This window comes from Bradyrhizobium sp. Bra64, assembly GCF_024519875.1.
GTDB classification, from domain to species: Bacteria; Pseudomonadota; Alphaproteobacteria; order Rhizobiales; family Xanthobacteraceae; genus Bradyrhizobium; species Bradyrhizobium japonicum_G.
Genome location: NZ_JALJRD010000020.1, coordinates 1 through 92,848 on the forward strand (window position 1 = coordinate 1; position 92,848 = coordinate 92,848).

Here is a 92,848-nt window from a genome sequence, read left to right on the forward strand (position 1 = left end):
CCGTCTCGACGGCCAGCTCATGGTCGTCCTCGACGTCGATCGCGTCCTCGAGCTCGCGCCCGAGATGATGGCGGCCTGATACGGCGGCATCGCTGCCGACGGACTTGCAATTGGAAGTGCCCCCGCAAAAGGGGGGGAAGCAGAGGTTCACATGCGAACTTGTCTCGTCGTTGATGATTCCAGCGTCATCCGCAAGGTTGCGCGCCGGATCCTGGAGGGCCTCGACTTCCAGATCCTCGAAGCCGAGGACGGTGAGAAGGCGCTGGAGGCCTGCAAGCGCGGTCTGCCCGACGCGGTGCTGCTCGACTGGAACATGCCGGTGATGGACGGCTACGAGTTCCTCGGCCATCTCCGGCGCATGCCCGGCGGGGACCAGCCCAAGGTCGTGTTCTGCACCACGGAGAACGACGTCGCGCATATTGCGCGCGCGCTCCATGCCGGCGCCAACGAGTACATCATGAAGCCCTTCGACAAGGACATCGTGACCGCGAAATTCCAGGAAGTCGGCCTTATCTGAGCGACCGCCCGGAGGCTGAACGGCTCCTTCGGCGATTGTTTTCAACTGACCGTTTCAGTCTGAGTTGGTGAGTAATGAGTGTTGCGTTCGCAGGCAATTCGACCCCGGGCTCGTCGCGCGAAGCCGGACCGCTGCGGGTGATGGTCGTCGATGACTCCGTCGTCATCCGCGGTCTGATCTCGCGCTGGATCGGTGCCGAGCACGACATGGAGGTCGCGGCCTCGCTGCGCACCGGGCTCGAGGCGGTCAACCAGATCGAACGCATCAACCCCGACGTCGCCGTGCTCGACATCGAAATGCCCGAGCTCGACGGCATCTCGGCGCTGCCGCAGCTCCTGGCGAAGAAGCGCGATCTCGTCATCATCATGGCCTCGACGCTGACCCGCCGTAACGCGGAGATCAGCTTCAAGGCGCTGTCGCTCGGCGCGGCCGACTACATTCCGAAGCCGGAATCGACGCGCGAGGCGTCGGCCGCGGACATCTTCCACCACGACCTGATCCAGAAGATCCGCCACCTCGGCGCACGGCTGCGCCGCAAACCTGCCGTTGCGAGCCCGCCGCTGGCGCCTGCCAGCCCTGCTGCACCGGCCGCGCGTGCTCCGGCTGTCGCACGGCCCGCCGCGCCCGCACCTGCCGTGCATGCGCCGTCGTCGTCTTCGCCGCTATCCACGCGTCCGTTTTCGACCCAGGCACCGAAGGTGCTGTTGATCGGCTCGTCGACCGGCGGTCCGCAGGCGCTGATGGCGCTCGTCACCGAGCTCGGCCCGGTGATCGACCGCGTCCCGGTTCTGATCACCCAGCACATGCCGCCGACCTTCACCACCATTCTCGCCGAACACCTGGCGCGATCGAGCCGCAAGCCGGCGGCCGAGGCGGTCGACGGCGAGCCGGTGAAGCCGGGGCGGATCTATCTGGCACCCGGCGGCAAGCACATGCGCGTCGTGCGCAGCGGCGCCGACGTGGCGATCGCGCTCGACGACGGCCCCGCCGTCAATTTCTGCAAGCCCGCGGTCGATCCGCTCTTCACCTCCGCCATCGACATCTGGCATGGCGCCATCCTCTCCGTGATCCTGACGGGCATGGGCTCGGACGGCATGCGCGGCGGCAAGGATATCGTCGCCGCCGGCGGCAGCGTGATCGCGCAGGACGAAGCCTCCAGCGTCGTCTGGGGCATGCCGGGCGCGGCGGCCAATGCCGGCATCTGCGCGGCGATCCTGCCGCTCAACCAGATCGGCGCCAGGGTCAACCGCCTGTTCGCGGGAGACCGTTCGTGACACCGGTCGACTATGAGTATCTGCGCAAGTTCCTGAAGGAGCGTTCCGGCCTCGATCTCTCCGCCGACAAGCAGTATCTGGTCGAGAGCCGGCTTCTGCCGCTTGCCCGCAGGGCGAGCCTTCCCGGCATTCCCGACCTCGTGCTGAAGATCAGGAACGGCGACGGCCGGCTTGCGACCGACGTGGTCGAAGCGATGACCACCAACGAGACTTTCTTCTACCGCGACAAGATTCCGTTCGATCATCTGCGCGAAACCATCATGCCGGGCCTGCTCCAGGCGCGCGCGGCGCGCAGGTCGCTGCGGATCTGGTCGGCGGCGTCCTCGACGGGGCAGGAGCCCTATTCGATCGCGATGTGCGTGAAGGAGATGGGCGCGGCCTTCGCCGGCTGGCGCATCGAGATCGTCGCCACCGATCTGTCGCAGGAGGTGCTGGAGAAATCCAAGGCCGGCGTCTACAGCCAGTTCGAGGTGCAGCGCGGCCTGCCGATCCAGCACCTGATGAAGTATTTCACGCAGACCGGCGAGACCTGGCAGCTCAATGCCGACATTCGCGCGATGGTGCAGTTCCGCCAGCTCAATCTGCTGCAGGACTTCTCCCATCTCGGCACGTTCGACGTGATCTTCTGCCGCAACGTGCTGATCTATTTCGACCAGGCCACCAAGGCGGTGATCTTCGAGCGGATGGCGAAGGGCCTGGAAGCCGACGGCACGCTGCTGCTTGGCGCCGCCGAATCCGTCGTCGGCATCACCGACGCGTTCCGCCCGATCGCCGAGCGGCGTGGTCTCTATCAGCTCAACCCCGCGCGCTCCGGCCGCCCGATGGGCGGACTGATGCCGCCGTCGCTCAAGGTTGCCGCGGCAAGGTGATCATTCTTCACCCTCTCCCCTTGTGGGAGAGGGTGGCTTCGCGATAGCGAAGCCGGGTGAGGGGTCTCCATCCTCACGAACGGTCTCGCGAGTGGAGAGAACCCCTCATCCGGCGCTTCGCGCCACCTTCTCCCAAAAGGGGAGAAGGGAAGAAAACTAACCCTCACAGGATCGCATGCGGCAGAAACCGCGAGCCGTTGCCCGTGATCGGGCTTTCGTCCTCGCGGATCGACAGCCCGCATGGCTCGTGATCCACCAGCCAGCTTCCGATCACCGGATAGAAGCCCGAAAAATTCGGCAGCGGTGACAATGCCTGCCGCACGAATCCTTCGGCGCCGTAAGGTCCTGCCTGCTCGTCGAGCGGGAGTCCGCCGGACACCAGCGTGACGTTGGCGCCTTCGCGCGACAGCAGCGGCTTGCGGACGTAGGAGCTGCCGAGTTCTGCGGCGCGCGCGTCGTCCTCGAAGAAGGCCGGCAGCAGATTGGGATGGTTCGGAAACATCTCCCAGAGCAGCGGCAGGATGCCCTTGTTGGAGAGTACCGCCTTCCACGGCGGCTCGATCCAACGTGTCGGCGCGCTCGCAAGCTTTGCGCCGAAGGCGTCGTGGAACATCCATTCCCAGGGATAGAGTTTGAAGGCGAGCGCGATGTCGCGGTCGTCGAGATCGACGAAACCGCCGGCCTCGTTGCGCCAGCCGATCTCCTCGATGTCGAGCAGCGTGGTGGAAAGTCCCGCCTGGCGCGCGGTGTCTTCGAGATAAGCGAGGGTGCCGGCGTCCTCCTCGTTGCCGGTGGTGCCGGTGAGATGGACGTGGCGGCTGGCCGCAATCTCCTTCCACGCCGCGATCAGCCGCTCGTGGATGGAGTTGTACTGGTCGGCGCGCCCGGGGATGATGCGCCGTTCGATCGCCTGCTCGAGCCAGGTCCATTGAAACACCGCGGCTTCGAAGATCGAGGTCGGCGTATCCGCGTTGTATTCGAGCAGCTTTGCCGGGCCCTTGCCGTCGAATGTCAGGTCGAGCCGGCCGTAGAGGCTGCGGTCGTCTCGCTCCCAGCTCTCGGCGATCAGGCTCCAGAACGCTTCCGGAATCTTCAGGCGCCGCAGGTGGCGCTCGTCGCCGATCACGCGGCCGGCAAGCTCCAGGCACATCGCGTCGATCTCGCCGGTCGGCGTCTCGATGCCGCGCTCGATCTCGTCGAGGGTGAAAGCATAGTAGGCGCGCTCGTCCCAGTAGCGCTCGCCGTCGATGGTGTGGAAGGCGAAGCCGCATTGCTCGGCGGTCTGCCGCCAGTCGTCGCGCTCGGGGCAGACGATGCGTTGCATGGATCAGCCGCCGCTCGAGAAGCCATGGCCGAACGAGCCGAAGCCGCCGCGGCTCACGCTGCCGGAGCCCGAATCGGACGACGTTCCCGACGAGGGATGGGACGAGGAGTCGCTGCTGAAGAAGCTCGATCGCGACGACCAGCGCGAGCTGCCGCCGCTCGAGGAGCTGCTTCTGCCGCACGCGGTGCCGGCCTGCACCGGCGTGTCCGCGCCCGGGACCGTCGCACCGGGGGCTATCGCCCCGGGGACTCTCGCCCCGGCAGGACCGGGCTCGCAGTGCTGCCGCGGCATCAGCGTGTAGGCGGTGGTGCCGACCGCAATCGTGCCCATCACCAGCAATGCGACGTGGCCGGAGCGTTTCGCCGGCCGTTGCGAAGGCGGCGGCCCGGCCGGCGGCCGGCGTTTGCCGAACTCCTTTTTGGAGGGTTTGTCGGCCATGTCAGTAGATCATGCACGCGGCGTTGAGCAGTCCCGCGGCGAGCGAAGACAGCCCGAGCCAGATCGCGGGCGCGAGCTCGCCGGCCGCGATCCGCGCCGGCAGATTCGGCACCGGCACCCTCACGAGAAAGAGCACGATGATCTGCACGATCAGCGCGATGATCGCCCAGATCAGGCAATCCAGCACATTGGCCGAATGCGCGATGGCGCTGACCAGCGGCGCGACGAAGCCGAGCAGGCTGAGGCCGAGCGCGATCGCTGCGGCCGGCTCGTTGTCGCGGATGAGCTGGAATTCGTTGTAGGGCGTGATGCGGGTGTAGACGAACAGGTACGCCACGATCGCGATCAGCCCGGTGCAGAAATAGACCAGGAAGGCGGGCAGGCCGGCGAGTGATTGCAGGATCATGGTTCCCCCATCGTGCAGCGACCATTCGTCGGCGGGGGAAGGATAGCGGTTCAACGGCGGGACGGCGATGCAGCCGCGTTCGCATCCCCCAAAAAACAAAACCCCGCCATTTGCGGCGGGGTCCAGGCTGGGAGGAGCGAGCCCCAGAGGCTCGCGAGTAAACCCAGGATCAGGCGGGAATGCGTTCTTCCTGCTCGTGCGGCTCGCGCAGCACGTAGCCGCGGCCCCACACGGTCTCGATGAAGTTGCGGCCTTCGGAGGCGTTGGCGAGCTTCTTGCGCAGCTTGCAGATGAAGACGTCGATGATCTTCAGCTCGGGCTCGTCCATGCCGCCATAGAGATGGTTGAGGAACATTTCCTTGGTGAGGGTGGTGCCCTTGCGGAGCGAAAGCAGCTCCAGCATCTGGTATTCCTTGCCGGTCAGATGCACGCGCTGGCCGCCGACTTCGACCGTCTTGGTGTCGAGGTTGACGACGAGGTCGCCGGTCTGGATGACCGACTGGGCATGGCCCTTGGAGCGGCGCACGATCGCGTGGATGCGGGCCACCAGCTCGTCCTTGTGGAAGGGCTTGGTCATGTAGTCGTCGGCGCCGACGCCGAGACCCTTGACCTTGTCCTCGATGCCGGCGAGGCCGGAGAGGATCAGAATCGGTGTCTTGATCTTGGAGACCCGAAGCTGCTTGAGCACGTCGTATCCGGACATGTCGGGCAGGTTGAGGTCGAGAAGGATAATGTCGTAATCGTATAATTTACCGAGATCGACGCCTTCTTCCCCCAAATCGGTCGTGTAGACGTTGAAGCTCTCAGACTTCAGCATCAACTCGATCGACTGCGCGACGGCGCTGTCATCTTCAATCAGCAAAACGCGCATGCCAGTTCCCCATAGTCGCCGCTCCTGGGCGTCAGGTCGGCCGCATTCGCGGCACTCAACAAAACGCCTTTGAACAACTGATTCGGATCCTGACGACAGATGGTTAACAAATCCTGATTCTGGAACGCAAGTCCCCCCGGTGCAATTTTTGTCGAATCGCCCTAAGGTCCTGTGTACGAAGCAGCTTTTGTCACCCGATACCGTTCAAGTTCCACTTTAAGAGACGGGCCTAACCGACTCCCGCGACTCAGCCTTCTTCTGAAGGGGAGTCACGCTCAGTCACAAAGACAGTGACGCAATGATTAACGATGCGGGTAAACACGAAGTTAAGCGCCGTTCAGAAATATGGCGAAACTTAAGGTTTTCGCCATGAAGCCCCCAAGGATGAAGGCGCGCTCCTTACCGCGTCCCTGATGAAGGCCCCGTTATGAAAGCCCCGTTATGAAGGCTCTTGCCGAACAGATCGGCGACATCGACGGCGTCAACATTTACGGCCGCGTGGTCGGCGTGCGCGGCCTGATGGTCGAGGTGGCCGGCCCGATCCATGCGATGTCGGTCGGCGCGCGGCTCGTGATCGAGACCGGCGGCAACCGCTCCATTCCTTGCGAGGTGATCGGCTTCTCCGGCAACAATGCCGTCGTCATGCCGTTCGCCGGCCTCGACGGCGTGCGGCGCGGCTGCAAGGCGGTCATCGCCAACGCCGCAAACCAGGTGCGGCCCTGTGCGGCCTGGCTCGGCCGCGTCGTCAATGCACTGGGGGAGCCGATCGACGGCAAGGGGCCGCTGCCGCAGGGCCCGGCGCCGATGCCGTACCGCAATTCGCCGCCGCCGGCGCACTCGCGCAAACGCGTCGGCGCGCCGCTCGATCTCGGCGTGCGCGCGATGAACACGTTCCTGACCTGCTGCCGCGGCCAGCGCATGGGCATCTTCGCGGGTTCCGGCGTCGGCAAGTCGGTTCTGCTGTCGATGCTCGCGCGCAACGTCGATGCCGCGGTCAGCGTCATCGGGCTGATCGGCGAACGCGGCCGCGAGGTTCAGGAGTTCCTGCAGGACGACCTCGGCGAGGAGGGCCTTGCGCGTTCCGTCGTCGTGGTCGCGACCTCCGACGAGCCGGCGCTGATGCGCCGCCAGGCCGCCTATCTGACGCTTGCGGTCGCCGAATATTTTCGCGACGAGGAGCAGGACGTCCTGTGCCTGATGGACTCGGTGACACGCTTTGCCATGGCCCAGCGCGAGATCGGCCTGTCCGCCGGCGAGCCGCCGACCGCCAAAGGCTACACGCCGACCGTCTTCACCGAGCTGCCGAAGCTTCTGGAGCGCGCCGGGCCGGGCCTGGGCGAGGGCGCCATCACCGCGATCTTCACGGTGCTGGTCGACGGCGACGACCATAACGAGCCGATTGCGGATGCCGTCCGCGGCATCCTCGACGGCCACATCGTGATGCAGCGCTCGATCGCCGAGCGCGGCCGCTACCCCGCCATCAACATCCTCAAATCCGTCTCCCGCACCATGCCGAAATCGGCCGACCCGGAGTTCTGGCCGACGATCCAGAAGGCGCGGGCGGTGATGGCGACCTATGCCGACATGGAGGAATTGATCCGTCTGGGCGCCTACCGGGCCGGCTCCAGCCCCGAGGTCGACGAGGCAATCCGCCTGCACGAGCCGCTGGAGGCCTTCCTGCGCCAGCGCAAGGACGAAAATGCGTCGCTGGCGGACGGCTACCGCCAGTTGGCGCAAATCCTCGGCAATTTGGAAACGGAACGCTAACTTTGTCCCGTCATCATCCGATCCCACAGAGTAGCAGAGCCGGTCTTGGCCCCAGTCGGGCCCGTGGGGAGACCGGTGCCGTCCCACGTGCAGCCAAGGGACTTCTGGGGAGTACGAGTCGATGAAGTCACGTGATACCCTCATCCGCCTGAAGAAGTTTCAGGTCGACGAGAAGCGCCGCCGGGTCACCCAGATCGAGACCATGATCGCCGACTTCCAGCGGATGTCGACCGATCTTGAACGCGAGATCTCGACCGAGCAGGAGCGTGCCGGGATCAACGATCCCTCGCACTTCGCCTATCCGACCTATGCCAAGGCTGCCATCCAGCGCCGCGAGAACCTGACCCGCTCGGCCGACGAGCTGAAGGGCCAGCTCGACGAAGCCAAGGGTGCGCTGGCGGAAGCCTTCGAGGAACTGAAGAAGGTCGAGCTCCTCGACGAGCGCGACCAGGCCCGCGAACGCGCCGAGGAAAACGCCCGCGAGCAGGCCGACCTCGACAGCATCGGCCTGATGCGCGCCCGCATCGGCGCCGTCGCCTAAAAACGCAGTCAGCGGTCGAACCGCCGAGAATCTGCTGAACCCGGGCCCGCAAGGTCCGGGTTTTCGCGTTTGCTATCCACAGCGTGGCGCCCCGCCCCTTGGTGATGGGCTTTGCTGCGCGCTATGGTGGCGGAGTGCCTGGGTCCGCGCGGAACGACGCGCCGGGGCCTGCGCGTTGGGGGGCTGAATGCTGACGCCAGCAGAGCTGGTCGGGCTGATTGAGGCGGTCGCCAAGGGCGATCAGGCCGCGTTCGAGCGCCTTTACGTCGCCACGCGCGCGAAACTCTATGGCGTCGTGCTCCGTATCTTGCGCAGACAGGATCTCTCGGAGGAGGTCATTCAGGAGGCCTACGTCAAGATCTGGAACAGCGCTGGCCAGTTCAATCCGGCCTTGTCGTCGCCGATCACGTGGATGGCGTCGATCGCGCGCAACCGTGCCATCGACATCGTGCGCAAGAAGACGGAATCCTCCATCGAGGAAGAGCCTCAGGCGATGGAGGTTGCGGCCGACAGTCCCGATCCGCTGGCGCGCCGTGAGATGACGGAAGAGTTGAAGCGGCTCCTGGAATGTATCGGCCGGCTCGAGCCGGACCGTCAGAGGCTCGTGCTTCTCGCCTATTACAACGGCTGGAGCCGCGAGCAATTGGCGGAGAAGTTTTCGGCGCCCGTCAACACGGTCAAGACGTGGCTGCGGCGCAGCATGTTGGATATCCGCGAATGCCTCGGACTATGAGGGCTGATGTTGTGAGGGTGGTTCTGGACTGCATGTGATGGCCTACACGGAAGACCATATCGCGCTTGCTGCGGAATATGCGCTCGGCACACTCGATGCCGACGAGCGCACGCAGGTTGCGATCATGATGGCGGTGGACACCGAGTTCGCCGCGATCGTGCAGGCGTGGGAATTCCGGCTCGGCGTGCTCAACCAGATGGTAGGCACGATCGAGCCGCGTCCGGTCGTGTGGGAGAACATCAGGTCCGAGCTCGCGCGGACGGGCTTCGCACAGCAGCCCCCCGCGCTGTCCGAAGCCTCGCCGCCGCCACCCGTACCGGAGTCTTTCTCGTTCGAAGCCGTGCCGCCGGAAGCGTCATCGGACCGCACGGAGCAACCGGAGCCGCAGCCTTCCGAAGCCGCGCAATCCGAAGCGGCGCAATCCGAAACCGCGCGCCCGGACCCCGATGCGCTTCCCGACATCGCGCCGGTCTTCATGCCGCAGGTCCATGCACCCGATCCTGATGTCGCGCGCGCGCCGCCGGCGCCGGTCGTGGACAACACCAATGTGATCCGGCTCGAGGGCCGCGTGAAGCGCTGGCGCACCGTCGCATCCGCCGTCGGCGCGCTTGCGGCCGCGCTGCTGGTGACGCTGTCGCTCCAGATCTTCCTGCCCGATGCGCTGCCTGGGGCCCTGCGTCCCGCGCCGCGCATCCAGACGGTCGAGGTCAAGACGCCGGCGCCGCTCGCGGCGTCGTCGCAATATGTCGCGCTGTTGCAGGGCCAGGCCGGTGGCCCCGCCTTCATCCTCACCATCGACGGTACGACCAGGAACTTCACCGTGCGCAAGGTCGGCGCGACGCCGGAGCCCGGCAAGAGCTTCGAGCTCTGGCTGATCTCCGACAAGCTGCCGCGCCCGCGCTCGCTCGGCGTGATCGGCAGCAGTGACTTCACCGCGCGTCCGCTGCTCGCCGCCTACGATGCCGACGTCGTCAACGGCGCCACCTACGCGGTCACCGTCGAGCAGCCCGGCGGCTCGCCCAATGGTCAGCCGACCTCGGCGCCGGTATTTTCCGGCAAGCTGATCGAGACCGTGCCGCCATCGCAGGCGCAGGTTCCGGCGAAGAAGTAGATTTCCATCGTCCGCCTGGCGAAAGCCAGGACCCATGACCCCAAGAGCTTGTTGCAAGAGTGAGCTGTGGCCACACCGGCGAGCAGCCGCTCCAATGCACGCTCGCCGTAGTTGGAGGTATGTGACCGCCACCATGATCACGTAGTCTCAAGCGCGGGCCCAGGCCATCCGTGGAGGAAGACGGATGATCAGGAATTTAGTGCACTGTCACCGAATTCCCAAAGCGCGTGAAGTCCGCAGCTTGACGCTTCTTGTGGTTCGAGTGGCCGCCGGCAGACGTCAGTCGCGAGAAGCTGAACTCTTATGCGTCCCCGAGAGCATTTCTGTTGCGCCCCTTCGGAGAAACGGCCCGCTCTGCTCCACGAGTCCGCTTATTGAGTCATAGCGGACAGGATTTGCTCAGGTCGAGTTCTTCGCATTTTGACCCATCGGCGAAGTGGCAGCATCGCTCCACGAGGTCCGCTTGTTGAGGCATGGCGGACAAGATTTGCTCAGGTTGAGTTCTTCGCATTTTGACCCAAGACAGACATTGGCCGGTAGTCGCTATAATTTGAACTCTATTCTTCATGCGGGCGAAAGCGTGCTTAGCTATTGTGGTTGTAGGACAAATGAGGTGCTGCGTCCCATGCCGAAATGGCTTGTTGTACTTGTCGCTCTCCTCGCGGCTACCGCCTACATCCCTCAGGTCCGCCACAGGGTGATCAACTGGCTTAAGACGCACCCTGCGCTCATTGGCCCAGCGCTGACCATCATCGGAATAGCGGCAGCCTTGTATCTGTTCATCGATCCTACCACTGTCCTATTTTTGGCGGTTGTTGCAGTCGTCTCCGGTCTCGCTGCATTTTTTGACCCAAGAACGTATTCGAGCCAATGAGAACGTCGTAGGAAGGGAAGGATCGTACACCAAATGGGCTCGGTTTTTCTGCTCTGGCATAGTCGACCACTTGAAGGCGGCGTCGATGAAAACGAGACTGACGATAAGCTCATCGGGGTCTACAGCAGCGCTGCCGAAGCGGAAGCCGCAAGAAGGCGCAAACTCCAGTTTGAGGGTTTTCGCGACTATCCCGACTGTTTCCAAGTCAGCAAGATGGAAGTCGACAAGGATGCATGGAGCGAAGGGTTCGTCACTACAAAGACGTAAATGAACTTCGCGCCGATGTCCGGTTCTGGCCCAAAGCGTCAGTTTGCGTGGCGGCAAGACCATGTCCTTAGTTGGGGGTAAGGCCGACCTGCCGGTTGAGCGCCCGGACTTCTCACTTTGACCCGTTTCAGACGTTAGCTGCTCCGCCGACCATCCTTCGAGACGGGGCTCAAGTTCTAACTGCGGCCATCGGCCGGGGACTGCAACAACTATGTCAGTTGCACACTTCTGTGGCTGCGCTTATGGATGTGCTGTAATACTTCCGCTGCTCGACGTGACATCCGGGCTTGACGGGCCGGCAACCGGCACTCGAGCAGATCATCTGGCCACTTGATCTCGCTTGTTGCTTCGGAGGCGCTGATTCGACCTGCTTGCGCTCGTCGTCTACTGCCTTCGGCGATTCACGCGCCGCGACAGGTTTCTTGTCTTGGCCTTTTTCACATTCGTTGTCGCTATTGATGTGATAGCCAGACCGGCACGTGATCCTGACACAGCTTTCGCCATCGGCCCTGAAGCCGCGCTCGCAGGCAAGTGGACAAACCCGACCGGGCTTGCCTTTGATGGCATCGAGTACTTCGAAGCTGGCAAGCTTGGTGTCGAATTTCGTCCCGGCAAATTTGTTGAACAGCGTCAAGGAGCGCTGTGAGGCGGTGTTCCAGTCACCGTCACTTGCGTTTGTCAGACAGCCCACGCGGTGCAACTCAGACTGAACCAGCTTGATCGTCTCTTGGGGCGAGAGAGATGGCTGCGGCGGCGTCGGCGGGAGATCCGCGACCTTCAGGTCGTCGTTCTTGTCGTTGGTTACCCTGGTGGCCGGCTGCGTCGTAAGCTCGGCTGCAGCCTTTTCCTTGGCAATCCTATCAGCAAGCGCGGCCTCGGCGGCCTGCTTTTCGGCAAGCGCTTTGTAAACGGCTGCCTCTGCATCCTTGCGCCGCTGCTCGGCTTCTGCTGCCTTCGTCTCTTCCGCCCTCTTGGCCTTTTCTGCCGCAAGCCGGGTGTTCTCGGCAGCTTTCGCGGCCGCCGCTGCCTTCTCCTGTTCAGCCCTGTTGGCGCGATCAGCAGCGAGACGTGCCTTCTCCTCCTCGGCCTGTCGCGCTTTGTCTGCTGCAGCAGCTCGCGCCTCTTCCGCCGCGATCTTGTTGAGCTGACCCTTTGCGAGACCGGCGTAAAACCCATCGGGATACTGCGCAAGGAATACGGTCCAGCCATCGCGGGTACCGAGTTGTAGCGCAAGTTCGTAGTTGCGGCGGACGGCCTCTTGCGGATCGGCTTGCGGTCCCATAGCCGGAGCGGCCGGGACCAGCGGCAGATCTTCGCCACCGAGAGAACCGTAGACGTAGGGCTCTTGGCGATAATCCGTGCTCTTGAGAACATCGTCGCGGACGAAGCCAAAGGCTTTACGGAGGTCGAGCCCGGGCTTTGGCAAACGCTCCACCACGGCCGTTGCAAATGGGCTGTTCTTCGAGGCGCCGTCTGACGCTGTCGAGCCGGCCTTTGCCGCAAAGGCGATCATCGTGTTCGGGCTTGAAGGCTCGACTTTAGCAAGACCGCGACCAATCGAACGGCTGGCCACGGTACGTTTCATCGATCCCGCGAACGGGTTGTCACGACAGGCATCGAGAATGACAAGGCGAAGCTGCTTGGCCGGTTCGATCGTCGCGAGAATACGGTCGAGCGGAAGTGCCTCGTCGTATACGTCCGTATCGACTTCCAGCGCAGCATCAGTTGGAACTAAATAGTTGATGCCATCGACCTCGATCCCGTGCCCCGCATAATAAACAACGGCGATGTCGGCATCCCGGCTCCGAAGGCCAAATTCCCTCAGCGTCTTCCGCGTCTCGGCAATGTTGAGATCAGTCCTGATCTCGACGAAATCGAACCCAGCTTTCTTGAACATGCCGCCAACCAGGGCGGCGTCATTCACAGGATTCGCCAGCTTCGGCACGCTCTTATAGGCGGAATTGCCTATCACCAGCGCGACCCGGCGTTCGGCGTGCGTCGGACCTATCGTCAAGGAAAGCAAAAGGATTAAGAAGAACCAGCCAAGTGCGCGCATGGAAGCCCCGAATATTTGCGCAGGGTATTCGCAGCTTGGGAGAATGCAAGTGGAACTCTGCGATGTCTCTGAGGGGCCGGGGCCTTTTGGACCACCTCATCAAACTACGGCTCGTAAGATGAACTAGGCCTCATCTGGCGGACTTTCATTCTGCCTTAGGCCGACTTCCGCTTCTGGCCCATCAGCGAAGTGTCGGCGCACCTCGTTGAGGTCCGCTTATTAAGGCACGGCGGACTAGATTGGCTCAGTTTGAGTTCTTCGCATTTTGACCGATTCTGTTGAGAAAGGCGGCTGTTGCGACGCAGAGGGATCAGTGATTCAGTCAGTCTAGGTGATTACGGTGACAGTGCTGGGCTGCACCCCTGAAGTGAGACACGGTAATTTGCCGAGACAGGCATTTCGAGGATGACCTGTGCAGGACGAGGAGAGAACCGTCACTTTCCGACGGCGCTCAAATCCAAGGCGAGAACGTGCTGGAACGGTTCTGCTGATGTTTGACGAGCATCGAACGAAGATCGCCCCTCCATTGGATTTTCGGGACAGCGGGAAGTCCGCGCGCCGCGTATGGCGACCAGCCGGTCGCGATTTCCGAAACGGGCTAGCATGGCATAGTGCCACTGTTTTGCCCGACGCGTCAAATGGTGTTCGTAAAATACGAATTCGTGCGGGCCTTGAATCGCGCCCGGCTGACGGCGTGTCCGGCTGCGAAAGCGAAGCCGCGCCGCAGATGCCGCGCTCCTTGCCGGTCTGCCGCTGATTTGCCCGACGCCGCAATGGCTTGACCGACTGCATCGTGTGCCGCCCGGCAGCCGCGTCTCTACTGTGCATGGGGTTGTTTTTCATTTTTTGCAGAAGGGCCAAGCGAGGAGGGGAGGGAGCACAGCCTGCGCATCGCTCTGTCGCCCCGGTCCATCCGGTCGTCGTGATCCGACAAGTCCCGCCAAATCCGTCCCCGATTTGAACCTCTCCGCGTTTCGCGGCGTCAAATGCCCGGAATTTGCAGTCGACACCGCCGATCATGGTGCCGGAGAGGGGCGAGAAATCAGATGGATGCAGCGAGAACGCCGGGCATCTTCGTTCACCAATATGCGGGCCTGCCGATGGGTCCGGCCTTTGAGCATTGGCGCGAACGGGCTTTCGGTTCCTGCGGCCTGGACATCGGGCCGAGCCGTGGCGACAGCATAGATTGCCGGCTCCAGATCAGCGTGGTCGACAACATCGCGCTGGCCATTCCCGAAGGCGCCTCCGCGCAATATTCACGCACCCAGAGCCATCTTGCCGACGGCAGCGACGACCTCGTCCTGATCGCTGGCCATGCGGGCCTCGTCCGGGTCGGGCAGAACGGCCATACCGTCGAGCTTGCGCCGGCGCAGATGGTGCTCGTCGACATGGCCATCACCGGCACGGTCGGCCATACCGACGAAGATCGCTTCACCAGCATCCGCATGCCGCGCCGGGCGCTGCTCGACATCAACCCGCGTGCCGAGGACAAGCTGTCGCAAGTGCTCTCCGACGGTGCAATCGCCGAGACGATCTTCCGCTACCATGCCCTTGCCGCCCATCATGCGCCGCATCTCGACGCCGTGGGCCAGCGCCTCACGGCGCAGCACATGGTCGATCTCGTCGGTCTTTTGCTCGGCACCGATGCGGAGCATGCAAGCCTCGCGCGCGGGCGAGGTCATGCGGCGGCCCGTCTCGATCTCATGCGCGCCGACGTGATGGCCGCTCTCGGCCGCAATGATCTCTGCCTGTCCGAGATCGCGACGCGCTCCGGCTTGAGCCCGCGCCAGGCTCAACGCCTGTTCGAGCAGGCCGGAACCACATTCACCGAATTTGTGCTGGAGCAGCGCCTGCTGCAGGCGCGCAAGCTGCTCGGCGATCCCCGCGCCAGGACGCGCAAGATCAGCGACATCGCACACTCATCGGGCTTCTCCGACCTGTCCTATTTCAACCGCGCCTTCCGCAAGCGCTTTGGCGCGACGCCGTCGGAACTGCGCGAGGCCTGAGCCGCACCGAGAATTTGTGCTGCCGGCCGGTACCGCGACAGTTGGTCCGCCCGGCCGGATGAGCTATATCTGTCTGCGCGGTCGGACGCCTCGATCGCTCGTCGCTTCCTTGTCACTCTCTTGGGAATGCAGTCACGGACATGGCGCGTATCGTCGTGCTCGGCGCCGGATTTGCGGGTCTGTGGGCGGCCATCGGTGCCGCACGCAAGCGCGACGAGATCGGTGCGGCCGGCAGTGACATCGAGATCCGCCTCGTCGATCGCAATCCCTATCACAACATCCGCGTCCGCAATTACGAGGTCGACCTCAGCGAGGTCGCGCTTCCGCTGCCGCAACTGCTGGATCCGATCGGCGTCAGTCACGGGATCGGCGAGGTCGAAGCCATCGATCCCGTCCGGCGCGAGATCTCGCTGGTCACCGGCGGCGGCGATGAGACGCTGGCCTATGACCGGCTGGTGCTGGCGCTCGGCAGCGAAGTGATGCGTCCCGACGTTCCCGGCCTTGTCGAGCATGCTTTCGACGTCGACACCTATGCCGCGGCGCTCCGACTCGAGGATCATCTGACTTCGCTTGGACGCAGCGCGCCGGCGCCGGGGCGCTCGACGGTCGTTGTGGTCGGCGCCGGCTTCACCGGCATCGAGGTCGCGGCCGAGATGCCCGACAGGCTGGCGCGCGCCGGCATCAATGGCAGCCGACGCATCATCCTGGTCGATCACAATCCTGTGGTCGGCGCCAGCATCGGCGCGCATGCGCGTCCGGTCATCGAGACGGCATTGGCCTCGCTCGACGTCGAGACGCGGCTCGGCGTGCGCGTCGCATCCGTCGAGGCCGGCGGCCTGCGCCTGAGCTCTGGCGAGTTCATTCCGGCGCAGACGGTGATCTGGTGTGCCGGGATGCGCGCGAGCCCCTTGGCGGCGAGCTTTCCGGGTGCACGCGACCGCCTCGGGCGTCTTCTCGTCGATCCCTTCATGCGGGTTGCGGATGCCGACGGTGTGTTTGCGGCCGGCGACGTTGCCTCGAGCGTGGTCGACGGCTTGCATCCGACCGTGATGTCCTGCCAGTTCGCCCGCCCGATGGGCCGTTTCGCCGGGCACAATGTGGTGGCCGATCTCGCAGGCCTGCCGCTGCTCCCGCTGCGGATCGATTGGTATGTGACCGTGCTCGATCTCGGTGGCTGGGGCGCGCTCTATACGGAAGGGTGGGACCGCGAAGTCCGCACCACCGGCGCGGCCGCGAAGGCGACCAAGCAGACCATCAACCGAAAACGCATCTATCCGCCGCTCTCGGGACGCAAGGAGGAGCTGTTCGCTGCGGCAGCTCCGACCGTGCAGGCGCCGCCGCCGACCTATGGGGCGCGGTAGCGGATGCTCGTTGGAGGATTGACGGCAGTTCGCCCCACTCCGTCGCGATGACGGACCCCAGACATGAGAAAGCGCCCGTGGGGGGCGGGCGCTTTCTGTAGTCGACTTGGGGTTGGGGTCGTCTACATATCCACGTGGCGACTTTGGGGGGCTGATAAAGAGCCGCGTGAATTCCTGAAACTCATGTCTCCTTAGCGAACGAGTGAAGCGTTCGAGCTGGTGATCACAACCGGCTTGCCGGCCTTGATGACGCGGGCGGTCTGGGTCAGACCTTCGTCCGAACCCGTGCGCGCCGTGATGCCGAAGCCTGCCACCGCGATCCCTGCGACGAGGGCCACGACCACGATCTTCAGGTGGGTCGAGCGATCTGCGCTGTAAATCGAGTGGTTCATGGAAGGCTCCTGCCGCCATCTACCCGAAGTAGTCGCCGCCCTGTTCGGGCAGGTTCATGCTTCCGATGCCCAACAACCTAGTATTGGGGGGATTCGTTCCCAAGAGGCGATCACAAGAGCGTGACACGACGTGAGAGTCCGCGATCAGAAGCGGCCTCCAATCGTGCAATTATATAATTATTTCAAGTACGTAATGTGCCTGCAAGGCGTTTTATCGACATCTGGTCGACAAGGCGCCAGGAACTCAAAAACCATTTGCCTGTGGCCAAAAAACATACGGCTTCTTAAGGCAAATCAGATGCTTCCGACCGTTTTCAACCTTGCCCTCGGGTGGATTTCCGCCTGCGACAGCACGGTGGTCTGGGCCCGGAACCGCTCGACCAGGGAGCGCACGAAGGGACGAATTGCCGCAGAGGTGACCAGCACCGGCGCCTCGCCCTCGCGGGCGGCGCGTTCGAACGCCTCGCGCACGCCGGTCATGAACTCCGACAGCTTCGAGGGCTGCATCGCGAGGCTGCGCTCCTCGCCCTGGCCGATGATGGATTCGGCAAAGGCCTGCTCCCACCGCGCCGACAATGCGATCAGCGGCAGATAACCGTTGTAGGAGGTGTTCTGCGCGCAGATCTGCCGCGCCAGCCGCGCGCGGACGTGCTCGACCATGGTGGCGGGATTGCGCGAGAAAGCGAGCGAATCCGCGATGCCCTCGAGGATCGTCGAGAGGTCGCGGATCGAGATGCGCTCGGCGAGCAGCAGCTGCAGCACGCGCTGGATGCCGGAGACCGTGACCTGTCCCGGCACGATGTCCTTGACCAGCTCGCTCTGCTCCTTCGGCAGCTCCTTGAGCAGCTTCTGCACCTCGCCATAGGAGAGCAGGTCCGACATGTTGGCCTTGAGCAGCTCGGTGAGGTGGGTCGAGAGCACGGTCGCGGCGTCGACGACGGTATAGCCCTTGAGCGAGGCCTCCTCCTTGAGGCTGGCATCGACCCAGGTCGCGGGCAGGCCGAAGGTCGGCTCGGTGGTGTGGATGCCGGGCACCTGCACCTGGCTGCCGCCGGGGTCCATGACCATGAACTGGTTCGGCCAGATCTTGCCGGAGCCCGCGTCGACTTCCTTGATCTTGATGATGTAGGTGTTGGCTTCGAGCTGGACGTTGTCGAGAATGCGCACGGCGGGCATCACAAAACCCATCTCGATCGCGAGCGAGCGGCGCAGCGCCTTGATCTGCTCGGTGAGGCGGTCGGTGCCGTCCGGCCCGTTGACGAGCGGCAGCAGCGCATAGCCGAGCTCGATCTTGAGGTCGTCGATCTTGAGTGCAGCCGAGATCGGCTCCTCGGTCGCAGCGGCGCCCGGCGCGCCCGGCGTTCCCGGTGCAGGTGCGGTCTTTGCAATTTCGGCAGCCCTTGCAGTCGCCCGGTTGCGGTTGCGGGCGTGCCAGGCGAGCGCGCCGGCGCCGGCGCCGAGCGCCAGGAACGGAAGGGTCGGGATGCCCGGCAGCGCCGCCAGCACCAGCATGACCGCCGCGGACATCGCGAGCGCCTGCGGGTAGCCAGAGAACTGCTTCATCAGCGCCTTGTCGGCAGCGCCCGAGACGCCGGCCTTGGAGACGAGCAGGCCGGCCGCGGTCGAGACGATCAGCGCCGGCACCTGGGTGACGAGGCCGTCACCGACGGTCAGCAGCGTGTAGCTGCGGCCGGCGTCGGCAAAGGAGAGGCCCTGCTGCGCCACGCCGATGATCATGCCGCCGACGACGTTGATGAAGACGATCAGGAGGCCCGCGATGGCGTCGCCGCGAACGAATTTCGAGGCACCGTCCATGGCGCCGAAGAAGCCGCTCTCGTCCTCCAGGTCCTTGCGGCGCTGCTTGGCGACCGCCTCGTCGATCAGGCCGGCGGAGAGGTCGGCGTCGATCGCCATCTGCTTGCCGGGCATGGCGTCGAGGTGGAAGCGGGCGGCGACTTCGGCGATACGGCCCGAACCCTTGGTGATGACCACGAAGTTGACGATGATCAGGATGGCGAAGACGATGATGCCGATGACGAAATTGCCGCCCATCACGAAGCTGCCGAAGGCCTCGATGACGTGACCGGCGGCATCCGTGCCCTCGTGCCCGTGCGACAGGATCAGGCGGGTGGAGGCCATGTTGAGCGACAGGCGCAGCATGGTCGAGATCAGCAGGACGGTCGGGAAGGCGGAAAATTCCAGCGGCGCCTGGATGAACAGCGACGTCATCAGGATCAGGATCGAGAGCGTGATCGAGATCGCCAGGAACAGGTCCAGCACGATCGCGGGCAGCGGGAGGATCAGCACCACCAGGATGGTGAGGACGCCGAGGGCCAGCGCGATATCGCCGCGCTTGAGGATGTTCCCGACCTCGGCAAGGGTGGGGAAGCCGGCGTTCGTGCTGCCTACGCCCTGTCCCGCGGTGACGTCGACCATGGTAGCTGCTCCCCCGCGCGACTGCCGTCCGCGCGCCCCAATTGTCTGCGCGGCGGCCGAAGGGCCGCCGTTCCGAAAGTGAGGCACCGCACTGGCGTCCACGGGGGCTCCCGTCTTACGCGGCTGACGACACTCGACTTCACTCGGCAATTCTTGCCGGGTGTATGGTTAGCAAACGGTTAACGGAGGGTGCGGGCAAGCGTGAAGGGAGAGGGCGTCGGGGGGCCCCGAGAGATCATTCCAGGCGGAGGCTCTGGGCGGCGAACCAACAGCCACCCAGCCTCAGGCCTTAGACGGGAACCGCCACTTCACGCTCCGGATCTACAGCGCGTCCAGGACATCGGCCTTGCCCATGGGCGACGGTGCGGTCGTCCCCTTCCTGATCGACTCCGCAACGTAACGAAGCTCGAGATTCTTCACGAACCAATAAAGGGCAAAGGCCCAGAGGCCGGACCACTCCACATACAGGATGTAGGAATCGTTCTCTCGATCCGTATGCAGGAAATGCATGATGACCGAGCCTGCCATGGCCAGCAACATGTAGGTGCCGATCAGGAAGTAGGCCCTCCTGAACCATTTGCGGGCCGCACTGTCCTTCTTGAGCTTCGACAGCGTCGAGTCCGAGTACCAGAATATGATGATGCCGATACAGGCGAACGCCAGCACCGCGCTGATTCCGTGCAGCGTCACATTCGGAAGGCCGAACGATGCGAGTGTGAATGGACTCGTCTTGCCGGAGACGGCCATGGGAAAGATCGCAACGCCCAGGACAAATGCGCCGGTAAGGCTGAGCCAGCGGTCTTCATTTTTCGAGAAGCCCTTGTAGCGGTACAAGAACACGCCGACAGCGAAGAGGAAACCGCAGAACCAAAGCCGGACGGGATAGAGATCCGCCCTGCCTTGAACCGCGTCCTGGGCAAAATAGTAATCGCTCAACGAGGGCTGGAGACGAATGCCCCAAAGGAGTCCGATCAAGATGACGACGACCGGGAAAGCCGCAGTCAGCGCGCCCATCCGTGTTCGCAGTTTGCGGTAGTTTTCAACAATAGCCTTGTCGATATGATCCTGCTCCATAATGCGCTCCATGACTCAAATAAGGGTCATCTTGCCATTATTTAAAGTTGTGGAAAAGAGAGAGGTATCTCTGCGGGCGTCGCCGTTTAAGTCATGGTGGCGATCCCCGAACCTCGAGATTCCGGGGTTCGATGCAGCGCATCGCCCCCGGAACGACGAGGGCTGCCTACTTCGCCTTCTCTATTCTGGTCACCGTATACCCCGAAGCCGCCTCCTCGGCTTCGAAGGTGACCTTGTCGCCGACCTTCACCTGCTTGAGCAAGGCAGGGTCCCTGACCCGGTAGACCATGGTCATGGGTTCATCCATGCCGAGGCTTTTCGCCGGTCCGTGCTTGAGCGTGATCTTGCCGGTGCCTTCGTCGATCTTCTTGACCTCGCCGCTGATCGCGGCGCCCTGGGCCGCGAAGGCTCCGGCGGCAAGACCGACGGTCAGCGCCAACGCGGCAGCGATACGGATGATGCGGTTCATCGAAGGCTCCCTCGTTACTTCACGGTGACGTGGCCGACCATGCCGTAGTCGCGGTGGTCGGGGATCAGGCAGGAAAACTCGAATGTGCCGGCCTTGCTGAATTTCCAGAGGATCTCGGCCGTCTTGTTCGGTGCGAGCCGCACGCCGTTGGGGTCGTCGTGCTCCATGTGCGGATGCTTCTTCATCTCCACCGCATGCGCGAGATTCTCCTTGGTGGTGGCGAGCAGGAATTCGTGGTCCTCCTTGCCGACATTGCGCAGCACGAAACGGATCTGCTCGCCGCGTTTGACCTCGATCCTGGCGGGCGTGTAGTCCATTTCGTTCATCAAGATCTCGATCGTGCGGGCGGGCTTCTTGGAATCGCCGGGCTCGCCGGCCGAAAAGGTCCCATGCCCGTGCTGCTCGTGGGCAAAGGCCGGCGCGATCGAAAGCGCAGCCAGCGCGAGGGCGAGTTTGATCGTCTTGTTCATTGGTCTCTCCAGTTGGTGGTGGTTCATCGGCAAGCTCACATCTTCATGTTCTTCATCGGCGGGCCGCCTGGTTGTTGCCGCGGCGGCTCCGGGGCCGGCGGCGTGATCTCGTAGGCGACGGTGCCTTGCGGGAACTGGTAGGCACCTGGATCGCGATAATCGTCGCGCGCGAGGTCCTCGCGGATCTTCATCACCGTGAACATGCCGCCCATCTCGATCGGGCCGAACTGGCCGGTGCCGGTCATCATCGGCAGCGTGTTGTCGGGCGCGGGCATCTCCATGTTGCCCATCGCCATGCCGGTCGAGCCCATCGCCATGCTGTCGGGCGCGAGCTTGCCGACGGCCTTGGCGAGATCCTTGCGCGACACGCCGATCAGATTGCGCACCGCGTGTCCCATCGCATTCATGGTGTGATGCGACTTGTGGCAGTGGAACGCCCAGTCGCCGGGATTGTCGGCGAGCACGTCGAACACGCGCACCGCGCCGACCGGCACGTCGGTCGTCGTCTCAGGATATTGCGCGCTCTCCGGAATCCAGCCGCCGTCGGTGCAGGTCACCGCAAAGCTGTGGCCGTGCAGATGAATCGGATGGTTGGTCATGCTGAGATTGCCGATGCGCACGCGCACCTTGTCGCCGAGCCTGACCGGCAACGGATCGATGCCGGGAAACACCCGCGCATTCCAGGTCCACATGTTGAAGTCGGTCATCTCGTTGACCTGCGGCAGATAGGTGCCGGGATCGACGCGATAGGTGCTCATCACGAAGACGAAGTCGCGGTCGACGGCGCGGAAGTTCGGATCGCGCGGATGCACGACGACCATGCCCATCATGCCCATCGCCATCTGCACCATTTCGTCGGAATGCGGGTGGTACATGAAGGTCCCGCTCTTCTTCATCTCGAACTCGTAGACGAAGGTCTTGCCAGGCTGGATGTGCGGCTGGGTCAGTCCGCCGACACCGTCCATGCCGCTGGGAATGATCATGCCGTGCCAGTGCACGGTGGTGTATTCGGGCAGTCTGTTGGTGACGAAGATACGAACCTTGTCGCCTTCGACGGCCTCGATCGTCGGTCCCGGCGACTGGCCGTTATAGCCCCACAAATTCACCTTCATGCCCTCGGCGAACTCGCGCACCACGGGCTCGGCGACGAGATGGAATTCCTTCCAGTCGCCGTTCATGCGGAACGGCAGCGACCAGCCGTTCAGCGTGACGACGGGGTGATAGTCCGGGCCGCTGGTCGGATGCAGCGGCGGCTGCATCACCACCTTGTCCATGTGCGGGGCTTCCGGGATCGAGGCGGCCTGCACGCGGCCGCTGACGACGGATGCGCTGGCTAGCGCGGCAGTGCCCAGGAATCCTCGGCGGGAAAACATCTCGGCCTCCATGTCAGTGGCCGCCGTCGGCAGGCGCTGCCGCGGCGATGGTGGTTGAATTGTCGCCGCCGGCCGCAGGCGCGCCGCCGCCGTTGACGGCGGTCTGCAAGTCGGACTGGGCGAGGAAGAACTTCTGCCTGGCATCGATCGCGCCGCGCAGCGATGCGAGGCGCTGTCGTGCCTCGGTGAGCAGCGCGAAGATATCGACCTGCATGCTGGAGAAGCGGAGCTGCATCTCCTCGGTGATGATCTTGCGCAGCGGCAGGATCTCGCGCTGGTAGTGGCTCGCGATATCGTAGCTGGAGCGATAGACCCGATAGGCATCGCGCGCTTCCGAGCGGACGTTCACGGCGCGCTCGGTCAGACGATTGAAGGCGAGGTTGTAGGTCTCTGCTGCCTGCCGCACCCGAACCTCGCCGCCGTCGAAGATCGGGATCTGGAACTGCACGTCGAAGCCGCGTTCGCGGAACGGCGCTCCTTCCGGATCCTGGGTGCGGCGCGAGATCCCGGCGAGATCGAGCAGCGTCACGAAGCGCGTGGCCTCGGTGAGGTTCAGCGATTTCGCCAGCGCCGTCAATTCCAGCCGCGCGATCTGCAGGTCGATGCGATGGGCGACCGCGTCGGTTTCGATCGACGGCAATGCCCGCGGCCGGCGCGGCAGCGGCGGCATTTGATTGGGCAGGCGGAAGTCGAGGCCGCCGTCCCACAATCCCATCAGGCGCGCAAGCTTTTCGCGCGCGCTCGTCGCCGTCTGCCGCGCGGTCGCGAGGTCGGCGGTGGTTTCGGCGTAAAACACCTGCTCGCGGGCCTGGTCGAGCTTGTTGATCGAGCCGGTCTCGCCGAGCTTTACCGCGAGTTGTGCGGTCGATTCCGCCGTCGCCTTCGCGTCCGTCAGCAGTACCACCATCTCGTTGCCGGTCACGGCGCGGACATAGGCGCCGCGGACATCGGCGGCGAGCCGCAGCGTCGCCAGCGCTGCACGCAACTGCGCCTGACGAAAGCGGTCGCGGGCGATGTCGGAGCGGAACGGCAGGGTGGCGAGCGCGAGGATGTCGCCGACCACCTGGCGCTCGATTTCGCTGGCGCCATTGCCTGAGATCCGCGAGATCGAGAACACCGGATTGGGCGGCAGGCTTTGCTCGACGAGATCGGTCTCGGCCAGCGCCAGCTCGTTATAGGCCGCTTGCAATCCCCTGTTGTTGAGCAGCGCGATCTGCACGGCGGTCTCGGTGGTCAGCGTTCGCGCCAGCAAGCGGCGGACGGCCGCGTTGACGGCCTCCGCGCCCTCGGCCGACCGGACGAAGGCGACATCCTTATTGATGGTCTGGCTGGTTAGGTCCGAGACCGTCGTCATGCCTCCGTCCGGCGAGAATGCCATGCAGCCGGAGAGTCCGAACGCAGTGAGGACGAGCAGGCCCCGCGCGAGATGATGTGTCATGGCGCGCTCCTACCGGTCCTGCTTGGGCTGCGGCGCGACGTTCTCGTTGCGCTCGCGCCATGGTGCCGGCGTCGCAGGCCGCAGGCTGGTATACGGCGCGATGGTCGACCGATAGCTGGTGCGTGCGACCTTTGCCGAGGGATCGGCAGGATCGACGCCGGCGACCTGCGTCGTTGCCGGCATGCAGCCGGACAGTGCCAGCGCAGCCACGGCCAGCAGCGGCCAGTTAAATAGAAAGTGTCGTCGTCCAAGCGCCGCGGACGCGGCGGCGGACTTCGCCCCGGAAAGCGTCAACATGATTCATCCCTGATCTGTCGTAGGACCACAGGTCCACGCGCGCGGATGCGCGTCGGCCTGACGTCGTCGCGTCAGATCAGGCGATGGGAGGGCGGTAGAGCAGGGGCGGCGCGGCGCTGTGCAGGATCGCCACGATCTCGGGCGCACAGGCGGAAACCGGCTGAAGCGGCTTTGCGAAGCTGGGCAGATCGGCCGGCAACGCGCTCACACACATCATCGCGCAGCACGGTCCGGCCGTGCCCTTGCCGCCGTGGTGATGGGGCGCCGGCGCGTCCTGTGCAGCGGCCTGGTGATGCGCATGTGCCCCCGCATTGTCATGCGAGGAGTCGCCATGTGTATGGCTCGTCTGCATCTGATGGTGCGCGGGCACGATGTCGCCGAGCAGAACGTCGTCGCCGAGGCATGGCGCGGGGCCATGACCCCAGGCGAGGCTTGCTGCCGGCGCGAGCACGCAGAACAGATAGGCGAGGGCAATGAGGCGCCCCACCCTGATCCGCATCGATCGTGTCAATCGCAGCAACATTCCGTCGACATGCTCTCCGCGCGGCAATGTTGCACACGCTGATTGCAAATTAACGGCAAAGCGCGCGTTCGCCAAGCTCCTTCTTACCGCAGTGCACCGTGCATGCCCAATATCGCGCCACGCTGCTTGACCCTGCGGCCCCCTGCGGGCCATGGTCCGGCCCGTGCACGCGCCAAATCATCCAGAACAAACACCCGAGACATTCAGCCCTGATTCCCGTCGGGCCTGGATGCGGCTCGTCATTGCGCTGCTGATCGGCTCGATCGGCGGCGTCGGCATGTGGGCGATCGTGGTCATGATTCCCGCGGTGCAGGCTGAATTTGCCGCCACGCGCGGCGCGGTGTCGCTGGCTTTCACCCTCCTGATGTTCGGGTTCGGGCTTGGCGGCGTGATCGCCGGCAAGATCACCGACCGGTTCGGCATCGTGCCGGCGATGGCGATCAGCATCGCGTTCCTCGGCGTCGCCAATGTGCTCGCGGGACTGTCGACCCAGCTCTGGCAGTTCGTGGCGGCGTATTTCCTGATCGGTCTCGGCACGTCGGCGACCTTCGCGCCGCTGATGGCGGAGGCCTCGCACTGGTTCGAGCGTTATCGCGGCCTTGCAGTGACCATCGTCGCCAGCGGCAATTACGTCGCCGGCACGATGTGGCCGCCGCTCGTGAGCTTTGGCATGCAGACGATCGGCTGGCGCTACACCCATATCGGGATCGGCATCGTGTGCGTCGGTCTGATGTCCATCCTGGTGCTGGTCCTGCGCGCGCAGATGGGCGACGACAAGGTCCGCAATCACGCCAATGCGCCGCCGCCGCGGGTCGATCTCAAGCTGTCGACCAACACGCTGACCGTGCTGCTCTCGATCGCCAGCATCTCCTGCTGCGTCGCCATGGCGATGCCGCAGGTGCATATCGTCGCCTATTGTGGCGACCTCGGTTATGGCGTGGCGCGCGGCGCCGAAATGCTCTCGTTGATGATGGCCTGCGGCATCGTCAGCCGCATCGGCTCGGGCTACCTCGCGGACAAGATCGGCGGCATCCCCACGCTTCTGGTCGGTGCTCTCGCGCAAGGCTTTGCGCTGGTGTTTTACCTGTTCTTCGACAGCCTCACCTCGCTCTATCTGATCTCCGCCATGTTCGGCCTGTTCCAGGGCGGCATCGTGCCGAGCTACGCCATCATCGTGCGCGAGGCGATGCCGGCGAGCCAGGCAGCAACGCGCGTCGGCATCGTGATCTTTGCCTCGGTGTTCGGCATGTCCTTCGGCGGCTGGGTGTCGGGCGTCATCTTCGACGCGACCGGATCGTATGCTGCAGCCTTCGCCAACGGCGTAGCGTGGAATGGCGTCAATATCGTCATCGTCGTGACACTGCTGATCCGGTCGCGGATGAATGCGGTCAGGACCGGGCCGGGTTTTGCGACCTAAACCGCCTGTCCCGCCTTCAGCAGCGAACAACCCGTGATCTTGTAGCTGCCGTCCGGCTGCAGCTCGAGCGTGTAGAGCGCCTCCCAGGCCTCGCCATTGGCATCCACGATGTGGACGCGCTGCGCGACCCGGTTGCCTTCGGTCTTGCTCTCGCCGAACTCAAAGCTCTTGTGTCGATAGACCGGCGGGTAGCCGTTTTGCACCATGGACATGAAGATGTCGGGCGCGGGGAAGATCTCCCGGATCGCCGGCGCGGCATGGGAATAGGCCCCGGCCGCATCATCGTGCGCAAAAGCCTGTTCCTGGGCGCGGATGACGCCCTGCGCCGCAGTGACGTCGTCGGCGAATGCTGGAGCTGTGCCGAAGACGATCGTAAGGATGACGAGCAAAGCGGCAATGCGCATAACAGGCTCCGCGTTGAAACCCCGGCGATGCTGATCTTAGCATGACCTTAGGTAAGTACGGCGCGCTATCGCTTCCGTTTCACCGCCGGCTTCGCAGGCTTGGGAAGCCGAACCTTGGGCTTGCCGGCCGGTTGTACCCGCAGCCCGTCGACGAACACGTCGAGCATCCGCAGCACCGAGGATTGCCAGCCCGGCTGGTCGTGCATGTAGCACATGCCGAAGAACGCGCGCAGCAAGTCCTCGGGACTGACGTCCGCGCGCATCGCGCCAGCCGCGGCTGCGCGATCGAGCAGCGAGCCGATCGCCTTGGTCAGGCGCTCAAAGGAAAAGGCATGCAACTCCGACCCGCTTTGCACCGCGAGCGCCAAGGCTGCCACCATGCCCTTCTTGGTGGCAACGAATTCGACCCCTGAGCGCAGCCAGCGCCGCAGCGCATCCACCGGGTCCTTGGCGTTCTTCAACTGCTCGGCGAGCTCGCTGAGCTGCTCGACCTCGCGCCGGTACACCGCCTCGAACAAATCCTCGCGCGTCGGAAAATGCCGATAGAGTGTGCCGATGCCGACGCCGGCACGCTTGGCCACGGCCTCGAGGCTCGCCTCCGGACCGCCCGCGTTGAACACGGTCTTGGCCGCCTCGAGCACGCGCTCGCGATTGCGCACGGCGTCGGCGCGGGGCTTGCGGGTCTGGTCGGTGTGGTCGTCCATGCCGGCAATGTAGATCACGAATTGGTTAGATTGAACCCTGCAATGAACCCTTGCAGGGCTGCATCGCGTTGTCCGCGTTCGGGCTTTTGACGAATTCCAAATATTTTTCGGCGGCCCTTGTTAAACGGAGGGTGCCTCCGTATCTTCGTCGAGACGTTGGCTCGGATTGTGTCCGGGCGGCGCAGATCGACGGCGGCCACGGCGGTGGCGCGCTACGCGATCACCCATGTCCATATCTGATCGGAGCCTTGTATGAACCACTCCATCAGCCTCACCGTGAACGGTGCGCGGCGCGACTTCGTCCTCGACGATCCGCGCGTCACGCTGCTCGATCTGCTGCGTGAGCGCCTCCATCTCACCGGAACCAAGAAGGGATGTGACCGCGGCCAATGCGGCGCCTGCACCATTCTGGTCGACGGCAAGCGCATCAACTCCTGCCTCGCACTCGCCATCAGTCATGACGGTGCCGACATCCTCACCATCGAGGGCGTCGCGCGCGGCGACCAGCTTCACCCCGTGCAGGCCGCCTTCATTGCCCATGACGGCTTTCAATGCGGCTTCTGCACGCCCGGCCAGATCATGAGCGCCATCGGCATGATGAGCGAGGCGCAGGCCGGCAACGATCCCGAGCGCATCCGCGAATGCATGAGCGGCAATCTGTGCCGCTGCGGCGCCTATGCCGGCATCGTCGATGCCGTGCTCGAGGCGCAGGCCGGCATGGACGAATCCAATCAGAGGCGCTCCGCATGAAACAGTTCGATTATGTCAAGCCCGGCACGGTCGCCGAGGCCGTCGCCGCCGCGGCTCAGCCGGGCGCCGTCTATCTTGCCGCCGGCACCAATCTGCTCGATCTGATGAAGGGTGGCGTCAGCCGACCGGATCGTCTGGTCGACGTCACGCATCTGGGCGGCCTCGATCAGATCGAGCATCTCGCCGACGGTAGTGTGCGCATTGGCGCGCTGGTGAGCAACGCCGATCTCGCGCATGACGCGGACTTTGCAAAGGCCTATCCGGCCGTCGCCGAAGCGCTGCTCTCCGGCGCATCGGCGCAACTGCGCAATGCCGCCACCGTGGGCGGCAATCTGCTGCAACGGACGCGCTGCGCGTATTTCTATGACACCGCCAGCCGCTGCAACAAGCGCGAGGCCGGCAGCGGATGCGACGCGCGCGAGGGCGAGAACCGAAGCCACGCCGTGCTCGGCTGGAGCGAAAACTGCATCGCGACGCATCCGTCGGACTTCTGCGTGCCGCTGGTCGCATTCGATGCCGTCGTCGAGATCGAGGGCAGGAACGGGCGGCGCGAGATCGCGCTCGACGAGCTGCATCGCCTGCCGGGCGCTGCGCCCGAGCGCGAATCGGCGCTCGAACCGGGTGATCTCATCGTCGCCGTGCGTCTGCCGCCTGCGGCGCGCGGCTTTGCCGCGCATGCGCGCTACCTGAAGGTTCGCGAGCGCACTTCCTACGCGTTTGCCGTCGTCTCGGCCGCCGCTGCGTTGCGAATCGAGAACGGCAGGATCGGGGAGGCGCGGCTTGCGCTCGGCGGCGTCGCCGCAAAGCCCTGGCGCGCCCGCGCCGCGGAGGATGTGCTCAGGAACGTCGCGCCGACGGCAGACGCGTTCCAGGAGGCCGCCTGGCGTGCGCTCACCGACGCAAAACCGTCCGGTGACAACGCCTTCAAGATCGAGCTCGCGCGCCGCATCGTCGTGCGCGCGCTGACCCTCGCCGCTGCCGGCACGCCCGCGCGCATCCCCGCGCTGCCGGCCTCTTCCTTTGCCTCGACGTCCGGAGCCATTCATGCCTGAGCTCAACCTGACCAGCGCGCCCGCCCATCTGCGCCACGGCTCGAACATCGGCCAGCCCCTGACCCGCCGCGACGGCATCCTCAAGGTGAAGGGGCAGGCGACCTACGCCGCCGACAATCACCCGCCGGGCATGCTGTTTGCGGTCATGGCTGTTGCCAGCATTTCACGCGGCCGCGTGACCGCGCTCGATGTCGCCGCCGCCAAGCGCCATCCCGGCGTCGTCGACGTCATGACACCGGACCACAAGCCGCAGCTTGCGATCGACCCCGAGATCAAGACCAATCCGTTCGTGTTCCGGATGGAGGTGTTGCAGAGCAACGAGGTCCGCTACGCCAACCAGCCCATTGCCGTCGTGATCGCCGAAACGCTGGAGGCGGCGACGGAAGGCGCGGTGCTGCTGGCGCCGCGTTACGAGACGCTGCCCGCCCTCGTCGGGCTCGATGCCGGCGAAAGCTTCGTGCCGCCTGTCGTCGGTGTCGGCAACCCCACCGAAAATCACCGCGGCGACGTCGAGGCCGGTCTCGCGTCGGCCGACAAGCAGATCGACGCGACTTACGAGACGCCGCCGCAATATCACAACGCCATGGAGCCGCATGCGATCGTGGCCGCCTGGGACGGCGACAGCGTGCAGATCGACATGCCGACCCAGGGGCTCATGCTGTCGCTTGCGCGCGTGGCTGAGCTGTTCGGCATTGCCCACGACAAGATCCACATCCGCAGCCCCTTCCTCGGCGGCGGCTTCGGCTCCAAGGGATTGATGGCGGGCCCCCCGGTCCTCGGTCTCATGGCTGCCAAGCTCGTCGGCAAGCCCGTCAAGCTCGTGCTGCGTCGTGAGCAGATGTACGGTCCGGTCGGCCATCGCGCGCCGACGCGGCAGCGGCTGCGCATCGGCGCCGATGGCGAGGGGCGTCTGACCGCGCTCAATCATCATGCCAGAACGGTGTCGAGCACGTTCGATGATTTCTACGAACCGGCTGCCGATGCCTCGCACACGCTCTATGCGGCTCCTGCGATCCGCACCTCGCATGATGCCGTGCGCGTCAATACCGGCACCCCTTTGTTCATGCGCGCGCCCGGCGAGGCGACCGGCTCGATCGCGCTGGAGAGCGCGATCGACGAGATGGCCTGGGCCTGCGGCATCGATCCGCTCGCCTTTCGCCTCCAGAACTATGCCGAGGTCGAGCCGATCACCGGCAAACCGTTTTCGTCCAAGGCATTGCGTGCCTGCTACGAGCAGGGCGCGGCGCGCTTCGGCTGGGCGAAGCGACCGCTCCAGCCGCGGCAGATGCGCGACGATGCCGGCCTCCTGGTCGGCTGGGGCATGGGCACCGCGACCTTCCCGGCGTTGATGTTCCAGGCCGAGGCACGTGCAGTTCTTCGCGGCGACGGCTCCGGCGCCATGGAGATCGGCGCGCATGACATGGGGCAGGGCGCCTGGACGGCGCTGGCCCAAATCGCAGCCGACGAGCTCGGGCTCGATATCGACCGGGTCGAGTTCAAGGCCGGCACGTCGGACCTGCCCGATGCCGGCATCGCCGGCGGCTCGGCGCATACCGCGACCGCGGGTGCCGCGATCCACAGCGCCGGCGCAGCCGTGATCGCAAAGCTCGCCGATCTCGCAACCGGTGACGAGCGCTCGCCGCTGTTCGGCGCCGGCAATGCCGGCGTGATCGCGCGCGACGGCAGGCTGATCCGGCGTGACGACCAGAGCCGCAGCGAGAGCTATCCCGAGATTCTCGCGCGCGCAGGCGTCGCCGAGGTCGAGGCGCGCGGCACCGGTGCGCCGAATCCGGCGGCGATGGAGGAGTATGCGATGCATGCCCACGGCGCGGTGTTCGCGGAGGTGAAGGTCGATCCCGAGCTCGGCCAGGTCCGGGTCATGCGCATGGTCGGTGCGTTCGCGGCCGGGCGCATCGTCAATCCGCGCATGGTGCAGAGTCAGCTGTTCGGCGGCATGATCTGGGGCATGTCGTTCGCGCTGCACGAGGAGGCCATCACCGACCGCCGCAGCGGGAGGATCATGAACGCCAATCTCGGCGAGTACCACATCCCCGTGAACGCCGACGTGCCGTCGCTCGACGTGATCACGGTCGAGGAGCACGATCCGCACGTCAATGCGCTCGGCATCAAGGGCGTCGGCGAGATCGGCATCACCGGCAGCGCCGGCGCGGTCGCCAACGCGGTCTGGCATGCGACGGGCGTCCGTGTGCGTCGTTTCCCGATCAGGATCGAGGACTTGCTGACGCCGCTTTGAGGCAAAAAAAGCGGGACGAGCTGGTCTCGTTCCGCCGCGTCCTGCTAGTGCAACTTCTTGCGGAGGGCCTTGAGAGCCTCTCGCTGCGTCTCGATGTAGTCAGCGATCATCTTACGCAGCTCCTGCGAATGGAGCTTGTCAGTGTCGCGCTGCACTTCATCGAGCGCAGCCTCTGCATTGGCGAGCGTGATCTTCATCTGCGAGCCCGGTTAGAATGCGGCGCCGGAATGTCTCTCGGCTACGGCTCGCATCATATAGAGGATCGGCTCGCGGAAATTGAGATGGCTCAATCTCCGTAAGACACCGGGGCACTCCGTAAGATTCCGGATAATTTCAAAACGTCGGCGGCGTGCAGGCCGAGATCACCTCGCACGGCCTGCCGCCGACGCAGCGGAAGCGATGCGGGCGGCGGCTCTCGAAATAATAGGCATCGCCCGGATTGAGGATGCGGCGCTCGTCCTCGACGGTGACTTCGAGCTTGCCCGAAATCACGATGCCGCCTTCCTCGCCGTCATGGACGAGGTGCACCCGTCCGGTGTCGCTGCCGGGCTCGTAGCGCTCCTTCAGGATCTGAAGGCTGCGGCCGAACAGATTGTCGCCGATCTGGCGATACGAGATCGGCTTCTTGCCGACCTCGGTCAGCTCTTCGGAGCGGTAGAAGATCTTGCGCCGCGTCTCCGGCTCCAGCGCGAAGAATTCGGCGAGCCCCATCGGGATGCCGTCGAGGATGCGCTTGAGCGCGCCGACCGACGGGTTCATCTGGTTGGATTCGATCAGCGAGATCGTCGAATTGGTGACCCCTGAGCGCTTGGCGAGCTCACGCTGCGACAGCTTCTGGCGGGCCCGGATGAATCGCAGCCGTCCACCGATGTCGACGCTCATGCCCGGAATCCCTGTTGCAAGTGTTGCGGATCGGGCAAATATGGACCAGCACCCCCAGCTAAATCAATGGGTTGCGGCAGCGCAGAAAAGGACTTGTTGACTGGCCTGAGCCGTGGCTCTGCTAACGGGTCAGCAAAGGAGCGTGGCCCGTGACCCTTCATCAGATTCCGAACACCATCAAGACCGATTCGTTCTGGATGCCGTTCACGGCCAACCGGCAGTTCAAGAAGGCGCCGCGCCTGTTTTCCTCGGCCGAGGGCATGCACTACACCACCGTCGACGGCCGCAAGGTGATCGACGGCTCCGCCGGTCTCTGGTGCGTCAATGCCGGCCACGGCCGCAAGCAGATCGCGGCTGCGGTCGAGCGGCAACTGATGACGCTGGACTTCGCGCCGTCGTTCCAGATGGGCCATCCGCTGGCTTTCGACTTCGCCGAGCGCCTTGCCGAGATCGCTCCGAAGGGCCTCGACCGCATCTTCTTCACCAATTCCGGCTCCGAGTCGGTCGATACCGCGCTGAAGATCGCGCTCGCCTATCACCGCGCCAACGGCCAGGCGAGCCGCACCCGCCTGATCGGCCGTGAGCGCGGCTATCACGGCGTCGGCTTCGGCGGCACGTCTGTCGGCGGCATGGTCGCCAATCGTCGCGCCTTCACGACCCTCCTGCCGGGCGTCGACCACATCCGCCACACCCATGATCTCAGCCGCAACGCCTTCGCCAAGGATCAGCCGGAGCACGGCGCCGAGCTCGCCGACGATCTCGAGCGCCTCGTCGCTCTGCACGGCGCCGAGACGATCGCCGCCGTGATCGTCGAGCCGGTTCCGGGCTCGACCGCGGTGCTGCCGCCGCCGAAGGGCTATCTGCAACGCCTGCGCGAGATCTGCGACAAGCACGGCATCCTCTTGATCTTCGACGAGGTCATCACCGGCTTCGGCCGCCTTGGCACGCCGTTCGCCGCCAACTTCTTCGGCGTCACGCCTGATTTGATGACGACGGCCAAGGGCATCACCAACGGCACCATTCCCTGCGGCGCGGTGTTCGCTCACCGCAAGGTTCACGACGGCCTGATGGTCGGCCCCGAGAACCAGATGGAGCTGTTCCACGGCTACACCTATTCGGCGCATCCGACGGCCTGCGCCGCCGGTATCGCGACACTCGACATCTACAAGGACGAGGGTCTGCTCACGCGCGGTGCCTCGATCGCCGAATATTGGCGCGATGCGCTGCATTCGCTGAAGGGCCTGCCCAACGTCATCGACATCCGCAATTGCGGCCTGATGGGCGCGGTCGAGCTGTCGCCGCGTGACGGCACGGTTGGTGCGCGCGGCTACGACGTGATGGTCGACTGCTTCAATCGCGGGCTGTATTTCCGCATGAGCGGCGACTCCTTCGCGCTATCGCCGCCGCTCATTGTCGAGAAGAGCCACATCGACGACATCGTGTCGATTCTGGGCGACGCCATCAAGCGGGTGGCCTGATAATTGCTCTCGCCGTTGCGAGTTGTTTCTTGCAGCGGCGGGCGTGATGCCGCGGGAGTTTGACCAAGCGTGAAAGTTCTGATCCTCGGCAGCGGTGTCATCGGCGTCACCTCTGCCTACTATCTCGCACGTGCCGGTCATGAGGTAACGGTCGTCGACCGTCAGCCGGAGCCGGCGCTCGAGACCTCCTTTGCCAATGCCGGCGAGGTGTCGCCCGGCTATTCCTCGCCCTGGGCCGGTCCCGGCGTGCCGGTGAAGGCGATCAAGTGGCTCTTGATGAAGCACGGCCCGCTGGTGATCCGGCCGAAGCTCGATCCCGTGATGTGGGTCTGGCTCACCAAGATGCTGCGCAACTGCACCAGCGCGCGCTACGCGGTCAACAAGAGCCGGATGATCCCGATCGCGGAGTACAGCCGCGACTGCCTGCGCGACCTGCGCCGCGACATCGGCATTCAATATGACGAGCGTTCGCAGGGCACGCTCCAGCTGTTCCGCTACCAGGCCCAACTCGACGGCACGGGTGAGGACATCGCCGTGCTCAAGCAATACGGCGTGCCGTTTGAAGTGCTGAGCCGCGAGGGCTGCATCGCGGCCGAGCCGGCGCTGGCGGGCGTGAAGGAGAAGTTCGCCGGCGGGCTTCGCCTGCCGCAGGACGAGACCGGCGACTGCCACATGTTCACGCAGGCGCTCGCCAAGCATGCCGAAGCGCTCGGCGTGCGCTTCATGTTCAACACCGGCATCGACCGCATCGTCACGGACGGCGGGCGCGTGACTGGTGTTTCCACCAGCGCTGGCCTGTTGCAGGCGGACGCTTACGTCCTCGCGCTCGGAAGCTGGTCGTCGCGGCTGGTCGCGCCGCTCGGCATCTCGCTGCCGGTCTATCCGGTGAAGGGATATTCGATCACGGTGCCGATCAAGGACGCCTCCGGCGCGCCGGAATCCACCGTGATGGACGAGAGCTACAAGGTCGCGATCACCCGTCTCGGCAATCGCATCCGCGTCGGCGGCACCGCCGAAATCTCGGGCTATTCGAGCCAGCTCTACGACGCGCGGCGCGCCACGCTCGATCACTCGTTGACCGATCTGTTCCCGCGCGGCGGCGACCTCTCGAAGGCGACGTTCTGGAGCGGCCTGCGCCCGATGACGCCGGACGGCCCGCCCGTGATCGGTCCGACGCGCTACCCCAACCTCCATTTCAACACCGGCCACGGCACGCTCGGCTGGACCATGTCCTGCGGCTCCGGCCGCGTGCTCGCGGACATGCTGTCGGGCAAGAAGCCTGACATCGATGTCAGTGCGCTGACGGTGGAGCGATACGATCACCGGTTCGGGTAAGACTCTATCCGCTCGTAATGACGGCGGGGAGGTGTCGCGGTTCGCCTCACCTGCTCGCGGAGAGAGGACGAGCGATCAACCCGCCCCCGTCACGCAATTCACCCACAGCACCACGGCCTTCGCGTCATTGGCCGGATTCGAAAACCGGTGCGGCCTTCGGCTCGCGAACCGGAAACTGTCGCCCGTCTTCAGCGACCAGGTCTCGCTGTCCACCGTCAGCATCATCTCGCCGTCGAGCACGAGGCCGGCTTCCTCGCCGTCATGGGTGTAGAGCTCGTCGCCGGTGGAGCCGCCGGGCTCAAGATGTACGAGGAACAGGTTGAGCCGGTTGTCCGCACTGGCGGGGCTGAGCAATTGCTTCGAGACGCCGGTGCGCCATAGCTTCAATTCCGGCCGCTGCAGCCCGCGCGTCACCACCTGATCGGATGCACCGTCGGCGCTCGGGCTCGCGCCGAACAGCGCGGCGATGCCGACGCCGAGCACGTCGGCAAGCGTTGCCAGCACCCGCAGCGACGGCGAAGACAGGCCGCGCTCGATCTGGCTGAGGAAGCCGATCGACAGGTCCGTTCGCGAAGCGACCGTTTCGAGCGAGAATTGCCTGGCGCGCCGGAGATCGCGGATGCGGCGGCCGACCGCGACGTCCATCGCGGGCTCCGACGGTTTGGCGATGGCCTTGGTGACAACCTTGGCCTTCACCTTCGCCTTCACAGCCCTGGCCGGCTTTGCCGCGGCCGGTTTGCGCATTCTTTTGCCACCGCTCACGTCAAATCGCTTCCTTCATGTGCATGAAAACCGCTTGCATCGTCCGCGGAAGTGTGACCAAATTTTCATATTGGTGAAAATAGGCTGAAACGGCTTGGCCCGCAACGTCTCTCGTTTCGACACCGCGCGCCTCGCCGCCACCGGCCGAGTCCAAAGGGGATTGCGATGCCGTTGAAGCGTTTTGTTCAGGCCGCGGTCGCGGCGCTCGTGCTAGCTGTCGTGGCGCCGGCTTCGGCGCAGCAGGTGCTGAAGGTCGGCTCGACGCCGACAGGCATTCCGTTCACTTTCCTCGACACCAAGACCAATACCATCCAGGGCATCATGGTCGATCTCATCACCGAGATCGGCAAGGACGCCGGCCTCAGCGTGCAGATCGAGCCGATGCAGTTCTCGGCGCTGATCCCCTCGCTGACCTCGAGCAAGATCGACATCATTGCAGCCGCGATGTTCATCACCGCGCCGCGCAAGGAGGTCGTCGACTTCTCCGACCCGATCTACACTTACGGTGAAGGTCTCGTCGTGCCGAAGAGCGACACCAAAGCCTACGCTGTGCAGGAAGATCTGAAGGGCGAGACGGTCGGCGCCCAGGTCGGCACCGCCTTCGTCGACGCGTTGAAAAAGTCGGGACTGTTCGCCGACGTCAAGGCTTACGACACCATTCCCGACATCCTGCGCGACGTGAATGCCGGCCGCCTCAAGGCCGGCTACGCCGACTACCCGATCCTCGCCTATAATCTGAAGCAGGGTGGCTTCCCCGAGGTTCGCCTCGTCGACGGCTACAAGCCCGCCACCGTCGGGTCGGTCGGCATCGGCGTGCGCAAGGGCGAGACCGCGCTACTCAGCAAGATCAACGCCTCGCTCGCCAAGCTCAAGGCCAACGGCACCATCGACAAGATCCTCGACAAATGGGGCCTGAAGGCCCAGGGCTGATCGTTAAGGATCGATCGATGAAGGCTGGCCGATGAAAGGCTTCTGGCACGACGCCGCCGAGTTCTTCCCGATCCTGATGAGCGGCGTCGCGCTGACGATCGTCGTCACCATCGGCTCGCTGCTGCTCTCGACGGTGCTCGGCCTGATCTGGGCGATGATGCGGGTCTCCGGCATCAAGGCGCTGTCGATGCTCAGCGCCAGCCTGATCAACGTGATCCGGGGCATCCCGATCATCGTGCTCTTGTTCTACCTCTACTTCGTGATGCCCGATCTCGGCGTCACGCTCTCGGCGTTGCAGGCCGCGATCCTCGGTCTCGGCATCGCGTACTCGGCCTATCAGGCGGAAAACTTCCGTGCCGGCATCGAGGCGATCGACAAGGGCCAGATCGAGGCGGCGCAATCGATCGGCATGGGCTGGTGGCTCACCATGCGCCGTGTGGTGCTGCCGCAGGCGGTGCGTATCGTGTTGCCTCCCTACGGCAACGTCATGATCATGATGCTGAAGGATTCGTCGCAAGCCTCGACCATCACGGTCGCCGAGCTCGCGCTCCAGGGCAAGCTGATCGCGTCCTCGACCTTCAAGAACACCAGCGTGTTCACGCTGGTGGCGCTGATGTATCTCACCATGAGCATCCCGCTGATCCTGCTGGTTCGACACTTCGAGAAGCGGGCGGGCAAGAAATGATCGACCTCAACGACGTCCACAAGAGCTTTGGCGAGAACGAGGTGCTCAAGGGCATCACGGCGCGCGTCGAGAAAGGCGAGGTGGTCTGCATCGTCGGCCCGTCCGGCTCCGGCAAGTCCACGATTCTGCGTTGTATCAACGGTCTGGAAAGCTACGACCGCGGCGAGATCAACGTCGAGGGATTGAAGGTCGACCGCGATGCCGCCTCGATCGTGAAAGTCCGCACCCAGGTCTCGATGGTGTTCCAGCGCTTCAACCTGTTTCCGCACCGGACGGTGCTGGAGAACGTGGTCGAAGGTCCGCTCTATGTGAAGAAGGAGGCGCGCGCACAAGTGCTCGAGCGCGGCCGCGCGCTGCTCGCGCAAGTGGGCCTCGCCGAAAAGGCCGAGGCGCACCCGCCGGAGCTCTCGGGCGGCCAGCAGCAGCGCGTCGCGATCGCACGGGCGCTCGCGATGCAGCCCAAGGCCATCCTGTTCGACGAGCCGACGTCGGCGCTCGATCCTGAATTGGTCGGCGATGTCCTCGGCGTGATGCGCAAGCTCGCCGACGACGGCATGACCATGGTCGTCGTCACCCACGAGATGGGTTTTGCCCGCGACGTCGCCGACCGGGTGCTGTTCATCGACGGCGGCGTCATCGTCGAGCAGGGGCCGGCCAGGGCGCTGCTCAATCAACCCCAGCATCCGCGCACGCAGGACTTCTTGCGCCGCGTGCTGCATCCGCTCTGAACGGTCTCGCCATGCCGACGCGCCTGCCTCTGCCGCCTTCGCTCTATGCCGAGACCGCCGTCGCGCCGGTGGCCACGCCGCCGCTCGACGTCGACAAGACCGTCCCGGTCGCGATCGTCGGCGGCGGTTACACAGGCCTGTCCACAGCGTTGCATCTGGCCGAGCAGGGCGTCGAGGCACTGGTGCTGGAGGCGCAGGAGCCGGGCTGGGGCGCGTCGGGCAACAATGGCGGCCACACCAATCCCGGACTGAAGCACGACCCCGATCAGATCGAGGCCGATTTCGGCGCTGAGCTCGGCCGCCGCATGATCGAGTTCTCCTACGGCACCACGAATTTCACGCATGATTTGATCCGTCGCTACCAGATCCCGTGCGAGGCGCGGCAGAACGGCACGCTGCGCGCGGCCTATAACGAGGCCAGCGCCGCGGCGATCGACAAGACCGCGCAGCAATGTATCCGCCGCGGCATGCCGGTGAAGCTGCTCAACCGCAAGCAATTGCGCGAGATGACCGGCACCGATCGCTATCTCTGTGCGATGCTGGATTCCCGCGGCGGTGATCTGCATCCGCTGAGCTACGCCCGCGGCCTTGCGCGCGCCGCGATCTCCGCAGGCGCAAAGGTCCATGGCGAGACGCCGGCGCTGTCGCTGCGCCGTGAGGGCTCGCGATGGCGCATCGAAACGCCGCGCGCCGTGGTGCATGCCGACAAGGTGTTGCTCGCGACCAACGGGTTTACCGACGATCTCTGGCCGGGCCTCCGCCGCACCATCGTGCCGGTGTTTTCGTCGATCGCCGCCACCGCGCCGCTCTCCGACGAGATCGCCCGTTCGATCATGCCGACGCGCCCGGTGCTCTACGAAAGCGGCCATATCACGGTGTACTACCGCATCGATCAGCACAACCGCCTGTTGATGGGCGGCCGCGGCCCGATGCGCTGGATCAGCGCGCCGAACGATGTCGCCTATCTCATGCGTTATGCAGAACGGCTATGGCCGCAGCTCAAGGGCGTCGCCTGGACCCATGGCTGGAACAGCCGGCTCGCCATCACCAAGGATCACTATCCGCATGTGCACGAGCCGGCGGAAAACATCCTGATCTCGCTCGGCTGCAACGGCCGCGGCGTCGCGCTCTCGACCGCGATGGGCGCGCAGCTCGCCCGTCGGCTGATCGGCGGGCCCAAGGCCGGGATCGACATGCCCGTCACCGGCATCAAGCCGATCCCGATGCATGCCTTCTGGCCGGTGGGCGTGACGAGCGCCGTGATCGCAGGTCGCGTGCGCGACCGGCTGGGGATCTAAGGCGCAGTTGGATTTTCTTCTCGCCACGAAGCAGGTGCTCTCCCGCTTGCGGGAGAGGTTAAAGAGCCGGTGGCCCGATCTGGTGTAGTTTAACCTCAGCCTTCCGCGATCGCGTCGGCCCAAGGCTGAAAAATCTCGACCGCGCCTGTGTTGACGTCACCGTCACGCATCACCACGCTCGGGCAGGCGAACTTCATCGGCAGGGCCTGCACTTGTGTTTCCTCGTAGTCGAAGCGCGCCGCCAGGACTTTGCGCGCGTCGGCCGGCAGCCTGATATCGCCGATCACGGTCGCGCCTTCGCTGGCATCGATGCGCGGCTGATGGATTGCGGCATCGAGGTCCATGCCGAAATCCATCGCAAAGGACACGAGCTGCATCACCGAAGGCAGGATGCGGCGGCCGCCGGAGGCGCCGACCGCCAGCCGCTTGCCGTCCTCGATCTCGGCGATGACGGGCGTGTAGTTGGTGAGGCAGCGCTTGCCCGGGGCGAGCGAGTTGGTCGTGCCAGGCATCGGGTCGAACCACATGATGCCGTTGTTCATGGCAATGCCCGTGTGCGGCGTCACATATTTCGAGCCGAAGGACGAAAGCAGCGTCTGCGTCACCGCGGCGATGTTGCCGTGGCGGTCGACGACGGAGAAATGGGTGGTGCAGGCCGGCGCGAGATATTCGGCGCCGAGCGAGCGCTTGCCGTCGGCATCGCCCATGTCCTTGAGCCGCTCGCGATAGGCCGATTGCAAGGCGAGCGCATATTCGGCGTAGGCGGCTGCATCGGGCGCACCTGCCGGTTTCAGATTCTGCTGCAGAAGGCGGAGCGCATGTGCCAGCGTCGGTCCGGCTGTGAGCTCGGGCGTCGCAAATACCTTGCCGCCGCGGTAAGGGATCGCCAACGGCTCGCGCAGATGGGCGCGGAACGCGGCAAGATCCTCCACCGACAGCGCGCCGCCGTCGCCCCTGATGTCGGATGCGATGCTCCTGGCGAGATCGCCCTGGTAGAAATCACGCGGCCCGGCTTCGGCGAGGTGCGACAACGTCGCCTTCAAATTGTCCTGCGGCAGCCGAGTCTCGGACTTGATGCCCCACGGCGCGCTCGGCGGCAGGCCGTCCTTCAGGAACGCTGCCGCGCTCGCGGGATAGCGCCGAAGATCGGCCGCCGAGGCCGCGATCGTCAGCGTGGTCCACCAATCGGCCAGCAGGCCTTCGCCGGCGAGTGCGGCTGCCAGCGCGACCAGATCCTTCCATGGCAGCCTGGCGTGACGGCGATGCGCCTCCTCCATGCCGGCGACGACGCCGGGCACGGCGATCGAGCCGGGGCCATGGATGTTGCGGTCATCCTTCACCCGCTGCCAGGGGAACAGATCCGACGCTGCGCCTTCGCCGCTGAGCGGATAGTCGGCCATTTGCAGGCTCTGCGGCGCACACATGCCGTAGTCGATCACCTCGGTGCGATTTTCCCTGGCGCGGTAGAGCACCATCGCGCCGCCGCCGCCGATGCCGCTGTTCCAGGGCTCCAGCACGTTCAGCGCGAACGTGGTCGCGACGATCGCGTCGACGCAGTCACCGCCAGCCGCCAGCACCTGCGCTCCCACCTCGGCCGCCCGCCGCGATTGCGCGGCGACGATGCCGCCCTTGGACCTGACGGCGGGGTTGCGGATGGTCTGGGCGAGGCTGAACTGATGAGGCATGATGTTGTCTGCGTCTGGCTCTGTTGCGCGTCCCGATCGGCGTAGCGCTCGAACATTGGCACATCGCCGCTGACGAGAACATCCACGCGGCGAAGCGACATGGCAGGTGTGAAGCAGGCGCGGGATGGTGCGGCCGCGCACTTCTGCGACTGGCCCAAGACGTCGATGCCCGGGACAGGCCCGGGCATCACGAGTTTGCGAAGCGGTCAGCTGAAAAGGGAGGGCGAAGCCGCGGCGCTCAGCGCGCGCGATCCAGCCGGCTGGCTTGATACTTGGCGTGCCATTTCGGGCCGGGCCCGCGCATGTAGTGGAGCTCGGGCCGGTAGGGGGTGCCGGCGATCCGGATCAGCGTCTGCCATTTGGTGGCGACGAAGCTCAGGGGCTGGCGGAGCAGGCTCAGTGACGCGAGCAACATGGCATCACCTCAATGCGGCTTGCCGAGCATGGCGGTGAAGGGGAGATCGAAGATCTCCTCGCCGTCAGAGCCGCTGACATGGATCACCCAGTCGCGCCAATCTTCGGTGCCCGGCGTCAGGATCATCGTGTTCATGATCTGGGCGGCCCGGTCACGCGCCTCGGTCAGGCTGGCCACCGCGGTGCCGCTGCGATCGATCAGCGTGCCCTCGGTATTGGAGCAGTGGAAATAGACCTGGACCATATGCGTCTCCTATTGGGAGCGATTGGGACGGCAAACGGATACCATCCCAAGCCTTCGCGAAACATTCGGGTCGAACCCGGTAAGGGAATCTACGGAGATTGGTCGGCACCAAGACCCCTGCGGGTTTGATCACAAGGGGGTGTTGATCAACTGGACGGCGTTCCCATGACATGGAACAACTTTTGGCGGAAAGTCCAGGAGGCCGCCGTGAACCAGCTCACATTCTGGCGTGAACGCCGCTGCCCGCGGCTGTTTGCGGCGATCGTCGCTGGAGCGCTGCTCGGCCTTGCCTCGGGAGCCTCCTCCGAATCGGTGAGGAAAAGCGGCTACGCGATCGGCACCGAGACCTGCGGCGGTGCCGATCTGGTGTTTCCAAAAATCCAGATCGACATGAAGGCGGGATTTTGCGCCGGCCTCGTCGCCAGCGAAGAGGACCATCTCAAATTTCCACGCGCGATCGTCCAGGTGCCGGGCCGCGACCTGTTCGTGGTCGCCGACATGGGCGGCTGGGGCCACACCGATGGCCGGCTGCTGCTGCTCGATCCGCATGCACCCCAGGGCCAGCGGTTCAAGGAGCTGCTGACGGGAATCGAATATCCGTTCGGCCTCGTGATCGGCCCGGACAAGAAGCTCTATGCTTCGACCGCGGAGACGATCTTCCGGTTCGATCCGCTCGCCGACAATCCGCGGAGCACGGTCGAGACCATCATCCGTCATATGCCCGGCCGTCGGATCACGTTGCCCGACGGCACCAGGCTCGACGAGAGCGCGCATCCGCTCAAGCAGTTCGTCTTTGACAAGAACGGGCGGCTGTTCGTCAATGTCGGCTCGCACAGCGACGATTGCATCACGCCGGCGCCGATCACAAAACCCTGCGCGGCCGCAGAGGGCGCCTCCGCTATGGCATCGATCTGGCTGTTCACGCCGCCCGCGGGCGGCATCTTCGCGGCGTTGAAGCCGAACGATCCGGATCCGCCGCACAGCGTCTATGCGCGCGGTCTGCGCAATTCGATGGCCCTGGTGCTGCATCCGAACTTCCCCGATGCCGGCTACGCCTTCCTCCAGGGCGAGAATGGCCGCGACCTGCCCGACATCTTCAAGCCGAACGAGGAGATCAACGCGATCGAGCAGGGCAGGCATTACGGCTGGCCCTATTGCTACGATTTGTCGACGCCGAGTCCCGAATTCAGGTGCGTGCTGCAATCCGGCATCTACAAATCGCTCTGCACGACCAACGCGCTCTACAAGGCGCCGTTCTCGCTGATGCCGCCGCACGGCGCGCCGCTGGCGATGCTGTATTATCACGGCGCCAAATTTCCGGAGCTCGAGGGCAAGCTGCTGGTCGGCCTGCACGGCTATCGCCCGACCGGCAGCCGTGTCCTCGTCTACGACGTCGACGATCACGGCTTCCCGAATACCGTCCCGGCGCCGGTGCGCTACCACGTCAGTTGCGCGGCCGACCCGACCCACAGCTTTCAGACCGACGCCGGGGAGGTGGCTGCTGCTCCGTTCGAGGAGCTGATCGCCGGCTGGCACCGCGTCAACGGTACGCGGCCGCAGGGCGCCCCGGTCGGCATGACAGTTGCGGAGGACGGCGCGATCTGGCTGGTCGAGGACAAGAACCAGACCGTGATCCGGATCGATCGCGCCACGGGCGATGCGCCGCCGCCGCTGCCCTGCGACACGCGCAGCCAGATGCTGATCGACCGGCTCGCGGCCTTCGTTGCCGGGGACGCGCAGAACAGCATCCGGCTCACCACGCTGCGCAAGGGCCTCGTCGAAAAACACTGCGTCGGCTGCCATTCCGATTTCGGCCTGAAGCCAGGGCAATCGGACGCGGAGAAGGATGCAACGGTGCTGCGCTTCATGCTGTCGCAGGACGGCTGGATCTATCCCGGCGATCCCGACTCCGGCAGGCTGCGCACGCGGCTGCGCGGTCTCGGCGCCGAGAAGTTGATGCCGCCGGGCGGCGAAAGCCTGCCGAAGACCGAGCCTGGCTACACGCGCCTGCTCGACACGGTGGATCTGCTGGTTGCGAAAATGGTTCCGGGCACGCGGATGCGGATCAGGCCGGGTCCGCCGCAGCGCAAGTTCTTCAGCAAATCCAACACGGAATGCGGCGAAATACCGGCCGCCAAGGTCGTCGTCGTGACACAAAGGAACGCTGTAGACAAACCCGGCTTCAGCCGCTTCTTCCGGCCGGCCGATCCCTATCTGAACGGCGAGTGCAGCGACGACGATGGCTATTACATCCGGCAGGAATTTCTGGTGCCTGTGCAGTAGCATCCTGCTCATCGCGACGCTGCCGGCCGCTGCCGAAACCAAGTTGTTCGACAGCGTGCAGGTGACGCCCGCCAGCGAATATACCTTCGGTATCGAAGGACCCGCCGCCGATCTCGATGGCAATCTGTTCGTCGTCAATCTCGGCAAGCCCGGCACCATCGGCAGGCTGCCGGCGGGCGGTACGGCCTCGGAGCTGTTCACGACACTTCCCGAAGGCAGCGTCGGCAACGCGATCCGTTTCGATCGGAACGGCGCGATGTTCATCGCCGACTACAAGAAGCACAACATCTTCACCATTCCGAAGGGAAGCGCCGAGCCTGCCGTCTGGTTTCACTCCGACGAGATGAACCAGCCCAACGACATCACGGTCGCCCATGACGGCACGGTCTATGCGAGCGACCCGAACTGGAAGGGTCGGGAAGGCCACATCTGGCGCATCGCCAAATCTGCTGACGGCGCGGTGCAGGGGCAGGTCATGTCGGCGCCGCGCGCGATGGGCACCACCAACGGCATCGACCTCAGCCCGGACGGCAAGACGCTCTATGTCGGCGAATCCAGCAGCGGCCAGATCTGGTCCTACACGATCAACGGCAACGAGCTCGCGAGCGCAAAGCTGGTGAAGGCGTTTCAGCCCGACACCGTCGACGGGCTGCGCACCGACGTGGCCGGCCGTCTCTATGTCGCGCGCATCCTCAAAGGCACGATCGCGCTGATGAAGCCCAACGGCGCGGTCGAGCGCGAGATTGCGCTTAGGGCCAGGGAGCCCACCAACCTCGCCTTCGGCGGCAGCGACGGCAAGACCGTTTTCGTTACCCAGCGCCAGGGCGGCTTCATCGAGTCCTTCCGCACCGACCAGCAGGGCCGCGAGCACTGCCTGCAGCGCGGGCGCTGCTAGAAAAGGCGCGGCATTGTTCTTGCTTGCATCTGGCCGCCGCAGGGATTTAGACATCTGTGGACATCGTCGAAGAGCACGCGACCACGGAGTGTTTGAGTGAAAGCCGTCCATACCGAACTGCATCGCAGCCACGATCCGCAATTCTTCCTGGTCCGCGGTGTCGTCAAGCGCACCACCGAGCAGCCCGAGCGCGCCGACCGGCTGCTCAAGGGGCTCAAGGACGGCAAGCATCAACTGGTCGAGCCGACCACATTCGGGCAGGGGCCGCGTGCGCGAGTCCACAGTCCGGAATATCTGTCGTTCCTGAGCGAGGCCTGGGATGCCTGGACCGCGCTCGGCGATTCCGGCCCGGAGATGATCGGCAACATCCATCCCGTGCGTCATGCCGCGACCTATCCGACCCACATCGTCGGCAAGCTCGGCTGGCACACCGCCGACACCGCGGCGCCGATCGGCCGGGGCACCTGGGCGGCGGTATGCGCCGCGACCGACGTCGCGGTCACGGCGGCACAGATGGTCTTGGACGGCGAGGATGCGACCTATGCGCTCTGCCGACCGCCCGGCCATCACGCCTATCGCGACATGGCCGGCGGCTTCTGCTTCCTCAACAACAGCGCGATTGCGGCGGCACATCTGCGGCAGAGGCACGAGCGCGTCGTGATCCTCGACGTCGACGTCCACCACGGCAACGGCACGCAGGGAATCTTCTACGCGCGGCCCGACGTGTACACGATCTCGATCCATGCCGATCCGACCGCGTATTACCCGTTCGTTTGGGGCTATGCGCATGAGCGCGGCGAGGGCGAGGGGCGCGGCACCAATCTCAACATTCCCCTCGCCATCGGCACCGGCGATGAGGGCTACATCCAGGCCATGGATGTCGCGCGCAAGGCGATCGAATCCTTTGCGCCCGGCGCCCTCGTCATCGCGCTAGGCCTCGACGCCTCCGAGCACGATCCGCTGCGCGGCCTCGCCGTTACCACGCCCGGCTTCCGCCGCATCGGCCAGGCCATCGCCAAGATGGGCCTGCCGACCGTGTTCGTGCAGGAGGGCGGCTATCTCTCGGATATTCTGGGCGCCAATCTGACCTCGGTGCTGGCAGGATTCGAACAGGCGCGCTGAGGCTCGCCTCTCCCTCCTGCGAAGAAAAGCGTGGCGTAAAGCTCGCCTGCGGCCATCCTTCGAGACGCCCGCCCAGGGCGGCGTCATTCGGCTGCTTCCTGCAGCGGCCATGCATTGCGGATAATGGGAAGGCCGCCGGCGGCGCGGGAGCCGTCGGCAATCGCCAGACGATGCGAGGGCGACGGCGAGCACAGCGAGAAGCGCCAGCCGTCCGGATCGTCGGCGATATCGGGCTTGAAGCTGATCTCGATGGCCTCGCGCGACACCTGCATCGCGAAAGCGTCGAGCGGCAAATTGAGGCCGAAACCCCTGGCCTTCAGATAGGCTTCCTTCAGCGTCCAATAGTCGAAGAAGCGCTCGATCGCGGCGGGCTCCGGCAGTCCGCGCAGCGTTTCGACCTCTTCCGGCGCGAAGAACCGAAGCGCCGTCGACAGCGGAGCCACCCGCCGCGATACGGTTTCGACGTCGACGCCGACGGCTTCGTGCCTGGACACGACACAGGCGACGCAGCCGTCCGCGTGGGACAGGCTGAAATACAGCGCGGCCGAGGTCTTGGGCGCTGCGACGAACGGCCGCCCGTAGCGGCCGGCCCCGAACGACCAGTCAGAGGGCGCGACATCGGGCGCGGCCCGGGACAGCGCCAAGCGCAACATCGCATGCGCGAAAATATATTGCCGGCGATGCCGCTCGAACATGAAGCGGTCAGCCCGGACCCGTTCGTCGACCGAGAGCAGATGTCGACACGCATCGACCGCGCCCGGCGCGTCGATCGTCTCGATCAGTCCGACAAACAGTTCAATTCTGTCGTCTGCCATCAATCGGGCCTTTGGCGTCAGGCAGAGGCTGGATCCCCGGTCCCGACGGAAGAATCAACTGAGCAAAAATCAACCAGGCGAACCGCTTCTAGCGGTCCACCCGGGCGAATTCTTGTCGATTTGCAGGCCGGTTTACAGATGCAAGCTTGTGCGAGACCCCAACTCGGCAAGCGAGCCGCCAATGTCCGTAAACTGAAGCCCAAGGTTCGTGCGGCGTCCCGGCCGTCGAGCCTTACTTCTTTTTGGCCTTGTTGAACCCGCCCAGCACGAAAAGGCTGGCGTCGATGTCCTTGATGTGGCTTGACGAGCTGCCCTTGGCAAATTTGATGAAGCCCATAAAACTCCCCCGGTAGAAAATAATCGTCCAAATCAAAACGTGGGAACAATCTTGCGTGCTGGCGTCAAAGAATCAAGACGCAACTTGATCATACACAGCTTTGGCGAGCGAACCCGTATTCGCACGTGCTTTGCAGCCGGTCTCGCGCTCCTTGTGTATCGGTGACAGCCAGGGCCGGTCGATCGGCAGCATCGGCTGCCCTCGCGCGCAGCACGATGCGGATCGCGGAAGCTTCGTTTCGCTTTACCTTGATTCGAATCGTGAGTTTCCAGCATCTCCCGCTGTCGCTATGAGTGCGGCTTGATTATTCGAGCGCGCGCCATGCATTCCGTTGCCCTGCTGACCGCCAGCTACGCCAAGGATATCGAGCGCTTTTCGCTGCTCAGCGAGAGCATCGACACCTGGCTCTCGGGATACACGCGGCATTATGTTCTCGTTAACGATGAGGACGTGCCGCTGTTCGAGCGGTTCGCTTCCGACAAGCGCGTCATCGTTCCGGCCTCGCGTTACCTGCCGAAATGGCTCTGGGCGCTGCCCCCGGCGCTCCAGTTCATCAGCAAGCGGCGCGTCTGGCTGTCGCTGCTGTCGTCGCCCGTCCATGGCTGGCACATCCAGCAGATCCTGAAGATCGCCGGCGTCCTCAACGCGCCGGAGCAGCGCGTCTGCATCCTGGATTCGGACAATCTGTTCTTTCGCGAGTTCGACGTCGGTCAATATGCCGGCGCTGAGAAGACGCCGCTGTTCGTCACGCGCAGCGGGATCGACGCCGATCACCCCTTGCATGTCCTGTGGCTCCGCACGGTCGACCAGCTCCTCGGCGTGAAGGACAGGTCCTTCCCCGCGGACGACTATGTCGGCAACGCGCTGGTCTGGGACAAGGACACCGCGCGTGCGATGACCGACGCGATCAAGTCGGCGACGGGACTGAACTGGGTCCTGGCGCTGTGCCGGAAGAAGAAGTTCTCGGAATATCTGCTCTATGGCCATTTCGTCGCGAGCTCGTCCGCGCATCTGGCCACCCACCGGGTCACGGAAGACAGCATCGCCGTCTCGCATTGGGACGACACCCGGCTCGACCGCCCGGCGATCGAAGCGATGATGGGTGCCGCCTCGCCCGAGCAGGTCGCGCTCTGCATCCAGTCCTATTCGTCGACCTCGGTCGACGACATCCGCGACGTGTTCCGCCTCAGCTCGCGCGATCGCCGCGCTCCGAGCCTGTCTCCTGAAGATATGGGAGCCGCAGCCGAATTCGAATTACCGACGAAGACGCGCTAAGGCCGCGTCCTCAAACGTCCCTCGTGAACTTGCTGATCACGTCCATGAACGGCTTCGGCTTGAACTCGCCGTCGAGCGGCAAAGGGCGGTTGGGCTGCTTGTCCGCGCGGGCAAAGGTGCCGTTGATCCAGCTGTAACGGTCCGAGAGGCCCCAGGTCAGGATCGAACGCACCGGGCCGCTGGTCGAGATCGCGGTCAAGAGATCATCGACGCGCTTGGCGACGACGACGTCGCGCTCCGCCGGGGTCCCCGTCAGCTTCTGGTCGTCGACGTCGAGCTCGGTGACGAGCACATCGAGACCCCAGGAGCGCAGCTCGGTGACGAATTCGGCAAGCCCGTGCGTGTCGATCTCGAGCTCGGCGTGCAGATGCGATTGCAGGCCCACGGCGTGCAGCGGCACGCCCTGGTCGAGCAGGTCCATGATGAGAGTGCGGTAAGCCGCGCGCTTCGCAATGAACGAGTCCTTCGCCGACTCGATGTCATATTCGTTGATCGCAAGCTTCACGAAAGGATCGGCCGCGGCGGCGGTGCGGAAGGCCAGCGGAATCCAGCCGTTGCCCAGATGCTGCGTCCAGAACGTGTCGCGCCGGTCTTTCGGGCTGCGGGGATTGTCCGGGATCGGCTCATTGACCACGTCCCACGACGTCAGCTTGTCCTTGTAATAGGAAACGACGGTGCCGATGTGATCGACGTAGGCGCGCTCGACGCCTTTGGAATCCTTGATCTGCTTGGTCCAGTCCGGAATGTCGTGATACCAGGCGAGCGCATGGCCGCGCATCGTCAGATCGTTCTGCCGGGCGAAATCCAGGATCGCATCGGCGCGTTCGAAGGCGAAGGTGTGCGCGTTCGGACGGAGCATCGGCCATTTCAGCTCGAGCACCGGAACCACCTGCGTGCAATAGGTGCTGATGGCTTCGCCGAGCCGCGGATCGGCCTGCAGGTCCCAGAGCGTGGCCGCGGCGCCAAATCCCGGTCGGCGCTGGGCGAGCTTCGACGCCGGCGCCGCGGACGCCGATGTGCCCGCCGCGAGTGCGGCAGCGCTGCCGAGGAGAAATTCGCGTCTGTCGAGCCTGGTCACGGCATTCCTTTGGGAACCAATGCGCCAACGTACCAAGCGGCGCCTCGCAATGCGGGGGTTTTGCTTTGTTGGGTTAACCTTTGCCATCGACGAGTCATCGTTGCGTTCGGCGGTCGCGCCCTTCCGATCAGGGAAGGGCAAATTTAACGCTAACCGACGAAATCCCGGGGGCTATCTCATTCGCCGCCCGATTTGCAGACTTATGTGACACTCTTGAGCGATGCTGCAGCGCAATTCGCCCGTCCCGCCAAGGTCCAATTGATCAACGGCCGTCACACTCGCAACCATGTTGCCGGTCCCGTGCTCGCATGCTGAACCGCCATTTCTCGATTTACCTCGTCGCCTACATCCTGCCCGCGGCGGTGGGCTTCTTCGCCGTCACGGCTTACACGCGGCTGCTGACGCCGGCGCAGTACGGCGTCTATGTCGTCGGCATCAGCCTGGCCGGCATTCTCGGCGCGATCTTCTTTGCCTGGATCAAGCTGTCGGTGTCGCGCTATCAGGCGATGTCGGCCGAGGTGGATTTTCGCGGCACGGCGATGGTCGCCTTCGCGCTCACCGTTGCAGTGCTCTGCGCCACCACGCCGCTGGTCTTCCTGTTCCGCAGCGACGTCAGTGTCGGGCTGCTGCTCGCCAGCATGTTCGTCGCGATCACGGCGAATGCCGTCGATGTCGGCCAGGAGTTCGAACGCGCCAAATTGCGTCCCTACAGGTTCGCGGCGATCTCGATCGTGCGCAGCGTGGCCAGCGTCGGCTTTGGCCTGCTCGGCATCTGGCTCGGCTGGGGTGGATTGGGACTGCTGGCCGCGTTCGGCCTGGGGTCGCTCACCGGGATCATCCTCAATCTGATCGGCGACCGCACCAGGATCGCACGATTCCAGCGCAGCCAGTTCATGCAGCTGGCGCGCTACGGCCTGCCGCTGACGCTGGCCGGATTGTCCGTCGCGGTTTATTCGGCCTGCGACCGGCTCATCGTCGCTTATCTGCTGGGCAAGGACGCCGCCGGCATCTTCGGCGTTGCCGCCGATCTGCCGCGCCAGTTCATGGTCATGATCGCCTCCAGCGTCGCCGCGGCGACCGTGCCGCTGGTGTTCCGGTCATTGTCGGAGAAAAACGACGAGACGACGCGGGAGCGGCTGACCGAGAGCCTCGAACTTCTGCTCGTCGTCGTCGCGCCCGTCGCCGTCTGGCTTGCGCTTGCAGCAGACCAGGTCGCCGGCACGCTGGTCGGCGTCGACTTCCGCGCCGGCGTGTCGGCGCTGCTGCCGATCCTGGTGCTCGCGCGCTTCTTCGGCATCGCCAATCAATTCTACGTGCAGATCAGCTTCCAGCTCGCCGAGCGGCCTTTCATGCTCGCGGCGCAATCGTTCCTCACGCTGGTGGTCAGCGTGGCGTTGATGTTCGCGCTGGTCTCCGGTTACGGCCTCCACGGTGCGGCGCTGGCGACGCTCGCGACCGAAGCGATCGGCTTCGTCGTGGCCGTCGTCCTGATGCAGCGCGCCCATCCCGTGCCGTTCGACTTCAATCGCCTCGCTGGCGTTGCCGTCGCCGCTGCGGCGATGGCAGCTGCGATCCTCGTTGCACGATCGCAGGCCAACGGCACCGGCCTCGTATCGCTTGTGGTCGTGAGCCTCGCCGGCGGGCTCGCTTATGCCGCTGCGGCGTGGCTTCTCAACGTCGCGAACGTTCGCACGCTGTCGCTGCGTGTTCTGCGAACCTTCAATCGGAAGGCACTGGGCGTCTAGCCGCGATGTCCGACCAGGCCGTCGGGCCGGGCCCCGGGTGGGAACTTCGCTCCAGCTGAGCAATATTGACCAGTAACTTCGGACCCGGCGGCTCATGCTGGGGTCATCACCGCCCTTATCGGTATCTATCGGTGACTGGGAGTGCTGTCACGCTCCCGCCAGGCCTCGAGGGTGAATCGCATGCATTTGCAACATTCCCGCTCATCCGGTCCGCCATCTGCATCAAGCCTGCAGCCGCGCTGTCCCAGGTGCGGCGAACACATGACCTTGGCGAGGATGCCCGGCTCGCCCGCGTTTGACATCGGAACGTTCGCATGCGCCGGCTGCCATCAACTGCGCGCCGCCATGGTCGAAGCCGATCCGATGACATCGGCCGCGGTTCTCTGGTTCGCCAGTTACGATCTGAGGCCGCCGACCTGAACGAGGGCCACCGATTGGAGGACCTGGAAGAATACATCCACCGCGAAAACCTGAGAAGCTTCAGAAGGCGGCTCGATCTGGCCAAAGACGACGCCCGGCGGCTATGGCTCCTGGAGCGGCTGGCCGAGGAAGAGGCGAGGGGCCGGGATGCGTCCCGATAGGTGGTTGCCGGCGGGCGAGTTGGTCGGCCATACGCTCGACGCCTCGGGTGCCGACAAGCGTCTCGACCGGGACAGCGAAGCGCTGCTCTCCGTCCAGGGGCCGCCGGAATCTGACGAGCCCGGAAACCGTCCCGCACAGCAAACCGTCCCGCACAGCAAAGGCAGCCATCTATTGCAGCGGCGACCGCCTCCCGGTCGCAGCATCGTAGACCAGGATTTGCAACATCGGGAACCTGCCGAGCAACTCGCCCCCGGCTGCTCGGGCAGCCGTTTCGCTGTCGTAACGGGTCTTGAAGTGACCATCGACCACAAGGGAGAAGCCATCGGCCGGTGCTACGTCGGCCCTTTGAATGGCTCTCGGCTCGATCTCGTCGACTTGCGTGGTCGGCGTTTTCATGGAGTACCTTCATATCGTTGCGGAGACGGCACGAGGCGTTCCTGCCTCCAACCGCTTCAGTCGTCCCTCACGATCTCAGGCTTGTCATACAAGACCGCGTTCAGGAGGGAGTTGTGAACTTCGATCTTGCCGTTGTAAGTGATGAAACCGAGCTTGCGGAACTTGTTCATGAAGAAGCTGACCCGGGAGCGGGTTGTTCCGATCATCTCCGCGAGCGTCTCCTGGCTGACCTGCACCGCGATGGGCTGAGTGGCGCCATCCTTGCCAAAATTCGCCAGGAGCAGCAGCAGACGCGCAAGCCGCTTCTCGCTCGAATTGAACAACTGGTCGATCAGGTCTTCCTCGATGCGGCTGTTTCGACTGAGCAGATAGCCCATGAACAACTCGGAGAACTTTGGTTCGCCCTTGAGCACCGCGAGCATCGCTGATTTCGCGATGGACGTGATCACACATTGTTCCATCGCCACCGTTGTCGAAATTCGCAAGGGATGGCCGTTCAGGCAACCCTCACCGAAGAATTGTCCGGGTTCCATGATTCCGACCACGGCTTCCTTGCCCTGCTCGGATATGACCAGAACCTTGATCTTCCCCGACTGGATGTAGAAGACCGTGTCCGCGGCGTCGCCTTGCGAGAACACGACCTGGTTCTTGTCGAGTTTCAATATGGCTTTGCCCTCGCCGACCTTGGCGAGAAAGAGCTTTGGATCGAACGCGCTTTTCGCCGCTTTTGGCATGACGTCGTCAAGAACCTGATGGAGAGAGCTTCAGCTTAGCAGGGCCGGCGCCGGGCGCGTTAGGCAAATCTTGCTTCCGCCCTCCGGCCCGCCGGTGATCCCGGCCAAACACTTGTGGCGGCGGCTCGGCCGCCTCGCCATATCGCTCGCCTGCGCTCGATGCCGTACGACCGTCTGATGCCGGTCCTTCATGAGTGCGGCATCCAGCTCCGTCTGGCTGATCGAGAAGGACTGGATCAGCAGTTGGGAGGCAGATGTCGCGGGCGTCTGAAGCAGCGTCGCCACGCGCCGATAAGCGATCCGCGACAACCCTTCGATCTGCTCGTCGTCAGCGAGCACGACATATTCACCTGCGGGCTGTGAGCCTTCCAGGCCCTGAAGAACGAAGGGATTGGCGAACGAAACGGTGGTCCGCGTAGTTCTGATGGGCAATGTGAGATCTCCTGGACGAACCTGCAGAGGTATCAGCCGCGTCACTTGTCGATCCGGCTCGTCGCGCAGGTCGGAGGCGGTCGTCAGAGACACTATCGGCTGGCTCGCCCTGCTTCCGAGCAGAATTGCTCAGCTTTGGAGGAATGGTCCGCAATTAATAGTGAGCCGCGCGCCGATCACACGACCGGCTCTGAGCTGTTTTGCACATCATCCGCCCTTGCTCAGGTCTAGTCTGACCGGTGGCGGAACACCGCTTGGTCGTCCGTTGGTGAGGATGTGAACATGAATCTATCTGGTGAAAGCCTTTTCGTCATATTGGCCGTGGGCATCGCGGCCGGTTGGCTTGCGGGCCGGATCGTCATGGGCACGCGCTTGGGCCTGGTCGGCGATCTCGTCGTGGGCATAGCAGGCGCCTTCATTGCGAGCTGGATATTTCCGCAACTGGGAATCCATCTCGGTTCCGGCATGGTTTCGCAGATCATCGACGCCGCGGTCGGCGCGGTGTTGCTGCTCATGATCGTGGCGCTCGTCCGCGGACGGAGCCGATGGAGCGGACAATGGGGCGGCGTTTGGCGCAAACGCTGGTAGGCGCGCTTCGCGAGAATCGGCCTGGAACGAACGTCGCCGGGGCTACTTGGTGATAGCGACCGGATTTGATGCCCACTCATCATATCCGATGATTGGCGGCCCCGGTTCGCACCCCCGTGCTGGGGCCGCTTTCTCTCGGGTTCGGCTGTCAATTGGCTGATCTCATCGGATCTTCAATGGATATTCTGTGGACGTGCCCGCACTTGGAGCATTCGAAGATTCGCAGATTGCGACCGTCGCCGCCTGCCCCGACGTGGGTCAGCATCATGCGGCTCTGGCACGCCGGGCAGAGTGGCCGGGGTATCGGAATCAACGACGGTTCTGGACGAGCATAAATCTCGGACATATGAAGCTCCTGCACCATATGGTGGGGTATGCTGCACCCGAAGCCGTCGCCGATGACAACCGATTCGCCGGCTGAGACGCCGTGAGCATGCCGCGCCCGCGCCTCAGCCTCTGTTCAATATTGCTCACGCTTTCGGAAAATCTCCGGCCGGTCGGCGAATGCGTCCGCGCGCCCCTTCCGATCTCACTCGCAGTGTGCCAAAGGGGGCAGGCAGATTCCGCGGTAACGCCGGCTCCCGGCGTGAGCAATATTGCTCAGCGGCACAACCGGGCAGGGTTCAATATGAAAGCGTGCGGGCACCACCTCGGAGCTGCTGCCGGAGACGTCGCGTCGGCGTTCGTGCTTCTTCGGCGGACATGTTCGGGAGCGGACCAGATATGACTCAAAGGACGCCGGACATCCGCGCATCGGCGCAGTTGCTCGCCCGTTATCGCGAGCCCGACAGCGCGCGCGGTGGCCTCGAACTGGCGATCACGGCGGGACCGCTCCTTATCATCTGGGCTTTGATCTGGGCCGCGCTTGACCACGGCTATTGGTTTGCCCTGCTGCTCGAGGTGCCCGCGGCGGGTTTGCTGGTCCGCCTCTTCATGATCCAGCACGATTGCGGACACGGCTCTTTCTTCCGCGGCCGCGTTGCGAACGATTGGGTCGGCCGAGCCATCGGTGTGGTGACACTGACGCCATACCACTACTGGCGGCATAACCATGCACGCCATCATGCGAATTCCGGCAATCTCGATCACAGGGGCTTGGGCGACATCGACACGTTGACGGTGCGCGAGTTTCGTGGGCAGTCGCGATGGGGTCGGATGCTATATCGCCTGTATCGACATCCGATCGTGATGTTTGGCGTGGGTCCCACGTATCTGTTCATCTTGAAGCATCGATTGCCGGTAGGGCTGATGCGTGGCGGCTGGAAGCCCTGGTTGAGTACAATGGGCACGAACGTCGCGATTGCAGTCCTCGTCACCGCGATGATCCTGCTGGTCGGTTGGGGGCCATTCCTGCTGATACACCTGCCGATCATCGTTCTGGCGGCGTCGATCGGCGTCTGGCTGTTCTACGTCCAGCATCAGTTCGAGCACACCTACTGGTCCCACGACGAGAGCTGGAATTTTCACGACGCTGCGCTGCACGGCAGCTCCCACTACCAATTGCCGGCTGTCCTGCGCTGGTTCACGGCAAATATCGGTGTCCACCACATCCATCATCTTTGCAGCCGAATTCCCTGCTATCGCTTGCCGGACGTGTTGCGCGACCATCCGCAGCTCGCCGGCGTCGGACGGATTACGCTGCTCCAGAGTTTGCGGACCGTGCGGCTGACCTTGTGGGATGAGGAGCGGTTGCAACTCATCTCCTTTGGAGAGGCAGCTCTGACCTCAACCGCCTCGCCGGCGTTGGCCTCGTCTGAGCCGCGGCGGCGTCCTGGCTGAAACGTCGCGAATGTGGGCGCCCCGTAGTTGCGCCCGCAGCCGACGGTCGGTCGCCATGGCGGCGTATGCGGCGCCTGTGATCCATTGTGACCTGTAGCGCGCTCGGTTCCGCCACGGCGCGGACATCCGGGATTGCGCCATCTCCAAGGCGGACATTCTGCCGCAGCGTCCAGCCGCAAGCTCCGGGCCAGCTTTAACCGTGGCCACCCTTTCTCCCTTGCGGGCTGTCGTATATGAGAGATTTGTCGCCCCGACGCGCCGGATGTTCCCGCAAGCGGCTTGGAAGGGCGGCTGTGATTTCTTAATGCAAAGATCGCAATCTGACACGTGATCGGCACAGGCAGACCGGCATTTCGACCGAGGATGGCATGAAAAACCGACTGACAACGGCGCAATCCACCATGACGATGCGGCGTTGGGGTCCTCCCGGAATTGTGACATTGGCGTTGGTCGCATTGGCGGCGGCGGCCCCGGCCACCGCGGCCAAGCAGGCGCGCCAGCCGGCCGAGGCGGTCGCCCCGCGCGAGGCCGGTGAGCCGATCATGGCGATCGTGTCGATCAAGAGCCAGCAGGTCACCTTCTACGACGCCGACGGCTGGATCCTGCGGGCTCCTGTCTCGACCGGCACGACCGGGCGCGAGACGCCGGCCGGCGTCTTCGCCGTCGTCGAGAAGGACAAGGACCACCACTCGACCATGTATGACGATGCCTGGATGCCGAACATGCAGCGCATCACCTGGAACGGCATCGCGCTGCATGGCGGGCCGCTGCCCGGCTATGCCGCCTCGCATGGTTGCGTGCGGATGCCCTTCGGCTTCGCCGAGGGCCTGTTCGACAAGACCAATATCGGCATGCGGGTGATCATCTCGCCTAACGACGCGGCCCCGATCGATTTCACCCATCCCTCGCTGTTCGTGCCGAAGCGGGAGGCCATTGAGGCGGCGCCGCGCCGCATCGACAAGCTGTCCGGCGAGGCCGAGGAGGCGATCCGCGCCGCCGACGAGACCAAGAAGGCCGCCGCGGTCGCGGCGAAGGAGGCCGCAGCGCTTCCCGCCTCGCTGCGCAAGCTGGAACAGCAAAAATCGCGCGCCGACGCCGAGCTCGCTTTCGCCGACAAACAGCTCGCCGCCGCAAAGACCGATCAGGCTCGCGCCAAGGCCGAGGAGCTCAAGCAGAAGGTCGCCGCCAAGGCCGCCGATGCGGCAAGCCAGCTCGATGCCGCCAAGGCCGCCGCGCAGCCGAAGCGCGATGCCGTCGCCGCCACCAAGGAAGCTGCCAAGCTCGCGGCGGCCAAGAAGAGCGAAGCCGTCAAGGCTGCGACCGACGCAAAGCTCGCGCTCGAGCCTGTCTCGGTCTTCATCAGCCGCGCGACACAGAAGCTCTATGTGCGGCGGAACACGCACAAGCCGGCGCCGGACGGCGGCGGCGAGGTGTTCGACACCAGCATCGAGGTTCCCGTCACGATCCGCAATCCCGACCAGCCGCTCGGCACGCATGTCTTCACGGCAATGGCGAAGAACGATACCGGCCTGCGCTGGAGCGTCGTCACGATCGAGAACGGCGACGACGCCAAGGACGCACTCGATCGCATCACCATCCCCCAGGACGTGTGGGATCGCATCGGGCCGACCGCGTTGCCGCGCTCGTCGATCGTCATCTCGGACGAGCCGTTGAGTGCCGAAACCAACTATCGGACCGAGTTCGTGGCGGTGCTGAGCAACCATCCGCAGGGTGGCTTCATCACCCGCAAGCCGACCGCGCCTCCAATGGATGTTGCGGACGACGACGGCTGGGGCAATGGCGGCAACGGTTTTGGCTTCTTCTTCCAGCAGCGCGACCCGAACCCGCAACCCGTCAATCCGCGCCGGCGTGGTCAGTATCAGTACTATCAATCGACGCAGCCGATGCAACGGAGCTGGTGGTAGGATCAGCGGCTTGGTGCGCCGTGCCGAAATCCGCAGCTAAATGCGCGCCTCGATCACGATAGCCTGAATCTTGCCCTCGATCGGTCCGGACCCATGGCGGGCTCGGATCGCCTCGGCAACGAGGTCCGTTGCAACCTGGAGCTTGCTGGCGTCTCGTGCCTCGATCTCGCTGCGCAGCGGCGTGCCCTGGCAGAGCGCGATCGCGGCGTAGTCTGGCGACGGCGCGTGGGCCAGCTCGGATCGCGTTTCGATCGATATGTCACGGAAGCCCGCGCCTTCGAGGTCGGATCTGATGACGTCCTTGTCGTAATAGCCGTGCGGGGTCCGGACCATGAAGCGGGGTGGATCTTCGGGAAACAGTTTTCCGAGCGCGACCGTGGCGTCGTGCGTGAGCGAATTGTCCTCGATGCGATCCCAGACGTTGAACACGAAGGTGCCATCGCCCTTCAGGACGCGCTTCACGTCCCCGTAGGCCTTGATCCGGTCCGGAAAGAACATGGCGCCGAACTGGCAGCAGACGACGTCGAATTCGGCGTCGCCAAATGGCAGGGCCATTGCATCCGCCTGGCGCCAGGTGATTCGATCATCATCCGCCTGACGATGCGCCGCGACCGCAAGCATCGGCTCGTTCAGATCGGTGGCGACATAACGGATGCCGCGCGGCAACGCCGCCGCCACGGCGCGCGTCACCGCACCGGTGCCGGCTGCGATTTCGAGCAGCACGGAAGGAGAGCGGGCGGCGATACGTCTTGCAAGGTCCTCGGCGTAGACGGCGAAGATCATCGGGACCAGATATTCGTCGTAGAGCTTCGGGATCGAGCCGGCAAAAACCTTGTCAGTGCTGGACATGCTTGCCTCGCTGAAGGTTCGGACACGAAGCTCGTATTACCATGGATTGCCGTCTACCGCGCCAGCAGCGCCGTGAACCCCGCCGGCTCCTGCATCGCCTTGCGCGCTTCGAGCGACATCGGCTCGTAGCGGCTGCCGTTGAAGATGCTGAGCCGGCTTCGACGCCATTTGACCCGGCATAGCAGCCTTCGGGCGTGTAGCTGACGTAGCCGTCGTCGCCGAAGCGATGGCCGAATTGCCCATCACCAGCGCCATGCGCTGGTCGGCGAATGCCACAATCGGCTGAAAGACAAGCGCCAAGATGCTGAGAACAGCGCTGAGAACAAAGAGATAAAAAAACTTCATCACGGCCCCCAAGCCGGGATATTCAAAACGTCAATGAGAATATCCGACCGGGGCCGCAATACAATTTCTATTTGATTTCGTCCGGCGCTCCCAACCGGTGATCGGTTCTAGGATTTCGCCCCACCGACCTCACGGATCGGCCGTGTGCCGTCCCAGTTCATCGCCGCCTGCCGGACTTTTTCGAAGAACGGTCCCTTGCTGCCGCTGACGTCGGATATCTCGATCACGGTCCCCGGATGGGCCTGCGTGTCGAAATAGGCAAAGCGCCCCTTCTGGCCGCCGATCTGGCCTTCATGGCCGATCCTGTAACCGAGCCCGAGCGCTCTGTCGTAGAGCGCCTGGTAGTCGTGGCTCCAGTAGGACATGTGCTGGAGGCCTTCGTGACCGGCGTCCAAAAACTCCTTGTAGAGCGAGGGTGCGTCGTTGCGCTGCTGGATCAACTCGATCTGGAGGTCGCCGGAATTAGCCAGCGCGATGCTCATCTCGACCGCGGAATCCCGGCCGCGATGGCGGAACCAGTCGGTCTTGACGCGGTCCATGTAATACCAGGGACCGACGCCCATCACCTCGCTCCAGTGCTTCATCGCGGCGTGAATGTCCCGCACGACATATCCGTTCTGGCGCACCGCGCCGAAGATGCGGCTCATGCTCGCGCTCCTCTCGTCGCCTCGTTCACCTGACTTCGATGCCTGCGTCCTTGGCAACCTGCTTCCAGGCCGCGATATCGCGTGCGTTGATGTCGCGCTGCTCCTCGCCGGAAACGAATTGCGGCGTGATGCCGAGCGCAAGCAGCTTGTCCATTACCTCGGCATCGTCGAACGCGTCCTTCAGGGCCGCCGACCGCTTTTTCGCGATCAAAATTGCTCTCCGCTTCTTCCGGGAGCAGAGTTGAAACGCGTGGCGAAACGAATGACCAAGCATGTGGTTGACTAGCGAACGATCGTTCGTTAGTCAACCTTGTATGGCTGTCCCCACCCTCAGTGCGGCGCAAGCGGTTGCGCCGACGACCCGCGAGCGCATCCTCTCCGAGGCGCTCAATCTGTTCGCGCAGAGCGGCTATGGCGGCGCCTCGATGCGCGAGCTCGCGCGCCGCGTCGGCGTCCGCGAGAGCAGCCTCTACAATCATTTCGCCGGCAAGGCCGCGATCCTGGAAGCGATCGTTGCCGAGCACGGCCCGGCGAGTTCGGCGAGCCGGCTGGAACAAGCGCGCTACAGGCAGCTCGCGCGCCAGCCTGCTGCGTTCTGCCGGCAGTTTGCATTTGACCTGGTCGAGCAATGGTCCGATCCCCGCGAACACCAGTTCCAGAAAGTCATCACCGCCGAGCGAAACCGCGTGCCCGGCATCCGCGCCAAGTTCGCCGATCATTTTTACGCGCGCGAGCAGAGCATGATGACGGATTATTTTCGCGGCTTCGCACTTGCCGGCCTGGTCTCGACGTCCGATCCGCGCGAGACCGCGCGGCTGTTCGCGGCCGGCCTCATCTACATCCGCCTCGAGCATTACGTGATGGGGGCGGCGCCGTCGCCGCGGCCGAAGGTGATCGAGGCGATCGACCGGTATCTCGCCTTCTTCCTGTCGCTGATCGCGGCGGATGGCGGGACGCACGTCAACAAGAAACGAAAAGCCAAGGGAGAGACGCGTGGCAAGGCTGCCCCTGATTGATCCGGAGACGACCAGCGGCGATATCCGCGCCTCGTTCGACCGCATGCCGGTCAAGCTCAACATCTTTCGCATGATGGCCCATGCCGAGGCCAACATGATCCCGGCGATGCGGCTCGGCAATTCGATCCTGCACAAGCAGAAGCTCGGCGCGGTCAACCGCGAGCTGTTGATCCTCCAGGCCGCCCAGCTGGAAGGCGGCGCCTATGAATGGCGCCAGCACGTGCCTATCGCGCTTGGCGTCGGCTGCACGCAGGCACAGATCGATGCGGTCGAGCGCGCTGACTATGACGCCAACGCATTGAACGAAGCCGAGCGTGCGCTGCTCAAATTCGGCCGCGACGTCGTCGAGAATGTCCGCGTGGGCGAAGCGACCTTCGCCGCCGCTCGCAGGCACTTCAGCGACCAGGAGATCGTCGAAGCCATCGTCACGCTCGGCTTCTACATGATGATGGCGCGTCTCACCGAAGCCACCGAGACCGATCTCGATCCCGCAGCGGGCATGAAGGTCTATGACGCCGGCAAGAAGCCGGGCGGCTGAGATGGCGGAAACCGAGAGCAAGCCGGACCGCTACGTCCGACCGCCGAGCGCGGAGTCACTGGGCGAGGCGCCGGGCAGGGGACGCCTCAAAGGCCGCCGCATCCTGATCGTCGGCGGCGGCCAGCGCGTGTTCGACGCCGCCACCGATCCGATCGGCAACGGCCGCGCCATGAGCATTCTTTGCGCCCGCGAAGGCGCGAAGGTCGCCGTCGCCGATCTCAACCGCACCTCCGCCCAGCAGACAGTCAAGCACATCATCGATGAAGGCGGTGAGGGTTTTGCCATCGCGGCGGACGTCACGAGCGAGGCTGACGTTCAGCGCATGATCGAGGAAGCTCACCGGGCTATGGGCGGCCTCGACGGCATGGTGCTGAACATCGGCACCTTCGGCAAGGTCGGGCTCGATGCCGTCAGCCCGGAGGAGTGGAATGGGATTTACGACGTCAACGTCCGCGGTCCCATGCTGTGCTGCCGCGCGGCCATGCCGAGATTCGACAACGGCGGCGCCATCGTCTTCATATCCTCGATCGCCGCGCTGAAGGCCGGCTCGCAGATGGCGGTATACGATTCCTCCAAGGCCGCACTCGGCGGCCTCATGCGCAACATCGCCCATCTCGGAGCGCGCCGCGGCATCCGTGCCAATCTCGTCTATCCCGGCCTCGTCGACACCCCCAACGGCCGCGAGGCCGGCGCCGGCCGCCCCAATCGCGGCAAGGGCCACGTCCCCTTCGGCCGCCAGGCCACCGCATGGGAGATCGCCTACGCCGTGCTGTTCTTTCTCTCGGATGAAAGCGTCTATGTCACTGCGCAGACACTCGCGGTCGATAGCGGGCTGAGCGGGATGTGAGGCGGCATCCTATCGCTCGGGCGACAGCGCCCGGCCGAGCAGATGGTCGAGCGCGACCCGCCCCGGCCCGTAGGCCATGATGCCGAGCGCCATTGCGGCCCAGGTGATGTGCACCGGCCAGCCGTCGGGCACGGTGAGTTCGACGATGACAGTCATGAATAGCAGTCCAAGGGCGGCGAACCGAGTGCCGAGTCCGAGGATCAGCAGAATCGGGAACATGATCTCGCCGCACCCTGACAGGAAGGCCATCACCGTCGGCGCCGGATAATGATAGGGGCCGCCCGGCAGATGCAGCATGAATTCGTCGGTGAACAGCGTCACTGCGGTGTCGTTGAGCTGCAGGAAGCCGCCCCATTTGAGAATGCCGGAGCGCCAGAACGGCACCGCCAGTGCGACGCGCAGCACGAGCTGGACGATCGACGGCGATGCGATGGTCTTCACCAGATCATTGGCCCTCTCGATGAGCAGCCTGATAGCCGGTGGGTTGCCGCCTGCAGACAGGCGTTGATCCGCGATCATCGTGGGTCTCCAGAGGCAATTGAGCTGAATGCGCCGGCTTCGATCAGGCCGGCGATGTTCGAGGCGATGTCGAAACCGGGCGATGCCTCCAGCGCCGACACCGCGGCCTCGCCGAGCGGCTGGCCCGACATCAGACCGGTCGCGAAGACCGCGCCGCCCGGCGGAAGGTGCCGGACGGTGACGTCGAATTCTGCGCGCGTGATCAACGCGTCCTCCGGCGTCGATGCGTCGATGTGTTCGAAGGGCGCCGTATCGCGGTTGGCAGCAAAGATGGTCACCGCCGAGAATCGCGACCGCACGATGTGCGCCGCCGGGTGAGGCGCTAGGACGAGATCGGCCAACCGGTCGGGCGCGACAGCGGAAAGCTGTGCCGGCGCGAGCGGCGCGGCGTCGCGCGCGTGATATGCGTCGAGCCAGGCCCGCTCGATGCGGGCGACGTCGGCGAGCCACGGCATCGTCTGCGCATGTTCGTAGGCCTCGATGAAAGCCGGAAAGTCGCGGCCATAGTCGAACAGCAGCGGCGAGGTCGGCGGCGTCTGGCGAACATGGAAGCGCGCCATGGCGCGGAAGAAGTCGGGGCCGGTGATGCGCTGCACCGCCGGATAGATCGCGGCGACAGCGTCGATCAGGCTGACCGTGACGTTGTTGCGGTAGACGTCGTAGCGTTTGCCGCCCGCCTTGCCGTTCGGGCCGGTCACCGCCGCAGGCACACCGCGCGCCGGATCGAGCAGCGCCGGCGCGAAGGTCGCGGCAAAGGACAGATCCTGCTCAGGCGGCATGACGATCTCCGGTTGGCGCGGGTTGATTGCAGCGGTCGAGGATCGCCTGCGCGGCGGCGGCTTCCGCCCGCAGGATCGGCCAGTCCGGGATGTTGCTGTCCCACTCGATCAGCGTCGGCACGGCGCCGCGGCGCCGGACGACGATCTCATAGAGCTTCCACACGGCGTCCGCGACCGGGCCGTCATGGCTGTCGATCAGCAGCAGATCGCCTTCGTCGTCAGCCTGCCCGGCGTGGCCGGCGAGGTGGATTTCCCCGACGAAGGACAGCGGAAAATCGGCGAGATAGTCGAGGGCCGAGAATCCATGATTGGTCGCGGAGACGAACACGTTGTTGACGTCGAGCAGCAGGCCGCAGCCGGTGCGTTCGGCAACGGCGCGGATGAAGTCGGTCTCGCTCATCGAGGATTCGCGGAAGGCGACATAGGTGGAGGGGTTTTCCAGCAGCAGCGGGCGGCGGATCGCGTCCTGCACCTGATCGATGTGATCGCAGACGTTCCGGAGCGTTGCTGCGGTGTAGGGCAGCGGCAACAGATCGTTGAAGAAGCTGGTCTCATGCGTCGACCAGGCGAGATGTTCGGACACCAGCGCGGGCTGGTAGCGCGCCACCAGTCCGCGAAAGCGGGCCAGATGCGCCTTGTCGAGCGGCTGGGGTCCGCCGATCGACATGCAGACGCCGTGCAGTGACAGCGGATGATCGCGACGGATCGCCTCCAGCGCGCGGTGGGGCGGACCGCCCGCGCCCATGTAGTTCTCGGCGTGGACCTCGAAGAAGCCGCGTTGCCGTTCCGCGCCCAGGATCGCCTGAAGATGTTCGGGCTTGAAGCTCGTCCCGGCGACGCCGCCGATTGGCGCGGAATAGCGGAGGGGCACCGCAGACATGTCAGGCGCGATTGCCGTCGTCATGGTTTCTCTCCGCTCTTCCCTGTTGTCGTGGTGGTCGCGACGTGCAGCGCGTCAGACCGGCTTGAGCGAGCCCTTCTTGCCGCCCGGCAGCTCGATGCTGGCGCAGGTGCCGCCCTGGACGAATTTCCAGGCGTTGCCCTGGAAGTCGGTGGTCGAGGTGCCCTGGCAGGTCGTGCCCGGTCCGGCCGCGCAATCGTTCTGGCCCTTCAGGGCGACGCCGAAGCATTTTTCCTTCTTGGCGGCGATGGCCGCATCGGCCTCGGCCTTGGTGAGCGGGCCGGCAGCGGCGAGGGTGGCAAGGGCGGTCGACATCGCGCCGGCGAGAACGAACGTCGTGACGACATGCTTGGCAGACATTGGAGTTTCTCCTGTTCGAGATGGCATCGCCTGGCAGGCGAAGGCGCATGGTTCCGTTCGCTCCGCGCACAGCCCGCGTTACCGCGAAGCTGCTCACGAAGCCGTGAGACCGCTTGGATCGGCGCACCACAGGTGCGCTTGGGCCGGGATTTGCGGGCAAGCGGCCGTTCAAATCCAATGCCGTGGCGCTATCGACTCATTAGCGGGAGAGCATTGGTGGCGGTTGGTCGCGCCTGCCAGAGGTAACGAACGGCGGAAGCCTGCGTAAAGCGATGACAGGAGCCGCGCCCGGCCAAGAGCGGAAACAGCCATGAATGTCGATCCCGGACGCCGACTTCGCGCGATCGCCAGGTTGACGGTCAGCATCCGCCTTGCCGTTTCGGCGCTGGTGCTGACCGGGATCCTGCTGACGGCGGCGCTTTCGAGCCTGCTATGGTGGCGCACGGCGGAAGCGGCCAGCCGCCAGCTCGCCTCGACCATCAACGAGCAGATCGTGGCTGCGGTGCGCAAGGAGGTCTCTGCCATCGTGGACGAGGCGCGCGCCGCGCACACTGCGATCCGTACCCTGTTCCTGCAGAACGTGCTCGACACCCGCGAGGCCGACAAGCGCGAATTCGTGTTCCTGTCGCAATTGCAGTCGCAGGCGACGATCTCATGGGTCGCCTTCGGTTGGCCCGACGGCTCCTTCTTCGCCGCGCACAAGCTCGGCGACCGCCGCCTGGAGATGATGGAGATCTCGCTGACCGATCATGCCGGCCAGCGCCGCGTCGACGAATACGACGTGGTGCCCGGCGACATCGAATTCGCCAATCGCCGCTTCGAGCCGACCGATTTCCGTGTCGCCGAGCGCGCCTGGTTCAAGACCGGGCTGGCGGCCGAGGAACCGCAATGGTTCAAGGTCATGGACCATCCGACCGGCGAGCGGCCGTCGATCGCCTTCGCCGGCCCGATCGATGTCTACCAGGAGCGGCAGGGCGTCCTGGCCATCGTCATCGAGTACACCAGGCTCGCACGCTTCCTGGCGCAGCTCGAGGTCGGACGCACGGGAACGGCTTTCATCATCGATAGCAGCGGCGAGTTGGTCGCAGCCCCCGACAGGGACGCCGACGAGCTGCATGCCGCGAAGAGCGATACCAGATTGCTGCCGCTGGCGCAGATGGCGCACGCGAAGGCGGGCGAGGACGGCCGCAAGGAAGCCTGGCGAAGTCGGCTGACGTCGGCCGGCGGGGCCTACGAAGTCGCGCTCACGCCGTTGCCGTTTCCCGGCTGGTCGCTGGCGACCGTGATCCCCGAGGCCGAGTTCCTCGGTCCGGTCGAGACGACATTGCACCGCCTGATCCTCGGCCTTGCCGTCGGCGCCGTGCTCGCAGCATTGGCCTCGGCGTGGCTGGCACGCTCCGTCATCGCGGCGCCGCTGTCGCGCGTCGTCGGCGAGCTTCGCCATGTCGAGGCCTTCGCGCTGGAGCAGGTCCGGCGCCATCCGTCGCGGCTCAAGGAGATCGCGAGCCTGTCGGGCGCGATCGCCGAGATGGCGGCCGGCCTGTCCGCGTTCCGCAAATTCATCCCGGCCGATCTCGTCCGCGCCCTGCTGCGCCAGGGCGTCGAGGCCCGGCCCGGCGGCAGCATCCAGGAGCTCAGCGTGATGTTCGTCGACATCGCCGGCTTCACCGGGCTGTCCGAGCGGCTCGGCGATCGCGTGGTACCGCTGCTTTCGCGCTATCTCGACCTCGCCTCCGAGGCCGTGGTCGCCAATGGCGGCACCATCGACAAATTCATCGGCGACGCCGTGATGGCGTTCTGGGGCGCGCCGCAGCCGCAGGCCGACCACGCGCTGCGCTGCTGCCGCGCGGCGCTCGGCTGCCGCAGCGCGATCGCGGCGTCGGGCCTTGCCGACGATCTCGGCCAGCCGCTCCAGATCCGGATCGGGATCAACTCCGGCCGCATGCTGGTCGGCAATATCGGCTCGGAGCTGCGCCTGAACTACACCGTGATCGGCGATGCCGTGAACGTCGCGAGCCGCCTCGAGGGCGCCAACAAATCCTACGGCACGCAAATCCTCATTGGCGAAGCGACCGAACGTCTCGCGCGCGGCGCCATCATCGCGCGCGAGATCGACAGCATCGCCGTGTATGGACGTGAGGAGGGTTTTCCGGTCTATGAATTGATCGGACTTGCCGGTGAGAGCGGCGGTGAGACGCTCGATTGGATCGTCCGCTACGAACAGGGCCTTGCCAACTATCGCGCACGCCGATTTGCCGCAGCACTCGCCGATTTCGAAGCCGTGCTCAGCGAACGCGGCCATGATCGACCGGCCGAACTCATGCGCGAGCGCTGTCGGCAGTTCCTCGCCGACGCGCCCGATGCGTCATGGCGTCCGGTCGCGGCGCTGACGACGAAGTAGTCGGAATATCCGGAACAGGTTGCCGCACGACGTGGGTGGTCGGCGGGGCTCCGCAATCCCGTTCAGGGTTGAGCATCCTTGGCCACCACGAGATTCAGATTGCACGTCATAGCCAATCCGCCTAATACAATTGGACAAATGAACAAATAGCATGGTCGAATACCGAAAGGTGGGCCATGGAGGAACGGTGCCCTGGGCGTGCAGCGCGCGAGGGTGGCCAAGGATGGTAGCGCAGCATGTCGCATACGAACGCATTTGGCCTGGCGGGTGTCATCGGCATGCCGGTCGCGCATTCGCGTTCGCCCGTCATTCATAATTACTGGCTGAAGGCGCACGGCATCCGCGGAACCTACGTGCCGCTCGCGGTCGAGCCGGAGCGGCTCGAGGACGCGCTCCGCGGACTTGTCGCGCTCGGCTTTCGCGGCTGCAACGTCACCATGCCGCACAAGCAGACGGCGATGAAGCTGCTCGACCGCGTCAACGAGACGGCGACCCGCATCGGCGCCGTCAACACCATCGTCGTCGAGGAGGACGGCACGCTCTCCGGCTTCAACAATGACGGCAACGGCTTCGTTCAGAGCCTGCGCGACGCCAGGGCCGGTTGGCGCGGCTACGCCGGGCCGATCCTGCTGCTGGGTGCGGGCGGCGCATCGCGCGCGGTGGTCGTGGCGCTGCTGGAGAACGGCGCGCGCGAGATTCGCATCGCCAACCGCACGGCGGAGAAGGCGCAGGCGCTTGCAAACGATTTCGGCTCCGCCGTCAGCACCGTTGCCTGGGACGACCGCGGCGCCGCGCTCGGCGACGTCGCACTGCTCGTCAATTGCACCGATCGCGGCATGGTCGGCAAGGGTGCGCTCGAGATCGACCTGTCGCGGCTCAAGCCTGAAACGCTCGCCGCGGATCTCATCTACACGCCGCTGGAGACGCCGTTCCTGGCCGAGGCCCGCGCCCGCGGCTGCACCACGGTGAATGGGCTCGGCCTCCTGCTCAACCAGGCCCGGCTCGCCTTCAAGGCCTGGTTCGGTGTCTTGCCCGACGTGACGCCAGAGCTGATCAAGGCCATCGAGGCGACATTCTGATCCGGACGCCGGGGAGTTTCGCGCCATGACACTGCCGGCGTCCCCCAAAATCGACTGCCACATCCACGCCATCGATCCCGTTCGCTTTCCCTATTCCGATGACACGCCGTACCGTCCGAGCGGGCAGGAGATCGCACCGGCGGCGCAGCTCATCCGCGTGTTCGACGCCTTCGACGTCAGGCACGCGCTCGTCGTCGCGACCAACACCGGTTACGGCAGCGACAGCCGCATCCTGCTCGACACGCTGAAGCAGGGTGGCGGCCGGTTCAGGGGTGTGGCCGTGGTCGAGAACGACGTCGGCATCGAGGAGCTCGAACGATTGAAAGCCGCGGGCGTCGTCGGCGTTGCCTTCAACGTGCCGTTCCACGGTGCCGACCATTATCGCCATACGGCACCGCTGCTGGCGAAGCTGGCGAGCCTCGGCCTGTTTCTCCAGGTCCAGGTCGAGCAGGACCAATTGCTCGCGCTGCTGCCGCTGATCGAGGCATCGTCGGTGCGCCTCGTGATCGACCATTGCGGTCGGCCCTCGGTCGCGCAGGGCCTGAACGGAAAAGCCTTTCAGGCGCTGCTGGCGATCGGCCGCGAGCGTGACGCGCACGTAAAACTGTCCGGCACTTACAAATTCTCGCAGCAGCCGCACCCCTATGCGGACACCTGGCCGTTCATCGCCGCGCTCGTTGAGGCCTTCACGCTCGATCGCTGCGTCTGGGGCTCGGACTATCCGTTCCTGCGCGCGGCGGAACGGCTCGACTACGGGCCGCTGCTCGCGCTGCTGACGAAACTGTTTCCGGACGCGAGCGACCAGCACCGCCTGCTGTGGCGAACGCCGGCACGGCTGCTCGGCTTCGGCGACACGACAGATCGATCATAAAAAGCAAGCAAAGGGGAGGAGGACGTCATGAGGAATCTTGCAGCGCCGGTCGTCGTGGCGATTGCAGCTGCGCTATCTGCAGGTGGCGCGCAGGCGCAGAGCACAGTCTACATCCCCGACGTTATCGAGCTCTCCGGCCCCGGTGCCGTCTCCGGCACCAATTGGCGCGACGGCGTCGCGCTCGCCGTCGACGAGATCAATGCTGCCGGCGGCATTCTCGGCCGGAAGATCCAGACCGAGCATCTCGACACCCAGAGCAATCCCGGCGTCTCGCGCGCACAGGTGCAGAAGGTTCTGGACAGGGATCCCTATGTCGTGCTCGGGCCGATCTATTCCGGTTCGGTCAAGGTCAACATGGCGCTGACGCAGGCCGCCGAGATCCCGCAGATCGTCGGCGCCGAGGCCGCCGACATCACCACGCAGGGCAATCCCTGGATCTTCCGCACCGCCTTCGGCCAGCAATTCTCGATGCCGAAGATCGCCAACTATCTCCACGACAAGCTCAAGGTGAAGACGGTCGCGCTGGTCTGGGTCAACAATGATTTCGGCAAGGGTGGCCACGACAATTTCGTCAAGGAGATGAAGGCGCGCAACGTCGAGATCGCGGCCGATATCTCCACCGAGCAGGGCCAGGTCGATTTCGGCTCCGACGTGATCAAGCTGAAGGGCGCCAAGGCCGACGCCGTGTTCGTCTACACCAACGAGGAGGAAAGCGCCCGCTTCCTGATCGAGGCGAAGCGGCAAGGCCTGTCGACGCCGCTGTTCGGCGAGACCACGCTGCTCAGCCAGAAGGTGGTCGAGCTCGCCGGCCCCGCCGCCAACGGCGTGCGTGGCCATGTCGGCCTGTCCGCCGATGCGCCGGTGCCGGCGATCGAGGAATTCACGAACAAGTTCACCGCGCGCTACAAGTACCGGCCCGACCACAACGGCATCAAGGGCTACACCGCCGTCTATCTCGTCAAATACGTCACCGAAAGGATCGGTAAGTTCGACAGCAAGGCTTTCGGCGCGGCCATGAAGGGGCTGACGCTGACGCCCGACAAGGCGCCCGGCATGCTGATGGAAACAAGCTGGGACCAGAACGGCGACATCGACCGCGCCAGTTTCCTCGCCGAGATCGTCGACGGCAAGCAGAAGATCGTCGAGACCTTGCCGAAGCTGAAGGGTGGCAAAGGCGAGTAAGCGATCGGTAGCTCGTAGCCCGGATTGCACTTCGCGCGATCCGGGCTACGATCCTGCGTGCTTGATACGCAACTGAGATTCGCCCACCTGTCTGCCGGACGGCTTCAACACATGAAAACCACGCTGCTCAAATCCGAAGACTACACCCGCTCGCCCTGGAAGAACGGCGGCGGCATTTTCACCGATATCGCGGACGCCCATCGCGATGGCGCGCCGGTGAAGGATTGGGACAGCCTGCTCTGGCGCTTTGCCTCGACGCCGATCGTCGCGCCCGGTCCTTTCTCCTTTATGCCCGGCATCGACCGCCTGCAGATGGTCATCGATGGACGCGGGCTGGTGCTGAAGGCTCCGGGGCTGCAATTCGACGAGCGCGAGCCGTTCACCACCGTGCGCTTCACCGGCGAGCTCGAGATCGTGACCGAGCTCGAGGCGGGGCCGGTCGAGGTCGTCAACCTGATGGCCCGGCGCGGTGCGGCGGAGATCGAGCTCGAAGCGCTCGGGGAACCCGGCGATCGGCCATTGTCCGCCGGCACGCATCTGGTTTACGCGGCGCGCGGCGAATGCCGCATCCGCCTCGACGGCGAGGATTTTGCGATTTCGCACGAATGCACGCTGAAGGTCGAGCTGACCGAGGAATCGCGGCTCGCGCTCGTTTCGGGGCTGGCGGTGCTGGGATCGATCCGCCTCGCCGGCTAGACGGCAACCGCCCGCCGATGCGTACAATCCATGCAACTGGCCAGGTTGACGCCGCGGAGCCGGAGCACGATATCTCCCCACGTGAAGATCGCCGCGAAGGGGCAGGATATGAGCGTGCCGCAAGACAACCAGGCCCCCGCCACCCAGGCCGACGGCGTCGTCGACTGGCTGACCAACGGCACGCGTGACGAGCGCTTCATCGACAATATCTTTGCGCAGATGTGCATCCGGCTCCAGCAGGCGGGGATTCCGCTCAAGCGGTCGACGCTTCATGTCCTGATCCACCATCCGCAATGGCTGGGGGCCCGCTTCATGTGGTCCGACGGCATGCGCGAGGCGGAGATCGCGCGGGTCGACTACGACGTTCGCGAGCGGTCGGAATTCATCGGCAGTCCCGCCAACGAAATGTTCGACGGCGCGACCGAGGTGCGCGAAGATCTCGAGCGCGACCCCTCGCTCGGCCGCAAGCACGCCCTTTACGACGAGATGCGCGAGAAGGGCCTCACCGACTATGTGGCCTGGCCGCTCTATCACACGCTGGGCAAGCGCCATCTCGTCACCTTCGCGACCGACCGGCCCGGCGGTTTCGACGATGCGCATGTCGCCGCACTCAGGAAGCTCTTGCCGGTGTTGGCGCTGGTCAGCGAGATCCGCATCAAGAACCGGCTGGCGCGGACGCTGCTCGAGACCTATGTCGGCGCCCATGCCGGCGAGCTGATCCTGGCCGGCGCCACCCGGCGCGGCACCGGCACGACGGTGCGCGCCGCGATCATGATCTGCGACCTCAGGGATTTCACCAAGATCTCCGACAACTGGCCGCGCGACGACGTCATCGACCTGCTCAACGATTATTTTGACGCGATGTCGGAGCCGATCGCGCGGCACGGCGGCGAGATCCTGAAATTCATCGGCGACGGCCTGCTCGCGATCTTCCCGCTCAGCGAGCCCGGCGCCTGCGCAAAGCTGCTGCGCGCCGTGACCGAGGCCCGCCAGGCCATGGCCGCGCTGAACGAGCGCAACAACGGCACCGGCCGCGCGCCCTTGAACTACGGCATCGGCGTCCATGTCGGCGACGTCATGTACGGCAATATCGGATCGAGCACCCGGCTCGACTTCACCGTGATCGGCCCCGCCGTCAACATGGCCTCGCGCCTCGAAGCCCTGACCAAGCAGCTGGGACGAACGGTGCTGTTGTCGCGGGATTTTGCCGAGCTGGTCGACCGCGAGTTCGACCTGGAGCGGGTCGGCAGGCACGAGGTGCGCGGCTTCAGCGATCCGATCGAGCTGTTCGCCTATCACGGCTGAGGGCGGGATGCTCGCGGCTGCGCCGCCTGCCCGATCGCAGGAAGCGGATGGTCCAGACTACTGTTTCGATCCGGTCCAGCTTCCGGCGCATCCATCGGATCGCCGGAATGTGCCGGAGCCGCTGCGGCCCGAAAACCGGCCCGACATGGTCCAGGTCAGGCTCCCCGCAGCTCCGACGCCGGACGTGGCGCCGTTCGGACTGACTTGAGCGGTGCCGTACTTTCCCACCAGCTTGCCGCCGGTGATGACCACCGCGTCGGTGGAGGTGCCGCAGGGCGTGCCGACACTGGTCAGAACCCATGCGCCGTCGAGATTGCCCCCCCCGCCGCTCCTTTGCGGCGCGCGGCCCGGCGCGTCGGCCTCCGGCCTGCTGCGTCGTGCCGGCTTCGAAGGCTCGGCTGCCCGCGGCGTCTGGCGCGAACCGGATAGTGACTTTTCGTCATTGCCGATGCTGCCGCCGGCGCTCCCCGATTGCGCACGCGCCATGTCCGGCAACGCGGCAACGGCCAGCGCGGCCGACAACAGCGCGGCTTCAAGACAATATCGAAACTGGTTTTGCATATTGCATGGGTCTCAATTGCACTGGTTTCAAATGAACAGGTCCGGCCCGACCGGAACATGTCGCGCCGACAATGCAGCAAGATTTGCCGGTCCCCGCCGCACGCGTCAAGCGCCGAGCCCTCCGCGCCGGATCGTATTGCCAACGCGAGAGTGTAGCACTACGCTTTGTACCCGGTAGCCCGAACGTTCTCACGATTGGCCGCGCGTTCATGCCAAGATTTCTTCGCATCGGAGTCCATCAGTCCAACGTCTCCGGATACACGTCGAAGGCATGGTGTGTCAGGCGTGTCGGCTCGGCGGTTTTCCTGAAATGGGGCGCCGTTGAGGTTCATGGCGCCGGCGACGGGCGCAAGGTCTATTGGACGCGCCTGCCGCAGGAGAAGACAGTTCGCTGTGGCAGCGCGCAGCGCGCCCAGGATTATGCAAAGGCCGCGATCGCGCGGCGCCGCAACCATCGTTACGAACCGCTGACCGGGCCCATTGCGAACCGGCGCCGATCGGCCGGCGCCGGCGCCGAGCTCAAGCAGGCCCTCGCCACCATCCTGATCGTCGACATCGTCGGCTCCACCGCCAAAGCTGCCAAGCTCGGCGATGCGCGCTGGACCAAGATCATGGGCCACTATTACGCGGCGGTTCGTAAAGAGCTGAAGAGCTCGCGCGGCAAGGAAGTGGTGACGACGGGCGACGGGGTGCTGGCGACGTTCAAGGCGCCGGCCGCCGGCATTGCCTGCGCAACCGCGATCCGGAAGGCGGTGCGCACGCTGGGCCTCGACATCAGGGTGGGCCTGCATGCCGGCGAGTACACGGTCAGCGGCACCGAGGCGGTCGGCCTCGCCTTCCACATCGGCACCCGCGTCGCCGCCAAGGCCCGCGCCGGCGAGGTTCTGGTGTCGAGCGCGGTCAAGGAGCTGATGAAGGCGCAGTCCCAGATCCGCTTCGCCGATCACGGCATGCACCAGCTCAAGGGCGTGCCGGAGCGATGGCGGCTGTACCGCGTGGAGGGGTGAGGGCGGGCCGGCCCGCGTTCCGGTCCGGCGGCCCCGCTATCGGCGCTTGAGCGTCAAGGCAGGCGCGACCGCTGCCACCACGCCGTCACCTCATCTGGACGACGACTTTGCCCCTGGCCCGCCCCTTTTCGAGATAGGCAAGCGCCTCTTTGGCCTGTTCGAACGGAAAGACCCTGTCGATCACCGGCCGGATGCGCTCGGCCTCGAGAAGCTCGCCGATCTCGGCGAGTTGCTTGCCGTCGGGATGCACGAACAGGAACGAATAGGCGGCGCCATTCTTGCTGGCATGGCGAATGATCTTGCGGCTCAGCAATCCGAACAGCAACACCATGAGGACATTCATCCCCCGGGCACGCGCGAACGCCGCGTCCGGGGGCCCGATCAGCGAAGCAATCGTGCTTCCCGGCTTCAGGATCCGAAGCGATTTTTCGAGCGCATCGCCCCTGAGCGTGCCCAGCACGGCGTCGTAGTCCCGCAGCACCTCCTCGAATTTCTGTGTCGTGTAGTCGATCACCTCGTCAGCCCCGAGGCTGCGCACCAGATCGATATTGCCGGTGCTGGTCGTCGTCCCCACCCGGGCGCCCAAAACTTTCGCGAGCTGGATCGCGAAGGTGCCGATCCCGCCGGCGCCGGCGGGGATGAACACCTTCTGACCGGGCCTGAGACGTATGCGCTCTCTGAGGGCCTGCAACGACGTCAGGCCGGCCATCGGGATCGAGGCCGCCTGCACGAAGTCCAGGTTGGCCGGCTTGAGCGCGGCAGCGTCCTCCGGCACGCGCGCGAATTCGGCAAGAGCGCCGGTTCCGAGATCGAAGATGCTGGCGAAGACGGCATCGCCCGGCTTGAAGCGGGTCACGCGGCTTCCAACCTCGACGACGAAGCCCGCAAGATCGCTGCCCAGCGTGGCCGGCAGTTGAAACTTGAGGATCGGCTTGAACATTCCTTTCGGAATCATGTTGTCGACCGGGTTCAAGCCCGCGGCGTGAACCTGGACCAGGATTTCGTTCGGCGCGGGCGCCGGCCGGGGAATGTCGGCCAACGCGACCTGATCCGGCTTGCCGTAGCGCTTGAAGACAAGAGCTTTCATTTTTCCTCTCGGTCCGAAGGTTCTTCGCAAATGGCGGCAGCAGGCCGCGCGTGCGCCGATTGCGCGCCGTCAGAAGGCCCGGGCGGTGCGCGCGGACTGCGATGCCGCCGGTGCATCTAGCCGCAGGTCCTTTCGAATTCCGGCATCCACCAGGACGGCTGGCGCAAACCGGCGCAGAAATCGCAGGCGCTTTGCGAGGCTGCCGGCCGTGTACTTGAGCTGCGGGCGCGCCGCGCTCGCCGCCTTCAGCACGGTCTCGGCCACCACGCCGGGCTGTTCGGCCGTCGCCATCACCTCGTTCACCCGCCTGGTCACGCCGGCGCGCGCCTCGCGATATTCATCGAGCTTGGCATCGGGCTCCAGGAAATTGGCGTCGAACGGCGTCCTGGTATAGGCGGGCTCGATCACCGAGACCCGGATGCCTCGCGTGCGCAGTTCATGGTCGAGCGATTCCGAATAGCCGGCCACCGCGTGCTTGGTTGCGGCATAGAGCGCGCCATAGGGCATCGGCAGAAAGCCGAGCACGGAGCCGATGTTGATGATGCGGCCGCTCCCCTGGCGCCGCATGTGCGGCAAGACGGCCCGTGTCATCCGGATCAGCCCGAAGAAGTTCGTCTCGAAGATCGCTCGGGCCTGATCCATCGAGCTCTCTTCCGCTGCCGCGGGGGCAACACCGAAGCCGGCATTGTTCACGAGCAGATCGACGCGGCCCTCTCGCCTTATCGCCTCGCTGACGGCGGCTTCCACCGATGCATCGCTGGTGACGTCGAGGGACAGCATCTCGAACGGTTGTCTGCCGGCCTGCGCGCCTCGCCGGCTGGTGCCGTAGACCTTGTAGCCGGCGTCGGCGAGCCGCTTCGCCGTGGCTTCGCCGATCCCGGACGAGGCGCCGGTCACGAGCGCGACCTTTGGCGTGATCCTGTTCATGAGCTTCTCCAGTGCTGTCATGGACCGTGAATTGATTTGATTACGATCGTAATTAAAGATATACATGACGACCGTAACTATAATTGTCAAGCCCGGGGGACCCGCCACATGCGCGTTTCAAAAGAACAGGCTGCCAAAAACCGCGAGCACATCCTTCAGGCCGCCTCCCGCCTGATGCGGGAGCGCGGCATCGCCGGCGTCGGGGTCGATGCACTCGCCGAGGCCGCCGGCATGACTCACGGCAGCCTGTACAGTCAGTTCGGCTCCAAGGAGCGGCTGGTCGAGGAGGCGATCGCCCATGCGATCAGCGCCAAGGGCCGCGAACTGCCCGCGGTTTTTGCGCTCGACGACTATGTTTCGGAGTACCTCTCGCCCGCGCATCGCGACGATCCCGCCGGCGGCTGCCCCTTCGCAGCTCTCGCTTGTGAGGTGTCACGCCAGAGCAGCGGCGTGAGGGAGCGCTTCACCGCCGGCGTGCGCGGCGCGATCGCCCTAGTGAGCAGCCGGATGCCCTCCGCACTGAAGCCGCGGCAGCGCGAGGACAAGGCGCTCGCGGCAACCGCATCGCTGGTCGGCGCCCTCGTGCTCGCCCGCGCCGTGAACGATCCCAAGCTGTCGGATGATATTCTTCGGGCGACGAGGAAGGAGCTGTTGGGGTGAGAGCGCTCTGAATTCTGGGAGTGTCGAACCGGCGAAAGCGGCCGGATTCGATGATCGCACCGTCACGGTAATCGGGCGCGCGCGTCCTCAAGGTCGGCAAACGGTCACTCTGTCGGGGGCGCGGCCCGCGCGAAATAGCGTGGCGGAGCGGTCATCACCTCGTCATCAGCGCACGCCCGTGCCTTTGCAGCGCTGGCACTTCACCACCTTGTCGCCCTTCTTGAGCAGGCCTTTGCCTTCGCAGTTCTTGCACTTCTGCTTCTTCTTGATGTTCGGGCCTTTTTCACTGGCCATGGAAGTCTCCTGCCGCGAGAGAGCGGTGAACCGCTGCTCGGTATAGGCTGGGCTCGGCGAGAGCGGTAGTCGATAATCCAGACGGACGCCGACGATGTTGCCATTTTCAGTCAATGTCGTCTCCGGGCCTTTCCTGGAGGCATGGGGGTTATCCGGCATCGATCGTCTGCATGCAAGCTTCGACGCCAACACCTTCGCCGCGCGTCTTGAAGGCGGTGACCGCTTCGCCATGGTCTTCGCCGGCATCACGCCTCATGCCGGTATGCGATCCCACCGGCTTCATGCTGCCGTCGTCTTCGGAAAGCGCGACGAGTGGCAGCAACAAGTTTCGTCCTCTCTTACCCGGGAAACGGCCTGGCATGTGCCGCAACGAGCTTGATCAAGTCAGCCTGACGGCGCACGCCGGTCTTTCCAAAGATATTCTGGAGATGCGTTTTCACGGTGGCCTCGCTGATGCCAAGCGCCTCCGCTATCCTGGGTACTCCGCTGACTTTCAGCAACGCATCAAGCACCCGCACCTCGCTCGGCGTGAGCCGAAATTGTCGCGCCGCCACTTCGGTCGGGTAACGCGCCGCCATTGACACCTTTCGGACGAAGACGGCGGCGACCGCAGAGTGGTGGGCCCCGGCTTGGCGGCGCGCCCCCGAGGTCAGCGGCAGGATATCGGCGACCCAATTCTGGCCAGGCTTGCCGGACAGCGGAATGGCAACACCATCCGCGCCGACAGCGCCGTCGCCACCGCTTGCGGCGGCGATGACATCGCGCAATACCTGCGCCGCATCTGGGTCCACGGCGATCAATGTGTGGTTGACGGCCCGCAGGATCGTCGCATCATCGAGCAGCGCTTGCGCGGCCATGTTGGAGAATGCAACGTGACAATGACTATCCAGCAGAAAAACGCCGGCGTCGAGCCCGTTGAGCGCATCTGATAGACTTCCGGCCTTTTCCTTTTGAAGGTCGATGACATTGCCGATCAATACCGCGCGGCGCACGTGGGGAACCAGCAGCTGCATGCGCTGCCGCATATCGTCGTCGGCAAGCCCTTGGCGCTCGCTTCGGAATACTCCGAACTGGGCGAAGCTCGTTGCGGTCTTGTCGAGCGTGGCAGCCAGATGATCGGCCCACCCGTTCGGCTTGACCCACTCCTTGTAGAAAGTCGTCTCGACGAACTCGCTATAAGGCAAGACGTTGGTCGTGTTGTAGATCTCCCCGATCTTGAAAAAGAATTGAGCCGTCAAACTCGGATCGAAACGGATATATTTGCTGAAATATTCGTCCACGCTGGAAGGTTCAACATTGTAGACGTAGTGAAGCTCACCCTGAACGGTGATGTCCTTCCAGTAAATTCCAGCCGCAGTTCCGCCGATGAATTGCGTCGCCTGCTCGAGAACGCCTGCCCACAAGCTGGAGTCGAGTGCTGCGTCGTAGATATTGCCGATCAGCAGCGACAAAAGTTCCGGATCGACCATTCCCGACACCGCTCGTTCGACTGACCACGATTGATGCAACTGGGCGATCGCATCAACCGACCTGTGGGACACCAATATGCTCTGAGACCTGACGGCCTTCAGTGTGTGCATGGTGCGAGTCGACTGCCTCCCACCCAAGGCGAGCGTTGTACAGGCGTAGAATATCGCAGGCCAGCCTAGATTTAGCGCGCCGGCATCGTGGCAGACTGCCGGACGGCATAGCGAACAGGCACTCTGTCGAGTGGAACGGACATTGCGATGACAGTGCTGCCTAATTTCATGAACCTTCGAGTCTGCGAAGGCAGCCCGGGTCATTGAGCGCACTGTCGCCGTAATCCCGATGAATGCATCGATGTCCCGGCGAATCGATGGTGGCGTAGAGCATCAATGCCGTGCCACCGCCAAGTAGCCAGCTTCGGACCCACCGAGACGGCCAGAATCCTTGAGCACACCGTCAGCCCAATCCCGGCTTGCAGAACGCATGAATTTGCAAGCCGTTCTGCGAAGTCTCGCCGCAGCCAAAGGCCAGCCATGGGCTTATGGCAAATAAGGTGCTTAGCCATATTAAGGCAAGAAAGAGCGCGTCTAGGATGGTCCCGTTGGAGTGTTCACTCGAACGTCCCTGCATCCGTTGAAATATCTGCGATCGAAGTACAGTTGTCTCAAGCTCGTAGCCAGGTTGCGACTCATTGAGTGCACTGTCGCGGCAATCGCGCGTTTCCCTGGACGTCCTGCTAATTTGCCGCATTTCTCAGATCGACGATGCGGGCCATTTCGCGAATGCGCGATCGTTGCTGTTCGATCGCCGCGGAAAATTCGTCGGGCGTGCCGCCGAGAACGTGCTGCCCGGCCGCTTCGATGCGGGAGCGAATCGAGGGATCCGCGGATATCGCGCGCACGTCAGCGGAGATCTTGTCCCGCAACGTGGGCGACATACCGCGCCAGCCGAACAGACCCGCCAGCCCCTCGATCTCCATCTCCGGAAAGCCGGCCTCTGCGACCGTCGGAATGCCAGGCAGGCTCGGCTCACGCTCGGAACTTGCGACGGCAAGTATCCGCGCCTTGCCGGCGGCCACCGGACCTCCGACGGCCAGCAGGGCATGGGAAAGGATTTGAACGCGCCCCTCACTGAAATCCGCTTGCTGGGTCGTTCCGTCCCGGTAAGGAACGTAGACCTGCTTGAGCGACTGCCGTGCCAGCATCGCGGCATACAGGAAATGCGGCAGGCTCGGGCCTGAACTCCACGATAGTTCGCCGGGCTTCGATCGCGTCAGTTGAGCCAATTCCGGCAGCGAACGCACCGGCATTCGATCGTAAACCGCGATGACGAAAATGGCGCTCGCCGTCGAGGAGATCGGCACCATGTCGCGGGACGGATCGTAGGGCAACACTTCCTGCAGCCGCGGGTTCACGGTAATCATCGAGGCGGTCCCGTAAAGCAGGGTGTGGTCGTCTTTTGCATTCGCAAACGCGCCGCCACCGACGATGGCGTCCGCACCGGGCCTGTTCTCGACGATGACCGGCTTGCCCCATCGCCCGGCCAGCCCTTCGGCATAGAGACGCGCACTGAGGTCGTTGGCTGACCCGGCGGCAAATGGAACGATGATCTTCACGGCACGATTTGGCCAATCTTCGCCTGCAAGACATGTGGACAGGGTATCTGCATAGACCCCGGCAAGCAGCATCGTGAATGCGATGACATTTCGAATCTGCGGCAACCTCATCGCTTTTCTCCGTTGACCAACCGTGGGCAAGACGACAAGCATCAATAAGCGTCCTGAAACGCAATGTTGCCACCCATGTGGATGGGGCGGCGATGACAATTCCGGCCGCGATACCAGCAGACCACGGATGTGGGATCTCCGTCCTGAAACTGTCGTGAAATTAACCTGAAACTTCTCGCTGCCGCCGGCGCGCAGTTTCGGGTAAGATCAGGAAAATGAAACTGATCTTCAGCTCTTTGACGCTTGATCTGGAGCGGCTTTGCCTGCATGGGCCCGCCGGTCAAATTAGGCTGCGGCCGAAAAGCTTTGAAGTGCTGCGCTATCTTGCCGAGCACGCCGGACGGGCGCTCACCAAGGATGAATTGATCGCGGCCATTTGGCCTGATGTCACCGTCAGCGAGGAGTCGCTGACCCGTTGCATAAGCGATATCCGCCTCGCGATCGGTGACGACGCGCAACGCATCATCAAGACGCTGCCCAAGCGCGGCTATCTGCTCGAGGGGCCGGTCTCGCGTGATGGCAAGGGGGCCGGCCCATTGCCTCGATCGTCTGCCGACTTCCCCGCGATCGCTGTCCTGGCCTTCGCCAACCTCTCGCAGGATTCAAGTCAGGATTATTTCTGTGAAGGGATCATCGAGGACATCATCACCGAGCTTTCGCGATTTTCCGGATTGCTAGTGATCGCGAGGAATTCGTCGTTTCAATACAAAGGCCGAAGCGTCGATGTTCGACAAATCGGCAACGAACTCGGCGCGCGATATGTTCTCGAAGGAAGCATTCAAAGCAACGACGGCACTGTTCGTATCACGGCGCAATTGATCGACGCTGCACGGGGGGCGCATCTGTGGGCGGATCGATTTGACCGGAAGCTGGGCGATACATTCTCGATCCAGGACGAAATCGCGCGGATGATTTCCGTCAAACTGGCCATCCATATCGATGATGCCGAGGCACATCGTCCGCTGGCCAAGCCGACTGCCAATTGGGACGCATACGACTACTTCCTGCGCGGCAACCATATGATGAAGCGCCTGCTTACAGGGCCGGTCGAGGAACTCTATGAGGCGCGAAAGCTGCTCGAACGCTCCATCGAACTGGACCCCGCGTTCGCTCGTCCGTATGCGGCGCTCTCGACGACCTACACCTTGGCCTGGATTAATCCCGTCAACCATGAACACCAAAGCGAGGAAACCCTGCAGCGGGCGCTTGAACTTGCCCGGAAGGCCGTCGAACTCGGTCCGAACGAACCGTTCGGATACGGAGTTCTCGCCAATGCAGCCATGTTCCAGCGTGATCGCGCGGCATGTCTGGCGGCTTGGGATCGGGTTTTTGCACTAAATCCAAACTATTGCGACTGGCGATACGGCCAATGCCTGGTGTTGTTTGGCAAACCGGAAGAGGGGCTTGCCGCTCTTCGACGCTACATGCGGCTGGATCCTTTCTTTCCGCCGCAGGCATTGATGACCGAGGGACTCGCGCATTTCGTTCAGCGGCGGTACGAGGAGGCATTGGCGCCGTTTCGCGAAATGGTCGATCGCGCGCCGAACTTTCGGAACGGTCGCATGCTTTTGGCGGCGGCCTACGGGCATTTGGGAAAAACAAACGAAGCAGGGCCGCACATAGCGGCGCTGCTCAGGATCGAACCGGATTGCACGCTGAAGAAACTATCCGGCCAGCGCTATCTCCAGTCTGCCGAAGGTGTTCTTCACTATCTTGATGGGTTGCGTAAGGCGGGCCTTCCTGAGGGATGACCGGTTGTCGAGACCGGTACTTCCCCGGCTGCGGTCTTTGCCGGTCGGGTGGAAGAGGTTGACCGCTTTTGGCGCGAAGCGGCCGTTTGGCCAAGTCTCCGAATCTATGATGCAGGCGGAGAGTCCATAGCCAGAGCAAGTGTGGAGCGGTCGTTTGCGGACTGCTGAAGTATGGCAACGGACCACGGACAACGAAGTGCGGCACTTTCTTTGGTGGGCCCGGCTGAGCGGTTTTAGGTCCTACTGGCATTTTGGGGCGGGCTTAGCTATTGCCGTCGCGCTGATCGCCGTTACCGCGCTCATAGCGTGGCGAGAGGAAAGGTCCGAGAACCGTACAGCATGGGGTTCGGAGACTCGTCTGCGCGCGTTGCGGCGAGCTCGCAAGATGACCGTGGTGACGCTGGCAGAGTAATTGTAGGTCTCCACTGGTTCGGTCTGGTTCTGGGAAAACCGAAAAGCGCGCGTCTTGATGACCAGTCCATCACGTTCCAGTTGGGCGGCGCGCGCTGGTCGGACGAGAAAAGTAACATCGGCTCCGCCCTTGATAAGCATTCCACCGAAATAGCCCCCGAGCGCGCCCGCAACCAAAACAAGATATCGCATTAGCCCCCTCCTGCTGTCAGCTTCGGCTACATATTAAAGTACGCCGATCTGACATCAGGCTAGAGGGCCGATGACGGGTATGGGCCCAACAAGCGACATCGATCATGCAACGGAACGCCCTTGGGCAGAGCGAAGAGCCTCGGTGGGGGTTTTGTCCATCCGACAGCTTGGATTGGGCACAGAATCGTCGCCAACATGAGGTGACGTACGACAATCCTGTCTGCTAACGTAGTGTTGTTCGCATATTTGGGCGCTTGTTGCCCGCCAATCTATTGGAGGATTGTGTAATGGCTTTGGCGCTAGTTACCGGAACCAGCAGTGGCATTGGACTGGCAACCTCCGTGTCTTTGGCCCGTAACGGCCACACGGTAATCGCCACGATGCGAGATTTAAGCCGAGCCACAGAGCTAAGGAAAATAGCTGAAGCCGAAGATCTGCCAATCTCGTTCGAAGAACTCGACGTCAACAGCGATACTTCCGTTGATGGTCTAATGCGGCGTTTGCTCAACGACCGTGGTCACATCGATGTTTTGGTGAACAATGCGGGTCTCGGCGGTGGAGGGTCCATAGAAGAGCTTCCGCTCGAATTTTTTCGCGGAGTCATGGAAACTAATTACTTCGGTGCATTGCGATGCATAAAGGCCCTAATTCCAAATATGCGCGCACGTGGCGCTGGCTGCATCATAAATGTTACCTCAATCGCCGGTCGGATGGCGATCGCGCCAGCAGGGTCCTATGCCGCCTCCAAATGGGCACTTGAAGCACTCAGTGAAAGCTTGGCCCAAGAGATGAAGGCATTCAATGTGCGGGTCGCGATCGTCGAGCCCGGGGTAATTGCTACTCCCATATTTAGCAAGGCACGCCCGGTCTCCCCGGATAGTCCCTATCCTCACGCACGCCGACAGCGCGCGCTGTTTTCGGCGTCCTTGACCCAACCCACATCTCCGTACGTTGTTGGAGAAAAGATTTGCGAAATCGTGAAAAGCGGCAGTTGGCAGCTCCGATATCCTGTGGGCCCCGACGCCGAACCTTTCCTTAAATGGCGTGCAAGCAAGACTGACGAGGAGATCGTGCAAATGGGCGGGGCCACAGACGACGAATTTAAGTCAATCGCTAAGCGAGAGTTTGGCCTCGACGTCATTCTCTGATGAGGCAAGAAGAAGGGAGAACAATGCGACTACAAACTTGCGGACCACTTCTGCAACGGGTCAAACGCGGCGGTTTGTCTGAAGGTTCGCTATTTCCGCTCCACTGCTCACACCGGACATGCCGATGTAGGGCGCGCACGGCTGCAATGGGCCACGAACAGACTTCTTTTCTCTTGCCGTGTCCAAGAAAAGCCGCCTCGCGGCGGCCAGACGTCGGAAATACATTTCGTTCACTACGCTAGTGCGGACTGCCGCAGAGCCTAGGCTACAATCGGCCGGTGATCCGGTAGACTCGCGCCTCGCCTTCGACGCCGCGCAGCGGCGCCTCGAACTCCTCGACATGGTGGCCCGCCAGCAGCTGGCGAACAGCGGGCGCGGTGTAGAGTGCTTCAGTGAGACAGATTTCGCCGGCGTCGGCGAATGATTGCACCCGCGCGGCAATATTCACGGTCTGGCCGAAATAGTCGAGATTTTCGTTGAGGGTCACGGCGATAGAAGGTCCGCAATGTGCCCCCATTTTGAGAATGACGGCGGGCTGGCCGTGCTTGGAGTTGAACTCTCCGATGTCCCGCAGAATGTGCAGCGCTGCCGCCACGGCATCCACCGGCTGGAAAAACGCAGCCATGACGGCATCGCCGATGGTCTTCACAATGGCACCGGCATGCCGATGGGCAATTGCGTCGAGGAGAGCGAAATGTTCGCGGACGAGAGCATAGGCATTAAGATCCCCGAGGCGCTCGTAGAGCGCGGTCGATCCCTTCAGGTCCGTGAACAGGAACGTCACTTGCCGAACGCCGAGGCCCTCCTCCTCATCAACGCGCTCTGAGCGGAAGAGCTTGCGGAACGTCTGACGCGTCAGCAGCATCCCGCCCGAGACGTAGGGATCGAATTCGAGGGTCGGCTTCTCTGGCATTTCTAAGATTTCAGGTGGCCAGTTGATCAGGAGGAGCGATCCGCGCTTAGGGCCGATGTTGCTGATCTCGAAGACCACAGGCCCCGACGGCACGGCCGCAACGGAGGGCGTGAACCGCTGCCCGTCATAGGTGGTACGAACGATCGTCGGAGTATTCGGCATCTGCACGGCCGTGGGATCGAGCACGACCGGGAGCGTAAAGCCCGCCTGCGTCTGGACATTGACGCCTGAGACCGCGCCCGGCCCAATATCGGTCTGCAGCGTCGTTGTCAGGCCGGACGGCAGATAAGTCATTCCGCGAACGAAACCGCGCAAGACATCGACAAATCGAGTCTGTCCGCCGGGCAGCCGTCCGCTGTTGGCGAACTTGAGCTTCCAGTGCAGATCTTCGATCGAGAGATTGTCGACGTCATACAAGGCGAGGCGCCGAATTTGCGGCGAGACGGAGAAGGACACTTCGATGAAGTCGTCGAGTTCGGTCTGACCCTCGATATCGCAAAGCCCGCAGACGAAATGGCTCCGGAGCGCACGGAGCCTCCCGAAGCTTTCCAGCACCAGACCCGAGTGGGGGCAGAGAATGTCCCAATGCATGTCGACCAGCCCGGCGCGAGCGGCATGGAGAAACAGATCGATCGACTCCGGCTCAGCCACACTGCGATCACGGGCGAACGCCAGCGGATTGGCGCGGTACACGCTAACCTCGTCACCACTGCGGATCAGCGTTTCGAACTTGGAGATTACGCGCGGGCTCCAAGTGCGGGCCTGCTCGATCTGCGTCATCTTGCTTTCGAGAAGACGCTCGTCAATGGATGTCATCGATCAGCTCCTGACGATGGCAGTCTATCAGCTTCGCCCGGTCCTCGCGAGCCATCCGATGCCGCAGGGCCTATTGCACTGCAAAGATTTTCAATCCACCCATGTCGCTTATGGGTCAACAGCGTCGGTTTGATGGGGAGCCGCGTCACTTCCGATCCGCCCCGATTAGCTGACCATATTCGAGCCAAACTGCACTTCGCCGTGGGCCACAATCGGACTTGGGACCATTTAGCGGAGTGGACGAAGGTCTCTGCAGGTTGAAGGCGATCATAATGTCCGGCGGCCCCCGCGACGGGAGGGGTTCCTTTTTGCTCGCCGCCGGTGTTTCCTCTGCACGGCGGAGAACAGGCATGCAGGGATCGTTGGGGGAGAAGATTGGTGAAGGCGCCCACTCCGAAGCCTACACTTGGGCGCCCGGTCAGGTCGTCAAACTGCTCAAACCCGGCGTGCCGCGGGGGATGGCCTGGTTCGAGGTGCGCATGATCCGCGCCGTGCTCGCCGCCGGGGTCCCGGTGCCTGAGGTGTTCGGCGAGGTGACGCTGGACGGGCGCTTCGGCATCGTGCTGCAGCGGCTCGACGGACCGACCCTGCTGCAGCTAACTCGAACCGGCGCGGTGACGTTCGAACAGGCCGGTGCGATCGTTGCGGCCCTCGCCATGTCCATTCACAAGACGCCCCTGCCGTCGGAGGTCCTCTCCATGCGCGAGTGTATGGAGGCTCGGTTGGATCACGACGATGGCAAGCTCCCGAAGCACATCGCCCCTGAAATCCTCACGCTGATCGATCGCTTGCCGCCCGGCGACGGGCTTTGCCATACCGACCTGAGCCCGGGGAACGTGATCATGACATCGGAAGGCCCAAAGCTGGTCGACTGGGCCGGCGTGATGTGCGGGCCCGCCGTGCTGGAGCTAGGGTTCTTACATGTTGTCCTTTCTGAACTCGCCCCGGAAATAGCCGACAATCCAGAGCGTCCGCGCGCGACCAATGCGGCCGCGCAAACCGAATACGCGCGACTGACCGGCATATCCCCCGCGGAGCTGACGGCGGCCATGGAGCCGTATTTGCCCATCGTCCGCACCTTCATCGTCCTCGGCGACGTGGTGCCGTCATTGCGGGAGCGGCTGATCCAGCGCATCGAAGCGGGGCTGCGCTCGGAAGACTGAACCGTCTTGGTCGCGCGCGAGCCGAAGGGGCCTGTCGAAGCGAGGCGTCGGTGTCTCCTTTGGGGCAATCGAAGTCCTTATTGCGAGCCTTGATCAGCTCAGCGCAATGGTCAAACAGCCCAACCAGCCGCTCACGGTTCACGTTGCGGCCCATACGATTTTCAACGGATTGATGGAAGTTCGCGACAAGCTGGCGGCACGCAAGCCGGGCGAACCCAATCCGCTGTTCGATCCGGATGCGTTGCTCAAAATGCTCGCCACACAGCGCAGCGGCGCCGAACAGCGGCTTGAGATTGAACGCAAGGCCGGACGCTGAGGGATCCCCGGGATTGGTCGAGGAGGCCCGCTATCGAAGGTAACCGGACCATCCTACGAAACTCGGAAGACTGCAGCCCATCAGGTCTAGTGAAAGATCGCAATACGTCGCTTGTTATCCGGCCGGATCGCTTGGGCGGCCACCACATCATAGCGCCACGGCGAAGCAATAGTGACCATCTTCATCGGGCCGTGGCGCGCCAATCTCGTAAAGCCGAAACCGCTCTTCCATCTCGCCTGCGTTGCTTAGCGATCAACAGCGCCTTTCACAGCTCCGCACGTTCGCCGCCTCCTGCGAACAGATACTGACCATTTCTGTGGCGGTAACGGTGGCGGCGATTTTCAACCCCCGTGCCGCCAATGCGTAATGCGTTGTTTTCATTGGTGGGCCCGGCAGGAGCATCCACCATCCTCGATTTGCGCCTGATCTTCACGAAATGCCGGTGGACAGGTAGACAATATGTCTCACCTTTGTGCAACACTCTCTGTCTCTTTATGCTCGTTGGCAAGCGCAATATGTGTTCGCTCCGATGCGCGAGCAAACAATCGAGATTGAAGCTTGCACTAGGTCGAGCTTCCATTCGCAGGTCACGTCAGTACCGAGTATCTGTACGAGCACTGTAGGGGGGGGCTTTGCAGCCCGATGGGCGACGTCCGCATTCTGCAGGCACGCGCCGAACTGGCCGTCAGTGAAGGAGTCCACTTAGCTGGATACGTTTCACGAGCTAGGCCGCCAGCGACGGGCATTGCTATCGCAATGCCTGAGCGCGACATCTCTCAGCGGTTGATTCGTCGTCTAAGGCGAAATACAACAAGCGGGCGGCTTTGGATTGGCATGAAACATGCGCGAAAGATTCCCGGGTTATTACACACCATCCGACGAAGAGTTCAAGAAGCTATGGGAAGAATGCCTTTTCATCCCAGACGCAAATATTCTACTTCATCTGTTTCGGTACGGATCAAACACGACCGCTCAAGTCTTGGCTACACTCCAAGCTCTGAAACCTAGAGTGTGGATACCCTATCGAGTTGGGTTTGAATTTCACAGAAAATGGAGAGATGTTGACCAGGCAAATCGTGATGCTTACGACAAGTTGTCTCGTGACATTGAGGCGCAGGGCAGGAAGCTGAGTGGTCTCTTCGACGAGTACACACGCCATCAAACGATCGATGCTCAAAAAGAAAAGGTGGAGATCGATAAGTTCATCAAAGATTTTCTTGCGCGTATCGAGGCTAGCAAGCGAAAGCATCCCAAACTTGAGGATGCGCACCAGGTTCTTAATAGGCTCTCCAATCTAATTGGGGATGCAGTCGGTGCTACTCCCTCCGAAGAGCAACTCGCGGAATTAGTCAAAGAAGGTAAGCGCAGGTTTGAGAATGCAATTCCTCCCGGTCTGCGGGATGCAAAAAAAGGAAGGTTCGGAAGCCTACGGCGACTATTTCATTTGGAAAGAAGCGTTAGACAAGGCCAAGGAGGTTCAGAAGCCCGTCGTAATCATCACTGATGATGTTAAGGATGATTGGTGGCTTGAGTTTCGAGGCCAGAAGATAGGTCCCCGGCCTGAACTTGTCGCCGAAATGATGGCCTATTCCGGCCAACGATTTTATCTCTACACGCTTAGTCAGTTCCTAGACTATGCAACAGGCTTCCTTAATCAAAGGATCGATCCTGCCGCGATTCAAGAAATTCGGCATGATGAAGTGCAGCTAAGGAAAGCTGCCGATAGCTGGAAGTTGCCTGATACAGCTCAGCCAAGGCTAAAGCTAAAGTTCTCGCTGCTACGCGAACGAGACGTTTTGCTGCAGCGAATGCGGCTAATCGATAGCGAGATTGAAAATGTAAATATGACCGAGACCGCGAATTTTGAAGAAAAAATCCGATCATTGATCAATCTAAAGCGGGAACTTAGGCATCGCTATGATCGGACAGTCCACAATATCAAGGCAGTGCGGAAACTGGAAAAGGCGTCGGGAGACGAACTTACCAATTCAACGCTCGAATACGCCGTCCTGCAAGACTACATGCGAGGACGAAAAGCACTAGAACAACTAAAAGAACGACACCTTCCAATTGAGGGGGCGCTTGATCAAGCGCCTCCGGATGAAGAAGAGGAAGAAGAAGAGGAAGAATGATCAGAGTTGAGCCGAGCAAAGCCTCTGTCTTCCCCAGCTTCAAGACTCGCTGCGAGCCACTTTGAGAGCAGCATTGAAGTTCTTCAAACCCAGCTACACATTTCGGAACTTAGGAGTGTGCAGACTGCTTATACGGTGACGACAGCAAAGATCGAAGACGCTACCCGGAGGGAAGCGCGTGCTTCGGTACGGACCAGAGCTGCTATCGCCATACGTCGGAAACACTCATTGAGAATGCACGGTTAGCTTCTACGTCCATAACAAACTCATTCCAAAGTTCTCGGCCTAGTTTGCGCGCAGCAAAAGCACCTGCCATCGTAACAAACGATTTTAGAACTTTTGTTTGATCAGATAGGAACTCATGGATTGTCGGTTCGATACTACGTCCATATGCTAGAAACAGCGCTTCCCGATAATTTGCCTTACCTCTGTATCGAAATGCTTGATGTACGAACCCAATGCTCCGCCCAGCAAGTCGTTTGTCTCTCAACTCGCGAGCTGCCTTGGTGCGAAAGTTGTCTACGTTCAATTGTTTGAACTCGGTTGTCCTTCGTACCTCTTCGGTAGCGCGCCACGCATACCATTTTGCACTACCGGACAGATACGCGCACGCCGCACCCCTTGCTTGATCTATGGACATCGGCGTCGCGAGCAGAGTTCCAGTACTTTGGCCTCGATAAGCATCCAGTTCGGGTTTGTATGCTGCCTCCAGAAGGCTGGATACTCGCCAGTCGAAGGGCGGGAGAGCTAAGTTACGCGCAGCAATCTCCAAATCCCAAAGTCTAGCCGTTCCCGAATGATCTTCTTGGAATGAACCGTTTTGTGCGGCGATCATCGCGCTCGCGGCATTTGAGATGCCGTAGTACCACGCCAAGATGCCGATCCGGCAGAAGTCTGCGGCTGGCCTTAAGTCTTTCATCTTGTCCAAAGAAGATAGATGATGGAGGCTCAAGAATAGTTGTTCAAGCACCGTATTCTGAACGAGATCGCTCATTTCTCGCTTGCCCAAGGCCGCGTAAGCCTGCGTCGCTGAGCGGAAGTCGATCTCTCGCTCCGAGATTAGCAGTCTAACCGCGCGCATCCAGTTCACGGTGGATGGCAACGCAAACTGCGGGTCTGGCTTTCCCTCGGGCTCGTTAATCGTGCCTTGCTCGATTATTCGCTTGTATAGCATTTAGTGCCCTTCATGCTCGTTCGTTCCGCGCATGGATGATGATCCCCAGGTGGCAAAAGCATGAGTGGACAGGCTATCTGGCCATCAACTCCTTCACCTTTCCCACCGCAGCCGCGTTGTGGTTGTCCTTAAGAAACTCCTCAACCGTTAGCTTCTTGGTGCCCGCGCTATCCTTTCCTTTTCCGTGCGCGTCAACGTAGGACCATTCGTGCTCGATGTGCCGTGACCCATCGTCATTAGCAACAAAGTACCACCAGTCTTCGTTTTGCCCGAGCGCGCCTCTACGAGTTTCAGTGATCAAGGTCCTCGTTGCCATCGTGAACTCCTGTGTTGAGTAGGTTCAACTTAGGTTTGTGTTGAGAATATCAATCTCCAGCGGGCTGAGATCAGCGTCGCCGTTCGAGGCCATCTGACGAACGACTTCTAATGCTTCATCGGGATTTTCTTCTGGTAGTCTGCGATTGAGCTTCTGAATGAGGGGGAGAGGAATGCCAAATTCTTCCAATGTTCGCAAATTGCCAGGAAGAAACCAGTTCTGCAGCGCACGAGCAAAAAACGAATAGTCAACGAGGTCTTCGCGAACGGAATTGACCACGTCCTCCACCGCCTTCAGTACTTCAGGAAACGTGAACTCAGCGCCGCGAAGAAAATTGAAGCAGCGATCAATGGGCTCTTGCGCAGCGAGCCCTTCCGACCGAACAAATCGCGCGAAGAAAGTGCTCAAGTTACCGGCACTGCGAAGTGAGTTTGAAAAATATGCCGCTTGCTCAGCGGAAAACATTCCATGTTTCTCAAACTCGAGGTTATTCCATGCCAGCAAGAAGGCAGCTTCAATTTCTTCGTACCGTCCGAACCCGCGCCAAACGAAGCTATCGTCTTTGGCGCTCAGTCGGCTTTCGACTTCGTCACGAAGCGAATTTAGCTGCTCAATGCCAAACCTCGACCACTTTTGAAGCAGGCTCGCGGGTAGTGAGCTTGTTCGCAGTAGAAGCTCGCGCTTTCCTTTGGCACGGGGGCTCAGGCTATCTATGGGCACATGCATAATCATTTCGTCAGATGCGTGCTCAAAACCGCTAAAGAGTGGAATGTCGATGCCTAAGGTCGATGGTTCGGGAGGCGGATTAAAGAGGAATATGCGGCCGATATAGTGCTGAAACATTCGGCCTGCTCGGCCTTTGATGTTGTCGTAGGTAAAACGATCTAACTTCTTCTTGCTGATATATTTGTCGTAGATGATTACGTTCTTTGCTGCCGTGTTGACGCCTTCGATTAAAGTCGATGTGCAGATTAAGATCGGAATTTTCGACTTGTTGAAAAGATTGATCTCATACTGCCCAATTGATCGAGGAACGCGGCCATGATGTATCCCAATTCCTTTTCTGATGGAGTTCGCGAGTATCCATTTCTCGTGGAAGCTGTCTGCGAGCCAATCTCCAAGTTGGTCTAAGTCACCAATTGGGTCTGATAGCCGCTCGATGATCTGGGTCGCGAGTCGCGCGGCAGACTGAGGAGAGCGAACGTAGATCAAGGTCGGCTCGCCCTTTGTCTCTTCGATAACCTCGATTAGTTCGTCGATGTTTGGCCCGTTCGCTGTGTAATCGACGATGTCGGCGGCAACCGGAGAAAAAGTTGTGCTGTAAAACTCGACAGCCTTAGGGAACAAGGTGTTTGGCGTAATTTCATCAATTGAAGGACCTAGCAGATAAATTTGATCTGCGGCCTTTGCGTATTGCGCCATGACCGAATTTAGAGCCAGTGCGCGATTGTCGCCCCGGTCCAGATCGAGTTTATAAAACTCGTCTATCACGAACAGATTGACGCGCTCAGTTATTTCGCGTGTTGCAATTCGCTCTTGCGTGCCGACATAGATGTTCAGTTGCCCTGCGGGTGATTGGTAATCGTGAGTTATGATGTTGTAGTCAGGGAAGCGCCTGCGCAACCTCTTGCGATATTCGTCAAGCAGAGCAAGCGTTGGAACGACGATCACCACGCAAGGCGGGCGTTTGCTTGAGATCAAGGCGTCAACTAACAGGCTCTTTCCGAAACTTGTGGGAGCCGAAAGTATCAATGACTTGCCTGAAATGAGCAGCCCGAAAACCTTCATCTGTTCCAGGTGAAGCGTAATATCTTCAAGGGCTGGGAGCCGCATCGCGTCAGCGGCCAGTAGATTTGTCCAGCGCGTTTCGTTTTCTATGTACGGATACAGCCCTGCAACGCGCAGAATGTCATTTATCATGTCCCCAAGGTTGGGTACTGCTTGAACAAGACTTTGTTTTTGTGCAACTAGCCGAACGATCAAATCTAGGGACTGCGCAATCGGTATCTTTGGATCTTGCCAAGCGAGCGCAACGTCGCGGCAGATGGCAAATGCCGATGCTGCATCGAACTCTGTTTGTGCAAGTGTCTCGCGAAGTTGAGTTACATTCACGTGAAAGCTTCCAGCCTCGAAACAAATTCAGCCTCTAGGGCGTCTTTGTCGTTCAAAGGAACGTAAATCGCTACAATATCGAGTTCGGTGCCATATCGTTTGTGCAAATGTTTCTGCATCCTGGCGAGGCGAGATTTGACTTCGGCACTGTAAGTGACGGGCTTCGCGCCGATTTGTTTGCTCGTGCAGTTCGCTGCGACGAGGACGGGAACGACCATTCGGTTGACGATCTCATCCAATGAGGCGTTAGCGTCGAAAATCCATGATAGCTTTTCACTCAGCGGGTCAGTTGGAGAGATTTTTGGACCAATCAGCGCCTTAACTTCCTCTAGGAAGCCTGCGTCAAGGTGATCTGATAATGTTTTAAGCGCGGAAGAGAGTGCTTGATCGGTAAGCGCTGTCTTCAGGCCACAGCTCTGAGGTCGTGACGGCAATAGGCCCAGGG

Annotated in this window: 95 protein-coding genes and 1 pseudogene; 48 read left to right on the forward strand and 48 right to left on the reverse strand. The window is 63.3% G+C overall.

What is annotated here, in order from left to right; all coding sequences use genetic code 11:
• From NR187_RS32215 to NR187_RS32230, 4 genes and pseudogenes are all read left to right on the forward strand, one after another.
• Positions 1 to 79: pseudogene (locus tag NR187_RS32215) on the forward strand (chemotaxis protein CheW); the annotation flags it as partial.
• 72 nt (positions 80 to 151) lie between these two features.
• Positions 152 to 517 carry a PleD family two-component system response regulator gene (locus tag NR187_RS32220; RefSeq protein ID WP_007600538.1) on the forward strand — a complete coding sequence of 122 codons (366 nt, stop codon included), beginning with the start codon at positions 152 to 154 and terminating at the stop codon, positions 515 to 517.
• A gap of 74 nt (positions 518 to 591) precedes the next feature.
• Positions 592 to 1,791 carry a chemotaxis response regulator protein-glutamate methylesterase gene (locus tag NR187_RS32225; RefSeq protein WP_256809106.1) on the forward strand — a complete coding sequence of 400 codons (1,200 nt, stop codon included), beginning with the start codon at positions 592 to 594 and terminating at the stop codon, positions 1,789 to 1,791.
• On the forward strand, positions 1,788 to 2,660 hold the full coding sequence (locus tag NR187_RS32230) for a protein-glutamate O-methyltransferase CheR (RefSeq protein WP_211381724.1): 873 nt from the start codon (positions 1,788 to 1,790) through the stop codon (positions 2,658 to 2,660). Before NR187_RS32225 ends, NR187_RS32230 begins: the two co-directional genes overlap by 4 nt.
• Positions 2,661 to 2,823: 163 nt before the next feature.
• Here the strand turns inward: NR187_RS32230 and NR187_RS32235 are convergent, their stop codons facing one another.
• The 4 genes from NR187_RS32235 to ctrA form a co-directional block, all read right to left on the reverse strand.
• The gene (locus tag NR187_RS32235) at positions 2,824 to 3,984 is read right to left on the reverse strand and encodes a glutathionylspermidine synthase family protein (protein WP_256809109.1); all 1,161 of its coding nucleotides are present in this window, start codon (positions 3,982 to 3,984) and stop codon (positions 2,824 to 2,826) included.
• Positions 3,985 to 3,987: 3 nt separating this feature from the next.
• Positions 3,988 to 4,422: a hypothetical protein gene (locus NR187_RS32240; protein WP_249128815.1), complete on the reverse strand. Its 435-nt coding sequence runs from the start codon at positions 4,420 to 4,422 to the stop codon at positions 3,988 to 3,990.
• Between the two features lies 1 nt (position 4,423).
• Positions 4,424 to 4,828 carry a DUF350 domain-containing protein gene (locus tag NR187_RS32245; protein WP_211381727.1) on the reverse strand — a complete coding sequence of 135 codons (405 nt, stop codon included), beginning with the start codon at positions 4,826 to 4,828 and terminating at the stop codon, positions 4,424 to 4,426.
• A gap of 169 nt (positions 4,829 to 4,997) precedes the next feature.
• Positions 4,998 to 5,699 (reverse strand): response regulator transcription factor CtrA, encoded by a 702-nt coding sequence (gene ctrA / locus NR187_RS32250; RefSeq protein ID WP_015688285.1) that lies wholly within the window; start codon positions 5,697 to 5,699, stop codon positions 4,998 to 5,000.
• A gap of 441 nt (positions 5,700 to 6,140) precedes the next feature.
• Here ctrA and fliI point away from each other — a divergent pair, with 441 nt between their 5' ends.
• The 6 genes from fliI (at position 6,141) to NR187_RS32280 (ending at position 10,992) form a co-directional block, all read left to right on the forward strand.
• Positions 6,141 to 7,466: a flagellar protein export ATPase FliI gene (gene fliI / locus NR187_RS32255; protein ID WP_211381728.1), complete on the forward strand. Its 1,326-nt coding sequence runs from the start codon at positions 6,141 to 6,143 to the stop codon at positions 7,464 to 7,466.
• Positions 7,467 to 7,587: 121 nt separating this feature from the next.
• On the forward strand, positions 7,588 to 8,007 hold the full coding sequence (gene fliJ, locus NR187_RS32260; RefSeq protein WP_129271398.1) for a flagellar export protein FliJ: 420 nt from the start codon (positions 7,588 to 7,590) through the stop codon (positions 8,005 to 8,007).
• Positions 8,008 to 8,194: 187 nt separating this feature from the next.
• On the forward strand, positions 8,195 to 8,740 hold the full coding sequence (locus NR187_RS32265) for a sigma-70 family RNA polymerase sigma factor (RefSeq protein WP_211381729.1): 546 nt from the start codon (positions 8,195 to 8,197) through the stop codon (positions 8,738 to 8,740).
• A gap of 37 nt (positions 8,741 to 8,777) precedes the next feature.
• Positions 8,778 to 9,851 carry an anti-sigma factor domain-containing protein gene (locus tag NR187_RS32270; protein WP_211381730.1) on the forward strand — a complete coding sequence of 358 codons (1,074 nt, stop codon included), beginning with the start codon at positions 8,778 to 8,780 and terminating at the stop codon, positions 9,849 to 9,851.
• A gap of 625 nt (positions 9,852 to 10,476) precedes the next feature.
• Positions 10,477 to 10,725 carry a hypothetical protein gene (locus NR187_RS32275; RefSeq protein ID WP_256809112.1) on the forward strand — a complete coding sequence of 83 codons (249 nt, stop codon included), beginning with the start codon at positions 10,477 to 10,479 and terminating at the stop codon, positions 10,723 to 10,725.
• Positions 10,726 to 10,758: 33 nt separating this feature from the next.
• A complete protein-coding gene (locus NR187_RS32280) occupies positions 10,759 to 10,992 on the forward strand; it encodes a hypothetical protein (protein WP_211381731.1) in 234 nt (77 codons plus the stop codon).
• A gap of 214 nt (positions 10,993 to 11,206) precedes the next feature.
• Here NR187_RS32280 and NR187_RS32285 read toward each other — a convergent pair whose 3' ends face one another.
• Complete coding sequence (locus NR187_RS32285; RefSeq protein WP_256809114.1) at positions 11,207 to 13,048, reverse strand: caspase family protein; 1,842 nt, start codon at positions 13,046 to 13,048, stop codon at positions 11,207 to 11,209.
• Between the two features lie 1,046 nt (positions 13,049 to 14,094).
• On the opposite strand from NR187_RS32285, the gene NR187_RS32290 reads away from it, so the two are divergent.
• On the forward strand, positions 14,095 to 15,054 hold the full coding sequence (locus NR187_RS32290) for an AraC family transcriptional regulator (RefSeq protein ID WP_211381733.1): 960 nt from the start codon (positions 14,095 to 14,097) through the stop codon (positions 15,052 to 15,054).
• Between the two features lie 140 nt (positions 15,055 to 15,194).
• Positions 15,195 to 16,415, forward strand: a complete 1,221-nt coding sequence (locus tag NR187_RS32295) for an NAD(P)/FAD-dependent oxidoreductase (RefSeq protein WP_256809115.1) — start codon at positions 15,195 to 15,197, stop codon at positions 16,413 to 16,415.
• A 191-nt stretch (positions 16,416 to 16,606) separates the two neighbouring features.
• On the opposite strand, the gene NR187_RS32300 is transcribed toward NR187_RS32295, so the two are convergent.
• From NR187_RS32300 to NR187_RS32340, 9 genes are all read right to left on the reverse strand, one after another.
• Positions 16,607 to 16,807, reverse strand: coding sequence for a hypothetical protein (locus tag NR187_RS32300; RefSeq protein WP_011084994.1), 201 nt, complete (start codon positions 16,805 to 16,807; stop codon positions 16,607 to 16,609).
• Positions 16,808 to 17,101: 294 nt separating this feature from the next.
• Positions 17,102 to 19,243: a flagellar biosynthesis protein FlhA gene (gene flhA / locus NR187_RS32305; RefSeq protein ID WP_256809117.1), complete on the reverse strand. Its 2,142-nt coding sequence runs from the start codon at positions 19,241 to 19,243 to the stop codon at positions 17,102 to 17,104.
• A gap of 321 nt (positions 19,244 to 19,564) precedes the next feature.
• Positions 19,565 to 20,317, reverse strand: a complete 753-nt coding sequence (locus NR187_RS32310; protein WP_211381736.1) for a hypothetical protein — start codon at positions 20,315 to 20,317, stop codon at positions 19,565 to 19,567.
• A gap of 166 nt (positions 20,318 to 20,483) precedes the next feature.
• Positions 20,484 to 20,786: a copper-binding protein gene (locus NR187_RS32315; protein ID WP_211381737.1), complete on the reverse strand. Its 303-nt coding sequence runs from the start codon at positions 20,784 to 20,786 to the stop codon at positions 20,484 to 20,486.
• Between the two features lie 14 nt (positions 20,787 to 20,800).
• A complete protein-coding gene (locus tag NR187_RS32320; protein WP_211381738.1) occupies positions 20,801 to 21,256 on the reverse strand; it encodes a cupredoxin domain-containing protein in 456 nt (151 codons plus the stop codon).
• Positions 21,257 to 21,291: 35 nt separating this feature from the next.
• The gene (locus NR187_RS32325; protein ID WP_211381739.1) at positions 21,292 to 22,629 is read right to left on the reverse strand and encodes a multicopper oxidase family protein; all 1,338 of its coding nucleotides are present in this window, start codon (positions 22,627 to 22,629) and stop codon (positions 21,292 to 21,294) included.
• A 13-nt stretch (positions 22,630 to 22,642) separates the two neighbouring features.
• A complete protein-coding gene (locus tag NR187_RS32330; protein ID WP_211381740.1) occupies positions 22,643 to 24,067 on the reverse strand; it encodes a TolC family protein in 1,425 nt (474 codons plus the stop codon).
• Positions 24,068 to 24,076: 9 nt separating this feature from the next.
• On the reverse strand, positions 24,077 to 24,364 hold the full coding sequence (locus NR187_RS32335) for a hypothetical protein (RefSeq protein WP_211381741.1): 288 nt from the start codon (positions 24,362 to 24,364) through the stop codon (positions 24,077 to 24,079).
• Between the two features lie 76 nt (positions 24,365 to 24,440).
• Positions 24,441 to 24,863 carry a hypothetical protein gene (locus tag NR187_RS32340; RefSeq protein WP_249128816.1) on the reverse strand — a complete coding sequence of 141 codons (423 nt, stop codon included), beginning with the start codon at positions 24,861 to 24,863 and terminating at the stop codon, positions 24,441 to 24,443.
• A gap of 175 nt (positions 24,864 to 25,038) precedes the next feature.
• Here NR187_RS32340 and NR187_RS32345 point away from each other — a divergent pair, with 175 nt between their 5' ends.
• Positions 25,039 to 26,304: an MFS transporter gene (locus NR187_RS32345; protein WP_211381743.1), complete on the forward strand. Its 1,266-nt coding sequence runs from the start codon at positions 25,039 to 25,041 to the stop codon at positions 26,302 to 26,304.
• On the opposite strand, the gene NR187_RS32350 is transcribed toward NR187_RS32345, so the two are convergent.
• Both NR187_RS32350 and NR187_RS32355 read right to left on the reverse strand, forming a co-directional pair.
• Positions 26,301 to 26,708 (reverse strand): DUF4864 domain-containing protein, encoded by a 408-nt coding sequence (locus NR187_RS32350; protein WP_211381744.1) that lies wholly within the window; start codon positions 26,706 to 26,708, stop codon positions 26,301 to 26,303. The two genes, NR187_RS32345 and NR187_RS32350, sit on opposite strands and share 4 nt — an antisense overlap.
• Before the next feature lie 65 nt (positions 26,709 to 26,773).
• Entirely contained in the window at positions 26,774 to 27,412 is a 639-nt protein-coding gene (locus NR187_RS32355; RefSeq protein ID WP_211382412.1) for a TetR/AcrR family transcriptional regulator, read from the reverse strand.
• 252 nt (positions 27,413 to 27,664) lie between these two features.
• Here NR187_RS32355 and NR187_RS32360 point away from each other — a divergent pair, with 252 nt between their 5' ends.
• Genes NR187_RS32360 through NR187_RS32370 form a run of 3 tightly spaced genes read left to right on the forward strand, consistent with a single transcriptional unit; the run spans position 27,665 to position 31,468 of the window.
• Positions 27,665 to 28,162, forward strand: coding sequence for a (2Fe-2S)-binding protein (locus tag NR187_RS32360; RefSeq protein WP_211381745.1), 498 nt, complete (start codon positions 27,665 to 27,667; stop codon positions 28,160 to 28,162).
• Complete coding sequence (locus NR187_RS32365; RefSeq protein WP_211381746.1) at positions 28,159 to 29,214, forward strand: xanthine dehydrogenase family protein subunit M; 1,056 nt, start codon at positions 28,159 to 28,161, stop codon at positions 29,212 to 29,214. Before NR187_RS32360 ends, NR187_RS32365 begins: the two co-directional genes overlap by 4 nt.
• Positions 29,207 to 31,468 (forward strand): xanthine dehydrogenase family protein molybdopterin-binding subunit, encoded by a 2,262-nt coding sequence (locus tag NR187_RS32370; RefSeq protein WP_211381747.1) that lies wholly within the window; start codon positions 29,207 to 29,209, stop codon positions 31,466 to 31,468. Before NR187_RS32365 ends, NR187_RS32370 begins: the two co-directional genes overlap by 8 nt.
• Before the next feature lie 44 nt (positions 31,469 to 31,512).
• Here the strand turns inward: NR187_RS32370 and NR187_RS32375 are convergent, their stop codons facing one another.
• Both NR187_RS32375 and NR187_RS32380 read right to left on the reverse strand, forming a co-directional pair.
• Complete coding sequence (locus tag NR187_RS32375) at positions 31,513 to 31,665, reverse strand: hypothetical protein (protein ID WP_211381748.1); 153 nt, start codon at positions 31,663 to 31,665, stop codon at positions 31,513 to 31,515.
• A 136-nt stretch (positions 31,666 to 31,801) separates the two neighbouring features.
• Complete coding sequence (locus tag NR187_RS32380) at positions 31,802 to 32,350, reverse strand: cupin domain-containing protein (RefSeq protein ID WP_211381749.1); 549 nt, start codon at positions 32,348 to 32,350, stop codon at positions 31,802 to 31,804.
• Positions 32,351 to 32,499: 149 nt separating this feature from the next.
• Between NR187_RS32380 and NR187_RS32385 the strand changes: the two genes are divergently transcribed.
• On the forward strand, positions 32,500 to 33,828 hold the full coding sequence (locus NR187_RS32385) for an aspartate aminotransferase family protein (protein ID WP_211381750.1): 1,329 nt from the start codon (positions 32,500 to 32,502) through the stop codon (positions 33,826 to 33,828).
• 69 nt (positions 33,829 to 33,897) lie between these two features.
• A complete protein-coding gene (locus NR187_RS32390) occupies positions 33,898 to 35,163 on the forward strand; it encodes a D-amino acid dehydrogenase (protein ID WP_211381751.1) in 1,266 nt (421 codons plus the stop codon).
• Positions 35,164 to 35,238: 75 nt separating this feature from the next.
• Here the strand turns inward: NR187_RS32390 and NR187_RS32395 are convergent, their stop codons facing one another.
• Positions 35,239 to 35,907 (reverse strand): helix-turn-helix domain-containing protein, encoded by a 669-nt coding sequence (locus NR187_RS32395; protein ID WP_211381752.1) that lies wholly within the window; start codon positions 35,905 to 35,907, stop codon positions 35,239 to 35,241.
• A gap of 183 nt (positions 35,908 to 36,090) precedes the next feature.
• Here NR187_RS32395 and NR187_RS32400 point away from each other — a divergent pair, with 183 nt between their 5' ends.
• Genes NR187_RS32400 through NR187_RS32415 form a run of 4 tightly spaced genes read left to right on the forward strand, consistent with a single transcriptional unit; the run spans position 36,091 to position 39,566 of the window.
• The gene (locus NR187_RS32400; RefSeq protein WP_211381753.1) at positions 36,091 to 36,855 is read left to right on the forward strand and encodes an ABC transporter substrate-binding protein; all 765 of its coding nucleotides are present in this window, start codon (positions 36,091 to 36,093) and stop codon (positions 36,853 to 36,855) included.
• 31 nt (positions 36,856 to 36,886) lie between these two features.
• Positions 36,887 to 37,540: an amino acid ABC transporter permease gene (locus NR187_RS32405; protein ID WP_211381754.1), complete on the forward strand. Its 654-nt coding sequence runs from the start codon at positions 36,887 to 36,889 to the stop codon at positions 37,538 to 37,540.
• Positions 37,537 to 38,268, forward strand: coding sequence for an amino acid ABC transporter ATP-binding protein (locus NR187_RS32410; RefSeq protein ID WP_211381755.1), 732 nt, complete (start codon positions 37,537 to 37,539; stop codon positions 38,266 to 38,268). The genes NR187_RS32405 and NR187_RS32410 overlap by 4 nt, the downstream gene beginning before the upstream one ends.
• 11 nt (positions 38,269 to 38,279) lie before the next feature.
• Complete coding sequence (locus NR187_RS32415) at positions 38,280 to 39,566, forward strand: FAD-binding oxidoreductase (protein WP_211381756.1); 1,287 nt, start codon at positions 38,280 to 38,282, stop codon at positions 39,564 to 39,566.
• Positions 39,567 to 39,661: 95 nt separating this feature from the next.
• Here NR187_RS32415 and NR187_RS32420 read toward each other — a convergent pair whose 3' ends face one another.
• From NR187_RS32420 to NR187_RS32430, 3 genes are all read right to left on the reverse strand, one after another.
• Entirely contained in the window at positions 39,662 to 41,251 is a 1,590-nt protein-coding gene (locus tag NR187_RS32420) for a gamma-glutamyltransferase (protein ID WP_256809121.1), read from the reverse strand.
• Between the two features lie 238 nt (positions 41,252 to 41,489).
• Positions 41,490 to 41,666 (reverse strand): hypothetical protein, encoded by a 177-nt coding sequence (locus NR187_RS32425; RefSeq protein WP_211381758.1) that lies wholly within the window; start codon positions 41,664 to 41,666, stop codon positions 41,490 to 41,492.
• Between the two features lie 9 nt (positions 41,667 to 41,675).
• Positions 41,676 to 41,909 carry a hypothetical protein gene (locus NR187_RS32430; protein ID WP_211381759.1) on the reverse strand — a complete coding sequence of 78 codons (234 nt, stop codon included), beginning with the start codon at positions 41,907 to 41,909 and terminating at the stop codon, positions 41,676 to 41,678.
• A gap of 207 nt (positions 41,910 to 42,116) precedes the next feature.
• Between NR187_RS32430 and NR187_RS32435 the strand changes: the two genes are divergently transcribed.
• The 3 genes from NR187_RS32435 (at position 42,117) to NR187_RS32445 (ending at position 46,209) form a co-directional block, all read left to right on the forward strand.
• Entirely contained in the window at positions 42,117 to 44,192 is a 2,076-nt protein-coding gene (locus tag NR187_RS32435) for a PQQ-dependent sugar dehydrogenase (RefSeq protein ID WP_256809122.1), read from the forward strand.
• Positions 44,149 to 45,087, forward strand: a complete 939-nt coding sequence (locus NR187_RS32440) for an SMP-30/gluconolactonase/LRE family protein (RefSeq protein WP_211381761.1) — start codon at positions 44,149 to 44,151, stop codon at positions 45,085 to 45,087. Before NR187_RS32435 ends, NR187_RS32440 begins: the two co-directional genes overlap by 44 nt.
• 96 nt (positions 45,088 to 45,183) lie before the next feature.
• Positions 45,184 to 46,209, forward strand: a complete 1,026-nt coding sequence (locus NR187_RS32445; protein WP_256809123.1) for a histone deacetylase family protein — start codon at positions 45,184 to 45,186, stop codon at positions 46,207 to 46,209.
• 83 nt (positions 46,210 to 46,292) lie between these two features.
• Here NR187_RS32445 and NR187_RS32450 read toward each other — a convergent pair whose 3' ends face one another.
• Complete coding sequence (locus NR187_RS32450) at positions 46,293 to 47,024, reverse strand: 4'-phosphopantetheinyl transferase superfamily protein (RefSeq protein WP_211381763.1); 732 nt, start codon at positions 47,022 to 47,024, stop codon at positions 46,293 to 46,295.
• 658 nt (positions 47,025 to 47,682) lie between these two features.
• On the opposite strand from NR187_RS32450, the gene NR187_RS32455 reads away from it, so the two are divergent.
• On the forward strand, positions 47,683 to 48,636 hold the full coding sequence (locus NR187_RS32455) for a DUF6492 family protein (protein ID WP_256809124.1): 954 nt from the start codon (positions 47,683 to 47,685) through the stop codon (positions 48,634 to 48,636).
• Positions 48,637 to 48,646: 10 nt separating this feature from the next.
• Here the strand turns inward: NR187_RS32455 and NR187_RS32460 are convergent, their stop codons facing one another.
• Positions 48,647 to 49,714, reverse strand: coding sequence for an endo-1,4-beta-xylanase (locus NR187_RS32460; protein WP_211381765.1), 1,068 nt, complete (start codon positions 49,712 to 49,714; stop codon positions 48,647 to 48,649).
• Between the two features lie 308 nt (positions 49,715 to 50,022).
• On the opposite strand from NR187_RS32460, the gene NR187_RS32465 reads away from it, so the two are divergent.
• Both NR187_RS32465 and NR187_RS32470 read left to right on the forward strand, forming a co-directional pair.
• Positions 50,023 to 51,459: a lipopolysaccharide biosynthesis protein gene (locus NR187_RS32465; RefSeq protein ID WP_256809125.1), complete on the forward strand. Its 1,437-nt coding sequence runs from the start codon at positions 50,023 to 50,025 to the stop codon at positions 51,457 to 51,459.
• A gap of 314 nt (positions 51,460 to 51,773) precedes the next feature.
• The gene (locus tag NR187_RS32470) at positions 51,774 to 52,040 is read left to right on the forward strand and encodes a hypothetical protein (protein ID WP_256809126.1); all 267 of its coding nucleotides are present in this window, start codon (positions 51,774 to 51,776) and stop codon (positions 52,038 to 52,040) included.
• Positions 52,041 to 52,209: 169 nt separating this feature from the next.
• Here the strand turns inward: NR187_RS32470 and NR187_RS32475 are convergent, their stop codons facing one another.
• From NR187_RS32475 to NR187_RS32485, 3 genes are read right to left on the reverse strand one after another with little or no spacing between them, the layout of a single operon-like run.
• Positions 52,210 to 52,437, reverse strand: a complete 228-nt coding sequence (locus tag NR187_RS32475) for a hypothetical protein (protein ID WP_211381768.1) — start codon at positions 52,435 to 52,437, stop codon at positions 52,210 to 52,212.
• Positions 52,438 to 52,493: 56 nt separating this feature from the next.
• Positions 52,494 to 53,171: a Crp/Fnr family transcriptional regulator gene (locus NR187_RS32480; protein WP_211381769.1), complete on the reverse strand. Its 678-nt coding sequence runs from the start codon at positions 53,169 to 53,171 to the stop codon at positions 52,494 to 52,496.
• Positions 53,172 to 53,201: 30 nt separating this feature from the next.
• Entirely contained in the window at positions 53,202 to 53,603 is a 402-nt protein-coding gene (locus NR187_RS32485) for a hypothetical protein (protein WP_256809128.1), read from the reverse strand.
• A 282-nt stretch (positions 53,604 to 53,885) separates the two neighbouring features.
• On the opposite strand from NR187_RS32485, the gene NR187_RS32490 reads away from it, so the two are divergent.
• The 3 genes from NR187_RS32490 to NR187_RS32500 all read left to right on the forward strand — a co-directional run bounded on the left by NR187_RS32490 (position 53,886) and on the right by NR187_RS32500 (position 57,895).
• Complete coding sequence (locus tag NR187_RS32490) at positions 53,886 to 54,191, forward strand: GlsB/YeaQ/YmgE family stress response membrane protein (protein WP_211381771.1); 306 nt, start codon at positions 53,886 to 53,888, stop codon at positions 54,189 to 54,191.
• 723 nt (positions 54,192 to 54,914) lie between these two features.
• Positions 54,915 to 55,970: a fatty acid desaturase gene (locus NR187_RS32495; RefSeq protein WP_256809129.1), complete on the forward strand. Its 1,056-nt coding sequence runs from the start codon at positions 54,915 to 54,917 to the stop codon at positions 55,968 to 55,970.
• Positions 55,971 to 56,338: 368 nt separating this feature from the next.
• A complete protein-coding gene (locus tag NR187_RS32500; RefSeq protein ID WP_256809130.1) occupies positions 56,339 to 57,895 on the forward strand; it encodes a L,D-transpeptidase in 1,557 nt (518 codons plus the stop codon).
• A 36-nt stretch (positions 57,896 to 57,931) separates the two neighbouring features.
• Here the strand turns inward: NR187_RS32500 and NR187_RS32505 are convergent, their stop codons facing one another.
• The 4 genes from NR187_RS32505 to NR187_RS32520 all read right to left on the reverse strand — a co-directional run bounded on the left by NR187_RS32505 (position 57,932) and on the right by NR187_RS32520 (position 59,947).
• On the reverse strand, positions 57,932 to 58,744 hold the full coding sequence (locus NR187_RS32505; RefSeq protein WP_256809131.1) for a class I SAM-dependent methyltransferase: 813 nt from the start codon (positions 58,742 to 58,744) through the stop codon (positions 57,932 to 57,934).
• A 36-nt stretch (positions 58,745 to 58,780) separates the two neighbouring features.
• A complete protein-coding gene (locus NR187_RS32510) occupies positions 58,781 to 59,089 on the reverse strand; it encodes a hypothetical protein (protein ID WP_256809132.1) in 309 nt (102 codons plus the stop codon).
• A 107-nt stretch (positions 59,090 to 59,196) separates the two neighbouring features.
• Positions 59,197 to 59,736, reverse strand: coding sequence for a VOC family protein (locus NR187_RS32515; RefSeq protein ID WP_256809133.1), 540 nt, complete (start codon positions 59,734 to 59,736; stop codon positions 59,197 to 59,199).
• 25 nt (positions 59,737 to 59,761) lie between these two features.
• Entirely contained in the window at positions 59,762 to 59,947 is a 186-nt protein-coding gene (locus NR187_RS32520) for a hypothetical protein (RefSeq protein ID WP_256809135.1), read from the reverse strand.
• Between the two features lie 103 nt (positions 59,948 to 60,050).
• Between NR187_RS32520 and NR187_RS32525 the strand changes: the two genes are divergently transcribed.
• From NR187_RS32525 to NR187_RS32535, 3 genes are read left to right on the forward strand one after another with little or no spacing between them, the layout of a single operon-like run.
• Entirely contained in the window at positions 60,051 to 60,752 is a 702-nt protein-coding gene (locus NR187_RS32525; RefSeq protein ID WP_256809137.1) for a TetR/AcrR family transcriptional regulator, read from the forward strand.
• Entirely contained in the window at positions 60,730 to 61,290 is a 561-nt protein-coding gene (locus tag NR187_RS32530; RefSeq protein WP_256809139.1) for a carboxymuconolactone decarboxylase family protein, read from the forward strand. Before NR187_RS32525 ends, NR187_RS32530 begins: the two co-directional genes overlap by 23 nt.
• A gap of 1 nt (position 61,291) precedes the next feature.
• Positions 61,292 to 62,137 (forward strand): SDR family NAD(P)-dependent oxidoreductase, encoded by an 846-nt coding sequence (locus tag NR187_RS32535; RefSeq protein ID WP_211381778.1) that lies wholly within the window; start codon positions 61,292 to 61,294, stop codon positions 62,135 to 62,137.
• A 9-nt stretch (positions 62,138 to 62,146) separates the two neighbouring features.
• On the opposite strand, the gene NR187_RS32540 is transcribed toward NR187_RS32535, so the two are convergent.
• From NR187_RS32540 to NR187_RS32555, 4 genes are read right to left on the reverse strand one after another with little or no spacing between them, the layout of a single operon-like run.
• Positions 62,147 to 62,656 carry a DoxX family protein gene (locus NR187_RS32540; protein ID WP_256809141.1) on the reverse strand — a complete coding sequence of 170 codons (510 nt, stop codon included), beginning with the start codon at positions 62,654 to 62,656 and terminating at the stop codon, positions 62,147 to 62,149.
• The gene (locus tag NR187_RS32545) at positions 62,653 to 63,435 is read right to left on the reverse strand and encodes a DNA-binding domain-containing protein (RefSeq protein ID WP_211381780.1); all 783 of its coding nucleotides are present in this window, start codon (positions 63,433 to 63,435) and stop codon (positions 62,653 to 62,655) included. The genes NR187_RS32540 and NR187_RS32545 overlap by 4 nt, the downstream gene beginning before the upstream one ends.
• A complete protein-coding gene (locus NR187_RS32550; RefSeq protein ID WP_211381781.1) occupies positions 63,425 to 64,339 on the reverse strand; it encodes a DUF692 domain-containing protein in 915 nt (304 codons plus the stop codon). Before NR187_RS32550 ends, NR187_RS32545 begins: the two co-directional genes overlap by 11 nt.
• 51 nt (positions 64,340 to 64,390) lie before the next feature.
• Positions 64,391 to 64,696, reverse strand: a complete 306-nt coding sequence (locus NR187_RS32555; protein WP_211381782.1) for a DUF2282 domain-containing protein — start codon at positions 64,694 to 64,696, stop codon at positions 64,391 to 64,393.
• 310 nt (positions 64,697 to 65,006) lie between these two features.
• On the opposite strand from NR187_RS32555, the gene NR187_RS32560 reads away from it, so the two are divergent.
• The 6 genes from NR187_RS32560 to NR187_RS32585 all read left to right on the forward strand — a co-directional run bounded on the left by NR187_RS32560 (position 65,007) and on the right by NR187_RS32585 (position 72,230).
• The gene (locus NR187_RS32560) at positions 65,007 to 67,097 is read left to right on the forward strand and encodes an adenylate/guanylate cyclase domain-containing protein (RefSeq protein WP_256809143.1); all 2,091 of its coding nucleotides are present in this window, start codon (positions 65,007 to 65,009) and stop codon (positions 67,095 to 67,097) included.
• A 236-nt stretch (positions 67,098 to 67,333) separates the two neighbouring features.
• A complete protein-coding gene (locus NR187_RS32565; RefSeq protein WP_211381784.1) occupies positions 67,334 to 68,176 on the forward strand; it encodes a shikimate dehydrogenase in 843 nt (280 codons plus the stop codon).
• A 25-nt stretch (positions 68,177 to 68,201) separates the two neighbouring features.
• A complete protein-coding gene (locus NR187_RS32570) occupies positions 68,202 to 69,047 on the forward strand; it encodes an amidohydrolase (RefSeq protein ID WP_211381785.1) in 846 nt (281 codons plus the stop codon).
• 27 nt (positions 69,048 to 69,074) lie between these two features.
• The gene (locus NR187_RS32575; RefSeq protein ID WP_211381786.1) at positions 69,075 to 70,229 is read left to right on the forward strand and encodes an ABC transporter substrate-binding protein; all 1,155 of its coding nucleotides are present in this window, start codon (positions 69,075 to 69,077) and stop codon (positions 70,227 to 70,229) included.
• 111 nt (positions 70,230 to 70,340) lie between these two features.
• On the forward strand, positions 70,341 to 70,925 hold the full coding sequence (locus NR187_RS32580) for a HutD family protein (RefSeq protein ID WP_256809145.1): 585 nt from the start codon (positions 70,341 to 70,343) through the stop codon (positions 70,923 to 70,925).
• A gap of 108 nt (positions 70,926 to 71,033) precedes the next feature.
• Positions 71,034 to 72,230, forward strand: coding sequence for an adenylate/guanylate cyclase domain-containing protein (locus tag NR187_RS32585; protein ID WP_256809147.1), 1,197 nt, complete (start codon positions 71,034 to 71,036; stop codon positions 72,228 to 72,230).
• A gap of 57 nt (positions 72,231 to 72,287) precedes the next feature.
• On the opposite strand, the gene NR187_RS32590 is transcribed toward NR187_RS32585, so the two are convergent.
• A complete protein-coding gene (locus NR187_RS32590; protein WP_256809149.1) occupies positions 72,288 to 72,791 on the reverse strand; it encodes a hypothetical protein in 504 nt (167 codons plus the stop codon).
• Between the two features lie 209 nt (positions 72,792 to 73,000).
• Between NR187_RS32590 and NR187_RS32595 the strand changes: the two genes are divergently transcribed.
• Positions 73,001 to 73,798 carry an adenylate/guanylate cyclase domain-containing protein gene (locus NR187_RS32595; RefSeq protein WP_211381790.1) on the forward strand — a complete coding sequence of 266 codons (798 nt, stop codon included), beginning with the start codon at positions 73,001 to 73,003 and terminating at the stop codon, positions 73,796 to 73,798.
• Between the two features lie 85 nt (positions 73,799 to 73,883).
• Here NR187_RS32595 and NR187_RS32600 read toward each other — a convergent pair whose 3' ends face one another.
• Complete coding sequence (locus NR187_RS32600; RefSeq protein WP_211381791.1) at positions 73,884 to 74,885, reverse strand: NADP-dependent oxidoreductase; 1,002 nt, start codon at positions 74,883 to 74,885, stop codon at positions 73,884 to 73,886.
• 69 nt (positions 74,886 to 74,954) lie between these two features.
• Positions 74,955 to 75,812 carry an oxidoreductase gene (locus tag NR187_RS32605; protein WP_211381792.1) on the reverse strand — a complete coding sequence of 286 codons (858 nt, stop codon included), beginning with the start codon at positions 75,810 to 75,812 and terminating at the stop codon, positions 74,955 to 74,957.
• Positions 75,813 to 75,920: 108 nt separating this feature from the next.
• Here NR187_RS32605 and NR187_RS32610 point away from each other — a divergent pair, with 108 nt between their 5' ends.
• Positions 75,921 to 76,472 (forward strand): TetR/AcrR family transcriptional regulator, encoded by a 552-nt coding sequence (locus NR187_RS32610; protein ID WP_211381793.1) that lies wholly within the window; start codon positions 75,921 to 75,923, stop codon positions 76,470 to 76,472.
• A gap of 165 nt (positions 76,473 to 76,637) precedes the next feature.
• Here the strand turns inward: NR187_RS32610 and NR187_RS32615 are convergent, their stop codons facing one another.
• From NR187_RS32615 to NR187_RS32630, 4 genes are all read right to left on the reverse strand, one after another.
• Positions 76,638 to 76,925, reverse strand: a complete 288-nt coding sequence (locus tag NR187_RS32615) for a hypothetical protein (RefSeq protein WP_211382441.1) — start codon at positions 76,923 to 76,925, stop codon at positions 76,638 to 76,640.
• Entirely contained in the window at positions 76,915 to 77,091 is a 177-nt protein-coding gene (locus NR187_RS32620) for a hypothetical protein (protein WP_211381794.1), read from the reverse strand. The genes NR187_RS32615 and NR187_RS32620 overlap by 11 nt, the downstream gene beginning before the upstream one ends.
• Before the next feature lie 13 nt (positions 77,092 to 77,104).
• Complete coding sequence (locus tag NR187_RS32625) at positions 77,105 to 78,235, reverse strand: helix-turn-helix transcriptional regulator (RefSeq protein WP_211381795.1); 1,131 nt, start codon at positions 78,233 to 78,235, stop codon at positions 77,105 to 77,107.
• Positions 78,236 to 78,969: 734 nt separating this feature from the next.
• Positions 78,970 to 79,959 (reverse strand): tripartite tricarboxylate transporter substrate binding protein, encoded by a 990-nt coding sequence (locus tag NR187_RS32630; protein WP_211381796.1) that lies wholly within the window; start codon positions 79,957 to 79,959, stop codon positions 78,970 to 78,972.
• Positions 79,960 to 80,174: 215 nt separating this feature from the next.
• Here NR187_RS32630 and NR187_RS32635 point away from each other — a divergent pair, with 215 nt between their 5' ends.
• Entirely contained in the window at positions 80,175 to 81,710 is a 1,536-nt protein-coding gene (locus NR187_RS32635; protein ID WP_211381797.1) for a winged helix-turn-helix domain-containing protein, read from the forward strand.
• Positions 81,711 to 81,950: 240 nt separating this feature from the next.
• On the opposite strand, the gene NR187_RS32640 is transcribed toward NR187_RS32635, so the two are convergent.
• Positions 81,951 to 82,313 carry a 2-dehydropantoate 2-reductase N-terminal domain-containing protein gene (locus NR187_RS32640; RefSeq protein ID WP_256809150.1) on the reverse strand — a complete coding sequence of 121 codons (363 nt, stop codon included), beginning with the start codon at positions 82,311 to 82,313 and terminating at the stop codon, positions 81,951 to 81,953.
• Between the two features lie 287 nt (positions 82,314 to 82,600).
• On the opposite strand from NR187_RS32640, the gene NR187_RS32645 reads away from it, so the two are divergent.
• Positions 82,601 to 83,461, forward strand: a complete 861-nt coding sequence (locus NR187_RS32645; protein WP_211381799.1) for an SDR family oxidoreductase — start codon at positions 82,601 to 82,603, stop codon at positions 83,459 to 83,461.
• 265 nt (positions 83,462 to 83,726) lie between these two features.
• On the opposite strand, the gene NR187_RS32650 is transcribed toward NR187_RS32645, so the two are convergent.
• A complete protein-coding gene (locus NR187_RS32650; RefSeq protein ID WP_211381800.1) occupies positions 83,727 to 85,190 on the reverse strand; it encodes an adenylate/guanylate cyclase domain-containing protein in 1,464 nt (487 codons plus the stop codon).
• Between the two features lie 350 nt (positions 85,191 to 85,540).
• Here NR187_RS32650 and NR187_RS32655 point away from each other — a divergent pair, with 350 nt between their 5' ends.
• From NR187_RS32655 to NR187_RS32670, 4 genes are all read left to right on the forward strand, one after another.
• Positions 85,541 to 86,353 (forward strand): phosphotransferase, encoded by an 813-nt coding sequence (locus NR187_RS32655; protein WP_256809152.1) that lies wholly within the window; start codon positions 85,541 to 85,543, stop codon positions 86,351 to 86,353.
• 106 nt (positions 86,354 to 86,459) lie between these two features.
• A complete protein-coding gene (locus tag NR187_RS32660) occupies positions 86,460 to 86,669 on the forward strand; it encodes a hypothetical protein (protein WP_256809153.1) in 210 nt (69 codons plus the stop codon).
• A gap of 841 nt (positions 86,670 to 87,510) precedes the next feature.
• Positions 87,511 to 88,173 (forward strand): PIN-like domain-containing protein, encoded by a 663-nt coding sequence (locus NR187_RS32665; protein WP_256809154.1) that lies wholly within the window; start codon positions 87,511 to 87,513, stop codon positions 88,171 to 88,173.
• Positions 88,070 to 88,801, forward strand: a complete 732-nt coding sequence (locus tag NR187_RS32670; protein WP_256809155.1) for a PIN-like domain-containing protein — start codon at positions 88,070 to 88,072, stop codon at positions 88,799 to 88,801. Before NR187_RS32665 ends, NR187_RS32670 begins: the two co-directional genes overlap by 104 nt.
• 202 nt (positions 88,802 to 89,003) lie before the next feature.
• Here the strand turns inward: NR187_RS32670 and NR187_RS32675 are convergent, their stop codons facing one another.
• The 4 genes from NR187_RS32675 to NR187_RS32690 all read right to left on the reverse strand — a co-directional run.
• The gene (locus tag NR187_RS32675; RefSeq protein ID WP_256809156.1) at positions 89,004 to 89,975 is read right to left on the reverse strand and encodes a hypothetical protein; all 972 of its coding nucleotides are present in this window, start codon (positions 89,973 to 89,975) and stop codon (positions 89,004 to 89,006) included.
• 73 nt (positions 89,976 to 90,048) lie between these two features.
• Positions 90,049 to 90,291, reverse strand: coding sequence for a hypothetical protein (locus NR187_RS32680; RefSeq protein WP_256809157.1), 243 nt, complete (start codon positions 90,289 to 90,291; stop codon positions 90,049 to 90,051).
• Between the two features lie 24 nt (positions 90,292 to 90,315).
• Positions 90,316 to 92,403, reverse strand: a complete 2,088-nt coding sequence (locus NR187_RS32685) for a DEAD/DEAH box helicase (protein ID WP_256809160.1) — start codon at positions 92,401 to 92,403, stop codon at positions 90,316 to 90,318.
• A partial coding sequence (locus NR187_RS32690) for a Hachiman antiphage defense system protein HamA (RefSeq protein ID WP_256809161.1) occupies positions 92,400 to 92,848 on the reverse strand: 449 nt, incomplete at its 5' end. The genes NR187_RS32690 and NR187_RS32685, both read right to left, overlap by 4 nt.

What these genes read in the sequence shown, in the direction of transcription:
- NR187_RS32220 (WP_007600538.1), top strand. Translation starts at nt 152, where the DNA reads ATGCGAACTTGTCTCGTCGTTGATGATTCCAGCGTCATCCGCAAGGTT.
- NR187_RS32225 (WP_256809106.1), top strand. Translation starts at nt 592, where the DNA reads ATGAGTGTTGCGTTCGCAGGCAATTCGACCCCGGGCTCGTCGCGCGAA.
- NR187_RS32235 (WP_256809109.1), bottom strand. Translation starts at nt 3,984, where the DNA reads ATGCAACGCATCGTCTGCCCCGAGCGCGACGACTGGCGGCAGACCGCC.
- NR187_RS32240 (WP_249128815.1), bottom strand. Translation starts at nt 4,422, where the DNA reads ATGGCCGACAAACCCTCCAAAAAGGAGTTCGGCAAACGCCGGCCGCCG.
- NR187_RS32245 (WP_211381727.1), bottom strand. Translation starts at nt 4,828, where the DNA reads ATGATCCTGCAATCACTCGCCGGCCTGCCCGCCTTCCTGGTCTATTTC.
- ctrA (WP_015688285.1), bottom strand. Translation starts at nt 5,699, where the DNA reads ATGCGCGTTTTGCTGATTGAAGATGACAGCGCCGTCGCGCAGTCGATC.
- fliI (WP_211381728.1), top strand. Translation starts at nt 6,141, where the DNA reads ATGAAGGCTCTTGCCGAACAGATCGGCGACATCGACGGCGTCAACATT.
- fliJ (WP_129271398.1), top strand. Translation starts at nt 7,588, where the DNA reads ATGAAGTCACGTGATACCCTCATCCGCCTGAAGAAGTTTCAGGTCGAC.
- NR187_RS32265 (WP_211381729.1), top strand. Translation starts at nt 8,195, where the DNA reads ATGCTGACGCCAGCAGAGCTGGTCGGGCTGATTGAGGCGGTCGCCAAG.
- NR187_RS32270 (WP_211381730.1), top strand. Translation starts at nt 8,778, where the DNA reads ATGGCCTACACGGAAGACCATATCGCGCTTGCTGCGGAATATGCGCTC.
- NR187_RS32275 (WP_256809112.1), top strand. Translation starts at nt 10,477, where the DNA reads ATGCCGAAATGGCTTGTTGTACTTGTCGCTCTCCTCGCGGCTACCGCC.
- NR187_RS32280 (WP_211381731.1), top strand. Translation starts at nt 10,759, where the DNA reads ATGGGCTCGGTTTTTCTGCTCTGGCATAGTCGACCACTTGAAGGCGGC.
- NR187_RS32285 (WP_256809114.1), bottom strand. Translation starts at nt 13,048, where the DNA reads ATGCGCGCACTTGGCTGGTTCTTCTTAATCCTTTTGCTTTCCTTGACG.
- NR187_RS32290 (WP_211381733.1), top strand. Translation starts at nt 14,095, where the DNA reads ATGGATGCAGCGAGAACGCCGGGCATCTTCGTTCACCAATATGCGGGC.
- NR187_RS32295 (WP_256809115.1), top strand. Translation starts at nt 15,195, where the DNA reads ATGGCGCGTATCGTCGTGCTCGGCGCCGGATTTGCGGGTCTGTGGGCG.
- NR187_RS32300 (WP_011084994.1), bottom strand. Translation starts at nt 16,807, where the DNA reads ATGAACCACTCGATTTACAGCGCAGATCGCTCGACCCACCTGAAGATC.
- flhA (WP_256809117.1), bottom strand. Translation starts at nt 19,243, where the DNA reads ATGGTCGACGTCACCGCGGGACAGGGCGTAGGCAGCACGAACGCCGGC.
- NR187_RS32310 (WP_211381736.1), bottom strand. Translation starts at nt 20,317, where the DNA reads ATGGAGCAGGATCATATCGACAAGGCTATTGTTGAAAACTACCGCAAA.
- NR187_RS32315 (WP_211381737.1), bottom strand. Translation starts at nt 20,786, where the DNA reads ATGAACCGCATCATCCGTATCGCTGCCGCGTTGGCGCTGACCGTCGGT.
- NR187_RS32320 (WP_211381738.1), bottom strand. Translation starts at nt 21,256, where the DNA reads ATGAACAAGACGATCAAACTCGCCCTCGCGCTGGCTGCGCTTTCGATC.
- NR187_RS32325 (WP_211381739.1), bottom strand. Translation starts at nt 22,629, where the DNA reads ATGTTTTCCCGCCGAGGATTCCTGGGCACTGCCGCGCTAGCCAGCGCA.
- NR187_RS32330 (WP_211381740.1), bottom strand. Translation starts at nt 24,067, where the DNA reads ATGACACATCATCTCGCGCGGGGCCTGCTCGTCCTCACTGCGTTCGGA.
- NR187_RS32335 (WP_211381741.1), bottom strand. Translation starts at nt 24,364, where the DNA reads ATGTTGACGCTTTCCGGGGCGAAGTCCGCCGCCGCGTCCGCGGCGCTT.
- NR187_RS32340 (WP_249128816.1), bottom strand. Translation starts at nt 24,863, where the DNA reads ATGCGGATCAGGGTGGGGCGCCTCATTGCCCTCGCCTATCTGTTCTGC.
- NR187_RS32345 (WP_211381743.1), top strand. Translation starts at nt 25,039, where the DNA reads ATGGTCCGGCCCGTGCACGCGCCAAATCATCCAGAACAAACACCCGAG.
- NR187_RS32350 (WP_211381744.1), bottom strand. Translation starts at nt 26,708, where the DNA reads ATGCGCATTGCCGCTTTGCTCGTCATCCTTACGATCGTCTTCGGCACA.
- NR187_RS32355 (WP_211382412.1), bottom strand. Translation starts at nt 27,412, where the DNA reads ATGGACGACCACACCGACCAGACCCGCAAGCCCCGCGCCGACGCCGTG.
- NR187_RS32360 (WP_211381745.1), top strand. Translation starts at nt 27,665, where the DNA reads ATGAACCACTCCATCAGCCTCACCGTGAACGGTGCGCGGCGCGACTTC.
- NR187_RS32365 (WP_211381746.1), top strand. Translation starts at nt 28,159, where the DNA reads ATGAAACAGTTCGATTATGTCAAGCCCGGCACGGTCGCCGAGGCCGTC.
- NR187_RS32370 (WP_211381747.1), top strand. Translation starts at nt 29,207, where the DNA reads ATGCCTGAGCTCAACCTGACCAGCGCGCCCGCCCATCTGCGCCACGGC.
- NR187_RS32375 (WP_211381748.1), bottom strand. Translation starts at nt 31,665, where the DNA reads ATGAAGATCACGCTCGCCAATGCAGAGGCTGCGCTCGATGAAGTGCAG.
- NR187_RS32380 (WP_211381749.1), bottom strand. Translation starts at nt 32,350, where the DNA reads ATGAGCGTCGACATCGGTGGACGGCTGCGATTCATCCGGGCCCGCCAG.
- NR187_RS32395 (WP_211381752.1), bottom strand. Translation starts at nt 35,907, where the DNA reads ATGCGCAAACCGGCCGCGGCAAAGCCGGCCAGGGCTGTGAAGGCGAAG.
- NR187_RS32400 (WP_211381753.1), top strand. Translation starts at nt 36,091, where the DNA reads ATGCCGTTGAAGCGTTTTGTTCAGGCCGCGGTCGCGGCGCTCGTGCTA.
- NR187_RS32405 (WP_211381754.1), top strand. Translation starts at nt 36,887, where the DNA reads ATGAAAGGCTTCTGGCACGACGCCGCCGAGTTCTTCCCGATCCTGATG.
- NR187_RS32410 (WP_211381755.1), top strand. Translation starts at nt 37,537, where the DNA reads ATGATCGACCTCAACGACGTCCACAAGAGCTTTGGCGAGAACGAGGTG.
- NR187_RS32415 (WP_211381756.1), top strand. Translation starts at nt 38,280, where the DNA reads ATGCCGACGCGCCTGCCTCTGCCGCCTTCGCTCTATGCCGAGACCGCC.
- NR187_RS32420 (WP_256809121.1), bottom strand. Translation starts at nt 41,251, where the DNA reads ATGCCTCATCAGTTCAGCCTCGCCCAGACCATCCGCAACCCCGCCGTC.
- NR187_RS32425 (WP_211381758.1), bottom strand. Translation starts at nt 41,666, where the DNA reads ATGTTGCTCGCGTCACTGAGCCTGCTCCGCCAGCCCCTGAGCTTCGTC.
- NR187_RS32430 (WP_211381759.1), bottom strand. Translation starts at nt 41,909, where the DNA reads ATGGTCCAGGTCTATTTCCACTGCTCCAATACCGAGGGCACGCTGATC.
- NR187_RS32440 (WP_211381761.1), top strand. Translation starts at nt 44,149, where the DNA reads ATGGCTATTACATCCGGCAGGAATTTCTGGTGCCTGTGCAGTAGCATC.
- NR187_RS32450 (WP_211381763.1), bottom strand. Translation starts at nt 47,024, where the DNA reads ATGGCAGACGACAGAATTGAACTGTTTGTCGGACTGATCGAGACGATC.
- NR187_RS32455 (WP_256809124.1), top strand. Translation starts at nt 47,683, where the DNA reads ATGCATTCCGTTGCCCTGCTGACCGCCAGCTACGCCAAGGATATCGAG.
- NR187_RS32465 (WP_256809125.1), top strand. Translation starts at nt 50,023, where the DNA reads ATGCTGAACCGCCATTTCTCGATTTACCTCGTCGCCTACATCCTGCCC.
- NR187_RS32470 (WP_256809126.1), top strand. Translation starts at nt 51,774, where the DNA reads ATGCGCCGGCTGCCATCAACTGCGCGCCGCCATGGTCGAAGCCGATCC.
- NR187_RS32475 (WP_211381768.1), bottom strand. Translation starts at nt 52,437, where the DNA reads ATGAAAACGCCGACCACGCAAGTCGACGAGATCGAGCCGAGAGCCATT.
- NR187_RS32480 (WP_211381769.1), bottom strand. Translation starts at nt 53,171, where the DNA reads ATGCCAAAAGCGGCGAAAAGCGCGTTCGATCCAAAGCTCTTTCTCGCC.
- NR187_RS32490 (WP_211381771.1), top strand. Translation starts at nt 53,886, where the DNA reads ATGAATCTATCTGGTGAAAGCCTTTTCGTCATATTGGCCGTGGGCATC.
- NR187_RS32495 (WP_256809129.1), top strand. Translation starts at nt 54,915, where the DNA reads ATGACTCAAAGGACGCCGGACATCCGCGCATCGGCGCAGTTGCTCGCC.
- NR187_RS32500 (WP_256809130.1), top strand. Translation starts at nt 56,339, where the DNA reads ATGAAAAACCGACTGACAACGGCGCAATCCACCATGACGATGCGGCGT.
- NR187_RS32505 (WP_256809131.1), bottom strand. Translation starts at nt 58,744, where the DNA reads ATGTCCAGCACTGACAAGGTTTTTGCCGGCTCGATCCCGAAGCTCTAC.
- NR187_RS32510 (WP_256809132.1), bottom strand. Translation starts at nt 59,089, where the DNA reads ATGAAGTTTTTTTATCTCTTTGTTCTCAGCGCTGTTCTCAGCATCTTG.
- NR187_RS32515 (WP_256809133.1), bottom strand. Translation starts at nt 59,736, where the DNA reads ATGAGCCGCATCTTCGGCGCGGTGCGCCAGAACGGATATGTCGTGCGG.
- NR187_RS32525 (WP_256809137.1), top strand. Translation starts at nt 60,051, where the DNA reads ATGGCTGTCCCCACCCTCAGTGCGGCGCAAGCGGTTGCGCCGACGACC.
- NR187_RS32535 (WP_211381778.1), top strand. Translation starts at nt 61,292, where the DNA reads ATGGCGGAAACCGAGAGCAAGCCGGACCGCTACGTCCGACCGCCGAGC.
- NR187_RS32540 (WP_256809141.1), bottom strand. Translation starts at nt 62,656, where the DNA reads ATGATCGCGGATCAACGCCTGTCTGCAGGCGGCAACCCACCGGCTATC.
- NR187_RS32545 (WP_211381780.1), bottom strand. Translation starts at nt 63,435, where the DNA reads ATGCCGCCTGAGCAGGATCTGTCCTTTGCCGCGACCTTCGCGCCGGCG.
- NR187_RS32550 (WP_211381781.1), bottom strand. Translation starts at nt 64,339, where the DNA reads ATGACGACGGCAATCGCGCCTGACATGTCTGCGGTGCCCCTCCGCTAT.
- NR187_RS32555 (WP_211381782.1), bottom strand. Translation starts at nt 64,696, where the DNA reads ATGTCTGCCAAGCATGTCGTCACGACGTTCGTTCTCGCCGGCGCGATG.
- NR187_RS32560 (WP_256809143.1), top strand. Translation starts at nt 65,007, where the DNA reads ATGAATGTCGATCCCGGACGCCGACTTCGCGCGATCGCCAGGTTGACG.
- NR187_RS32565 (WP_211381784.1), top strand. Translation starts at nt 67,334, where the DNA reads ATGTCGCATACGAACGCATTTGGCCTGGCGGGTGTCATCGGCATGCCG.
- NR187_RS32570 (WP_211381785.1), top strand. Translation starts at nt 68,202, where the DNA reads ATGACACTGCCGGCGTCCCCCAAAATCGACTGCCACATCCACGCCATC.
- NR187_RS32575 (WP_211381786.1), top strand. Translation starts at nt 69,075, where the DNA reads ATGAGGAATCTTGCAGCGCCGGTCGTCGTGGCGATTGCAGCTGCGCTA.
- NR187_RS32580 (WP_256809145.1), top strand. Translation starts at nt 70,341, where the DNA reads ATGAAAACCACGCTGCTCAAATCCGAAGACTACACCCGCTCGCCCTGG.
- NR187_RS32585 (WP_256809147.1), top strand. Translation starts at nt 71,034, where the DNA reads ATGAGCGTGCCGCAAGACAACCAGGCCCCCGCCACCCAGGCCGACGGC.
- NR187_RS32590 (WP_256809149.1), bottom strand. Translation starts at nt 72,791, where the DNA reads ATGCAAAACCAGTTTCGATATTGTCTTGAAGCCGCGCTGTTGTCGGCC.
- NR187_RS32595 (WP_211381790.1), top strand. Translation starts at nt 73,001, where the DNA reads ATGCCAAGATTTCTTCGCATCGGAGTCCATCAGTCCAACGTCTCCGGA.
- NR187_RS32600 (WP_211381791.1), bottom strand. Translation starts at nt 74,885, where the DNA reads ATGAAAGCTCTTGTCTTCAAGCGCTACGGCAAGCCGGATCAGGTCGCG.
- NR187_RS32605 (WP_211381792.1), bottom strand. Translation starts at nt 75,812, where the DNA reads ATGAACAGGATCACGCCAAAGGTCGCGCTCGTGACCGGCGCCTCGTCC.
- NR187_RS32610 (WP_211381793.1), top strand. Translation starts at nt 75,921, where the DNA reads ATGCGCGTTTCAAAAGAACAGGCTGCCAAAAACCGCGAGCACATCCTT.
- NR187_RS32615 (WP_211382441.1), bottom strand. Translation starts at nt 76,925, where the DNA reads ATGCCGGATAACCCCCATGCCTCCAGGAAAGGCCCGGAGACGACATTG.
- NR187_RS32625 (WP_211381795.1), bottom strand. Translation starts at nt 78,235, where the DNA reads ATGGTCGATCCGGAACTTTTGTCGCTGCTGATCGGCAATATCTACGAC.
- NR187_RS32630 (WP_211381796.1), bottom strand. Translation starts at nt 79,959, where the DNA reads ATGAGGTTGCCGCAGATTCGAAATGTCATCGCATTCACGATGCTGCTT.
- NR187_RS32635 (WP_211381797.1), top strand. Translation starts at nt 80,175, where the DNA reads ATGAAACTGATCTTCAGCTCTTTGACGCTTGATCTGGAGCGGCTTTGC.
- NR187_RS32640 (WP_256809150.1), bottom strand. Translation starts at nt 82,313, where the DNA reads ATGCGATATCTTGTTTTGGTTGCGGGCGCGCTCGGGGGCTATTTCGGT.
- NR187_RS32645 (WP_211381799.1), top strand. Translation starts at nt 82,601, where the DNA reads ATGGCTTTGGCGCTAGTTACCGGAACCAGCAGTGGCATTGGACTGGCA.
- NR187_RS32650 (WP_211381800.1), bottom strand. Translation starts at nt 85,190, where the DNA reads ATGACATCCATTGACGAGCGTCTTCTCGAAAGCAAGATGACGCAGATC.
- NR187_RS32655 (WP_256809152.1), top strand. Translation starts at nt 85,541, where the DNA reads ATGCAGGGATCGTTGGGGGAGAAGATTGGTGAAGGCGCCCACTCCGAA.
- NR187_RS32660 (WP_256809153.1), top strand. Translation starts at nt 86,460, where the DNA reads ATGGTCAAACAGCCCAACCAGCCGCTCACGGTTCACGTTGCGGCCCAT.
- NR187_RS32665 (WP_256809154.1), top strand. Translation starts at nt 87,511, where the DNA reads ATGCGCGAAAGATTCCCGGGTTATTACACACCATCCGACGAAGAGTTC.
- NR187_RS32670 (WP_256809155.1), top strand. Translation starts at nt 88,070, where the DNA reads ATGCAAAAAAAGGAAGGTTCGGAAGCCTACGGCGACTATTTCATTTGG.
- NR187_RS32675 (WP_256809156.1), bottom strand. Translation starts at nt 89,975, where the DNA reads ATGCTATACAAGCGAATAATCGAGCAAGGCACGATTAACGAGCCCGAG.
- NR187_RS32680 (WP_256809157.1), bottom strand. Translation starts at nt 90,291, where the DNA reads ATGGCAACGAGGACCTTGATCACTGAAACTCGTAGAGGCGCGCTCGGG.